General features: G+C 55.7%; 94 protein-coding genes (2 of these 94 cut by a window edge). 53 read left to right on the forward strand and 41 right to left on the reverse strand.

What is annotated here, in order from left to right; translation table 11 throughout:
- Nucleotides 1-2,443 carry the 3' portion of a PAS domain-containing sensor histidine kinase gene (locus EU557_RS20315; protein ID WP_135532311.1) on the forward strand. Its footprint begins 272 nt before the window's first position, so the window shows 2,443 of its 2,715 coding nt (coding positions 273-2,715); the start codon falls outside the window, past its left edge; its stop codon occupies nucleotides 2,441-2,443.
- A 59-nt stretch (nucleotides 2,444-2,502) separates the two neighbouring features.
- Here the strand turns inward: EU557_RS20315 and EU557_RS20320 are convergent, their stop codons facing one another.
- A complete protein-coding gene (locus EU557_RS20320; protein ID WP_135532312.1) occupies nucleotides 2,503-4,074 on the reverse strand; it encodes a DHA2 family efflux MFS transporter permease subunit in 1,572 nt (523 codons plus the stop codon).
- Nucleotides 4,075-4,153: 79 nt separating this feature from the next.
- On the opposite strand from EU557_RS20320, the gene EU557_RS20325 reads away from it, so the two are divergent.
- Nucleotides 4,154-4,534 carry a four helix bundle protein gene (locus tag EU557_RS20325; protein WP_135532313.1) on the forward strand — a complete coding sequence of 127 codons (381 nt, stop codon included), beginning with the start codon at nucleotides 4,154-4,156 and terminating at the stop codon, nucleotides 4,532-4,534.
- A 60-nt stretch (nucleotides 4,535-4,594) separates the two neighbouring features.
- Here EU557_RS20325 and EU557_RS20330 read toward each other — a convergent pair whose 3' ends face one another.
- The 3 genes from EU557_RS20330 to EU557_RS20340 all read right to left on the reverse strand — a co-directional run bounded on the left by EU557_RS20330 (nucleotide 4,595) and on the right by EU557_RS20340 (nucleotide 7,619).
- On the reverse strand, nucleotides 4,595-5,701 hold the full coding sequence (locus tag EU557_RS20330; RefSeq protein ID WP_135532314.1) for an HlyD family secretion protein: 1,107 nt from the start codon (nucleotides 5,699-5,701) through the stop codon (nucleotides 4,595-4,597).
- Between the two features lie 73 nt (nucleotides 5,702-5,774).
- Nucleotides 5,775-6,200, reverse strand: coding sequence for a universal stress protein (locus EU557_RS20335; RefSeq protein WP_135532315.1), 426 nt, complete (start codon nucleotides 6,198-6,200; stop codon nucleotides 5,775-5,777).
- 93 nt (nucleotides 6,201-6,293) lie between these two features.
- Nucleotides 6,294-7,619, reverse strand: coding sequence for a TolC family protein (locus EU557_RS20340; RefSeq protein ID WP_135532316.1), 1,326 nt, complete (start codon nucleotides 7,617-7,619; stop codon nucleotides 6,294-6,296).
- Nucleotides 7,620-7,979: 360 nt separating this feature from the next.
- On the opposite strand from EU557_RS20340, the gene EU557_RS20345 reads away from it, so the two are divergent.
- Entirely contained in the window at nucleotides 7,980-10,082 is a 2,103-nt protein-coding gene (locus tag EU557_RS20345) for a sigma 54-interacting transcriptional regulator (protein ID WP_135532317.1), read from the forward strand.
- A 19-nt stretch (nucleotides 10,083-10,101) separates the two neighbouring features.
- Here EU557_RS20345 and EU557_RS20350 read toward each other — a convergent pair whose 3' ends face one another.
- Nucleotides 10,102-11,505: a hypothetical protein gene (locus EU557_RS20350; protein WP_135532318.1), complete on the reverse strand. Its 1,404-nt coding sequence runs from the start codon at nucleotides 11,503-11,505 to the stop codon at nucleotides 10,102-10,104.
- A gap of 183 nt (nucleotides 11,506-11,688) precedes the next feature.
- Between EU557_RS20350 and EU557_RS25970 the strand changes: the two genes are divergently transcribed.
- From EU557_RS25970 to EU557_RS20380, 7 genes are all read left to right on the forward strand, one after another.
- Complete coding sequence (locus EU557_RS25970) at nucleotides 11,689-11,811, forward strand: hypothetical protein (RefSeq protein WP_262490722.1); 123 nt, start codon at nucleotides 11,689-11,691, stop codon at nucleotides 11,809-11,811.
- Between the two features lie 119 nt (nucleotides 11,812-11,930).
- Complete coding sequence (locus EU557_RS20355; RefSeq protein ID WP_135532319.1) at nucleotides 11,931-13,241, forward strand: AAA family ATPase; 1,311 nt, start codon at nucleotides 11,931-11,933, stop codon at nucleotides 13,239-13,241.
- Between the two features lie 108 nt (nucleotides 13,242-13,349).
- Nucleotides 13,350-14,381: a 5-methylcytosine restriction system specificity protein McrC gene (locus tag EU557_RS20360; protein WP_135532320.1), complete on the forward strand. Its 1,032-nt coding sequence runs from the start codon at nucleotides 13,350-13,352 to the stop codon at nucleotides 14,379-14,381.
- A gap of 168 nt (nucleotides 14,382-14,549) precedes the next feature.
- Nucleotides 14,550-16,202, forward strand: coding sequence for a TldD/PmbA family protein (locus tag EU557_RS20365; protein ID WP_135532321.1), 1,653 nt, complete (start codon nucleotides 14,550-14,552; stop codon nucleotides 16,200-16,202).
- 21 nt (nucleotides 16,203-16,223) lie between these two features.
- Entirely contained in the window at nucleotides 16,224-17,558 is a 1,335-nt protein-coding gene (locus tag EU557_RS20370) for a TldD/PmbA family protein (protein ID WP_135532322.1), read from the forward strand.
- A gap of 89 nt (nucleotides 17,559-17,647) precedes the next feature.
- Nucleotides 17,648-19,300 (forward strand): TldD/PmbA family protein, encoded by a 1,653-nt coding sequence (locus EU557_RS20375; protein ID WP_135532323.1) that lies wholly within the window; start codon nucleotides 17,648-17,650, stop codon nucleotides 19,298-19,300.
- 135 nt (nucleotides 19,301-19,435) lie between these two features.
- The gene (locus EU557_RS20380; protein ID WP_135532324.1) at nucleotides 19,436-20,761 is read left to right on the forward strand and encodes a TldD/PmbA family protein; all 1,326 of its coding nucleotides are present in this window, start codon (nucleotides 19,436-19,438) and stop codon (nucleotides 20,759-20,761) included.
- A gap of 73 nt (nucleotides 20,762-20,834) precedes the next feature.
- Here EU557_RS20380 and EU557_RS20385 read toward each other — a convergent pair whose 3' ends face one another.
- Complete coding sequence (locus EU557_RS20385) at nucleotides 20,835-21,497, reverse strand: porin family protein (protein ID WP_135532325.1); 663 nt, start codon at nucleotides 21,495-21,497, stop codon at nucleotides 20,835-20,837.
- 244 nt (nucleotides 21,498-21,741) lie between these two features.
- Here EU557_RS20385 and EU557_RS20390 point away from each other — a divergent pair, with 244 nt between their 5' ends.
- Complete coding sequence (locus EU557_RS20390) at nucleotides 21,742-22,419, forward strand: hypothetical protein (protein ID WP_135532326.1); 678 nt, start codon at nucleotides 21,742-21,744, stop codon at nucleotides 22,417-22,419.
- A gap of 20 nt (nucleotides 22,420-22,439) precedes the next feature.
- On the opposite strand, the gene EU557_RS20395 is transcribed toward EU557_RS20390, so the two are convergent.
- A complete protein-coding gene (locus tag EU557_RS20395; protein WP_135532327.1) occupies nucleotides 22,440-23,036 on the reverse strand; it encodes a porin family protein in 597 nt (198 codons plus the stop codon).
- A 196-nt stretch (nucleotides 23,037-23,232) separates the two neighbouring features.
- Here EU557_RS20395 and EU557_RS20400 point away from each other — a divergent pair, with 196 nt between their 5' ends.
- The 7 genes from EU557_RS20400 to EU557_RS20430 all read left to right on the forward strand — a co-directional run bounded on the left by EU557_RS20400 (nucleotide 23,233) and on the right by EU557_RS20430 (nucleotide 32,536).
- Nucleotides 23,233-23,856: a DUF4159 domain-containing protein gene (locus tag EU557_RS20400; RefSeq protein ID WP_135435741.1), complete on the forward strand. Its 624-nt coding sequence runs from the start codon at nucleotides 23,233-23,235 to the stop codon at nucleotides 23,854-23,856.
- Between the two features lie 65 nt (nucleotides 23,857-23,921).
- Nucleotides 23,922-24,902 (forward strand): AAA family ATPase, encoded by a 981-nt coding sequence (locus EU557_RS20405; RefSeq protein WP_135532328.1) that lies wholly within the window; start codon nucleotides 23,922-23,924, stop codon nucleotides 24,900-24,902.
- A gap of 110 nt (nucleotides 24,903-25,012) precedes the next feature.
- Entirely contained in the window at nucleotides 25,013-25,888 is an 876-nt protein-coding gene (locus tag EU557_RS20410) for a DUF58 domain-containing protein (RefSeq protein WP_135532329.1), read from the forward strand.
- 50 nt (nucleotides 25,889-25,938) lie between these two features.
- Complete coding sequence (locus EU557_RS20415; RefSeq protein WP_135532330.1) at nucleotides 25,939-26,598, forward strand: DUF4468 domain-containing protein; 660 nt, start codon at nucleotides 25,939-25,941, stop codon at nucleotides 26,596-26,598.
- Nucleotides 26,599-26,801: 203 nt separating this feature from the next.
- The gene (locus EU557_RS20420; protein ID WP_135532331.1) at nucleotides 26,802-28,403 is read left to right on the forward strand and encodes a BatA domain-containing protein; all 1,602 of its coding nucleotides are present in this window, start codon (nucleotides 26,802-26,804) and stop codon (nucleotides 28,401-28,403) included.
- Nucleotides 28,400-30,697, forward strand: coding sequence for a hypothetical protein (locus EU557_RS20425; RefSeq protein WP_135532332.1), 2,298 nt, complete (start codon nucleotides 28,400-28,402; stop codon nucleotides 30,695-30,697). The genes EU557_RS20420 and EU557_RS20425 overlap by 4 nt, the downstream gene beginning before the upstream one ends.
- Nucleotides 30,698-30,712: 15 nt before the next feature.
- On the forward strand, nucleotides 30,713-32,536 hold the full coding sequence (locus EU557_RS20430) for a hypothetical protein (RefSeq protein ID WP_135532333.1): 1,824 nt from the start codon (nucleotides 30,713-30,715) through the stop codon (nucleotides 32,534-32,536).
- 205 nt (nucleotides 32,537-32,741) lie between these two features.
- Here EU557_RS20430 and EU557_RS25570 read toward each other — a convergent pair whose 3' ends face one another.
- Nucleotides 32,742-33,002: a hypothetical protein gene (locus EU557_RS25570; RefSeq protein WP_167855295.1), complete on the reverse strand. Its 261-nt coding sequence runs from the start codon at nucleotides 33,000-33,002 to the stop codon at nucleotides 32,742-32,744.
- A gap of 135 nt (nucleotides 33,003-33,137) precedes the next feature.
- On the opposite strand from EU557_RS25570, the gene EU557_RS20440 reads away from it, so the two are divergent.
- The 3 genes from EU557_RS20440 to EU557_RS20450 all read left to right on the forward strand — a co-directional run bounded on the left by EU557_RS20440 (nucleotide 33,138) and on the right by EU557_RS20450 (nucleotide 35,527).
- Nucleotides 33,138-33,722 (forward strand): RNA polymerase sigma factor, encoded by a 585-nt coding sequence (locus EU557_RS20440; RefSeq protein WP_210116097.1) that lies wholly within the window; start codon nucleotides 33,138-33,140, stop codon nucleotides 33,720-33,722.
- Between the two features lie 122 nt (nucleotides 33,723-33,844).
- Nucleotides 33,845-35,023 (forward strand): S1 family peptidase, encoded by a 1,179-nt coding sequence (locus EU557_RS20445; RefSeq protein ID WP_135532335.1) that lies wholly within the window; start codon nucleotides 33,845-33,847, stop codon nucleotides 35,021-35,023.
- A 234-nt stretch (nucleotides 35,024-35,257) separates the two neighbouring features.
- Nucleotides 35,258-35,527, forward strand: coding sequence for a hypothetical protein (locus EU557_RS20450; RefSeq protein WP_135532336.1), 270 nt, complete (start codon nucleotides 35,258-35,260; stop codon nucleotides 35,525-35,527).
- 99 nt (nucleotides 35,528-35,626) lie between these two features.
- Here EU557_RS20450 and EU557_RS20455 read toward each other — a convergent pair whose 3' ends face one another.
- From EU557_RS20455 to EU557_RS20475, 5 genes are all read right to left on the reverse strand, one after another.
- Nucleotides 35,627-36,292 (reverse strand): SOS response-associated peptidase, encoded by a 666-nt coding sequence (locus EU557_RS20455; protein ID WP_135532337.1) that lies wholly within the window; start codon nucleotides 36,290-36,292, stop codon nucleotides 35,627-35,629.
- Nucleotides 36,293-36,443: 151 nt separating this feature from the next.
- Nucleotides 36,444-38,528 (reverse strand): T9SS type A sorting domain-containing protein, encoded by a 2,085-nt coding sequence (locus EU557_RS20460; RefSeq protein ID WP_167855296.1) that lies wholly within the window; start codon nucleotides 38,526-38,528, stop codon nucleotides 36,444-36,446.
- A gap of 543 nt (nucleotides 38,529-39,071) precedes the next feature.
- The gene (treF, locus tag EU557_RS20465) at nucleotides 39,072-40,646 is read right to left on the reverse strand and encodes an alpha,alpha-trehalase TreF (RefSeq protein ID WP_135532339.1); all 1,575 of its coding nucleotides are present in this window, start codon (nucleotides 40,644-40,646) and stop codon (nucleotides 39,072-39,074) included.
- Between the two features lie 162 nt (nucleotides 40,647-40,808).
- A complete protein-coding gene (locus EU557_RS20470; RefSeq protein WP_135532340.1) occupies nucleotides 40,809-41,906 on the reverse strand; it encodes a sensor histidine kinase in 1,098 nt (365 codons plus the stop codon).
- A gap of 88 nt (nucleotides 41,907-41,994) precedes the next feature.
- Nucleotides 41,995-42,972, reverse strand: a complete 978-nt coding sequence (locus EU557_RS20475) for a cation diffusion facilitator family transporter (RefSeq protein ID WP_135532341.1) — start codon at nucleotides 42,970-42,972, stop codon at nucleotides 41,995-41,997.
- A gap of 413 nt (nucleotides 42,973-43,385) precedes the next feature.
- Between EU557_RS20475 and EU557_RS20480 the strand changes: the two genes are divergently transcribed.
- The 4 genes from EU557_RS20480 (at nucleotide 43,386) to EU557_RS20495 (ending at nucleotide 47,463) form a co-directional block, all read left to right on the forward strand.
- Entirely contained in the window at nucleotides 43,386-44,324 is a 939-nt protein-coding gene (locus EU557_RS20480; RefSeq protein ID WP_135532342.1) for an SMP-30/gluconolactonase/LRE family protein, read from the forward strand.
- Between the two features lie 423 nt (nucleotides 44,325-44,747).
- Nucleotides 44,748-45,980: an isocitrate dehydrogenase (NADP(+)) gene (locus tag EU557_RS20485; RefSeq protein ID WP_135532343.1), complete on the forward strand. Its 1,233-nt coding sequence runs from the start codon at nucleotides 44,748-44,750 to the stop codon at nucleotides 45,978-45,980.
- Between the two features lie 237 nt (nucleotides 45,981-46,217).
- On the forward strand, nucleotides 46,218-46,853 hold the full coding sequence (locus tag EU557_RS20490) for a response regulator transcription factor (protein ID WP_135532344.1): 636 nt from the start codon (nucleotides 46,218-46,220) through the stop codon (nucleotides 46,851-46,853).
- A gap of 226 nt (nucleotides 46,854-47,079) precedes the next feature.
- A complete protein-coding gene (locus EU557_RS20495) occupies nucleotides 47,080-47,463 on the forward strand; it encodes a hypothetical protein (RefSeq protein ID WP_135532345.1) in 384 nt (127 codons plus the stop codon).
- 380 nt (nucleotides 47,464-47,843) lie between these two features.
- Here EU557_RS20495 and EU557_RS20500 read toward each other — a convergent pair whose 3' ends face one another.
- On the reverse strand, nucleotides 47,844-48,494 hold the full coding sequence (locus EU557_RS20500; RefSeq protein WP_135532346.1) for an HNH endonuclease: 651 nt from the start codon (nucleotides 48,492-48,494) through the stop codon (nucleotides 47,844-47,846).
- An 88-nt stretch (nucleotides 48,495-48,582) separates the two neighbouring features.
- Complete coding sequence (locus EU557_RS20505; protein ID WP_135532347.1) at nucleotides 48,583-49,566, reverse strand: GlxA family transcriptional regulator; 984 nt, start codon at nucleotides 49,564-49,566, stop codon at nucleotides 48,583-48,585.
- A gap of 188 nt (nucleotides 49,567-49,754) precedes the next feature.
- Here EU557_RS20505 and EU557_RS20510 point away from each other — a divergent pair, with 188 nt between their 5' ends.
- From EU557_RS20510 to EU557_RS20525, 4 genes are all read left to right on the forward strand, one after another.
- Complete coding sequence (locus tag EU557_RS20510; protein ID WP_135532348.1) at nucleotides 49,755-50,186, forward strand: VOC family protein; 432 nt, start codon at nucleotides 49,755-49,757, stop codon at nucleotides 50,184-50,186.
- A gap of 56 nt (nucleotides 50,187-50,242) precedes the next feature.
- A complete protein-coding gene (locus EU557_RS20515) occupies nucleotides 50,243-50,644 on the forward strand; it encodes a DoxX family protein (RefSeq protein WP_135532349.1) in 402 nt (133 codons plus the stop codon).
- 43 nt (nucleotides 50,645-50,687) lie between these two features.
- Nucleotides 50,688-50,993, forward strand: a complete 306-nt coding sequence (locus EU557_RS20520) for a hypothetical protein (protein WP_245326339.1) — start codon at nucleotides 50,688-50,690, stop codon at nucleotides 50,991-50,993.
- A gap of 306 nt (nucleotides 50,994-51,299) precedes the next feature.
- Nucleotides 51,300-52,877 carry a Na+/H+ antiporter gene (locus EU557_RS20525; protein WP_135532350.1) on the forward strand — a complete coding sequence of 526 codons (1,578 nt, stop codon included), beginning with the start codon at nucleotides 51,300-51,302 and terminating at the stop codon, nucleotides 52,875-52,877.
- 57 nt (nucleotides 52,878-52,934) lie between these two features.
- Here EU557_RS20525 and EU557_RS20530 read toward each other — a convergent pair whose 3' ends face one another.
- A complete protein-coding gene (locus tag EU557_RS20530) occupies nucleotides 52,935-53,840 on the reverse strand; it encodes an IS3 family transposase (RefSeq protein WP_245326344.1) in 906 nt (301 codons plus the stop codon).
- A gap of 8 nt (nucleotides 53,841-53,848) precedes the next feature.
- Complete coding sequence (locus EU557_RS20535) at nucleotides 53,849-54,235, reverse strand: hypothetical protein (protein WP_245326340.1); 387 nt, start codon at nucleotides 54,233-54,235, stop codon at nucleotides 53,849-53,851.
- A 258-nt stretch (nucleotides 54,236-54,493) separates the two neighbouring features.
- Here EU557_RS20535 and EU557_RS20540 point away from each other — a divergent pair, with 258 nt between their 5' ends.
- On the forward strand, nucleotides 54,494-55,021 hold the full coding sequence (locus tag EU557_RS20540) for an inorganic diphosphatase (protein WP_135532352.1): 528 nt from the start codon (nucleotides 54,494-54,496) through the stop codon (nucleotides 55,019-55,021).
- A gap of 81 nt (nucleotides 55,022-55,102) precedes the next feature.
- On the opposite strand, the gene ettA is transcribed toward EU557_RS20540, so the two are convergent.
- Nucleotides 55,103-56,770 (reverse strand): energy-dependent translational throttle protein EttA, encoded by a 1,668-nt coding sequence (gene ettA, locus EU557_RS20545; RefSeq protein ID WP_135532353.1) that lies wholly within the window; start codon nucleotides 56,768-56,770, stop codon nucleotides 55,103-55,105.
- 421 nt (nucleotides 56,771-57,191) lie between these two features.
- Here ettA and EU557_RS20550 point away from each other — a divergent pair, with 421 nt between their 5' ends.
- The 3 genes from EU557_RS20550 to EU557_RS20560 all read left to right on the forward strand — a co-directional run bounded on the left by EU557_RS20550 (nucleotide 57,192) and on the right by EU557_RS20560 (nucleotide 59,681).
- Nucleotides 57,192-58,496, forward strand: a complete 1,305-nt coding sequence (locus tag EU557_RS20550; protein WP_135532354.1) for a DUF349 domain-containing protein — start codon at nucleotides 57,192-57,194, stop codon at nucleotides 58,494-58,496.
- Nucleotides 58,497-58,636: 140 nt separating this feature from the next.
- Nucleotides 58,637-58,858: a DUF2795 domain-containing protein gene (locus tag EU557_RS20555; RefSeq protein ID WP_019948259.1), complete on the forward strand. Its 222-nt coding sequence runs from the start codon at nucleotides 58,637-58,639 to the stop codon at nucleotides 58,856-58,858.
- 34 nt (nucleotides 58,859-58,892) lie between these two features.
- A complete protein-coding gene (locus tag EU557_RS20560) occupies nucleotides 58,893-59,681 on the forward strand; it encodes an ABC transporter ATP-binding protein (protein WP_135532355.1) in 789 nt (262 codons plus the stop codon).
- A gap of 183 nt (nucleotides 59,682-59,864) precedes the next feature.
- On the opposite strand, the gene EU557_RS20565 is transcribed toward EU557_RS20560, so the two are convergent.
- The 4 genes from EU557_RS20565 to EU557_RS20580 all read right to left on the reverse strand — a co-directional run bounded on the left by EU557_RS20565 (nucleotide 59,865) and on the right by EU557_RS20580 (nucleotide 64,296).
- Nucleotides 59,865-61,040, reverse strand: a complete 1,176-nt coding sequence (locus tag EU557_RS20565) for a lycopene cyclase family protein (protein WP_135532356.1) — start codon at nucleotides 61,038-61,040, stop codon at nucleotides 59,865-59,867.
- A 59-nt stretch (nucleotides 61,041-61,099) separates the two neighbouring features.
- Complete coding sequence (locus EU557_RS20570) at nucleotides 61,100-61,744, reverse strand: alpha/beta fold hydrolase (protein ID WP_167855297.1); 645 nt, start codon at nucleotides 61,742-61,744, stop codon at nucleotides 61,100-61,102.
- Nucleotides 61,745-61,899: 155 nt separating this feature from the next.
- Nucleotides 61,900-62,763: an LOG family protein gene (locus tag EU557_RS20575; protein WP_210116098.1), complete on the reverse strand. Its 864-nt coding sequence runs from the start codon at nucleotides 62,761-62,763 to the stop codon at nucleotides 61,900-61,902.
- A 273-nt stretch (nucleotides 62,764-63,036) separates the two neighbouring features.
- A complete protein-coding gene (locus EU557_RS20580) occupies nucleotides 63,037-64,296 on the reverse strand; it encodes an ABC transporter permease (protein WP_135532358.1) in 1,260 nt (419 codons plus the stop codon).
- 187 nt (nucleotides 64,297-64,483) lie between these two features.
- Between EU557_RS20580 and queA the strand changes: the two genes are divergently transcribed.
- From queA to EU557_RS20610, 6 genes are all read left to right on the forward strand, one after another.
- On the forward strand, nucleotides 64,484-65,533 hold the full coding sequence (gene queA / locus EU557_RS20585; protein ID WP_135532359.1) for a tRNA preQ1(34) S-adenosylmethionine ribosyltransferase-isomerase QueA: 1,050 nt from the start codon (nucleotides 64,484-64,486) through the stop codon (nucleotides 65,531-65,533).
- Between the two features lie 116 nt (nucleotides 65,534-65,649).
- Nucleotides 65,650-66,366: a 2-C-methyl-D-erythritol 4-phosphate cytidylyltransferase gene (locus EU557_RS20590; protein ID WP_135532360.1), complete on the forward strand. Its 717-nt coding sequence runs from the start codon at nucleotides 65,650-65,652 to the stop codon at nucleotides 66,364-66,366.
- A gap of 316 nt (nucleotides 66,367-66,682) precedes the next feature.
- A complete protein-coding gene (locus EU557_RS20595) occupies nucleotides 66,683-67,258 on the forward strand; it encodes a DUF4142 domain-containing protein (RefSeq protein ID WP_135532361.1) in 576 nt (191 codons plus the stop codon).
- A 31-nt stretch (nucleotides 67,259-67,289) separates the two neighbouring features.
- Nucleotides 67,290-67,514 (forward strand): hypothetical protein, encoded by a 225-nt coding sequence (locus EU557_RS20600; RefSeq protein ID WP_135532362.1) that lies wholly within the window; start codon nucleotides 67,290-67,292, stop codon nucleotides 67,512-67,514.
- 299 nt (nucleotides 67,515-67,813) lie between these two features.
- On the forward strand, nucleotides 67,814-68,491 hold the full coding sequence (locus EU557_RS20605) for a DUF4142 domain-containing protein (RefSeq protein WP_135532363.1): 678 nt from the start codon (nucleotides 67,814-67,816) through the stop codon (nucleotides 68,489-68,491).
- A gap of 108 nt (nucleotides 68,492-68,599) precedes the next feature.
- Nucleotides 68,600-69,286, forward strand: a complete 687-nt coding sequence (locus EU557_RS20610; RefSeq protein WP_135532364.1) for a TMEM175 family protein — start codon at nucleotides 68,600-68,602, stop codon at nucleotides 69,284-69,286.
- Between the two features lie 8 nt (nucleotides 69,287-69,294).
- Here the strand turns inward: EU557_RS20610 and EU557_RS20615 are convergent, their stop codons facing one another.
- Nucleotides 69,295-69,699 (reverse strand): hypothetical protein, encoded by a 405-nt coding sequence (locus tag EU557_RS20615; protein ID WP_135532365.1) that lies wholly within the window; start codon nucleotides 69,697-69,699, stop codon nucleotides 69,295-69,297.
- 122 nt (nucleotides 69,700-69,821) lie between these two features.
- Nucleotides 69,822-72,686, reverse strand: a complete 2,865-nt coding sequence (uvrA, locus tag EU557_RS20620) for an excinuclease ABC subunit UvrA (protein WP_135532471.1) — start codon at nucleotides 72,684-72,686, stop codon at nucleotides 69,822-69,824.
- A gap of 575 nt (nucleotides 72,687-73,261) precedes the next feature.
- Here uvrA and EU557_RS20625 point away from each other — a divergent pair.
- From EU557_RS20625 to EU557_RS20640, 4 genes are all read left to right on the forward strand, one after another.
- Entirely contained in the window at nucleotides 73,262-74,002 is a 741-nt protein-coding gene (locus tag EU557_RS20625) for a hypothetical protein (protein ID WP_135532366.1), read from the forward strand.
- A 170-nt stretch (nucleotides 74,003-74,172) separates the two neighbouring features.
- Nucleotides 74,173-75,345: an alginate O-acetyltransferase AlgX-related protein gene (locus EU557_RS20630; RefSeq protein ID WP_135532367.1), complete on the forward strand. Its 1,173-nt coding sequence runs from the start codon at nucleotides 74,173-74,175 to the stop codon at nucleotides 75,343-75,345.
- Nucleotides 75,346-75,451: 106 nt separating this feature from the next.
- Complete coding sequence (locus EU557_RS20635) at nucleotides 75,452-75,937, forward strand: hypothetical protein (RefSeq protein WP_135532368.1); 486 nt, start codon at nucleotides 75,452-75,454, stop codon at nucleotides 75,935-75,937.
- Between the two features lie 124 nt (nucleotides 75,938-76,061).
- Nucleotides 76,062-77,483, forward strand: a complete 1,422-nt coding sequence (locus tag EU557_RS20640) for an MBOAT family O-acyltransferase (protein ID WP_135532369.1) — start codon at nucleotides 76,062-76,064, stop codon at nucleotides 77,481-77,483.
- Here EU557_RS20640 and EU557_RS20645 read toward each other — a convergent pair.
- Nucleotides 77,480-79,114 carry an FAD-dependent oxidoreductase gene (locus tag EU557_RS20645; RefSeq protein WP_135532370.1) on the reverse strand — a complete coding sequence of 545 codons (1,635 nt, stop codon included), beginning with the start codon at nucleotides 79,112-79,114 and terminating at the stop codon, nucleotides 77,480-77,482. The two genes, EU557_RS20640 and EU557_RS20645, sit on opposite strands and share 4 nt — an antisense overlap.
- Before the next feature lie 130 nt (nucleotides 79,115-79,244).
- On the opposite strand from EU557_RS20645, the gene EU557_RS20650 reads away from it, so the two are divergent.
- Nucleotides 79,245-79,487, forward strand: coding sequence for a hypothetical protein (locus tag EU557_RS20650; protein ID WP_135532371.1), 243 nt, complete (start codon nucleotides 79,245-79,247; stop codon nucleotides 79,485-79,487).
- A 56-nt stretch (nucleotides 79,488-79,543) separates the two neighbouring features.
- Complete coding sequence (locus EU557_RS20655) at nucleotides 79,544-79,795, forward strand: hypothetical protein (RefSeq protein ID WP_135435790.1); 252 nt, start codon at nucleotides 79,544-79,546, stop codon at nucleotides 79,793-79,795.
- A 220-nt stretch (nucleotides 79,796-80,015) separates the two neighbouring features.
- On the opposite strand, the gene asnS is transcribed toward EU557_RS20655, so the two are convergent.
- On the reverse strand, nucleotides 80,016-81,422 hold the full coding sequence (gene asnS, locus EU557_RS20660; protein ID WP_135532372.1) for an asparagine--tRNA ligase: 1,407 nt from the start codon (nucleotides 81,420-81,422) through the stop codon (nucleotides 80,016-80,018).
- Nucleotides 81,423-81,725: 303 nt separating this feature from the next.
- Here asnS and rpoN point away from each other — a divergent pair, with 303 nt between their 5' ends.
- From rpoN to EU557_RS20675, 3 genes are all read left to right on the forward strand, one after another.
- Nucleotides 81,726-83,306 carry an RNA polymerase factor sigma-54 gene (rpoN, locus tag EU557_RS20665; protein ID WP_135532373.1) on the forward strand — a complete coding sequence of 527 codons (1,581 nt, stop codon included), beginning with the start codon at nucleotides 81,726-81,728 and terminating at the stop codon, nucleotides 83,304-83,306.
- Between the two features lie 187 nt (nucleotides 83,307-83,493).
- Nucleotides 83,494-84,123 (forward strand): hypothetical protein, encoded by a 630-nt coding sequence (locus EU557_RS20670; RefSeq protein ID WP_135532374.1) that lies wholly within the window; start codon nucleotides 83,494-83,496, stop codon nucleotides 84,121-84,123.
- Nucleotides 84,124-84,260: 137 nt separating this feature from the next.
- Entirely contained in the window at nucleotides 84,261-87,872 is a 3,612-nt protein-coding gene (locus EU557_RS20675) for a PAS domain-containing hybrid sensor histidine kinase/response regulator (protein WP_135532375.1), read from the forward strand.
- Between the two features lie 74 nt (nucleotides 87,873-87,946).
- Here the strand turns inward: EU557_RS20675 and EU557_RS20680 are convergent, their stop codons facing one another.
- The gene (locus tag EU557_RS20680; RefSeq protein WP_135532376.1) at nucleotides 87,947-88,693 is read right to left on the reverse strand and encodes a LytR/AlgR family response regulator transcription factor; all 747 of its coding nucleotides are present in this window, start codon (nucleotides 88,691-88,693) and stop codon (nucleotides 87,947-87,949) included.
- Nucleotides 88,694-89,180: 487 nt separating this feature from the next.
- Complete coding sequence (locus EU557_RS20685) at nucleotides 89,181-90,560, reverse strand: FAD-dependent oxidoreductase (RefSeq protein WP_135532377.1); 1,380 nt, start codon at nucleotides 90,558-90,560, stop codon at nucleotides 89,181-89,183.
- Between the two features lie 667 nt (nucleotides 90,561-91,227).
- Here EU557_RS20685 and EU557_RS20690 point away from each other — a divergent pair.
- Nucleotides 91,228-93,963, forward strand: coding sequence for a TonB-dependent receptor (locus EU557_RS20690; RefSeq protein ID WP_135532378.1), 2,736 nt, complete (start codon nucleotides 91,228-91,230; stop codon nucleotides 93,961-93,963).
- 379 nt (nucleotides 93,964-94,342) lie between these two features.
- The gene (locus EU557_RS20695; protein ID WP_135532379.1) at nucleotides 94,343-97,108 is read left to right on the forward strand and encodes a TonB-dependent receptor; all 2,766 of its coding nucleotides are present in this window, start codon (nucleotides 94,343-94,345) and stop codon (nucleotides 97,106-97,108) included.
- 129 nt (nucleotides 97,109-97,237) lie between these two features.
- On the opposite strand, the gene EU557_RS20700 is transcribed toward EU557_RS20695, so the two are convergent.
- From EU557_RS20700 to EU557_RS20725, 6 genes are all read right to left on the reverse strand, one after another.
- Nucleotides 97,238-97,849: an alpha-ketoglutarate-dependent dioxygenase AlkB family protein gene (locus EU557_RS20700; protein WP_135532380.1), complete on the reverse strand. Its 612-nt coding sequence runs from the start codon at nucleotides 97,847-97,849 to the stop codon at nucleotides 97,238-97,240.
- 79 nt (nucleotides 97,850-97,928) lie between these two features.
- The gene (locus EU557_RS20705) at nucleotides 97,929-98,588 is read right to left on the reverse strand and encodes a hypothetical protein (RefSeq protein ID WP_135532381.1); all 660 of its coding nucleotides are present in this window, start codon (nucleotides 98,586-98,588) and stop codon (nucleotides 97,929-97,931) included.
- 212 nt (nucleotides 98,589-98,800) lie between these two features.
- A complete protein-coding gene (gene kynU / locus EU557_RS20710; RefSeq protein WP_135532382.1) occupies nucleotides 98,801-100,096 on the reverse strand; it encodes a kynureninase in 1,296 nt (431 codons plus the stop codon).
- 35 nt (nucleotides 100,097-100,131) lie between these two features.
- A complete protein-coding gene (locus EU557_RS20715) occupies nucleotides 100,132-101,163 on the reverse strand; it encodes an amidohydrolase family protein (RefSeq protein WP_245326341.1) in 1,032 nt (343 codons plus the stop codon).
- A 46-nt stretch (nucleotides 101,164-101,209) separates the two neighbouring features.
- Nucleotides 101,210-102,472, reverse strand: coding sequence for a hypothetical protein (locus EU557_RS20720; protein WP_210116099.1), 1,263 nt, complete (start codon nucleotides 102,470-102,472; stop codon nucleotides 101,210-101,212).
- Nucleotides 102,473-102,694: 222 nt separating this feature from the next.
- Entirely contained in the window at nucleotides 102,695-103,228 is a 534-nt protein-coding gene (locus EU557_RS20725) for a 3-hydroxyanthranilate 3,4-dioxygenase (RefSeq protein ID WP_135532385.1), read from the reverse strand.
- Nucleotides 103,229-103,393: 165 nt separating this feature from the next.
- Between EU557_RS20725 and EU557_RS20730 the strand changes: the two genes are divergently transcribed.
- Nucleotides 103,394-104,179: an SDR family oxidoreductase gene (locus tag EU557_RS20730; protein ID WP_135532386.1), complete on the forward strand. Its 786-nt coding sequence runs from the start codon at nucleotides 103,394-103,396 to the stop codon at nucleotides 104,177-104,179.
- Between the two features lie 35 nt (nucleotides 104,180-104,214).
- Here EU557_RS20730 and EU557_RS20735 read toward each other — a convergent pair whose 3' ends face one another.
- The 5 genes from EU557_RS20735 to EU557_RS20755 form a co-directional block, all read right to left on the reverse strand.
- Nucleotides 104,215-104,748 (reverse strand): hypothetical protein, encoded by a 534-nt coding sequence (locus EU557_RS20735; RefSeq protein ID WP_135532387.1) that lies wholly within the window; start codon nucleotides 104,746-104,748, stop codon nucleotides 104,215-104,217.
- 72 nt (nucleotides 104,749-104,820) lie between these two features.
- Nucleotides 104,821-105,846: a hypothetical protein gene (locus tag EU557_RS20740; protein WP_135532388.1), complete on the reverse strand. Its 1,026-nt coding sequence runs from the start codon at nucleotides 105,844-105,846 to the stop codon at nucleotides 104,821-104,823.
- A gap of 378 nt (nucleotides 105,847-106,224) precedes the next feature.
- Nucleotides 106,225-107,859, reverse strand: a complete 1,635-nt coding sequence (locus tag EU557_RS20745; RefSeq protein WP_135532389.1) for a hypothetical protein — start codon at nucleotides 107,857-107,859, stop codon at nucleotides 106,225-106,227.
- An 87-nt stretch (nucleotides 107,860-107,946) separates the two neighbouring features.
- A complete protein-coding gene (locus EU557_RS20750) occupies nucleotides 107,947-109,581 on the reverse strand; it encodes a hypothetical protein (protein WP_135532390.1) in 1,635 nt (544 codons plus the stop codon).
- Entirely contained in the window at nucleotides 109,574-110,506 is a 933-nt protein-coding gene (locus tag EU557_RS20755; RefSeq protein ID WP_135532391.1) for a glycosyltransferase family 2 protein, read from the reverse strand. Before EU557_RS20755 ends, EU557_RS20750 begins: the two co-directional genes overlap by 8 nt.
- A 344-nt stretch (nucleotides 110,507-110,850) precedes the next feature.
- Here EU557_RS20755 and EU557_RS20760 point away from each other — a divergent pair, with 344 nt between their 5' ends.
- Both EU557_RS20760 and EU557_RS20765 read left to right on the forward strand, forming a co-directional pair.
- The gene (locus EU557_RS20760) at nucleotides 110,851-111,810 is read left to right on the forward strand and encodes a glycosyltransferase family 2 protein (protein ID WP_135532392.1); all 960 of its coding nucleotides are present in this window, start codon (nucleotides 110,851-110,853) and stop codon (nucleotides 111,808-111,810) included.
- Between the two features lie 47 nt (nucleotides 111,811-111,857).
- Nucleotides 111,858-113,300, forward strand: a complete 1,443-nt coding sequence (locus tag EU557_RS20765) for an aldehyde dehydrogenase (protein ID WP_135532393.1) — start codon at nucleotides 111,858-111,860, stop codon at nucleotides 113,298-113,300.
- Nucleotides 113,301-113,394: 94 nt separating this feature from the next.
- On the opposite strand, the gene EU557_RS20770 is transcribed toward EU557_RS20765, so the two are convergent.
- Nucleotides 113,395-115,281, reverse strand: coding sequence for a DUF6311 domain-containing protein (locus EU557_RS20770; protein WP_135532394.1), 1,887 nt, complete (start codon nucleotides 115,279-115,281; stop codon nucleotides 113,395-113,397).
- An 11-nt stretch (nucleotides 115,282-115,292) separates the two neighbouring features.
- Nucleotides 115,293-115,343, reverse strand: the final stretch of a protein-coding gene (locus EU557_RS20775) for a PIG-L family deacetylase (protein ID WP_135532395.1). The gene runs 1,176 nt beyond the window's last position; the window shows 51 of its 1,227 coding nt (coding positions 1,177-1,227); its start codon lies off the right edge, out of view; its stop codon occupies nucleotides 115,293-115,295.

Here is a 115,343-nt window from a genome sequence, read left to right on the forward strand (position 1 = left end):
CGACCTGCCTCGCTCCCCGGCGCAGGGCGGTGGCCTAGAGGAGCGGTACTGGCAAGCTACTCACTACCCTATTATGGATGATGAGGGCCAATTGTGCTTTATTATGCAGCAAACCGAAGACGTAACGGCCCAGCACGTAGCTGAGCAACGGGAACTGCAAGCGCGAACGGAGTTAGTGGAAAGCCAAGAGCGGGCCCGTTTCCTGCTGGAAGAGTTGCCCGTGATGATGTGGTCGACAAGCCCTGATGGCTCGGCCGACTACCAAAACCCCCGTTGGCTGAAGTTTACGGGTCGGCAACTGTCGGATCTGATGGGCAAGACTTGGCTCGAGGACATTCACCCCGATGACCGCACCCGGGCTCAAGAGGCCTGGAACCAGGCTCAGGCTACTGGCCACAGCTATGAAGTGGAGTACCGCCTGCGCCGCCATGATGGGCAGTACCGCTGGATACTCAGCCAAGGGGTAGCGCGCCGCAACGATGCCGGCGAGCTACTGGCCTGGGTGGGCACTGGCCTCGATATTCACGAGCAAAAGCAGGTGCACCAACAGCTAGCGGCCAAAGACGAGCAGCTTATGCAGATTATGAGTCAGGTGCCGGCCTACATTGCCACCGTTACCGGCCCCGACCATCGGTTTACCTTCGCCACTCCCAACTACAACACCCTCATGGGTGGGCGGGTGCAGCTAGGCCAGCGCGCCACCGACCTGCTACCCGAAGTGGCAGCTCAAGGCTTCATGGACCTGTTGGACACCGTGTACCGCACGAAAGAGACCTACATAGGCCACGAAACCCGCATTGAAATCCTGGACCCGGCTACCGGTGACACCCGCGAGCATTATCTCAACTTTGTTTACCAGCCGCTGTACGGGACCGAGGGTCAGGCTCAGGGCATCCTCGCTTTCGGGGTAGACGTTACGCAGCAGGTGCTGGTCCGGCAGCGCGCTGAGGCACTGGCTACGGAAGTGCGGCGTAGCGACGAGCGCCTGCGCCGCATGACGGAGGCCCTGCCCAACATTACGTATATCAACGAAGCGTCGGGGGTAGGCCACTACGTAAGTCCGCAGTGGTACTCCTATACTGGCCTACCCGAAGGCTCTAGCATTGCGGAGCACTGGCGGGAAACGGTGCACCCCGATGATCTTGCTCGCGTGGAAAACGAGTACACCAAGGCTCGGCAGGAATCCCGGGGCTGGAGCTTTGAGCTGCGCTTCCGCCGCCACGACGGGCAATACCAGTGGTTTTTGAACCAGGCGCAGCCAGAACTAGATGCCAACGGCCACATCCTGCGCTGGTACGGCTCCGACACCGATATTCATGCCCAGAAGGAGCTTACCGAAGCCCTGCGGCAGAGCGAGGAGTATTTTCGTTTCCTCTCAGAAAGCGTACCCCAAATTATTTGGACGGCCGAAGCAGAAGGGCAGGTTGACTACTTCAATCAGCGGTTATTTGAGGTGACTGGCCTACACCCCGCCGATTGCTTGGGCAGCTCCGCCTGGGCCAGCATTCTCCACCCCGATGATCAGCAGCGGGCCCTAACCGCTTGGCAGGCAGCACACCAAACGGGTGACCCTTATGAAATAGAGTACCGCTTTGTATCGCGCACCGGAGGCTACCGTTGGTTTCTGGGCCGGGCGGAGCCATTGCGTAACGAGGTGGGAGAAATTGTGCGGTGGTTTGGCTCCTGCACGGATATTGATGAGGTAAAACAGACTCAGCAGCTCTTGCACCGGCAAAATGCTCAGCTCACCCAAATCAATCAGGCCCTCGATAATTTCGTGTATACCGCCTCCCACGACCTCAAGCAGCCCATCACGAATATGGCCGGCATCTTTGAGGAGCTCAAGCGGACGGCTACTTTTCACGATGAAGCTGCGGCACAGCTCATTGGCATGTTTGAAGGGGCGCTGCACCAGATCAACACCACTATCCAGGACCTTTCGGCGGTGGTGCAAGTGCAGCGGCAGCATGAGCAACTACCCATTGAGCAGATTGAGCTCCTGCCCTTCACGCAAGAAATACTACATAGCCTCCAAGACCAGATAGACACCCTTCACGCTCAGGTAGAATTAGATTTTGCCGCTACCCCTGTTCTACCCTTTGTCCGGCCCAACCTGCAGAGCATCCTTTTCAACCTCATCAGCAATGCCCTTAAGTACGCTGCCCCCGCTCGCCCACCCCTGGTTCAGGTAAGCACTCAGTGGGTTGAGGACAAGTTACTGCAGCTAACCGTGCAGGATAATGGCCTAGGCATTGACTTAGAGCGTCATGAGCGGCAACTGTTCCAGATGTTCCGGCGCTTCCACCATCACGTTGATGGCTCGGGCATGGGGCTCTATCTCGTTAATCGTATTGTGCAGCAGATGGGCGGCAGCCTGGAGGTGGAAAGCGAGGTTGATACCGGCACCCTGTTCCGGCTGCTGCTACCCATTCAACAGCCCTAAACGCAAAAAAGCCGCCGGCCTAATGGGCCGGCGGCTTTTACTATTGTTGCCTACCACAATTAGTGGGCAGCATTCAGATCAACTTTCTCGCCGGGTTTGGCGCGCTTAATCAGGAAGATCAGCGGAACGCACAACAGGAAGAAGGTACCAATCATCAGGAAGGTTTGCGAGTAGGTGATGAGAGCCGTCTGCTTCATGAGCATACCCTCGAGGGCAGCGTAGGCCTGACGCTGAGCCTGCACCATGTCGGCGCCCTTCGCCATAAAGTTGGCCATCAGGCCCTGCATGCGCTGCTGGGTTTCGGGGTCGTAGAGCGAGATATTAGGCAACAGGCCTACGCGGTTCTGCATGGTAGTGCGCTCCAGGTAAGTACCCACCAAGGCTACCCCAAACGAGCCACCCAGCTGGCGGATCATACCGGTCAGACCTGCAGCTTGGCCCGCATCTTTACCGCTCAGGCCAGCCAACGACATAGTGGTAATGGGCAGGAAGAGCAGCGCCAGCCCGAAGCCGCGCAGCATCAATGGCCAGAAGAAGTCGCTCTCACCGGCCGTGGGCGAAATCTGGGTACTCATCCAGTACGAGAAGATGAAGAAGACCAGGAAGCCCACTGGCAGCATAAACTTCTGCGATACCCCCGCCTGAATTGATTTACCTACTATCGGCATCATGAAGCCCGAGAGCAAGGCACCCGGCAGCAACAGGTAACCGGTTTGCTCAGCCGTGAAGCCCAGAATCCGCTGACAGAAGATGGGGAACACGAATACCGAGGCAAACAGCCCGAAGCCGAGGATAAAGGATAGGAACGAGCCTACAGCTAGGTTACGGCTCCGGCCCAGTACCCGCAGGTCAACTACTGGCTGCTTGGCGGTTAGTTCCCGCCAAATAAAGCCCACCATACCGGTAATAGTCAGGACGGTAAAGAGCACGATGCTTTGGTCCTCAAACCAGTCGTTGCTTTCACCCTGCTCCAGCACGTACTGCAACGAGCCTACCCCTAGTACCAGCAGGAAAATACCCAGCCAGTCAATTTGCCCAATAGGCCTTCGAATAGCGTTCTTGATGCGCTCGGGGTCACGGATGAACAGCGTGGTAAAGATGGAGGCCATGACGCCCACCGGCACGTTCACGTAGAAAATCCAGGGCCAGTCGTAGTTATCCACAATCCAGCCACCCAGCGTAGGGCCAATGGTTGGACCGATAATAACGCCCATGCCGAACAGCGCCTGGCCTAGCGCCAGCTGCTGGGGTGGGAAGGTGTCAATGAGAATAGCCTGAGAGGTAGCCATAAGAGCGCCACCGCCCACGCCTTGAATAAAGCGGAAGGCTACCAGCTCCCAGATGTTGGTGCTCTGCCCGCAGGCCATGGAGGCCAGCGTGAAGAGTATCACAGAGAACAGGTAGTAATTCTTGCGGCCGAATTGCTCGGCCAGGAAGCCCGTCATCGGAATTACGATAACGTTGGCAATGGCGTATGAGGCCACTACCCAGCTCACCTCTTGCTGCGTGGCCGAGAGGTTACCCATCATCTGGGTAAGGGCCACGTTCACGATGCTGGTATCAATGAGCTCCAGCAAGCAGCACATCACCACCGTAATGACGATGATCCACTTGGTAAATCCGGTTTCCATGCGGCGAATGAGTGAAGGGAGTGAATGAGTGAAGTATCTTATGACCTTCAACTCAACACCTATCCTATCTGTGTAAGTAATGGACAACACGGACAAAGCCGCGTTCAACCAGCAGTTTCGCGACCGAACAAAGGCCGCCTCTCTGCGAATCATTAAGTTATTCCAGCAGCTTCCTCGGACTGGCGAGGCAGAGGTTATTGGCAGGCAAATGCTGCGTTCTGCTACGTCAGTAGCGGCTAATTATCGAGCTGCCTGTCGGGGCCGTTCATCCGCCGAGTGGTATGCTAAAGTGAGTATCTGCGTGGAGGAGGCCGACGAAACCCAACTTTGGCTTGAGCTGCTAGGTGATGCTGGTATCGTTTCCAAAGCCCGCTTGCATGAGCTAGAGAAGGAATACCTTGAGATTGTCTCTGTATTAGCTACAGCTCGCAAAGCTCACGACAAACGCAACGGTAAATGAGTGAGTGAATGAGTAGTGCTCGTTAAGCTACTTCACTCATTCACTCCCTTCACTCAGTCGCTACTTAGTAGCTACTGTAGCGGTTACGCTCATGCCAGCACGCAGAGGGTGCTCGGGGTCAACTTTGTCGAGGACGATTTTTACGGGTACGCGCTGGGTTACTTTCACGAAGTTACCGGAAGCGTTATCGGGGGGCAGCAGGGCGAAACGAGCACCCGTAGCAGCCGACAGCGACTCGATTTTGCCCGTGAATTCTTCGTGGGGGTAAGCATCTACTTCCACGCTCACGGGCTGGCCTACGCGCATGTTTTCCAGCTGGGTTTCCTTGAAGTTAGCAATAACCCAGGTGCGGCTGCTGGCCACAATGCCAAACAGTTGCTGACCGGGGCCTACTACCTGGCCAGGCTGCACGCCTTTCTTGCTTACCGTACCATCGGCGGGAGCCTTGATGGTGGTGTAGCTGAGCTGAAGCTGGGCATTATCGAGGTCGGCTTGGCGCTGCTTTACCACGGCTTCAGCCACGGCTACTTGCTGCTGGGCAGCAGTTACCTGCTGGCGAGCTACCGATACCTGCTCCTGAGCCGTAGCCCGCTGAGCCGTAGTTGAGCGCAAGTTAGCCTGCACGGCATCGTAGTCGCTTTGCGGGATGATGTCCTCTTTGCGCAGGAACTCGCTCCGCTTCAGGTCTTTCTGCAGACGAGCACGGTTAGCATCGCTCACGCCGATAGTGGCCTGGGCGGTACGCACGTTAGCCGAAGCCGTACCTACAGCGGCGCGGGCGGCAATAACGTTAGCCTGGGCGGCAGCCAAAGCAGCCTGGGCAGCATTTACGCGCTGCTGGTAATCGGAGGGGTCTAGTACAACTAGGACGTCGCCCTTTTTCACCGGCATGTTATCGTCTACTTTCACTTCCAGTACGGGACCACCTACGCGAGGCAGCACGGGGTACACGTCGCCTTCTACTTGGGCGTCGTCGGTTTCCTCGTGAGTTTGTCCGAACTGGTAGCGCTGGTAGCCGAAGTAGCCGCCAATCAGCAGCACCAGGGCCAAGACAATTAGTATAATGGGGCGCTTGGAACGGCCTGCGGGTTGCTCGTCCACTACTGGCTCATAAGCCGCGGATTGAGTAGGCGCTACGGCCGAATCGTGTTGAACGGGGGTTGCCATATGGGTACTTGGTTGTTCGTTGTCGGTTGTTGAGGAGAGGCTGGCCGAGTGGCCTAGGCCAGCCAACAAATACTTACGCCGATTGGCGGTATGCTTTGGGACAGCCGGGCTTTACCAGCAGCGTCACGCACGAAGCGGTACGTACTACGGTTTCGGCGGTGCTGCCCATTAAAAAGCGCGTGAGGCCCGTTTGGCCGTGCGCTCCAATAACAATGATATCGGCCGGATGGCGGCGTGCTTCTTCTACGATTTCCTGCGCCGCATCGCCGTACACAATTGCCGTAGTGACCTGAGCACCTGTAGCTAAAGCTGCTTCACGGTGCTGGGCCAGCCTCTGGGCAATTTCCATGTCATTCAGGGGTGCCGTAGGAGCCGCTGGTCCGGGCTCCAGTACGTGCAGCAGCCGCAACTCAGCCCCCGTACCCGCCGCTAAGGCCGCTGAGTAGGTTACCAGCGCCTCCGTTGCGGCAGAAAAATCAATCGGACACAGGATGGTCATATTGTGAGTGAATGAATGGGTGAATGAGTGACTTGCCGGAATGGGTGAGCCCAGATGGGTACTTCACTCATTCACTCCATCACTCACTCACAGCTACCAAATCTGCTCGCCGGTAGCGCGCTTGAGTTGGTACTGGCCTAGAGTGTAATTGTAAATGGCCTGCAAACGGGCTAAGCGAGCCTGAGCCAACGAAGTCTCCGCGTCTAGCACGTCGAGGTTGCTGCCTACGCCGTAGCGGTAGCGAGCCTGCGCCCGGGTGAGAGCGTCGGTGGCTTGGTTAATTTGCTGCAGCGAGTTATCGTAGCGAGCTGTGCTCGACTGGATGTTGTTGGCAGCCTGGCGTACATCGGAACGAACCTGCTCCTGGGTGTCCAGGATGCGGGCTTGCGCGCCCCGAATATTCGCTGCCGCTTCTACCCGCTGGTTCTTGTTGCGGTTACCATCATAGATCGGTACCGAAAGCTGCACCACGCCCACCGAGTTCGGACGAATCCGGTCGAGGTTAGGCAGGTAGCCGTTCTTGGCACCTAGCTGGCCCCCAATCCCTAGCAGTGGCATATTGCTGCGCTCAATCAGCTTCAGGTTTAGGTTGGCCGTTTGCTCTGCATCACGAGCCAGCTTTATTTCTGGGCGGTTGGCCTCTGCACTGGTCAGGGCAGCATTTACATCAATAGCCTGGGGCTGGTAAGTGAAAGCGCCACGTACGGGCACGTTCACATACTCAGGGCGGTGCAGCAGGCGAGCTAGCTGAGCTTGCTGGTTGTTGAGCTGGTTCTGCAGATCAATTTTGGCATTCTGCGCCTGAGTGATGCGTACCTGCGTGGTGGTTACGTCGAAGCGGGTGCTAACGCCCCCTTCCACGCGCTTTTCCATCTCGCGCTGGTGCTGCTGCAGGGAAGCAATCTGGGCATCCTGCACCTTTATGCTCTCGCGCACAAACAGAATATTGTAGTACACCTGCACGGCCGAGTAGGCCAGGTCGCGGCGCGTTACATTGATCTGGTCAGCGGCAGTTAGGCGGCGGCTTTCGGCCAGGTTGTAGGTAGCATCCTTCTTACCGAAGTCTACTAGGCCATACTGCAGCGTGATGTGGGCGTCATAGTTATTGTTGGGTGCCAACTGGAAAGCAGGAGCATCGGGGCTGAGCTGCACCTTCACCACAGGATCTACGCGGGTGTAGGTAGCAGTACCGGTGATTTGCGGCAAGAAGCCACCACGTGCCTGCGTAACGCGGCTGGTAGCTGCGTTTACTTCTTCCTCCAGCGAGGTAATAGCTGGGTTGGCATCCAAAACTGAACGAACAGTGCCGTCCAGCGTTAGGGAATCTGAAATGATAGGCCCTTGCTGTGCATGGGCCGCGCCGGCAGTCAGGAGCCCTAAGGCTACCAGGGGGACGGCTAATGTTGGTCGGGAAAGCATACGGATGTACGACTTGGTAGTACTGCCTTATTACCCAATCATGTGCCAACCCATTAAAATCATTTTAATGTCTAATCAAATCGGCCTTTACAGCCTCTATTGGCGTAAAAACATTGTATAATACAATATTTATACTATATCCGGCCTAGCTATTATTTCCTGATATTTAAGGAATACCTCAAAATTATTCCTGATATTTAAGGAATACTTAGCTGTGTCCGCTCGTAACTCAGCTGTTCTTTTTCGGAGATAAAAGCTTTCATTTTAGGCTCCGAAGACTTATGCCTAGCGTATACCTCTTTCGCCAAGTGCGTAGCGGACAGCAGTTAATGAGTTCACGCCCAACCCTTTGTTCTTGTCATGCCTGATCAAGACGATTCTCTGCTCTTATACCTCAACGACGCTATTGCTACCACTCGTAATAAGGAGGACTTATTCAGGAGTGTAACCGAGAAGCTGCGGCTGATTTTCCCGTTTGACGCCATCACCATCCTGTCGCTGGATACAGAACACCAGTACCGGCGGGTATTTCTGCGCGATTACCTGGGGGATGTTATCATCCCCGACATGTCGAACCAGAAGTACCATCGGGCTCCTATTGAAAACACACCCATCGAAGGCTTCGTCCAGCAGCCCCATCTACAGCATTACAACCTGGAGCAACTGCTGCAGGAGTACGGCACTTTTCAGCCATTTCAGGCTCTGTTGACCCAAGGTATGCGCTATCTTACGGTAGTGCCACTTCGCACAGGCGGCCACCTCATTGGACTTTTATCTCTAGTGGCTCGTCGCCGGCCAGACCTATCCGAGCAGGATGCTAATTTGCTGGAGAAAATAGGCAGCCTAGTGGCCGTGGCCGTTACCAATGCACTGGCCTTCGAGGATATTGCCCGCCGTGAGCAGGAAAAGACGATGCAGCTAGCCCTCAACAATGCCCTGCTCAGCATTAAAGAGCGTGGAGAGTTGTTTCGAACTATTGCCACGGAAATCAACCACGTAGTATCATACGATTATTTCGGGGTGCGCATCCGCCAGCCCGACTCGCCGGTGCGGGCACTGGCAGAATTCAATAAGCAGCCGGATGGCTCTTTTCAGGCCCTTGATGAGAACCGCTATGATGACCTTCCACAGTCAGAAACCAGCAAACAGGCCATGGTGGAGCTATTCTCAGCGCCGGTAGTATACGTTGGGGCCGACTTTGAAGCCCTGGCCCGCCGCTACGACCTGCTGCGCTACATTCGGGAGGAACGTGGTACGCGGTCCATCCTCTGCGCCCCCCTAGACTCCGGCGACGAATCTTCGGCAGTGGTTATTCTGGCCAGCTACCAACCTTTCGCCTTCTCAGAAGAAACCCTGGAGTTGATTCTGACGCTCGTGCCGCAAATTCGGCTGGCCATTCAGAACGTGTTGGCCTTCGAGCAGATTGATCTGTTACGCACCCAACTGGAGCGGGAGCGCACTTACCTCATCGACGAGATCAACACCAGCGCCGCCGCCCGCCTCGATGACTTTGTGGGCGGCAGCGCTGTAATGCAGCAGGTATATACTCGCCTAGCCCAGGTAGCACCCACCGATACTACCGTGCTAATTGAGGGCGAAACTGGCACTGGCAAGGAGTTGGTAGCCAGAGCCCTGCATAACCTGTCGCCGAGGGCCGAGCGGGCCTTGATTAAACTAAACTGCGCCGCGCTACCAGCTCAGCTCATTGAGAGCGAGCTATTTGGCCACGAGAAGGGCGCTTTCACGGGGGCCCACGACCGGCGCATCGGCAAGTTTGAGTTGGCCGATGGGGGTACGATTTTTCTAGATGAGGTAGGCGAACTGCCCCTTGATTTGCAGGCCAAGCTGTTGCGGGTGCTGCAGGAGAAGGAGTTTGAGCGCATTGGCGGGCGGCGAGTTATTTCCGCTAACGTGCGGGTAATTGCGGCCACCAACCGCGTGCTGGAAGAGGAGGTGGCGGCAGGCCGCTTCCGCGCTGACCTCTACTACCGCCTCAATGTATTCCCGATTCGGTTGCCAGCCTTGCGCGAGCGGCCCGAGGATATTGAGCCGCTAATGCGCCACTTTTTAGAGCGCTTCACCAAGCAGATGGGTAAGCCCGTACGTGGCCTACGCGAGCGTGACCTGCGCGCCATGCAGCAGTACAGCTGGCCAGGCAACGTGCGCGAGCTAGAGCACGTGCTAGAGCAAGCCGTCATTGTTAGCCAAGGGCCTTTCCTGGAATTCGCGGGTTTTTCGGCGGTGGCCCAGGCCGCTCAGGCCCCCTCGGCCACCCCAGAAACGGGTGGACCTATCAAAACCTTGAAAGACCAAGAACGCGACCATATTCTGGCAGCGCTGCGCCGCACTGGCGGCCGGGTAAGCGGCCCTACCGGCGCCGCCGTGCTGCTTGATATCAACCCCAAAACCCTAGAAGCACGCATGAAGAAGCTGGGCATTCAGCGCACCATCACGGCGGGGTAGATAGCTTACGCCACTACGCCTAGAGTGTGCGGGCCTTCATTTTGCGTAGTGTTTCCTGAAACTCTCCCGCCGGCCGACCTTCTTTTTTCGCCTGTGCTACGGCTTTTTCTTGCGTCACTTCCGCCTCGGCGTTCAGGCGCAGGACATAGAGCAGGTGAGCCAACGTGTCGTAGTAACCAGATTGCGGGTCAAGGTCGATGGAGCGCTGGCTCCAGCGCATGGCTTGCGTGAGGTAAGTGGTCCGCCGAGTTCCAGATTTGTACAAGGCCCAAGCTCCGTTGTTCAAGTCCAGCGCGTAGGTATCAACGGGCGTAGTCTTCGATTCAACCCATGTTACTTTAATAGTCGAATCGGGCCGTGCCAGGTTGGGGTAAGGCGAAGGATTTTGGAAGCTACTGCGCAAGGCTCGTTGCGCAGCCTGTTGACGCCGGATGGTGTCGGCGGGTGTTGCCATGTAGTGCTGCTCATAGAAGTTGACCAGCATGGGCAGGTAGCGTGTCGTGTCCTTCACGGCTCCGTAGTAATGTAACATGTTCTGCTCATAGGTGCGCATGCCCCGGCGGTAGTCTTTCGTAGACCAGGTACCGCGTGCGAAGTTGGCTCCCTGCATGGCCAGATTTTGGTCACGTCTCGTAATTGCCGCCTGCATGGTATTGCTGATGATCAGATTGTTAAAAGCAGTTCGCTGGGCTAAGGGCAGTGTGGCATACATGCTATCAATCAAGCGCTTATTTAGCCGCGCCAGCTTGTAGGCCCGGCTATCCACTACCGGACCACAATCGTGAATAAACACTACTTCCGAAAACCGATCAAAAGCCTTTACCGGTAGTTCCTGCACGTACGTATCCAGCAAAGCCGCACCAATAGGCGCGCCTACACTCCGGCGCGTTTTGATGTACTGTCGCAGAAACTCTGCGCTTCGTTCGCCCTGGGTGTAGCGCTGCTCTAAACGGCTTAGATTATCGGTGCTGGCGAGCTTCTGCCGAAACGTTTCAATGTCGCGGAGGTAGCGCTGAGCATCATGCGTGTTGCCATAGCTACGATGGAGCACGGTACCATCGGGGTGCAGGTAGAGGTAGGTTGGGTAGGTATTCACGTAGTAACGCCTAGCTAAGCGCTGCGCCTCAGGAGTACCAAAAGGCACATCTACCAACAAAAACTCTCGTTCTAGCTCTTTGGCTACAGCGGCATCGTCGAGGCCGGTGCCGTAGCGTTGTTCCATCTGCGCTTTAGTGAGACCGGCGGCACCTGGCCGCTCACCCATTCTCATCAGCAAAAACACCGGCTTTTGTTGTTGCCGGGCTCGTTGCAGCACCTGGCCTAGAGAGTCCTTCTCGAAGCGTAGCTGCTGAGCATCAGCAGCGGCAGTAAATGTTAACCAACATAGCAAAGCGAGTAGCGGCCTGATGACAGGTCTGTTCATAAAATCAAAGGATAAGAAACTCTAGAATAGTAGCAGGGCGAATGTACGCACTAGAAAATTTAAGCTTTGTTATGTTTTTGAGCATTGTTACCTGATCTGGCCAGTCTATAACATTAGGGCTTTTGCCGCCCTTTAAGAAGCTCAGCCGTAGGCCATACTAGTATTCACTTAGCATTGACTGTTATGGCCCAGCCTACCACCACTCCCCAGCATACTGATCCTGCCACCAAGAACCAGGAAAAAAAGAACGAGGAAACCATCAAGGACAAGCCCGACGGTAAAAAGAAGACTACCCAAAAAGGGTAAACAGTTACTAGTTGACGAAAGCCCGGCTGCTACAAGCAGTCGGGCTTTTTTATGGCCTAGCGCCGCATGAGGGAGCTAAACGTAGCGCTAACGGTGTTTTGCCCGTACTTTAGAACCGAATGCCTGCTCTCGACTTCGACCCTACTCAGCTTACCCGCGACCATGTGCTGCGTGCCCTGCGCCAACTAGACCGTGAGGGCCAGCGCATGCCCCTTAGTACCGTTTATGACCTGGTGTATAAGGGCCGCCGCTATGCCCCGCGCACGGTAGCCCGCCTGGCCTGGCAGCTGGCCTGCAATGCCCCGGAGGCCAAGTGGCCCCTCGCGGCCGGCTCACCGACTAATCGCGTGCTGGAGCAGCTTGACTTCACCATTGCCACCAAGCGCCCCACCTTAGAAAACTCGGCGCTGGATGGTGATGTGGCGGCGCAAGAGGCTATGCAGGAGCTTTACCCCCCGAAAGCCACGAAGGCCGCTCCGGCGGAAAAGTTGCCCACTTCTACCGCTGACACCACGGCTCAAGAGCCCACACTGGCCTACGAGCTTCCAAGCCCCATACCGTATAGCCGCGAGCAGGCGCTGCAGGAACTCTTTATTACTGAAGACAAGCTCGATGCTACTCTGGCTGCACTAAGCCGGCGGCGTAATTTGGTGCTGCAAGGCCCGCCGGGTACGGGCAAAACGTTCCTGGCTCGCCGCTTGGCCTGGCTGCAGCTGAGAGCTACTGATGCGCGCCGGGTGGAGCTCGTGCAATTCCATCCTAGCTATAGCTACGAGGATTTTGTGCAGGGCTTCCGGCCCGATGCGCAGGGAACCTTTAGGTTGCAGGAGGGCGTGCTGCTAGATTTCTGCCGCCGGGCCAGCCAAGAGCCCGACCAACCCTACTTTCTGTTGATTGACGAGCTGAACCGGGGCAACCTGAGCCGCATCTTCGGTGAGTTGCTACTGCTGCTGGAAGCCGATAAACGCGGCCCCGAACACGCTGTGCGGCTGCCCTACTCGCCCGCCGAGGCCCCCCGCTTCTACGTGCCAGCCAACGTGTTCTTCATTGGCACTATGAACCTCGCCGACCGCAGCCTGGCGCCACTTGATTACGCCCTGCGCCGCCGCTTTGCTTTCGTGGAGATGGAGCCAGAGTTTGGGCCGCCGCTGCAGCAGCATTTAGCGCAACTAGGCGTACCCACTGCGGTAGTGCAGCGCTTAGTAGCCCGCCTTACGGAGCTTAACCGCACCATCACCGACGACCCGGAACTAGGGCCGGACTTCCGCATTGGGCATAGCTACTTCTGCCTACCCCCCACTGAGCCGGCAGCGGCCGAGCAGTGGCTCACGCTGATTCTGGAACAGGAAATTGCGCCGTTGCTGGACGACTACTGGTTTGATCAGCCCGCAAAGGCGGCAGCCCATAAGAAGAAGCTGTTAGCAAAATAAGAACTGTCCTTCCGAGCCGGAGCGAGGAATCTGGGGTGCCTCCTAGGCCAGTAACCAAAATTCCTCGCTCCGGCTCGGAAGGACAACTATTCGCTAGGCCACTCCCGCATGATTCCCATCCAAAACCTGTACTACCTGCTCTGCTACGCTTGGAACCGCTTGCCGGAGCGGGAGGAGCTGCTGGCGACGGATGCCGCGGAATTTCATCGGCCCTTGGAGCTACTGGCCCATGTGCTGCTGAAGGGTACGCGGCGCCTGTTGCGCCAGGGCTTGGCAGTGGCCTACAGCACTCGGGAGGAGGAGCTAACGGAGATTCGGGGCCGGGTGCAGCTGGCGCCTACGGTAGCGCGCAACCTACTGCAGCGCGGCCGGGCCGTCTGTGAGTTCGACGAGCTGGGGCCCAGTACACCGTTTAATTGCTTACTGCTGGGCACGCTAGGCCACCTTAGCCGCTCGCGTAGCTTACCCGCACCATTGCGCCATGAGCTGCGCCTAACCCAACGACGTTTCCCCGCCAGTGTGGCTCCCGCTGCTCTAACGGCTGAGAATCTGAGGGCCGTGCGCCGCCTGCGCCCGGCGGGGGCTAGTGGCTTTTTGCTGAACGTGTGCGAGCTGATTTACCAAAGCGCCTTGCCAACTCCGGATGCCGATGGCCCCGCCCGCTTCCGCGACTTCCGGCGGGATGAGGTGCTGATGGCGCGCTTGTTCGAGCAGTTTGTGCGCAACTTCTACCGCCTGGAGCAGCGCCGCTATCGGGTGCTCTCCGAAACCATTGCCTGGCAGGCGGAAGCAACCGATGAAGCGGCGCTAGGCCTGTTGCCGGCTATGATTACGGACACCACGCTGGAGGCTGCCGACCGCAAAATCATCCTCGATACCAAGTATTACGCGGCCGCCCTGCGCATGCGCTATGATCAGCAGAAGCTGATTTCACCCCACCTCTACCAGCTCTACGCATACCTCCAGAACCAGCCGACCTTACCAGATCAGCAATTGGAAGGCATTCTGCTCTATCCCGCTGCGGCGCAGACTGTAAATGTACGCTACACCCTCGGCGGCCACCCAGTGCGCATTGTGACTATTAATCTGGAGCAACCTTGGGAACAGATTGCAGCTGATTTGCTGAGGTTGGTGGAATAACGGAAGGGCTTGGTTAGCCAGAAGCGCTGATAAATATTTCAGTATTTCAGCTACTTCTTTGAAAAAATGCAGCCCTTCAACGGCATTTGCGTCGTTTGGTTGCAATTGGCCGGGCTTCTGGCTAAACTTCACCACGCATTTCCTCTCCATCACCAAAATCTTTACCCCTTGAAAAGACGCGACTTCGTAGGCCTCACCGGGCTGGCGACTGGGGCTTTGTGGCTCCCTTCGCTGCCGGGCTTTGGCGAATCCATCCTCGTGGACCCGGCCCGCCTACTCGAAACCGTAGACCCCGCTCTGAAGAAGCGGATGGCTGATGCGGCGCTTAATGCGGCTAAATCAGCTGGCGCTACGTACGCCGATGTGCGCATCGGACGCTACCTCAACCAGAGCATTTTCACCCGCGAAAAGCAGGTGCAGAACATTGCCAGCGGCGAAAGCTACGGCGCGGGCGTTAGGGTTATTGCCAACGGCACGTGGGGCTTTGCCGCTACCAACATCGTAACAGAAGCGAGCCTGGCGAAAGCTGCCCAGCTGGCCGTGGAAATTGCCAAGGCCAACTCCAAAGTCCAGAAGGAAAAGGTGCAGCTAGCCCCCCAGAAGGGCTACGGCGATGTTTCCTGGAAAACCCCAATCCAGCGCAACGCCTTTGAAGTGCCGGTGAAAGAGAAGGTGGAGCTGCTACTGGCGGCCAACGCCAAAGCCCTTGACAACGGCGCCAACTTCGTAAATTCCAGCCTATTCCAGATCAACGAGCAGAAGTACTTCGCTAGCACCGACGGCTCGTATATCGATCAGGATGTGCACCGCATCTGGCCAACGTTCAGCGTAACGGCCATTGACCGTACCTCGGGCAAGTTCCGCTCGCGCGATGCGCTGAGCTCCCCCATGGGCTTGGGCTACGAGTACCTCACGCCCAAAGCCGCCGATAAAATTGCCGGTCCGCAGGGCACGGGGCTTATCGGCTACAAGCAGAGCTACGACATTTTGGAAGATGCCGCCCTGGCAGCTCAGCAGGCCAAAGCCAAGCTCACGGCTAAGAGCGTGACGGCTGGTAAATATGACCTTGTGCTGGACCCCAACCACTTGGGCCTGACCATTCACGAGTCGGTAGGCCACCCCTTGGAGCTTGACCGCGTGCTGGGCTACGAGGCTAACTACGCCGGCACGTCCTTCGCCACCATGGAGTGGAAGGCTAAGAACATTCCGTATGGCTCCAAATTCGTGAACATTGTGGCCGACAAGCTGCAGCCTGGATCACTGGGTGCGGTGGGCTATGATGATGAGGGCGTTAAAACCAAGGAGTGGGACCTGATTAAGGACGGCAAGCTGGTAGATTACCAGAAGACCCGTGACCAGGCCCACATCGTCGGCCAGAACGAATCCGACGGCTGCTCTTACGCCGATTCCTGGAGCACGGTGCAGTTCCAGCGCATGCCGAACGTGAGCTTGCGCCCCGGCAAAGAGAAAATGAGCGTTGATGATATGATTAAGGGCATCGACAAGGGCATTTACATTGCCGGCCGTGGCTCCTTCTCCATTGACCAGCAGCGCTACAACTTCCAGTTCGGGGGTACCGTGTTCTACGCCATCGAGAAAGGGAAAATTGCGGGCCAGCTCGAAGACGTGGCCTACCAAGCCAATACCCAGGAATTCTGGAACAGCTGCGCCGGCAGCTGCGACCAGTCGGACTACCGCTTGTTCGGTTCCTTCTTCGACGGCAAGGGCCAGCCTTCGCAGGTTTCGGCCGTGAGCCACGGCTCGGCCACTACGCGCTTCAACGCCGTGAACGTGATTAACACTGCCCGCAAAATCAGCTAATTACTCGCATCAACTTCAGCAATGGCAATACTTTCCAAAGACGAATCGCAGGCCATCCTTAAGAAGGTCCTGAGCTTTAGCACCGCCGATGAGTGCGAGGCAACTTTAACCGGCTCCACGGGCGGCAACGTCCGCTCGGCCCGTAACTCCATTAGCACCAGCGGCGGCGTAGACAACGTAGCCCTGGCCGTAGAATCGCGCTTCGGCAAGCGCAGCGGCGTGGCTACCTGCAATGAGTTCGACGACGCCACTCTGCGCCGCTGCGTGCAGCGGGCCGAGGAAATTGCTCGCCTTGCCCCCGAGAGCCCCGAGTACATGCCCCTGCTCGGCCCCCAGAAGTATCTGGAGTCGCCGCAGGCATTTGCAAAAAGCACAGCCGACATCACGCCGGCCTACCGCGCTCAACAAGTAGGTGCCAGCATGAAAATCTGCGATGAGAAGAAGCTGACTTCGGCGGCTTTCCTCAACGACTCGGCGGGGTTTGTAGCCAAGCGCAACAACAAAGGTCTGGAGGCCTACCAGCAGCAAAGTGGCCTAGAGTTCAGCATCACGGTGCGCACGCCCGACGGTACCGGCTCGGGCTACGCCACCGCCGACTACAACGATGCCAGCAAGTTCGACGCGGCTCGCCTGACGCAGATTGCAGCTGACAAAGCCGCTGGCTCGCGCAACGCCAAAGCCTTGGAGCCTGGTAAGTACACCGTTATTCTGGAGCCCGCCGCCTTGGTGGCCAACACAGATGCTTCGCTGATGCAGGCGCTAATGGGCGCCCTCGACGCCCGTAACGCTGATGAAGGCCGCTCGTTCCTGAGCAAAAAGGGAGGAGGAAACCGCAAAGGCGAAAAGCTCTTTGATGAGCGCGTGACTATCTACTCCGACCCGACCAACCCGGAAGTGGCCGACCTGACGTTCTCCGGCGACGGCCGGCCCCAGCAAAAGATCACCTGGATTGAGAAGGGTGTGGTGAAGAACCTCTACTCCTCGCGTTACTGGGCCCAGAAGAACAGCATTCCGGACCTGCCCCGTCCCGGTGGCTGGATAATGGAAGGCGGTACCCAAAGCACCGCCGACCTCATCAAGGGTACCCAGCGCGGCATTCTGGTAACGCGCCTGTGGTACATCCGCCCCGTTGACCCACAAACGCTGCTGTACACGGGCCTCACCCGCGACGGAACGTTCTATATCGAGAACGGCAAGATCAAGCACCCGGTGAAGAACTTCCGCTTCAACGAGTCGCCGATTATTATGCTCAACAACCTGGAGGCCATTGGTAAGCCCGTGCGCGTAGGCGGCAACCTCGTGCCCCCGCTCAAAATCCGGGACTTCACCTTCACCAGCTTGTCTGACGCCGTGTAGGCCACTCCCCACCCCCAGCCTTTTTATAGGAGAAGGCTGAGGGTGGGCTCACGGTCATTATAAGTATCCACATCCAAACCTGTACTCCTTTGAAAAGACGTGATTTTGTGGGCCTGACTGGCCTAGCGACCGGGGCGCTGTGGCTGCCTTCCATTCCGGGCTTCAGCGGAACGCTGGTTGATCCGGCTCAATTGTTAGAGCAAGGCGTGGATGTTGCGGTAAAGAAGCGCTTGGCTGATGCGGCCTTGAACGCTGCCAAAGCCGCCGGCGCCACCTACACCGATGTGCGTATTGGGCGCTACCTCAACCAGGGCGTGTTCACCCGCGAGAAGCAAGTGCAGAACATTGCCAGCACGGAGAGCTACGGCGCGGGCATTCGGGTTATTGCCAACGGTACTTGGGGCTTTGCGGCCACTAACATTGTAACGGAGGCAGGCCTAGCCAAAGCTGCCCAGCTAGCCGTAGAAATTGCCAAGGCCAACTCCAAAGTGCAGAAGGAAAAGGTGCAGCTAGCCCCTCAGAAAGGCTACGGGGAGGTTTCCTGGAAGGCCCCGATCAAGCAGAATGCCTTCGAGGTACCCATTAAAGACAAAGTTGATCTGCTGCTGGCCGCCAACGCTAAGGCCCTGGAAAATGGCGCGAGCTTCGTAAACTCGGTGCTGTTTCAGGTGAATGAGCAGAAGTACTTTGCCAGCACCGACGGCTCCTACATCGATCAGGATATTCACCGCATCTACCCCACGTTTGGCGTGACGGTGGTTGACCGCGCTTCGGGCAAGTTCCGCAGTCGGCAGTCGTTGAGCTCTCCTATGGGCTTGGGCTACGAGTACCTTACGCCCAAAGCTGAGGACAAAGTAGCGGGCCCCGCCGGCTCCGATGTAATTGGCTACAAGTACAGCTACGACATGCTGGAAGACGCTGCCCGCGCTGCCAAGCAAGCCAAGGAAAAGCTGACCGCCAAATCAGTAACGCCCGGTAAGTACGACCTGGTGCTCGACCCACATCATTTGGGCCTGACCATCCATGAGTCGGTAGGCCACCCTTTGGAGCTCGACCGGGTGCTAGGCTACGAGGCTAACTACGCCGGCACCTCCTTCGCTACGCTAGAATGGAAAGCCAAAGGCCAGCCCTACGGCTCTAAGCAAGTAAACATTGTGGCCGATAAGCTGCAGCCCGGCTCGCTGGGCGCGGTGGGTTACGATGATGAAGGCGTAAAAACCAAAGAGTGGAACCTGATTGAGCAGGGCAAGCTCGTGAACTACGAGAAGATCCGCGACCAGGCCCACATCGTCGGCCAGACGGAATCGGATGGGTGCTGCTATGCCCAGTCGTGGAGTGATGTGCAGTTTCAGCGCATGCCCAACGTGAGCCTGAAGCCCAGCGCTACCAAAATGAGTGTAGATGATCTGGTAAAAGGCGTGGACAAGGGCATTTACATTGCCGGCAACGGCTCCTTCTCCATTGACCAGCAGCGCTACAACTCGCAGTTTGGCGGGCAGGTATTCTACGCCATTGAGAAGGGCAAAATCACGGGCATGCTGGAAGATGTGGCCTACCAGACCAACACCCTGGAGTTCTGGAACAGCTGCGCTGGTAGCTGCGACCAGTCGGACTACCGGTTTGCGGGCTTCTTCAACGATGGCAAGGGCCAGCCTTCCCAAAGCTCCGCGGTAAGCCACGGTTCGGCCACCACGCGCTTCAACGCCGTGAACGTGATTAACACTGCCCGCAAGATTAGCTAGGCCTGTCTTGGTCTGTCATTCCGAGCGGCAGCGAGCAGTCTGAGGTTATCCTTCAACGGCTTGATCCAGATTTCTCACTCCATTCGGAATGACAGTTCTAGGCCACTCTCTACATCAGACATCCGCCTTTCCTTTATGGCTATACTTTCCAAAGACGAAGCCCAGGCTATTTTGAAGAAGGTGCTGAGCTTCAGCACCGCCGATGAGTGTCAGGCCAACCTAAACGGGCGCACCGTGGGCAACATCCGCTACGCCCGCAACAACGTGAGCACGGCCGGCTTGTCCGATAATATTTCCATGGTGGTAGAATCGCGGTTTGGAAAGCGCAGTGGCGTGGCCACCTGCAACCAGTTCGACGATGCCACCCTGCGCCGGTGCGTGCAGCGGGCCGAGGAAATTGCTCGCCTTGCCCCCGAAGACCCCGAATACATGCCCTTGCTGGGGCCGCAGCAGTACCTCACACCGGTTAGCTACGCGGCCAGTACCGCCGCCATCAAGCCTGATTTCCGGGCCCAGGTAGCCGCCGATAGCATTGGCCTAGCCGTAAGCAAGCAGCTTACGGCCGCTGGCTACCTCGAAGACGGGGCCTACTTTCAGGCCATGCGTAACAGCAAAGGCCTCGAAGCCTACCAGCAAAGCACTGGCCTAGACTTCTCGGTAACCGTGCGCACGCCCGACGGCACCGGCTCGGGTTATGCCGTGGCCGATTTCACCGACGTATCGAAGTTTAATGCCAAGGCTCTGACGCAGATTGCGGTGGATAAAGCCGCCGGTTCGCGCAACGCCAAAGCCCTGGAGCCCGGTAAGTACACCGTTATTCTGGAGCCCGCGGCGCTGGTTTCGGATGAAGGGCTGCTGAACAACCTGATCTATTCCTTCGGGGCTCGTGAGGCCGATGAGGGCCGCTCGTTCCTGAGCAAAAAGGGCGGCGGCAACCGCAAAGGCGAGAAGCTCTTCGACTCGCGCATCAGCATTTACTCCGATCCGCTTAACGCCCAGGCGCCCAGCTCGGTGTTTGATGGCGAAGGCTTGCCGGTAAAGCGCATGAATTGGGTAGAAAAGGGCGTGGTAAAGAATCTTTACTACTCCCGCTATTGGGCCCAGAAAAGCGGGGCTGAGCCGACGGCCTTCTCGGGCAACTTCATCATGGAAGGCGGTACGCAAAGCGTGCAAGACCTAATCAAGAGCACCGATAGAGGCATCCTGGTCACGCGCCTGTGGTATATCCGCGACGTAGACCCGCAGACACTGCTATTCACCGGCCTCACTCGCGACGGAACGTTCTACATCGAAAACGGCAAGATCAAGCACCCCGTGAAGAACTTCCGTTTCAATGAGAGCCCCGTCATTATGCTCAACAACATTGAGGCCATTGGGCGCCCGCAGCGCTTAGGTGGCAACTTGGTGCCTCCGTTAAAGATCCGGGACTTCACCTTTACCAGCCTCTCCGACGCCGTGTAGGCCTAGGCTAGGTTACTATAGTAAGAGCCCCTGCCAGCAGACCGGCAGGGGCTCTTATTATTAAAATCGGTGATTACTTCGAGCCGAACGCGTAGCCAACAGAAGCTTCAATCACACGGTTGTGTAGGCCACCAATGCCAAAATAGTCCCGCATCTTCTTGGTGTTCTCATCCTTGGTGATGTCCGTTAGGCCATAGTTGAGTCGAGCCGCGAAGAGCAGACCATTCTTTAGATCTACGCCTAGGCCACCACATAGGCCTATATCGCCCTTGTAGAAGTCCTTCTGGTCGACGTTTTCTACCCGATATGAGTTACCGTTGCTGCTGCTAGTATAGCCGGTTTGCCCGTCCAAGTGGGCGCTCATCAGCAGACCAAACTGGGGGCCTACCTGCAGGTTTACCACGTCGCCGAGGTACACCTTCAGCAGCACCGGAATGTTCAGGTAATTAAGCTTGGTTTTGTTTTCCAACGTCACTACCGACAGCGGAATCTTGTTAGAAGACCCTTGCTGCGAAAAGACCAACTCTGGCTGCAAGGCTACCCGGGCAGAGGGGCGCCACCGCAAGAAGCCCCCAAAGTGGGCACCTGTTTTAAAGTTCGCATCCTGGTTTAGCGCACCATCGAGCACGGCCTCACTTAGGCCTGCCTTCAAGCCAAATTGAACACCTGTGGTCTGGGCCTGCGTAGCACCCGCTGCTCCTAACACAAGAGCAGCCAATAGAGTAAATTTTCTCATCGAGAGATAAATAGAGTAGTGAAATAAAAAGCGCCGCAAGAACGGTACTTTTCACCTACATTTTACCTCTACTGCTGTGCTTATGTTGAGCAGGCCTTATACCAGAAAACCAGTAATTTTCACTTGTTTCAGGGCTTTTAAAGAAGCTTTTCTCTTTTATTCTGCAGCTTTCAGAACTTCGTACTTTTTAGGGCTAACAGCCAACTTAGTGGCCTAGCCGTTCGCTTTCCATTTGCTCATACCTATGCCCTCTCTAGCCGCCTTCGCTTTTGCTTCGTTGCTGCACGTTTCGGCACTGGCTTCAGCACAAACACCCTCTCTACCAACCGATAGCACCCGTGTGGTGAAGGGCTTTGGCGGACAGCAGTATGCTTGGGGTAAGCTCACCCGGCGGAAGGGAGAAGTGTTAGAGGCCTACTTGCCGATGGGCAACCGAGGCTTCGACAACCTGGTTTGCTACTATCCCAGCATTCCGGAAAATGCCCCCCTACCCAAGCCCAAACTGCTGCCCATAACCGACGTGCAGTGGATGCGGGTGCGCGGGCAATACTCCGAGCTGCTGAAACCAGTGAAAAACGACATTGGCCGGCTGGCAACCCGGCGGGTAGCCGGTACCGTGGAGCTCTTTGTGGTAGAAAGTGCGCCGCCCATAGTTATGGCATTGGGGCCGGTGCCCGTACTAGGTACCCCGGCCAACCCCTCTGCCACTCCCGCCGGGCCAGGTACCACCAGTTGGTTTTTGCGCAGGCCTAGCGGTGGCCTAGTGGTAGTAGAGCCCGACAAGTTTGCCCAGCAGCTAGCCACCTACTTAGCCGATGATCAGGAATTAGCCCGCAAGGTGGCTGCCGGCCAGGCCGGATACCGCCTAGAGCAGATTGAAAGCATTATTCAGCAGTACAACCAACGGGCTCAGAGCCGTTAGGCCACGCTTCATGATCTGGCCTAGCGCCCAAATTGCAGCGCCGCGTAGGCCTGTATCACGCGGTTTTTGAGGCGTGGGTCGTTGGTGCCGCTCAGGTTCTTTACATCGTTGATGTCGTTGACGCCCGCATTGAAGCGGCCGCCCAGCAGCAGATTGCCCAGCTTAATGCCGCCCCCGGCACAGAGGCTCAGGTCGCCCCGCTTGTAGTCGCTATAAGGCCCGTTGCCCGAGGCGGAGGTGGTAATCTTGCCATCAGCCTGCTGGCTCAGCAACACCCCAAACTGCGGCCCCGCCTCCACAAATATTGGCCCTACCGTGACTTTCGCCAAGATGGGCACATTCAGGTAATGCAGCTTGGTATCGTAGTTACTGAAGTTATCCTTGAAGGAGGCTCCCTGCAACGAGTATAGTAACTCCGGCTGAACGGAGATAGGCCCTAGAAGCTTATACTCATAAAAAATACCGGCGTGGTAGTAGGTCTTGTATTTGGTGGAAGTAGAGCCCAGATCTTGACCATCCAGTACGGCAGCATTAATGCCGGCTTTCACGCCAAGTTGGGCGTGTGCCGTAGTGGCGGCCAGCAGCAGTGCTAGCACGAAGAGCAGGGTTTGTTTCATAGCGCAGGTAGGTTGGAAAGGTAGTAAAGAAAGATTTTTTTGGATCTAACGAAAAAGCGGTGGCCTGGTATATGTTTGTTAGCCAGCTAAAAGGACTTTTTTATTACGCTTGAGCCGAATATTTCCGAGTTCCTTGCCTACTTAAGCCACCTTACAGCTTAGTTCCGCGTCCTTTCTCGGTCTCTACTTTACTTCTGTGCCCGCTTCGTTCACTTTCGTGCGTCTGCAATACCACTCCGGCGACTGGGATGCCGTGGATGAGCGGATGCCCGCCAACTTGCTCCACTCTTTGGTGCAATACACCAAGGTGCCCGTCAACCCCAAGGAAAAGGTAGTGGCGCTAGATTCGCCGGAGCTGTTCCGTTACCCATTCTGCTACCTCTCGGGGCACCGGCTGGTGCAGTTCTCAGCTGCCGAGCGCAAGAACTTCGAGCAGTACGTGCGCGGCGGCGGTTTCGTGTTCGTGGATGACTGCAACCACGACATCGATGGCTTGTTTGCCCGCAGCTTTGAGGAGCAGATGCGCGTGTGCTTCGGCGCCTCGGCCCTCAAAAAGCTGCCCAAGACCCACCCTATCTACTCGCAGTTCTTCAAGTTTCCGGAGGGCCCACCCAACACGGGCTTCGAGCTTAATGGCTGGGGCGACGACCTGGTGCACGACTACCTGAAGGGCATCGAAATCAATGGCCGCCTGGGGGTACTCTACTCCAACAAAGACTACGGCTGCGAGTGGGACTATGACTTCCGCAACAAGCGCTTCTTAGCCGAAGACAACACCAAATTCGGCGTGAACATCTTGCTGTATGCCTTAACAGCGTAACCTGGTAACCACAACTTCTCTCTACCTCCGCGCTGTTCCTCCGCATGCGGCGCCCTCCTAGCTCTATGACCGAACAAGACGTAACTCGCCTCCTTCAGAAAATACCGCAGCTCAAACAGGAAATTGGAAAAGTCATTGTAGGCCAGCAGCAGGTGCTAGATGAGGTGCTGGTGGCGCTGCTGGCGGGTGGCCACGCCCTGTTGGAAGGCGTACCTGGCCTAGCCAAAACGCTGCTGGTGCGCACCCTGGCCCAAGCCACCGATCTGCCCTTCCGCCGCATCCAGTTCACGCCCGACCTGATGCCCACCGATATTCTGGGCACCGAGGTGCTGGAGGAAGACCATGGCACTGGCCACCGCTCCTTTAAATTCAATGAAGGGCCCATTTTTGCCAGCTTGGTTTTGGCCGACGAAATCAACCGGACGCCACCCAAAACTCAGGCGGCGCTGCTAGAGGCCATGCAGGAAGGCCACGTGACCTACGCCGGTCAGGAACACGCGCTACCCAAGCCCTTTTTCCTGCTGGCTACGCAGAACCCCATTGAGCAGTCGGGCACGTATCCGCTGCCGGAAGCGCAGCTCGACCGCTTCCTGCTGTACGTGCGCATCGGTTACCCTACTGAGCAGGAGGAGCTGGCCGTACTAAGTGGTACTACCGGGGCAGTGCGGGCCGAAGTACGGCCCACTTTAGGCGGCGAAGACGTACGCCAGCTGCAAGTACTCACCCGGCAGGTTAGTATTAGCCCAGAGCTGCTGGCCTTCGTTAACCGACTGGTACGGGCCACCCGTCCGGCTACCTCGGAGGTGCCTTTTATCAAAGAATACGGGCGCTGGGGGGCGGGGCCCCGCGCCGGCCAAGCCCTGATTCTGTGCGCTAAAGCGCGGGCTCTGTTGCAAGGCCGGTTTGCCGCTACTTTGGAAGACATCCGGGCGTTGGCACCAGCGGTACTGCGCCACCGCGTGCTACTGAACTTTAATGCCGAAGCTGAAAATCTAACGCCCGATGATGCGGTGGCTGCTCTGCTGAAGGCTATACCCGTGCAATGAGTGGTTAGTTATCAGTTGCCGGCTGCCAATCTACTGGCCTGATCAACTGGCAACTGACCAACAAGAACACAACCCGCACTTAATAACCGGCAACTGGCAAGTACCATCCTATGCTGACTCCCGAACACTTACATGCGCTTCAGAACCTTTCGCTGGCGGCACGCCAAGCGGCAGAGGGGTTACTGCATGGCCACCACGTGAGCCGGCGGCGCGGGGCAGGTATGGAGTTCAGCCAGTACCGCCCCTACCAGCCCGGCGACGACCTACGCCGCCTCGACTGGCGCTTAGCCGCTCGCTCCGACCGCTACTACTTGCGGGAATCAGAGGTGGAAACCAGCCTGACGGTGCACCTAGTATTGGATGCTACCGCCAGCATGAACCACCGCGACGATAACGGCCTAAGTAAGCTGGAATATGCCCGCTTGCTTTGCGCTGCCCTGGCCTACGTTGCTACGCAGCAGGGCGACGCCGTAGCGCTGACCATTCTGCACCCGAGTGGCCTACAGCACCTGCCGCCCCGCGCCGATGCCCGCCAACAGTCGCGCCTCTACCATGCCCTGGAGAATGTGCAGGCGGCGGGCAAGTTTCCGGATGCAACCACACTGGCTCCACTCACGGCTCGTCGCCAGCCAGCGCTTATTCTTTGCGTGAGCGACTTCTATCAGGAAGAGGAGGAAATCGAGCGGCTGCTCACGCGCTTACGGGCAGCTGGCGGCGAGGTGCTGCTGCTTCATGTGCTGGCCCGCAACGAAGTAGAATTCACCTACCGCGGCGCCGTAACCTTCGAAGACCTGGAAACTGGTCAAACTCTGCAGCTAGATGCCGACCAGCAGCGCCAGGCGTGGCAGCAGCATTTGCAGGAGTGGCTCCGGAACACCGCCTCCCAAGCCCGCCGCCAAGGCTTCGACTACTATCAACTGAATACTGCTGCCCCCCTCGACCAAGCCATGCGGGAGTTTCTGCGCCTCCGCGCCAAGATGGTGTAGGCCTATTAAGCAACTACTTATTTCTTACCAGGACTCCTTATAAGCTGATAATGAAACATATCCTATGGATTTTATTGCTGAGCTTGGCCATACAAGCCCACGGCCAAACGACACCCCGCTTTAGGATTATGGGGCTTCCGCTGGACAGCGTTACTCACCGAATTTCGTACCGCGGCACATTGTCGGTACCAGGTGTACCTGCTGCTGAGCTATATGGACGCACGCAGGAATGGGTTGCTCGCCAGTTTGAAGACTCACGAGAAGTACTGCACCTCACTGACCCCACCCGTGGCGTGCTAATTGGGCGAGCCGTAACAATGGCCCACGGCCCCCAAACCGAGACCTTACAGCCCCGCGATTTTCTAGTGAGCTTCTTGTTCAGCCTACGCTTTACTGATGGCCGCTGCACCTACGAGTTTACGGACCTAAGCTATCCTCGCAACCTAATTACGAGCGCAACTTCTAGCAGCTCAGGTGGGCAGGTAGCCGATGCCTTGGCTGAATGGGCTAACCAGAATATGACTTCCCGCATCAGTACGGCAGAGGCTCAAACAACGCGCACCCCTGTTGAACCCGATCTGTCCGCTGATACAAATTACAACAGTAAAGGGATGCCCCGCCTGCGCATTCTGCGCGACGCCCGCGGCATTGATACGGCCATGCGTGCAGTCGTAACGTCGCTCAGCCAAAACGTTGGTGTTAAGCCCTAGATATAGCTATGTTCCGAAATCAACTGCCTGAACTCCCTCCCTACTCTACTCCTGTGGCTCTCGGCAACGCTAGCAGTTCATCCAGTGTCTGTGGCTGTAGATACCCGGCCTACGGCTCAACTCTGCACCTACCCCCTAACCCATAACACCCCTTCCTTACCTGCTCTCCGCTAGTTAGTCTTTCACTTCTTACGCCTTTCCGCTTGCCCGCTTTCTACCTCCAACACCCTACTGCCGGATGGCTAGCTCTGCTGAGCTTGCTCGTTCCGGTGGCTATTTACCTCTGGAACCGGCGACCGGGGCGGGTAGTGCAGGTGGGCAGCCTTCGCTGGCTGGAAGCTGCTGCCAACCGCAGGCTGCGCAGCCTTAAGCCCGAAGGCTTGCTACTGCTGCTGCTGCGCGCCACCATTCTAGGCCTATTGGCCCTGGCACTGGCCGGGCCAAGCTGGCTAGGCCAGGCGCGCCCCAAGCGCGGCCAGATTCTGCTGAGCCCCGCCGTCTCCGCCGAGGCGCTAAGTAGTCTGCGTCCTTCGCTTGATTCCCTTCTGCGCCAAGGTTACGAGCTGCGGGAGTTGCGGCCAGGTCTTCCGGTAATTGCCCCAGATTCTCAAAACGCCCGGCTAACAAGTCGAACTGTCGCTACTGGCCTAGGCGCCGATGCAGAGGCCATTGTAGGTCAGTTGGCGCCAGATAATACGTGGGTCCAGGTGCAACAGGCAGTAGACTCTTTCCCAAACCGGCCGCTGGTGGTGGTGGCGCCACTGTCGCTGCGTAGTTTCCGCGGCACCCGGCCCGCCTTGCCTGCTAATGTCAGCTGGCGGCCCACTCCGGCCGCTCCTGACTCTACGGTGCAGGTAGTTGCTGCCTGGCAACCTCGCCCCGATAGCTTGTTGTTGCTAGTTGCCCACAGCGCTGAAACGGGTACCTCTTTCCGGCGTGTGCGCCTCGGCCGCCCAACTGCTGGCACAACCCTGCGCGTGCTGCCAGCTCCCGCCGAGGTGCGCTACGAGGTGGAGGCCGGGAAAGCAACATTGCAAATCAAGCGCCCCGAAGGCACCCGTGCAATTCCGGTTCAGAATGGCCCAACCCACTTTTGGATCAGCTACGATGCCTCTCACGCCGCCGATGCGCGGGTGCTACGGGCGGCGCTGCAAGCCGCTGGGTCTGTAGCGCCGGTAGCGCCCCGCATAACCTTTACTTCTGCCTTGCCTGCTACCTCCGACTCATTGGCGTGGCTGTTTTGGCTCCGGTCGGAGCCCGTGCCGGCTGGGTGGCAGCAACGGGTCCGGCAGGGTTTGCACCTGTGGCAAGAGGCTGCCGCGCCGGGTGCTATTACCGCTACCACGGTCGGTTGGGCTGAGGGCGTGCCCGTACAGATTCAGCGCCGTGATACACTTCCCGTGGCTCGGTCGGGCTGGGGAATTTGGCAAGATGCCCAGGGCGGCAACCTGCTTTCGGCCCAGCCACTAGGTCAAGGCCGACTTTACCACCTCCACACTCGCCTGACGCAGCCCTGGAGCGAGCTGGCTGATTCGCCGGAGCTACCCGCTCAACTACTTCCTCTCCTGTGGCCTAGCGTAGTAGCTGAGTCGGCGCTGGCCGACTTACGGGTGCTTGACCCCGCGCAAGTGGTAGCGCAACCGGTTAACCGTTCTGCCTCGGCTTCAGCTGCTACAATCCCAGCAGACCGTGGCCCCGTGCACGACTACACGCCATGGCTGGTGTTAGCCGCAGGGGTGTTGTTCGGGCTGGAGCGGTGGCTGGCAGCCCGGCGTAGTGCTCACTCTGTTCCCGCATCAGTATGAATACCGTAGCTACTCTTCCGGTTTCCGAAGCCTCCGCTTTGCTGCGCGACCTGCGCCGGAATTGGCTGACGCGTCGGGCTTTCGTCGTCCTCCTACCCACGGTAGCTGCTCTGCTTAGTCTTGGGGTGCTGGCGGCTTACTGGCCTAGCGTGCGCTGGCTAGCCCTAACTGGTATCTTACTGCTTATAGGCTGGCTGATTTGGCGGCTTGTCCGCTTGTTCAAGACTGATTTACCAGCTGTTACCCGTTACCTCGACCGCCGGTTTCCGCAACTGGAAGATAGCACCGGCCTACTCCTGCTCCCACCGGAAAACCTCAGCTTGCTAGCGGGCTTCCAGCAGCAGCGCGTTGCGGAGCGCCTGCACTCGTTGCGCTCCAGTTCAGATGCCCCTTTGTTGCCGGTAGCCTTTCAGCGGCCCGCCTTATTAATGGCGGCTCTCCTGCTGGCAGCCGGTGGCCTGTGGTGGTTCCGGCCTGCTACGGAGGCTGCTACGGCAGCCGCGCCGGCCCTGCAGCTACACTTTGAAGAGCCGCCGACTGTGCCGGGCAAACTAGCTCCGGCTCGGGTACTGGAAACTCGCATTCGGGTTACGCCACCTGCCTATACTCGCAAGGTGGCCTACGCGGCGGCGCAACCTTCTTTTCAGTGCCCACAGGGGAGCCAGGTGCGTTGGGAAGTGCGCGTGAGCCGGAACACGGAAGAGCCGCCCGTGCTGGAACTCGGGACGCGGCGGGTACCCATGCAGGCTACTGCGGCTCGGCCCACGGAGTTTTTTGCGGAGCTGCCGGTGCAAACGTCCGTCTTGTATCGAATTAGGTTTGCGGGTCGTCCTTCGGATGATTACGCCATTGAAGTGCAGCCCGACCAAGCCCCGGCGCTGCGCATGGTGACCCCCAAAGCTTACACGCTAGTGGAGTTCGGTCGTCCGCCGCAAGTAGCAGTAGAAGTAGCCGCCCGGGACGATTACGGCCTGACCCGGGCCCGGCTGGTGGCTACGGTGGCCCAGGGCCAGGGCGAGGCCGTGAAGTTCAAGGAAGTAGTCACGGACCTCAGCGCTTCCTTACGTGGGCAGCCAACCCAAGCAACGTTGCGCCACCAGCTCCGGCTGCCTAGCCTCGGCCTGACCTACGGCGACGAAGTATACTTCTATGTGCAGGCCTGGGACAACCAACAGCACATGACCCGCTCCGACACCTACTTGGTGCAGTGGGAAGATACCACCGTGCAGGAAAGTACACTCGATGTTTCATTGGGCGTGAAAAGTGCACCGGCCTACTTCCGCAGTCAGCGCCAAATTATCATCGACACCGAAAAGCTTCTGGCTGAGCAGCCGCGCTTGTCGGCCGCTACCCTACTAGAGCGCAGCAATGCAATTGGCTTCGATCAGAAAATACTACGGATGCGCTACGGCAAGTTTTTGGGCGAAGAGGCGGAAGGCAACATAGGCGAAACGGCCCACGCTCCCACCGCAGAACCCGAGGAAGAGGATGCAGGCATGGGCTCAGTAGTGGCTGAAGACCACGTGACCCAGGAAAAGCCAGCCGCTGCCACGGAAGAGCACCACGACCAGGACGGCCACGACCACGGCCATGCGCCCACTAACCCCAACGTCACGGCCAGCGAGGCCCGTACGGCTGAGCTGATGGAGCCCTACATGCACCGCCACGATGACTCCGAAACGGCGGACTTCCTGGAGCCGGCCGTGAAGGCCAAGCTGCAAGCCGTACTCAGCCAGATGTGGGATGCCGAGCTGCGCCTGCGCACCGGCCGCCCGCAAGAGGCCTTGCCTTACGAATACCGCGCCCTGCGTCTGCTGAAGCAAGTGCAGCAGCAAACCCGTGCCTATGTTAAAAAGGCGGGCTTTACTCCCCCGCCCATGCCCGAAGCCACCACCCGCCTCACGGGTGACCTCGCCGGCGCTGGGGCTCCGCGTTATCAGCAGCCGCAGGCAGCTACCCCTATAACCCAACCCACAGTGCGCGCCGCACTACGGGTGCTAGGCCAGTTGCGCCTAGGCCAGCAAGCGGGCCCAGGTGCGGCAGCTGCCTTAGACCAAGCTGGTGGCGAGTTGGCTCGGGCGGCCCTGCAGCAGCCCGGTCGCTACCTCGTGGCCTTACGCGCCCTCCGCGAAACCAGCGCAGCCTTACGGGCTCAACGGCCACTGCCATCCGCATCTCTCCCAGTAGCTGAGCGGGCCCTAACGGACCTGCTACCCCCAGCCGCACCTGCCCCTCAGCGCACCACGGGCGCCAACCGGCTCGCTCGTCACTATTTTCAGGAACTCAGCCGATAAGCCTACTTCTTCCCCATGACTTATTCGCTTCCTACTCCGCTGTTGCCTTTTTGGCTGGTACTCGCGCTTTGCGCGCTGCTGGCAGTAGGCCTCAGTGTGTCGGCCCTGCGCCGCGCTAACCGTTCCCGCCGCGGGTGGCGCTTCGGGGCCGGGCTGCTGGCCGTAGTTGGGCTTTGGCTACTGGCCTTCCCCCCAAGCCAGCCCCTGCGCTCCACTGCTACCGATGCGCTGCTACTCACGGATGGATACTCCGCTGATACTCTACGCCAGTTACTCCGGCAACTAGGCCCCGGCACCCGTTTCTGGCGCTACGCCGCTCCCTCCGCCTCCCCCGATACGTCCACGCTCAGCAACGTAGCAGCTCTGCGCCAGCGCATTCCGGGCCTACAACGCGTGCACGTGCTGGGCCAGGGACTCCCTGCGGCCAACCTGCCGGAGCTCGGCAGTGTGCGCCTAACAATGCACTCCTCTGGCCCACAAGCTGGTTTCCGAAACGCCACCTGGGCCCGCACTACCCAGGTGGGTAAGACGTGGGCAATAGATGGGTTCTTTGATAATGCCGGTGCTACGGGGGCCGTATGGGTTCGGCTACGAGCCGCCGGTGGACTCCGCGACTCCGTGCAACTGCCAGCTGGCCGCGGAGCCTTTCGCTTACAATTCACGCCCAAAACGGAGGGCCGGGCCGTGTATGAGCTCGATGCCCGAACAGCTGCGGCCAATGGCCTACGCGTGACGCCGGAGCCTCTACCGCTGGATGTGCTGCCGGCACGCCCGTTACGGGTGCTACTATTAGCGGCAACTCCATCCTTTGAATTCCGCTTTTTGAAGGACTACCTGGCCCGGCAAGGCCATTCCGTTGCGCTGCGCGTAGGACTAAGCCGCGGCCTCACGCAAACGGAATTCCTTAATCAATCGGCTGCTGAAGTGGGCCGGCTTACCCCCGCGCTGCTAGGCCACACCGATGTTGTACTGGCCGATGCCGCTAGCTTAGCGGCAGTTTCGGGTGCGGAGGCAGGAGCCTTGCAAGCGGCGCTGCGCAACGGGCAGAGTGGCCTAGTACTCTTAGCCGACCCCGCCGCGGCTCTTCCTCGCACGTTACCCGCCCGCACCGACTTTGCGCTGGAACTGCAGCCAGCAAAAGCAGCCCAAGAACCACAGGAACTCCGTTGGGCCGTTGCCAGCCCGGCCAAAGCTCTTGTACCCGCTACGCTGCGCGCCACGCCTGCCCTCCGCACCCTTGTTACTACCCTCCGCCGCCAGCCCGTGGCTGCCTCCCGCCGCATAGGCCTAGGCCAGGTAGTGGTGGCCACCGTTGCAGAAACTTTTCCCTGGGTGCTACAAGGACGCACGAGTGCTTATGCAGCTTACTGGAGCCATCTGCTGTCGGCGGCAGCGCCACCTATTGCGCCAGCAGCAAACATCCTCCCGAACGATCCATGGCCCCGCCCCAACGCGCCGCTTACCCTTCGGGCTTCGGGCTTGCCCATGGCGCCTATCACCGTTCGGGCAGCAACGGGGCAGCCAGTACGCGTGGCTTTACAGCAGGATGAGCGGGTGCCGGAGTGGGCTGAGGGTACGTACTGGCCTAGCACTGGTGGTTGGCATCGGGCAGCTAGTGGGGGCACTACCTCCTGGTTTTATGTCTTTAGGCAACGTCAATGGCAGGGCCCAGAAACGCAGCTTCGCCAGCAGGCCGCAGCCCAATGGATAGCTCAGACCCAGAGCCAAACCCAGCCCGCGTTGGCGGCAACTACCAACTCGCGGCCGTGGTCGCGGTGGTGGGGATTTGGGCTATTTCTGCTGGGCGCTGGCTTGCTATGGCTTGAGGAAAAGCTCTAGGCCACTTTCAGGCTCGGCGGCAGGTGGCGTGCTGGTTGTCAACAGCTTTTTTCAAGCGGCCAGCTAGTGCTTCCACGGCTTCACTCTCGCCATCTGAACAATTTGCTTGTTCTACTTGTCCATACACGAAAAAGCCCGAATCGCTGCGGACAGCAATTCGGGCTTTCTATTGAGTAGGTAGCTAACTGGCCTAAGCCAGGTGCAATTACTTCTGCTCGGTGGTAGTAGTGGTGGTGCTAGCCTCGGTGGTAGCAGCAGGAGCAGCTTCCGTGGTAGCAGGAGCAGCCGTAGTAGCAGCAGCCGTGGTGTCAGTAGTAGCGGCAGCAGCCGTGGTGTCCGTAGCCGTAGTTTCTACAGTGCTGGTTTCAGTAGCAGTAGTGGTTTCAGCAGTCTTGTTCTCACCGCAAGAAGCGAGGGTAGCAGCGAATACAACGGCCAGAGCGGATACCTTCAGAAGGTTCTTCATTTTTGGTAGTAGGTTTGGAAAATTTAGTCCGAAAAACGCCCTTTATACCGTCCATGATGAATGGTAACCCAACAGTAGAAAATATTTTTTCAACGGGTTACCAACGGGGGCCTCATGTATTAATCAACGATGCGAATGGGTAAGGGACAACCTTCCTACACCGATGAGGAGTTCGTGGCGGCCATCCGCCGCGGCGACGACCGGGCGCTGGCACAGCTCTACCGGCTGCATTTTCCTATGATCTCGCACTACGTGCTGCAAAACAGCGGCACCGACGACGAGGCCAAGGATGTGTACCAAGAGGGCGTGATGGTATTTTACGAGAAGGTGCGTGACGGCTCTCTGGAGCTAAGCTGCCAGATCAAAACCTACCTCTACGCTGTGTGCCGCCGCCTGTGGCTCAAGCGGCTCACCGAGAAAACCCGCTTTGGCGGCCGCCTCGATGACCACGAACCCTACCTCGAAACCGGCGCCGAAGCTGACTTGGAGTTGGCGGAGGAGCGCGACCGGCGCTTTGCCACCATGGCAGAGGCGCTCGAGCGCATTGGGGAGCCTTGCCGCTCCCTGTTAGAGGGCTTTTACCTGCTCGACAAATCGATGCAGCAGCTTACGGCAGAATTCGGCTATACCAATGCCGACAATGCTAAGAATCAAAAATACAAATGCCTGGTACGGCTCAAAAAGCTGTTTTTCAATCAGTATCAGGAATTTGAGACCTAAGAACTGGGTTAGTAGAAAGAGACGTAGCCGCGGTGCCAACTAGCGCAGCCTACCCTCTGCTTATTCTACCGCTTGTTCTTATAGCATAGGATTACGCGGGACCACCCACCCGCCATACCAAGATGAAAACCGAAGCTGATTATTACGCTTTATTCGACGCCTACCGCTCTGGAGAGTTGGCCGCGCCTCAGCGCACCGACCTGGAGCGGCGCCTGGCGGCCGACCCTGACCTGGCCCGACGCCTCAGCGACTATGAAACGCTGACTGGTACCCTCACGGCCTATGGTCAGCGCTTGGCCTTGCGCCGCAAGCTGAATGCCATTCAGGCCGATATGGATGCGGAGCAGGCCGTACGTCTCTCCACCGAAGAAAGACCAGTACCTAACCCCTTCTTCTCTGCTGGAGAAGCGCCACGCCCAGCCTTACGCATTTCTCGCACTGAAGAGAAGCTGCGGCAGTTTTGGGGCTCTCACCGCGCTACCATGATGGTAGCTGCCTCCGTAGCCGTTATGGCGGTATTTGCTACCCTGTTAGGCATGGAATGGTGGAAAGCCCGCCAGCAGCCCTCTGTGTATGGCTATGCTACCTTACGCCGCGAGGTAGACCGCATTAAGCGCACCCAGCGCGTGATGAACAAGGCCATCAACCAAATTGGCACCCCAGCTACTCCGGCTGTTAACCAGGGCAAGTTCAGCGGCACAGGCTTTGCCTTAACTGCCGATGGCTACTTGGTGACCAGCTACCACGTAATTCAAGGCGCTGACTCTCTGCTGATTGAGAGCCGCGACCGGCAGCGCTTCCGCGCTGAGCCCGTGTTTACGGATGTTGCCCATGATCTAGCTATCCTCCACATCAAAGACAAGTCATTCAAAGGCTTTGGCCGCTTGCCCTACTCATTTAAACGTGGGCAGTCGGAGCTAGGCGAGCGAGTATACACCTTGGGGTACCCGCGTGAGGACCTAGTATTCAATGATGGCTCCCTAAGCGCACGCTCGGGTTTCGAAGGTGATACGGGCTTCTACCAGATCAGCATTCCGGTAAACCCCGGCAACTCGGGTGGTCCGCTACTTGATGATCGGGGCAACCTGATAGGTATTATCAGCGGCCGGCAGATGGATGTGCAGAGTGCCGCTTTCGCTACTAAGTCGTCGTACTTGATGCGCTTGGTTGACTCGCTGAGTGCTGCTCGTACCGGACAGGCCTACAACTTGCCACGAGCCAACCAACTGGCAGGCACCTCGCGTCCTCAACAGATCCGGAAGCTGCGTGATTATGTTTTTGTGGTCAAGGTGTACGAGTAAGCTCGTTTACTGCACAGGATTAGAAAGGCTCATTAGCTCAGCTAGTGAGCCTTTTCTGTTTAACATCCAGTTAACAAAGTATTCTGTGTTCTTGAGAATTACCCTGGATTAGGCTTGTGAGGAATAACTATTGAAGTCGACTATATCAAAAATGGCGGGTTTGCGTACACGCTTTCCGGTGGTCACTCCACCGCCACATCCTGACTTCATTCATTCGACCTTTCATTCTCTGCTATGAGCACTCCAAACACTCAACTGGAAAAAAACATCGATAAAATCGTTCCAGAAGATATCATTAACACGCTCCAGAGCGGATACAAAGTATTCACCGGCGATTCTGCTCACCTAGAGGATTTCCTGAAGCACGGAGGGCAACTGCTGCGCAAGGCATCACAGCGTTTCACTACTACCCAGCTCATTATTGGGGTAGCAGTGGTAGCTAGCATCGCTATTATTGCCGTAGCTAAAACTTCTGATCTGGACGCAGACGAGGCCCACAGCTAAGTCTTACTAGATGCTCCTTATAACAGAAGAGCCTCTTTCCGAATGGAAAGAGGCTCTTCTGTTATTATATCAAAGAAATGTCCATACTAACGGACTGGTTTACACCGGAGCCATAACTTCGGGAGAGTTATGAGCTGGCGAATTTACGAGGGTGCTGATGGCGTAGGCCTGCATGGCATCGGCGGGGTACGGTTGCAGCAAGTGCTGGTGGTCGGCTAGGCCTATAGTATCGTCTAGCCATGCTAACTCGGCCTCTCTACCGGGCAAAATCACTGGCATACGATTATGAATGGACGCCATCAGCTCGTTCGGTTCCGTGGTGACGATAGTGAAGGAGGGTACTACTTCTCCGGTCTGCTTGTCTAGCCATTCATCCCAGAGCCCGGCAAAGGCAAAGGGCTGCTCGTCTTTAAGCAGGATACGGTACGGCGTTTTACCGTGGGTACTGGCCTGCCACTCGTAAAAGCTATCGGCTAGTACCAAGGCCCGCTTGCGCTGCAATAGAGTTCGGAAAGAGGGCTTTTCAGTGAGTGTTTCAGCCCGGGCGTTGATGGGCTTAGGAGCCGCCTTCAGGTCTTTTACCCAGCCGGGTACTAGCCCCCAACGTGCCATCTGAATTCGGCCCGGATCGGTGTTGAGAATAATGGGCAGCGTTTGGGAAGGTGCCGCGTTGTACGTAGGATCGGTAAGACCCGCAGCAAAAACGGCGTCAAACCGGTCTTCGAGAATGCTGGGAGGAGGCGTGAGGGTATAGCGGCCGCACATAGCAGGAAGAGCGTGGTTAAGTTTTTCCTACTTACGTAAATTCTAGTACCCCGACCACCGTTCTGCTGGTTTATGGCCCAATAAAAAGCCCCAGCCGGTACCGGCTGGGGCTCTCAGACAGGTTGACTATCTGATTTTAAAGAATGACTTCCTACTCGCGCACAAACTGCAGGTTGTGAGTAAGCCCGGCCGTTTGCAGACGCAGCAGGTAAAGCCCCCGTGGCAGGCTTTCAATAGCGAGAGGCGTATGTTGACCTCCTGTGGCCTGGGTGTTCAGCACAACCCGGCCCAGTGCATCGCAAATCTGAATGGCGTACGTGGCTGCAGGCAACGCCGACAGGTCGAGAGTAGCAGTAGTGGCAGCTGGGTTCGGATAAATTACTACTGCGCCAGGCTCTTGCGTAAAGCGCACTACCTGCACAGAACTGAACTGCTCCTTGCCATCTAGGTCTACTTGCCGCAACCGGTAGTAGAGGGGCTGAGTCGTGAGGTGGCGAACGTTGGCATCGGTATAGACATAATCGGTGCGCTGATTCTTGTTGCCCTGGGCAGGGAGCTTAGAAAGGCGCTCAAACGTACGACCGTCCAAGGAACGCTCTATCTCAAAATGTTTGCTGTTTCGCTCCGAAGCAGTGGTCCAGCTTAGCTTGGCGTCGGCAGCCACGGCAGTGGCTACAAAGCGAGTTAGCTCCACTGGCAACGGCGCCGATACGCCAGTTTTTATGGCAGCGGCATTGTTCGTTAGGTCTGGATCTGGCACTGCTGATTCCGCCATGGCCACGTTGTTCATAGTAAGTGGGCCCGAGTTAGGCAGCGTTACGGCCACTTGCCGTGATACAGCCGGAGCACCACTACCTAGTGAGTTTACCTTTGTGAAAGTTACTAGGCCAGTTGCTGGGTCATAGGTGCCATCGGATGTAGGAACTACGCTGCTAGGCGCCAAGTTCTTGGGTAGCTGCAGCGATAACACCACATCTTGGGCAGTCAACTTACCTGTATTGCTGCCGGTGATAGTGTAGGTAACTTTCTCTCCGGGCTTAGCAGTGATCGGCCCACTGATAGTAGCCGCTACATCGGCCCCCTGCACCGTCAGGGTAATATTGGCTGGGCTGGAAGAATACGCCGAACCCAGGATAGACTGCATAGTGTAGGGCACTACCACAGTTCCGGCAAAAGTAAGAGAAGGGGTAAAGGACACTACGCCCTGCTTGTTGACTGAAAAAGTGCCTTTACCTTTTAACTCTAAGGTTGTTTGCTGCCCCGGCGTGGCCGGATCTAAGTCTACAGAGTTTGCATCAATGCTACTACCCGGTGCCACATCGTTATCAAGTACACGAACTGTAACCGGGCGATCATAGTCGGTAGTAGCAATATCATCTCCAGCAAAGGGCACTTGCACAATGTTGAGGTTGCGGATTTCGTGCACGTTGGTATTGCCGCCAGTTGAGCCCGAGAAGCCCAGGCGCAGGTTAGCTGGTGGCGTATCCACAGTAAAGTTTTCTACCGTAGTGCGTACCTGCGAACCATGCTGAATGCGAACAGTAATGCGATAGGCCGTTTTACCTGTAACCTTAACGGGTACCACATCAATGTAGGCACGTCGGTAATCTTCTGAGGTACTCTGTGCCCGTTCGGTAGCTACGTCTAGTGAGAAGTCTAAGTCTCCGGGTTTGGTACCTACCAGATACGGGTAATCCGTAGCTGCGGAACCGTTGCCAGCCCCCCGGATAGCTACTCCATCTGGCACACGGCCATCGGCGTTTAAGGTATTGCTACCTCCTGAGCGGCCTTCGTATCCATTAGAATAGTTGCCGAACTCGTCGATACCAATACCGATGTAGCCTGCTGAAACGCCTGGCGCTACCGGATCAACTGTTTTTTGGGCATAACCCAACGACCCACCCGTTGCTCCAATACGAAACCCCGTGCTGGGCTGCTTGTCGGCATCAACTAGGAATACGCTGAAGCCGTCGGCGCCGGTACCGCCGTAGGAAAAGAACTCGAAGGAAATGGAAAAGCCCTCAGAGGAAGGAAAGCTAACGTTGTCGATAACGTAGCCAGCGTCGTGATTCTTAGAATCGGTTAGGCGCAAGTAACCTTCCCCAACGGCATCATTGCCAGTGCCCCCCACCCCGGTTAGCCGGGCGGCGCCGCCAAAAGAAAAATTAGAGGCCGCCTTTCCTTTAAATGATTCATTCCTTGGGAAAGCAGGAACCTGAGCGAGAGCAGGTGCCACTATTCCATAGCAGCCAGCTATCAAACATGCTTTTTGCCACCAGGAAATACCCTCATTTGTATGTTTATAGAGGAAAAGTGTTTTCATAAAAAGAACTAAGTGTTTGGACAGAAGAGAGTAGATCGAAATGACAAATACGCTTTCCTACTACCACTGCACAACCACCAGTCCAACACTTAACCCATTTTAATGCTATTACTAAGTGAAATTCCATACAGATTTAAAGCACAAAACAGAATTGTACTATTAATTTATTGATTCGATGTATATACACAATAATATTATCAAACAACTATAATCGTAACGCACTGTATTTCAAAATACAAGTCACTCTCTGTCTATATAATCGAGAGCAGTCTGAATTATTAACATTATACATAATTAGACCTATATCCGCATGCATTCCACTAGCAGATGTCACCACCTTACATGAGGTAGCCTGATAATATTCTAATTCTGCAGGCACATGGCTCTACCGAATGCTTACATCATCTGTCTAGGCCACAGCTAAGGAACCAAGGGTTGCAGACCTTAACACAACGGCTAGTTTGCTATGTCGGGGTATTCTTGCATCAAGTTCAGTAGCACACCGTTGGTCCACCCGAAGCCATCCTGCAAGGGGTATTCACCACCGCCACCGAGTATATTGGGCTGTAGCACGTTGTACTTCTCCATCAGCTTGCCCGTTTGTTGGAACACACTGCGGTTCAAGCTTACCCAGCGCTGGGCAATAGTGCTGGCCAGCTCGTTTTGTTTGTACCGTCGAAGCCCCTGAATAGCCATCCACTGCAGCGGGGCCCAGGCGTTGGGTGCATCCCATTGCTGACCAGTGGTGGCTAAGGTAGTTACGAGGCCACCGGGCTTTAGAAAGTCGCGGCGCAGGCCTTCGGCAACCTGTTTAGCTTGCGCGGTGGTAGCTAGGCCACTCTCCAGAGGAAACACGCCGGCCAGCGTGCGTACCGGAGAGAGCTTGCGCTGCTCCCAGTCGTAATCCATAAACCAGTTAGCCTGCTTATCCCAGCAGTACTGCTGTATGGCTTTGGCTCGGGCAGCAGCCTTCGCTCGGAAGCTTTTCGCGGCGGCAGCATTGGCCTGCACTTGGCTGCTGCGGGCTAGCGTAGTTTCCAGCTGATAAAGCAAGCAATTCAGGTCCACGGGCACTAGGCTGGTGGTACGGATGGACTCTAAACCTGCGCCCGGCACAAACCAACGGCTACTGAAGTCCCAGCCTGAGGCAGCCGCGGCGCGCACATCGCGGTAGAACTGGCCCGCAGGCCGGGTGCCTTGTTGGGCAGCCAGCACATCTTTCTGGTACGACTCTTCGCGGGGCTCCGCACTCTGGTCCCAGTAGCGGTTTAAGATTTCTCCGCCCGGCAGGCGCACTACTGAACGTCGCGCCTGGCCTACGCTCAAAGAATCAGCACCAGCCATCCAGAACTGATACTCACGCAGCAACGCACCATGATAGCGCCTCAGCACGGTATCGCCCTGCTCCTGGGCCAGCAGCTCTACCATGTGGCTGAAGAACGGCGGCTGTGAGCGGGTGAGGTAATAGGTGCGGTTGCCGTTAGGAATGAAACCGTACCGATTAATCAGGAAAGCAAAATTATCGACCATACCCCGGATGAGGTCGGGGCGGTGGCTCACCCGCAGGCCAAGCATGGTGAAGTACGAATCCCAGTAATATACCTCCCGGAAGCGGCCTCCGGGCACTACATACGGCCGTGGCAAGGGCAGCAGGGAAGAGTACTGCGCTACCGAGTAGGTAGGCGGGCGCTGCAGCACCGTCCAGAGGGTATCGAGGTGGGTGCGGAGGCCCCGGCTGATATTGGTATGATAGGCCGTTTCGGCCGACGCAGGCAGCCGGAAGTAGGCTAGTACAAAGCGGTTTAGGTCGAAGCCCGGCAGTTGGCGCTGCTCGTTATAGGCTTTTAGTATTACTGCCGGGGCTTCGCGCGGCGTGGCGTCCACGAAAGTTTTGTTGTCGGGGAATACCCTCTGCATCTGCACAGCCTCAAACAACCCCGGAAATAACTGCCGAGGTGTACGTAGGGTGGTGTTTTGCGCAGAAACGGTGAGGGTCAGGAGGCAGAGACAGGCGAGCAGGATTTTCTTCATACGGCGCGAGGTTATACTGCAGGACTTTCCTGCCTTCTTCTACCTACGAAAAACTCCGGACTTATGGCGGAGCTAGGCCACTTGCCAGCGCACGCAACAAGCAGTGTAAAAGAGAAATACTCTTCTTCCAGCCCCAGCACTAAGGGTAAGTGGCCTACAGTTTTATTCTGGTTGCTCGCGCGGAAGCACGATGTAAAAGGTAGAACCCTGGCCCTCCTTACTTTCCACCCAGATCCGACCACCATGCAGCTCCACAATGGCCTTGATGATGGACATACCGAGGCCAGTAGTCTTTTCGCCGCGCAGGCCGGGCCGGCGGGCCGGGGTGAAGCGCTCAAATAACACCGGCTGCAGGGCGGTTGGAATGCCTACTCCCGTATCTACTACTCTTATTTGCACCTCCTGCTCGCCTTCCTGCAGCTGTATAGTAATTTGCCCGCCATCGGGGGTGAACTTGATGGAGTTGCTGAGCAGGTTGTTGAGCACCTGCATAAACTTGTTTTTATCCAGGGAGTAATACAGCTGCTCGGGGCCCTCGTATACGAAGTGCTTGCTCAGGTTTTCCTCCGAAGATTGAAACTGCCCGATTAGCTGCTGAAGCTCTTCTGCCAGATTAGTGCGCTCCGGCTTCATCTGCACATTCACCGACTCGAGAAACTCGGTATCCACGAAGTCCCGGATCATGTTGATGCTGTCCTGACACGTGGTTTGCATTACCGATAGCAACTCATTGAGCGTGTTGTCATTCAGCTCCCCTACTTTCTCGCTCACAAAGCCAGCCACCTGCTTAATCATGATGAACGGCCCCGCCAGGTCGTGCGACAGAATTTCGAGGGTCGTGTTCTTCTTTGTGTTGAACCGATCGGCGTTTTCCAGATACTCCCGGTTGCGGGTGACGTCCTGCACCGTGCCGCTGATGTACGTGGTATTAGGCTCCTGCTCTACTCGGGCTGCCGTTACGCATAGCCACTGCACGGCTCCCTCAGCATCATCGGGCTTTACCAGCCTTACCTCCACGTCTTCCACAAACCGCCCTTGCCGCAAGTGGCCTAGCCGGGTCTGGGCGTAGCTTACGTCATCGGGGTGCAGCCGGGCCAAGATGTGGGGCAGCTCAGAATTCAATTCCTCGGGCTCCACACCCAACACAGTTTGGCAGGAAGCACTTGCATACACTACCCGCCCGCTCTCTAAGTGGTACACAAAGTACAAGAGCTGACCACGCTCAGCTAACGGACGAAATAGAGTGGCAAAATCAAGCATCGAATTAAGACTATATTGTGCTATGCATACGGCTAAAGCTCCACAGCGTTGTGGCCTAGCGAAGCAGCTTAATCTGGCTGAAAAAACATTATTGCTTCTCTGCCAGAGCCGTTTCTGCTTCAATACCTATCTGGGCAATTGGCTCGATAAACAGGTGCCGGATGTCGGGGTACTGCTGTCGGATGGCTTGCTGTAGGCGCTGCACGCCCTCAGTCAGGTCGGCGGTATGAAGGTCAGGTTGGAACTCCACACGCAGCACCATCAGAATCTCGTGCGGACTCAGGTAAGACGTCATGGGCGTATCGGCATCTACCACGGCAGAGTCGGTACGAGCCAGTGCTCTTACGGCTTGCAACAGTGCTAGCTCAGCCGGTTCGCCCAGCAACAGGCTCTTGTTTTCACGCAGTAACAGCCCCGCTACCACCAGCAAAATACCACCAATCAGCAGAGATGCCACCCCATCGAGATAGGGATTCTGGAGTTGATGACTAAGGAACACCCCTAAAAAAGCTACCGACAGGCCTAGCAAATCAGCGGCATCTTCAAACAGTACTACAAAGATAGAAGGGTCTTTGCTTCCGCGAAACGCCTTCCAGAACGACATCTGACCCCGTTGGGCGTTAAATGTGCGCCGGGCTACTAAAAAGGAGGCCCCATCAAAGAGAAAGGCCAACCCAAGCACTACGTAGTTCCAAGTGGGGTCTTTCAGGGGGCCGGGGTCGCGCAGATGCTGAATGCCTTCGTAGATGGAGATGCCGCCGCCGATGGCGAAAATGCAGATGGCCACGATAAAAGACCAGAAATACAACTCCTTGCCGTACCCAAAGGGGCGTTTGTCAGAGGCTGGCCGCTGGCTACTGCGTAGCCCCAGCAACAGCAGCCACTCATTGGCGGTGTCTACCACTGAGTGAATGCCCTCGGCCATCATGGCCGAGCTGCCCGTGAAAGCTGCCGCCACAAATTTGATGATGGCAATTGCCAAATTAGCTCCCAGAGCAGCTAAGATGGCTACTTTAGAAGATGGCGGATCAGCCGCAGTAGAAGCAGAATTGGGCTCGGTGTTCACGCAGAAATACGAATACAAAGTTGATAACAGGCAATAGTGGCCTAGCGCCTTATTACCGCTTCAGTAATACGGTGGCCCAAAGCCCAAGGCTGCTACACATGGGCTTTTTCTTATCAGCCTCCACCAGAGCGCAACCCTACTATGCCTCTCACAATCAGCCTTATTTAGAACGCTAGGCCACTCCTGCCTACCTATTTATCCCTGGCTTTACCAGATAGAGCTGCCTGTAATACCTCCCTCACCGATAGGCTTGTGCCTTACCATACATAGCCGACTTTTGAGTGAAAAGTTGACACGATGGCCACCACTCTCGTATGCTCAGGCACCACATTACTAGTGCTACAGTGGGCCGTCTGTAAGTAAAAAGGGCCTATGTTGCGTGCCTACTGGTTACTTGCTTCACTACGTACTCTATGGAAACATCTCACACCTTGTATCTAGGCCTGTTGGCAACTGCTTTGTTGGCTAGTGCTTTTACGGCGGCGGCTGGCAACGGCCCAGCTACTCCCCAGCCTCCCCGCTCCGTGGTAGCGGAAGGGGCGCAGCTTAAGCTAGTAGCCAAGCAGTTCAAGTTCACGGAAGGCCCAGCAACCGATAAAGCCGGCAACGTCTTCTTCACCGATCAGCCCAACGACAAAATCTGGAAGTACGGTACCGACGGCAAGCTTTCGGTCTTTCTGGAAAAATCCGGCAGAGCTAATGGCCTGTACTTCAACAAGCAGGGCAACCTGCTGGCGTGCGCCGATGAGCAGAACCAGCTGTGGTCCATTGACAAGCAGGGCCGACCCACGGTGCTGCTCACGCAGGTAAACGGTCATCAGCTCAACGGGCCCAACGACCTCTGGATTCACCCCAAAACGGAGGGCATCTACTTTACTGACCCGTATTACCAGCGCGACTACTGGACCCGGCAGGCCCCCGACCCGGGGCTGGGCGGCCAGAACCTGTACTACTTGGCGGCGGGGCAGCAGGCCGCGGTAGTAGTTGACGATAAACTACAGAAGCCTAACGGCATCATTGGCACGCCCGATGGGCACCTACTGTACGTGGCCGACATTGGGGCCAACAAAACCTACAAGTACCAAATTAGTCCTGAGGGCCGCCTTACCAACCGTCAGCTTTTCGTAGAGCAGGGCTCCGACGGCATGACCCTCGACCAGGAAGGCAACGTGTACCTGACCGGCAAAGGCGTGACTGTGTATAATGCTGCGGGCCAGCAGATTGAGCACATTGACGTACCAGCCGAATGGACTGGCAACGTGTGCTTTGCGGGCAAAGACCGTAAAACGCTGTTCATCACGGCATCTGAGGCCGTGTATGTGCTGCCCATGCGCGTGAAAGGCGCACAGTAAAACACGGTAGCCGCAGGAGTGGCCTAGTGTATTGCTAGACCACTCCTGCGCTGGTTTGTGTAACTGAGCCGAGCAGATTTGCAGGTATATCGGGGCGAGACTGACGCACGTAGAGCAATAAAAAATTTTGGCTAATGCCTTCTCGCTAATATGCTATCCTGCTAGCCATCAGCTGATTTCATAGGCAGCGAGACTAAGTAGCTCAGGAGAGCCGTTGATACAAAATCGGCTGGTAATGTGTGTGAATGCAGTCAGCGCGTAACTTGGGCCTCTTCTTTGAGCCGCCGCTTGTGCTGGTAGGCGCCAACGCTGGTTGCGCCTATCTACCGCTTGCAAACGGATGTATCCCGCCCGAGAAGAAACCTCGCACGTATCACAGGGCCGCGCCTGCGAGGAGAAACCTAACCGATACGCCCACCGCATATGACCAAAATCAAAGTAGCCAACCCCGTAGTAGAGCTTGATGGCGACGAGATGACGCGCATCATCTGGAAATTCATCAAGGACAAGCTGATTACTCCCTATCTTGAACTGGACATTAAGTACTACGATCTGGGGATTGAGTACCGGGATGAAACCAACGACCAGGTAACCATTGATGCCGCCAATGCTATCCGGCAGTACGGTGTGGGCATCAAGTGCGCTACCATCACGCCCGATGAAGAGCGGGTTAAGGAATTCAACCTGAAGCAGATGTGGAAGTCGCCTAACGGCACTATCCGTAACATCCTGGACGGTACGGTTTTCCGCGAGCCCATCGTTACGAACAACGTGCCCCGCCTGGTGCCTAACTGGACGGCTCCTATCTGCATTGGCCGTCACGCTTTCGGCGACCAGTACCGCGCTACCGACTTCGTAACCAAAGGTAAAGGCAAGCTGACCATCACCTTCACGCCCGAAGAAGGCGGCGAAGAGCAGTCGTTTGAAGTGTACAACTTCAAAGGCGACGGCGTGGCCCTGGCCATGTACAACACCGACGAGTCTATCCGCGGCTTCGCGCACGCCTGCTTCAACCAGGCCCTGATGAAGGGCTGGCCGCTGTACCTCTCCACCAAGAACACCATCCTGAAAAAGTACGATGGCCGCTTCAAGGACATCTTCCAGGAGATTTACGAGCAGGATTACCTGACTAAATTCCAGGAAGCCGGCATTACCTACGAGCACCGTCTGATTGACGACATGGTAGCCTCCGCGCTGAAGTGGAACGGCAACTTTGTGTGGGCTTGCAAAAACTACGACGGCGACGTGCAGAGCGACACCGTTGCGCAAGGCTTTGGCTCGCTGGGCCTCATGACCTCTACCTTGGTTACGCCCGACGGCAAAACTATGGAAGCGGAAGCTGCTCACGGCACCGTAACGCGCCACTATCGCGACCATCAGAAGGGTAAGCCTACTTCTACCAACCCCATTGCCTCCATCTTCGCCTGGACGCGTGGCCTGGAGTTCCGCGGTATTCTAGATGGCAACCAAGAGCTCATCGACTTCTGCAAAGCGCTGGAAGCTGTGTGCATTGAAACCGTGGAAAGCGGCAAAATGACCAAAGACTTGGCAGTGTGCATCCACGGCAACAAAGTAGAGCACGGCCGTGACTACCTCTACACCGAAGAGTTCCTGGAAGCTCTCGACGAGAACCTCAAGCGTAAACTGGGCAAATAGGCCTAGAAAAGCGCAATTAATGAAGCCCAGCCGAATTTCGGCTGGGCTTCGTTGTTTTAATGTGGCGCTATTGTTTCACGAGCATCGTGGCAAATATTTTTAATTATTACCATAAAAAATGTTGTTTTATTTATTAACCCTACCGTACTTAACCTACTCGAAGATCATCGTGCTGCCCCTAACTCCACCTATTGCTACTGCCGTGTTATTCATCGTAACTGCCTTACGGTCTAGAATATGTGTGCCTTTGCTAAAGAGGTGCTTATCGTGGCCTCTCCCACTCTTCATCGCCAAGGGCTTCTAGCCATACTGCGTGAGACGTGGCCCAACCTAACGATAACATTACAGATGGAAGCGGCTATTGTGCCTCAGCTGCTGTATCAGCAGGCCTATGCTGTGGTAGTGCTAGACTGCAGCTTGCTTGCTGAGCCTGCCTTAGGCTTCCTGAAGCGCTTGCGCGCTATTAGAAGCACTCAGCCCGTGCTTCTGCTTACCAGTGCCCGGCTACCCACTGACTTGCGCCAGTACCTTGCCGATGCTACGGCTACCTGTTCTTGGCTACCACAGCATGCTGCTCCTTCTGCGGTTGCAGCTTTGTTTCACACGTTCCTTCCCGATGATAACCGGGAAGGAACTGACCCCTTGGCTTGTACGGCACGCTTACGCCTGCCTCCTACCCCTTTCAGCCGGCGAGAGCTGGAGGTGCTGCGGCTTGTAGTGCAGGACTACTGCAATCAGGAAATAGCAGATCAGTTGTTTCTGAGCGTGCGCACTGTTGAAAGTCACCGCCGGGCTCTACTGCAAAAAGCGGGAGCTAAAACTCTCGTAGGCCTCGCCGTGCGGGCCGTGCAGCAAGGCTGGGTAACTGCATGATACTGTTGGCAGAGGCCTGATCTATTCCTTGCCGTAAGCAAAGTGACTCGCCGGGCTACAGTTCACCTAAGCAGTTTTTGCAGGTAGTTGAAGCCGCCTCTCAGGCTGAACGGTAAAGCAAAAGGGCGGAGCTCACTTGAAACAAAAGAGCTCCTGTTCAGCTAACCACCTGTTTAGCAGTGCGTATGGAATAACAACCTCCATCCACCGCTTTCTTTTTTCAGCTATGAGCCAAAACGAGCATAACCGCACCCAAGCCCAAATTGCCAACGATGGCACCGATACGCCTCGCGTTGAAAATGCCCATGGTGTAACCGGGCAGCAACAAGGCGCCGCTGGCCTCACCCCCAACAAACCCAACGACACCAGTGGCAGCCACGGCGGTAATCACGGTAATGATGGTGGCGAGCTAGTCCGCGATGCCCGCGGCAGTAGCCACCGCGGCGACGAACCCAACGCCGAGTCGGAAAACACTGGCGGCGGCGACGACAACACCGGCAAACACCACACCCAGCACAACACGAAAGACCGCACGGCCTACAACAACGGAAACGCTACCCCAAGCACTGCCAATGACGGTGGCAAAATAGACGACGCTGCTAATCAGTAGCTGACGCACTTATGCGTGCTTCCTGCCTTTAGCAGAGGGGCTTTCTAGGCCAGTGCTTAATCAGAAATAGCTTGGCATAAAGCAAATAAAAAGGCCACTGCCTGTGGCAGTGGCCTTTTCCCTCGCATTAGCTGGCAAATATCATTCATCCACCCTACTCCGTTTGCCCAACACTAACACTTCGCGGTAGAAGCCTTCCTTTCCATTAACCCTACAACGCGCTGTTATTTATTGAGTCAAAGGTAGCAGGCCGAGTAGGTGCCGTGCTGGCTTACTAGATCAACACGCCTACTTTCCCTGCCGTTGGCAGGTTTTGCCCGGTAAATGGTTTTGCAGCAGTTGCTTTCCGAGTGAAGTCATGGTTGAATGGGCTAGGCCACTCAGCGCTGTTTCTTGAAATTTTCCTGTCCTGGGTGCCACTCTGGCAACGCCGGAAGTCGCAGTTGCACGCCCTCAAACTGCTGGATGCCGTAGGCCTGCCCGCCCAATTCCGCGAAGCTAGTGGCCATACGCACCTGGTAGGCCTCATCTACCCAGAACAGATTGCGGTCGAAAGCGCGGTGCAGATTTGGGCACAGGGCCAGTCCGTTGCTGATAGTATCATCGTGGCTGACGGCCCAGGGTACAATATGGCAGGCATTAAGTAAGGGGGCCACGGCACTGGTGCCGGTGCTTACCAGCTTTAACCCTGAGATGGCACAGGTGTGGTCATAAACGCGCAACACTTCTCGCTTGAAAACCGCACTTCGCACAGCAGTTTCTACCTCATCGGTGAGGTTAAGGCGGGTGTGATACACGGCCGCGGGTTCCTCTAGCATCTGGCGGTCCAGGTCGCGCAACGCGTCGGGGCCAGCCGTAGGTCGGTAGCGGAAGCGCGTTTGCGGGAAGTAACGGTCCAAGAGGGCTTCGCGGAAGAGTTGGCGGGTGGCCCTATCCTGGAGCAGCAACCACAGCGCCGCATCAAGGGCGGCGTAGGCCACTGTTTGGCGCAGGTGGCCTAGGCTGCGCGGAGAGCCAGAGCTAATGAGCACTAGCGCTAGGCCGGGGGGCGCGTGCAGATACCAGCACCCTTGCGGCGCCTTACCAACTACACCGTGGCGCCGTAGTCACCTATCTGGCTTAGTCCCGACTTACCTTTTCGCGGCTGTATTTGCTGCGGTATTGCTTCGGGGAGAGGCCCGTTACGCGCTTAAACGTCAGGCGAAAAGCCTTGGGATCGGTGTAGCCCACATGGTACATCACCTCGTTCACGTTTTCCCTGGTTGACTCTAGGCTGTTCTTGGCCACCTCTATTTTCACCCGCTGAATGTATTCTACCACCGAGTTGGAGGTAGCTTTTTTAAAGCGCCGCTCTAGATTGCGGCGGCCCAGCGCCAGCATGGAGGCCAGTTGGTCCACGGTTATCTTCTCCTGGTAATTGGCTTCAATGTATGTCTGAGCTTTTTTAATGGGCTCATCTTCGTGCTCCTTCTGCCCATTAAACACCACGAAGGCCGACTGACTGACGCGCTCAATATCAATCTGGAAGACTTTTGCGCACAATACGGCCATTTCGCGGTTCGCGTACTTTTCAATCAGGTAGAGCACTAAGTTGAGATAGGAGAAGGCCCCGCCGCTAGAGTAAATGCCGTGCTCATCAGTAATAAGCTGGTCCTCGCGCAGCTCCACCTCCGGAAACATGCGGCGGAAGTCGTTGGCGGCGGCCCAATGAGTGGTGCACTGCCGGCCGGCAATGAGGCCGGTGGCAGCCAGCAAGAAAGCGCCCATGCAGAGGCTGGCTACCTCGGCCCCACCCTGGTACTGTTGCACTATCCAGGGCAGAAAGGCCCGGTTGTTTTCCAGTGCCTGATCCAGGTCGCCGTCAACGGCCGGGATGATGATCAAATCGGTCTTAGCTACCTCGGTTAGTAACACGTCAGTGGCAATGGTGTAGCGGCCGCCACACACCGATGTAGCCCCTTCCAACCCTACCAGCTGAATCTGGAATAAGGCAGGCTTGCCCATGCGCCGTAGTAGCGCATTCACTTCGGCAAATACTAGCCTTGGGCCTTCTATACTGCCTAAAATGGCCCCTTTCGGAACAAGGATTGAAATCTGTTTCATAGTGGTAGAGGTGGAAGCAGGTGTCGCATTTTTCCCCAAATTCGTCGCAATTGGCCCTACATCGGCACAAGCTCAATTGCTAATTTTGCTAGCATCAACTCGGGCAAGATAGTGAATATTACTATATGTATTAGTCAAAATAGATTGCCCAGTATTGAGTCCCTTGCTTCATCCTTTACCCTACTTATATGAGCACTCCTCAACTCACTCCTTACCTCGCCTTCAATGGCACCTGCCGCGCTGCCATGACTTTTTACCAGCAATGCTTGGGCGGGGAACTCATGATTCAACCCTTCGAGGGCACCCCAGCAGCAGAGCAGCTACCCGCCGATGCAGATGCCCAGCAACAGGTGCTGCACGCCATTCTGCAAAACGACGGCTTCACGCTGATGGCCTCCGATGCTGGCATGCAGGAAGTCACGAAGGGCAACATGGTTTCACTTTCCCTTAACTGCACCAGCCCCGAGCAGATTCAGCACTTGTTCGGTCAGCTATCAGCGGGCGGTACCATCACAATGCCCCTGCAGGACACCTTCTGGGGAGCCACCTTCGGCATGTTCATCGACCAGTTCGGTATCGACTGGATGCTCAACTACGACAAGGAACCTCAGCAGCACTAAGCGTTTCTATTGCCTTATTCAGCCACATAACCAGAGGCTAGGCCTCCTTGCGCATCATGAAAAAGACCAAGCTCCTCTACTGGCTTGCCACGGGCCTGCTAGTAGCCCTCATGACGATGTCGGGCATTCTGAATAGCATGAGCACGTCCGAGTCAGTAGCCGCGTTTGAGCACTTAGGCTACCCGGCCTACCTGCTGCCTTTTCTGGGCGTAGCCAAGCTGCTGGGCTCAGTAGCGCTGGTAGTGCCCGGTTTCCCGCGGCTCCGCGAATGGGCCTATGCAGGTTTTACGTTTGATTTAGCCGGGGCTATGTACTCCAGCATTGCCGTCGGCGACCCCGCTAGTACTTGGCTGCCCATTGGTATTGGCTTTATCCTAATTGCCATTTCTTACCAGCTCAATCAGCGGCAAGCCGAAGTAAAGACCTTCGTGGCTGCGGCTCCTGGCCTAGCCGCTTAGTATGGTGTAGCCCTAGGCCTAGTGGCTCGGGCGCTGCTTCTGCTTGAGAAATACGGTGGGGCTGGCCAACGGTATGCCCCGCAACAGCATCCTCCCCTACGTGCAAAGCCAACCCCAACCCGCTTGTGTTATGGTAGAAGTATTTAGAACCAACGTTAAGGCCCGCCGCCACGCCCGGTTACTTCTTGCCCGGATTCACGAAAACTTCCGGAATTACCGGGCCAATTTCGACCTGGAAGACTGTGACCAAATTCTGCGGGTGGAAAGTCAGTGTGAGCATATTCACCCTAACGGCCTGATTCAGTTGCTGCAGGAAGCTGGTTTTCAAGCCGAGGTACTCCCCGATTAATGCTAGGCCTATTCCGCTGGCCCCTCCTAAGCTCCGCACTTTACAAACGCCACTGGCCACCAAGCTGGTGGCGTTTGTGCGCCAAACAAGCGGCTAGCAGCTATGTACCCTAGGCAGCAAATCGAAATAAACGGCCTGTCGAGCGTAGCTGAAGCATCTCGCTCGAATCGTTGGTTTCCTAGCGCCGCGCTGGATGAACATGCTCCAGCACACGCTCACGGAAGCAGGGCGCCGCGGGCATAGTAGCGTTTTCGGGCGGCAGCTTCTACCTTCCGGCCAGCACTTTCCTCTTAGTTGGTTCAGTCGATGTCCGAAACCACCCTGCACGAAAACATTTTACTGGTTCTAGGCCTGTTGTTTGTCACGCTGTTGCTCGTGATGCTGAGCCAGAAGCTAAAAATATCTTACCCCATTTTTTTGGTGTTAGCGGGCCTGTCCTTGAGCTTCATACCAGGTCTGCCGCGCATCGTCATCGACCCCGACCTGATATTTCTGATTTTCCTGCCCCCGCTGCTTTACCAGGCAGCCTGGGAAACCTCCTGGCAGGATTTCTGGCGCTGGAAGCGGCCTATTCTGCTGCTGGCTTTTGGCCTGGTCTTTTTCACTTCTACCATTGTGGCCTACATTTCGCGGGCCATGATTCCGGGGTTTACGCTGCCGCTGGGGTTTCTGCTGGGCGGCATCATCTCCCCACCCGATGCGGTGGCGGCCACTTCCGTGCTGAAAGGTATTAAAGTGCCGCGCCGGGTTACCAGCATTCTGGAAGGGGAAAGCCTGATAAACGACGCCAGCAGCTTGATTGTGTTCCGCTTTGCCCTGGCAGCGGTGGTATCAGGAGTGTTTTCATTGCATGAGGCAGCTACCAGTTTTATGCTGGTAAGCACCATGGGCTTAGTAGTAGGCCTAGTAGTGGCCTATGGGTTTTATCTGATCCATCGGTACTTCCCTACCACGCCCAGCATCAATACGGTTCTCACGTTTATTGCGCCCTACGTGATGTACCTGCTGGCCGAGGAATTTCATTTCTCGGGCGTGCTGGCTGTGGTGAGTGGTGGTCTCCTGCTCTCTCACCTCTCCCACCGCGTATTTGATGCTGATACTCGCTTGCAGGCCAACAGCGTGTGGGCTAGCGTAGGCTTTGTGCTCAATGGGCTCGTGTTCATCCTGATAGGCCTAGAGCTGCCAGTGGCAGTTGAAGGATTAGGCACATACTCCCTCAAGCAAGCCATTATGTATGGCCTCACCATTAGCGTGGTTATCATCCTAATTCGGCTGCTCTGGATGTACCCGGCAGCCTTCGTTCCGCGCTGGTTGTTTCCCAGCGTTCGTGCCGCCGAACCCAGCCCCGGGTGGCAAGGCACCCTGATTTTGGGCTGGGCTGGTATGCGGGGTGTGGTATCCTTGGCTTCTGCCCTCTCGGTGCCCTTGTTGCTGAGCAACGGGCAGGCGTTTCCGCAGCGCAATCTGATCCTGTTCATCACCTTCATGGTGATTCTCGTGACGCTAGTTTTTCAGGGCCTTACGCTACCCGCCCTGATTCGCTTTACTGGCGTGGCCGACAACGAAGAACGCATGCCTACTGATGCGCAAGAGGCGGGCATTCGGCTTCGGTTGCGCCACGTGGCCCTCGCGCACATGGACCAGCATTATGTGCGCGATATGCAAGAGAACGAACTCATTAAGGCCTTGCAACAACGCATGCAGGCCGAAGCTCAGCGCACCGGCAACCTGCTAGAAGCCCTCAACTACGATGAAACGAAGCGCCGGGCCCTGCAACGCTACCATCACGTGCTGTTAGATGTGCTGCGGGTGCAGCGCGAGGAGCTGTTTGTGCTGCGCCACGAGGGCGTGTTTGAGGAAGTGACTCGTCCTGAAAAAAGTTGACCGTTTGGTGGTAGTCCGCCTCTGAGTTGACCATTTTGGCGGTAGTCCTAAGTTAGCTCATTCGGCGCTCACTGGCGTAGACGGTTTGTAGTAGTTTTTCCATCTTCTCTCCAACGGCCCCCAACTGGCATGGGCTTGATTGGGGCTCTGCATGTCGCAGCTCAGGTGGGGCCGTTTGTAGTTGTAGAGAAACACGGCTTGTTCCAAGTACTGCTCCGCCTCCTGCAGCGAGTAGACCGGTTGCTGGCTCAGATACTCCTGCTTAAGAATGCCGTTCACGCGCTCGGCAATGGCGTTTTCCAGCGGATCGGAGTTCTCCGTCATGCTGACCTGGATATGAAAGGGGGCCAGCGTGTCCAGGTATTCCTGGCTGCAGTACTGAATGCCCCGGTCACTGTGGTGAATCAACTGGCTCCCCGCCCGTTTGCTGATCTGCCGTAGGGCCATCTCCAGGGCACGGCGCGCGTGCACGGTGGCCAGCGTGTCGGCGACGGCAAAGCCCATGATGCGCCGCGAGTAGGCATCGGTCAGCAGCGAGATATACAGGCAGCCCGCCTGAGTGAACCAGTAGGTGATATCAGCCACCCACACTTGGTTGGGCCGCAGCGGCGTCAGGTCCCGGATCAGGTTGGGGTATTTGCGGAAACGGTGGCGGGAGAAAGTCGTCAGGGCCTTACGACGGCGCTTTCTGATCAGCAGATTATGGGCTGCCAGCAGCGAAAACAGCGCATCCCGTCCCAGCTTGATGCCTTGCTGACGCAAGTCCTGCTCCAGCAGGTGGTAGAGTTTGCGGCCGCCCATCCGGCCGTGCTCCTTCCGCAGCTGCGCAACCTTCTCCAACACGTAGTGCTCGCGCTCTTCGCTGCTCCACTGCCGCGTTTGGTGCTGATAAAAGGCCTGGCGGCTGAAGCCAAGTACTCCGCTGATCCGCCGCAGGCAAAAGTGCGGACAGCTTACTCGCAGGAGCTGGACTACTTGGTAGCGGACTTTTTTTCGATGCTCAAGCCCAGCTCCTGCTCGGCCACGCGAATCACGTTTTTGTAGTAGAGCACCTGCAACTCGGCTTGTTCAAGCTGTTTCTGCAATTGTTTGACCTGCCCAGTGAGCGCATCGGCATGCTGCACCACGTGCTCGACGAGCGTGGTGGGCGGCTTTTTCAGATTGTCTTCCATGGCTTGGGTACGGGCCTGCTCTTCCTGGCGGACACGTGCCAGCCACTTGGTCACGGTCGAGCGGGTGAGCACCTGGTACTTGCTCATGGCTGACTCAATCGTATGCCGGCCGCAGGTAATTTCCTCGACCATCTGGCGCATTTTCAACTCGTGCGCCTGCTTGCGAAACAGAAATAAGTGTTCCATCTGACTGATGTTGATGGTCAACCTATTTTAGGACAAGACACTTCCGCCAGTCCTTACAAGTATAGCTAAGTGAATCTTGCTCGGTTTATTAAACTACTACCACTGCGGCAGCATGCGAATTATCGCCGCAAGCTCGACGGGATGTACCTGATTTCCGGGACAAGTGCTAGGCCACTATAGCCGCTCAAACAGCCGAACCCAACTATAACAATACCTACACTGCACGCCGTAGAGCCCGCAAACGCTTACGCTTCGCTCATGGCTCCTCCCCTCGATAAATTACCGGCCTACGCCGCTCATTCACGCACCCTTGTGCATGTAGTAGTTGAAACGCCCAAGGGCGAACGAAACAAAGTGGCCTACGAGCCCGACTTAGGAGTATTTATGTTGAAGGGTGTGCTACCCGAAGGCCACAGCTTCCCCTATGATTTCGGATTTGTGCCCTCCACCATAGCCGAAGACGGCGACCCGCTCGATGTGCTCCTCCTCCTCGATGCGCCCACCTTCGCCGGCTGCGTGGTAGAGGCTCGCGTCATCGGAGCTCTAGAAATTGAGCAGCGCGAGGATGATGGCTCTATCGTCCGCAACGACCGGCTGCTGGCCGTAGCCAACAACTCGCGCCAGCACAAGCACATTGCGGAAATCAAAGACATAGCCGATGAAACACTCCACGAAATCGAGCACTTCTTCAGCTCCTACAATGCCGTGAAGGGCGGCGAGATCAAAGTGCTACAACGCATAGGATCGAAAAAGGCCCTCAATTTACTGACGAAGGCCTTGGTCTAGGAGCCCATACCTAACACGCTGAAACCAAAAAGAAGGTCCTGCGACAAAGCAGGGCCTTCTTTATCTGGCTAAACTGAAGCCTTAGTTTAGGCTGCGGTAGCGCACGCGCTTGGGCTCCACGTCGCCGAGGCGCTTCTTCTTGGCCTCCTCGTAGTCGGAGAAGTTACCCTCGAACCATACCACCTGCGAGTCGCCCTCGAAGGCGAGAATGTGCGTGGCGAGGCGGTCCAGGAACCAACGGTCGTGGCTGATAATAACGGCGCACCCGGCGAAGTTCTCCAGCGCATCTTCCAAGGCCCGGATGGCATTCACGTCCAGGTCGTTGGTGGGTTCGTCGAGCAGGAGCAGGTTGGCGCCTTGCTTGAGGGTAGTAGCCAGGTGCACGCGGTTACGCTCACCGCCCGAGAGGCTACCAACTTTCTTCTCCTGGTCGCCGCCGCGGAAGTTGAAGTTGCTCACGAAGGCGCGGGAGTTCACCTGGCGGCCGGCCAGCAGCATGGTTTCGGTACCGCCAGAAATCGTCTCGAATACCGACTTGTTGGGGTCCAGCGTGTCGTGCTGCTGGTCGACGTAGGCCGTCTGCACCGTGGGGCCTACTACGAACGTACCAGCGTCGGGCTGAAGCTGGTCGGTGATGAGGCGGAAGAGGGTGGTTTTACCGGCGCCGTTCGGGCCGATGATACCCACAATACCACCCTGGGGCAAGTTGAACGACAGGTTTTCGAACAGGAGCTTGTCGCCGAAGGCTTTCGTCAGCCCTTCGGCCTCAATTACTTGAGCTCCCAGACGCGGACCGTCCGGGATGAACAGCTCCAGCTTCTGCTCCTTCTCCTTGGCGTCTTCGTTCACCATTTTGTCGTAGCCAGCGAGGCGGGCCTTGCTCTTAGCCTGGCGCGCTTTCGGGGCCATACGCACCCACTCCAGCTCGCGCTGCAGGGTTTTCTGGCGCTTGCTTTCGGTTTTCTCTTCCTGGGCCAGGCGGTTCGACTTCTGCTCCAGCCACGAGGAGTAGTTGCCTTTCCACGGAATACCTTCGCCGCGGTCGAGTTCCAGAATCCAACCGGCCACATTGTCGAGGAAGTATCGGTCGTGGGTTACGGCAATTACGGTGCCTTTGTATTGCTGCAGGTGCTGCTCCAACCACAGCACGCTTTCGGCGTCGAGGTGGTTGGTGGGTTCGTCGAGCAGCAGCACATCGGGCTCTTGCAGCAACAGGCGGCACAGGGCTACGCGGCGCTTCTCTCCACCCGAGAGGTTACCGATGATGGCATCGGGGGCGGGTGTGCGCAGGGCGTCCATGGCGCGCTCCAGCTTGCTGTCGAGGTTCCAGGCGTCGAGTTGGTCGAGGCGCTCCTGCACAGTACCCTGGCGCTCCAGCAGCTTATCGAAGTCGGCATCTTCGGCTCCGAAGGCTTCGTTGATTTCGTCGAATTCCTTTAGCAGAGCTACAGTTTCGGCGGTGCCTTCCTGCACCACTTCCAGTACGGTTTTGGTGGCATCCAACTGGGGCTCCTGCTCCAGGTAGCCCACCGAGTAGCCCGGCGACCATACCACGTCGCCCTGAATCTGCTTGTCTACGCCGGCAATGATCTTGAGCAGGCTGGACTTACCCGAGCCGTTTAGGCCTAGCACGCCAATTTTAGCGCCGTAGAAAAACGAGAGATAGATGTTTTTGAGAACCTGCTTTTGCGGGGGAAAAATCTTGCTTACCCTCTCCATAGAGAAGATAATGGTGGGTTGGTCGCTCATGGTTTACTAAGAAAGAAAAGGCAAATAATGGCTGAAAAGGTGGCCTAGCCCCGAGGAGCTGGGCCCAGAGACAGCAACTAAAAGTTGCGCGTACAAATTAGGTTTCTATTTTGCGGGCTGATTCCCACCCCGGTTGGCGGGGCGGTGAGTCTACTTGATTTAACCCGGTATTGTATGTGTGCTGTGTTCTGAAAATAACCGCATTGACCGTCCGTGCGTAGCTTCTTGCACACGGAAACAACCAACTATCTGACAAGCGACGAGTTCCTGATTTTGTCAGGCAGGTCAAAGGTAGGCAGCCCGGATAAAGATTCCGCGGTTTGCTTTCATCAAGGATTTGGCCGACAACCCGTAAACTTGTACAGCTTTTTGGCCTAAATACCGACCTTTCCACCTATTCCGCTCCCCCTCTATTCTACTTATGGAACAACAAGACCACCTACTGGCCGAAGCCCGCCGTTATGGCTACATCGAGGGCGACCAGGTGTGGCTTAGCCCGCTGCTGGACCTGCCTGCCCGGCAGGTGGGTCAGGTCAAAGAGTCCGGCGACGCATCCCTGATCTACTTTGCTCAGCGCTTCGAGCTCTTCCGCAACAAGGTGGAAGACTTGCTGCAGAAGATTGAGGAGTCTGAGAACAAAGGCTCCTTCCTGATGAAAGCCCTCCACCTCAAGGAGCAGGTGGGCAGCTACGATGCCCTGGGGGATTTTGAAAGCCTGCACCGTCGCCTCACGGAAGCGGAGGAGTCAATTAAGGTTACCATTGTTCGCAACCGCGAGAAAAACCTGGCTACCAAAATTGGCTTGATTCAGGAAACAGAGGAGCTGGCTAACACCATTGATTGGCAGGCCGGCACCGAGAAAATCAAGGACTTGCGCCAGGGCTGGATCAAGACCGGCCCCGTGGAGAAGCACCTCACCGACGAGTTGGAAACCCGTTTCCAAGCGGCCGTTGATAAGTTTTTCGCCAATAAGAAGGAGTTCCTGGCTGAGAAAAAGGCCATGGTCAACCGCGTGTATGACCGCTATAAGGAGCTCATTCACAAGTCGGAGGCCCTGCAGAACTCCAACGACTTTGAGGAGACTACCCGCAAGCTCAAGCAGCTGCAGCAGGAGTGGAAAGAAGTAGGCGGCTCCTTGCCCCGCAAGCAGGCCAACGACCTCTGGACGCGGTTCCGGGCGGCGCACAACCACTTCTTTGAGCGCCTGAAGGTGCACATCGAGAGCAAGCGCACGGAGGGCCAGACCACCTCCACCGACGACAACCTGACCCGCAAGCGGGCCCTGGTAGCCGAAGCGCAGGCCCTGCTCAGCCAGCCTATGTCGCAGGCTGTAGCCCGTGCCAAGGAGCTGCAGGCCGCCTGGAAAAAGGTGGGCCCTGTGCGCGGTGAAGAATCTGACCGGGTGTGGGAGCAGTTCATCCTGGCCTGCGATAAGGTGTTCGAGATGAGCGCCCTGGAGCACTTCATCCGGAAGCGCCAGCCAGCTGGCCCAGAGGCCGGCTCGCCGGAGGAGCAGGTAAACATTCGGGTGCAAGCCCTGCGCGACTTCATCAAATACGACAAGCAGGAGCAGGAAGTGCTGGAAGAAAACCTAGGCAAGCTCAACGACTCGCCGGGTAACGAGGCATTCCGCACGATGCTACAAGGCAAAATCAGAGCGTTTGAGCGGAAAATCCGCACCAAAAATGACCTGATTGAAATGTTACGTCAGCGAGTTACCAAGTAACTCAACCTTCGTTTGTATTTTACGTTGTCGTCAGCAAAAGCAACCCTAGGCCGGTAATGGTGTCATGCCCTTTGCCTCGGCTAGATTTTTGCTAACGACGCTCTACAATTTGCCAACCTTTTTTAGTAGCACACACGACTATGTACTGGACTCTGGAACTTGCTTCGTATCTGGAAGATGCACCCTGGCCCGCCACCAAGGATGAGCTCATCGATTACTCTATCCGCTCGGGTGCCCCGATGGAAGTAGTGGAAAACCTGCAGGCCCTGGAGGACGACGGTCAGCCTTACGAGAACATTGAAGAAGTTTGGCCGGATTATCCGACCAAGGAGGACTTCATGTTCAACGAAGACGAGTATTAATTGAGTTACCAGTTGTGAATTGCCAGTTGCCAGTATGACGAGTCCAATAACCCGTTCTTCTGACAACCAGCACGTAACACCTATCAACCCAGTTTTACAGATAGAAGAGTTGGTTGCGGGGTATGGACAGCGTGTCCTGCTCCGCAATCTTTTTTTGTCCGTACCGGAGCCTGCGTTTGTAGCTATTGTAGGCCACAATGGCTGCGGCAAAACCACTCTTTTCCGGGCACTCACGGGCCGTATCCCATATGAGGGTGCCATCCGGGTGCTAGGCCAGGACTTGCGCACCGTGCGCCAGCCAGCTACCAGCGGCTTACTGGCCTACCTGCCGCAGCGGGGCAGCGTGGAATTTTCTATATCGGTGCGGGAGCTGGTAGTAATGGGCCGGTTCCGCCACCACCGCTTTCTGAGTGCCTACTCCACCACTGATTACGCCCTGGCCGATGCGGCGCTGACCCGGGTAGGAGCCGCCCACCTCGCTACCCGCGACTTCACCCAGCTCTCTGGGGGCGAGCAGCAACTGGTGTGGCTGGCCCAGCTCAGCCTACAAGACGCAGCGCTGTATCTACTTGATGAGCCCACGCAGCAGCTCGATGTGTACTACCGCCGCCGCGTGTTTGATCTGCTGCAATCCTGGGTGCAGGAGCAGCAAAAAACCATCCTCTGCATCACCCACGACCTCGACAATCTTCTAGCTCTCCCCGGCGGCTACCTGCTCAACCTATCCGCTCCCACTCCGCAGCTAGAGCCTCTAACCCCCGAAACCGTCCGCGCCGCCCGGGAGTACCTGGAAAGCGAGGAAAGCCTGACGGTGATGCGGTAATGGTGAATGAGTGAAGCGGCTTGTAATAAGAATTTTATGCTGAGGAGGCCGAACAGAAGGTCGCCCAAACTTCCCTCTGGTTATTCAACTGGCCTAGGCCTCTGCACTGAAACGGTAGAGGTGACTTGACTTCGCTTAGGCTAACGTTTTGTTGGGGTATGGCAAACGGCTCATTACACTCATTCACCGTCTCCCTGGCCTACCTCTGACAACATGCCAGATGGATTGCAGAAACGGCCATGGCGTCACGGAGTTCATCACTTGAAAGTTCTCTCGCCAGGAAGTGCGCTCATCTAGAAAGTCAAAAATGCGCTCAGGAGGGTTGCGCTGGAAGAGTTGAGCGAAGATGTTGCGGGTGTGCTCCCCGCGGCGCTGCATGATGTCGAGCAGTAGCGTATCGAAGAGGTGGAACTGCCACTGGTCGCCGGTAAGGTGCTGAGGGGGCTGGCCCGTGCTAGCCAGCGCGGCCACCAAGCGGGCCGAATGCGCCTGAATACGCTTAAAGGCGTAGCCCGTACTTGGTTTTGCCCGCCCGGCCCTAGTACCTAGGTTAATGATGCTCGCTCCGGCACTCGCCGGAAAGGGGTGGTCTGTCATGGGGATAGCGCCCACCTCTTCCGCCTCAATACGAAAGTTGGTTACGCCCAGCGTATCACGTAGGTAAGCGCGCATAGCTTCTTCGTAGGACTGTTTGGGCAGCAGCTCCGCGGAGAATAGGGTATACTCTACCAGCGCCTTGCGTTTGCTGAACGGCATCACATACATAAACCGCGCTTCCTGATGCTGGTCGCCCCGGAAGTCCATAAACTCGGCCGTGGCCGGATCAAAGGCATCTTCGCCGGTTTCTACCTCCCATCCTACAAAGTGCTGCAGCAAATATCGGTGCTTCTCAGGGCGCCGCTCTAGCTGGGGTGGGCGACTGTCAAAGCCATAACGAGCCGTAAACTCTCCGGTGGGCGTGGTGGCCTGCACCCCCGCGCCCGGTAGGTCATATAGGTGGCCTACGGTAGTTTGCAGGAACGTAAACTGCGGGTTGTTGGCCAGGGCGCTTCGTACAAATCGGTAGAAATCGAGCCCCCGGATCATCTTGTAGCGGTGGCGCTTCAGATCAAATACCCGCTCAAAGTCTGGGCTCCGGAAAGCTATCCGGCCCCACTCGTAGGCCACTATCCCATCGAACAGGCTTGGCTCATCGGCCCAAAACGACCACGTGCGGTCGTTAATATCCTTGGCCTCGGGCTCCAGCAGCAACACCCGCTTATGGCGCAAACGCGGCTCCTGGCTTATGTGGTAGGCTAGGCTCAGGCCGGCGGCCCCACCTCCCACAATCAGATAGTCGAAATCAAAGATTGCTGCCATACGAAACGGCGGCCGAAAGGGCCGCCGTCGCAAGTTAAGACAGTCCGCTTTACTTAAGCTTACCCAATCGATGACGGTGAGAGGGCCCCAACCAAATCACGCACGGCATCGCGCACGTCGAAATCAAGCTGAGAGCTGAAATGCTGCCGGCCCGCCAGAATGCTTACCTGCGAGCGTAGCCGCTCTACCCACAGGCGCTCGTTGTCCTGGTAACCAGAAGTGTACGGGTCATCGTCGGACAGGAGCACCGTCAGCTTTTCCTCCGGGATAAGACGGCGGGCAGCCTCAAAGTTGATGGGAGCATGCATCCAGTTCAGGATATCCTGCCAAGGGCTATCTACCGAAAACCAGCCTGCTACGCATAGCACACCACCTAGTTGAGTTGCTGTTGGGTTCTGCTCCGCCACGCGCGCTAGGTAGTGTAGAATAGCTAGGCAGCCCACACTGTGGCCTATCAAATACACGTTCGGTCCCAGGCGCTCAGGGGGTAACACTTCCATCAGGTAGTCTACGGCCCGCTCAATAACGGGCAAATCCCAGGCCGGCATGTTCAGGGCGTGCACTTGATAGTTGAAGCCATCTTCGGTGGCAACGGCCTGAAGCTGCTCCCCTAACCAGGGATACCAGTCGCTGTGCGAAGCTCCCGCCCAACGGGGCACAATAAATATTTCGCAGTTTTTTAAAGAAGTAGATGTGCTGTGCATAAGGTGTGCTTGTACAGAAGAAAGGGAACAAGATACCATCACTATTCTCTATTGCACCACTGTTCACCTCTCATTACTGAATGTTGAACGAAAAAGCCGCCGCTTCTCCCGAGAGAAAAGCGGCGGCTTCGAATGGTTCAGCTCGTCGGAACGGCTTAGAAGTTTGGCGAGAGCAGGTAACGGCTGTAGAACTCGTCGATGATTTTTACGGCTGTTTCCGCATCATCCACAATCTGGACCAGTTCCATGTCTTCGGGCGAGATGTTGTGCTCTTCGTGCAGCATCACGTCTTCAATCCACTTGAACAAGCCATTCCAGTAGGCTGAGCCCACCAGCACAATGGGGAAGCGGCCAATTTTCTTGGTCTGAATTAGGGTGATAGCCTCAAACAGCTCATCGAGCGTACCAAAGCCCCCGGGCATGCCAATAAAGCCCTGAGCATACTTCACGAACATCACTTTCCGCACGAAGAAGTAATCGAAGTTGATCACTTTGTCGGGGTCGATGTAGATGTTGTGGAACTGCTCGAAGGGCAGCTCAATGTTGAGGCCTACTGAACGGCCACCCTCTGAGCGGGCGCCCTTGTTACCAGCCTCCATAATGCCAGGGCCACCGCCTGTAATTACGCCATAGCCGTGGCGCACCAGCTTAGCCGCAATTTCCTCGGCCATCTGGTAGTAGGGGTTTTCGGGCTTGGTGCGGGCCGAACCGAAAATTGAAACGCAGGGCCCGATTTTGGTCATCTTCTCGAAGCCCTCCACGAACTCGGCCATCACTTTAAAGATCTGCCACGAGTCAGCAATCTTAATCTCGTTCCAGTCTTTATCCACGAACGCCTTCCGGATGCGCTGCTCGTCATCGAGCTGCACGGTACGCTGCCCGTGGGTTTGCTCCCGAATATCGCTGATGGTAGTAACTTTGTTATTATTGATATCGGGCTGGACGATGGTCTGGCCGCTACCGGCGTTCATGACCTGATCGGCCACTTTAGTTCGGCTGGTTTTCTTGAGCTTCGACATAAGAGCTACACGGGGTAAGAAGGGCACAGGCAGCTGGCGGCACGAAGTTGCCGATGGCGGTGGGGATAGGCCTGCGCCGGGTAAAAAATTAGGAAAAAGGCAAAAAGAAGGCCGCCTCACGGAAGGAAGGCGACCAAAAGTAGCGACCGGCAAGTTAACAATTTGTTAACATTACGCTAGTCTAGATCATGAAATTGTTAGCTGGTTGCTAGGCCTGTTTAGCTTTCGCCACACACATCAGGTTTCTTGTTTCAGAGCACTAGCAGCACTATTCTACTGCGCCCGGATGGCAATAACGGGGTCGAGGTTGGAAGCTAGCACGGCCGGAATAATGCCAGCCAACACCCCAATTACAACCGACACCGTAAGGCCTAGCGAAATATTACCGGGCGTTAGAAAGAGCGGCAGGCCTTCTTGTGGGATCAAGGTAATCAGCCACACCAGCAGAATACCGGCAGCCCCGCCCAGCAGGCAGAGGAATACGGCTTCGAACAGGAATTGAAACAGGATGAAGTAGTTCTTTGCCCCTAATGACTTCTGAATTCCGATAATGTTGGTGCGCTCCTTTACGGACACAAACATGATGTTGGCAATGCCAAACCCACCCACCAGCATAGCAAAGGACCCTATTACGGCCCCCGCAATACCTATCACGGAGAAGAGTTTGGTAATGGCATTGGCTAGCATCTCGGGACGGTTTAGGGCAAAGTTGTCCTCTTCCTGTGGCTTTAAGCCCCGAATGCTGCGCATTACGCCCTTGAGTTCATACTCTAGGTCCAGCAGGCCCGGGTCATCGTCGGTGCCTTTGATACCGATGCTGGGCGACACGCCGCCCTGCCCGTTGGTATTCAGGGCAAACATCTTGGTGAACATGCCGAAGGGAATCAGGCAATTGGTGTCGTTGCTGGGGGTGTCCAGCAGTTTTTTGCCCTCCTTCTGCATCACGCCAATTACTATAAACTTCTGGCCGCGAGTTTTAAACTCTCTTCCCAGGGCAGAGCCATTCGGAAATAAGTTCTCGGCTATTTCAGCGCCAATAATAGCCACATTACGAGACGACTCTACCTCCTGGGGAGTGAAATAGCGCCCTTCGGCAATAGGCACTTCTGATACCTTGTTAAACTCTAAGCTAACCCCCTGCAGGTTACAGCCTTCCATGCTGTTGCTACCCACTTTAAACAAGTTGCCGCTGGTGTTAGCAAAAATGGCTACACCATTATTGTTTGGCCCCAAGCGACGCTGTAGCTCCCGGAACTCACGCACCGTAGGCACCGGGCGGTTAAAGTATTTCCACCAAGCAAAGTTGGACTCAAATACCCAGGGCCACTTATTCACATAAATCACCTTGTCGCCCACAAAGCTCATGCTCTGCCGGATATTCGTTTCCAGTGAGTCGACGACGGTAAACACGGCAATAATGGCAAAAATGCCTACCGTTACCCCCAGCAAGGACAGGATAGTGCGTAGTAAGTTGGATTTGAGAGCTTGCCACGCGAAGCGGAAACTCTCCAGGGTCAGGCGCAATGCTTTCATGAGAGCCAGGATGAGGCGGGGGTGTAAGCCAGAACCGTAAACGTATCAGTATAACCAGTTAACCAGTAGCTCAGTGGAGCAAGGCCTCACCTTTTCGGGCGAAAAGTAACGATTAATCCGGCGCGAATGCCTACTTTTGCGGCTCAATTTTTTCATTAGGTTCCCCACCTATTGCCCTGTCTGGCCCATGAAACTGTCCGAGTTCAAATTTGACCTGCCTGAAAACTTATTGGCGCAGCACCCGGCCAAAAACCGAGACGAATCTCGCCTGATGGTGTTGCACCGCGACAGCGGCAAGATTGAACACCGCGTATTCAAAGATATCATCGAATACTTCGGCGAGGGTGATGTTTTCGTTGTGAACGACACGAAAGTATTCCCAGCCCGCCTGTATGGTAACAAGGAAAAAACTGGCGCGAAAATCGAAGTTTTCCTGCTGCGCGAGCTGAACAAAGAAATTCACCTCTGGGATGTGCTGGTTGACCCCGCTCGGAAAATTCGGGTAGGCAACAAGCTGTATTTCGGCGAAAGCGACATGGTAGCCGAAGTTATCGATAATACCACTTCGCGTGGCCGTACTATCAAGTTCTTGTTTGATGGCTCCGATGAGGAGTTCTACAAAGCTCTGCACGACCTAGGCGAAACCCCTATTCCCAAGGAGTTCATTCCTCGCGAAACGGAAGCCGCCGATAAAGAGCGCTACCAGACCATTTATGCCAAGCACACTGGTGCTGTAGCAGCACCTTCAGCCGGTCTGCACTTCACCCGCGAGGTAATGAAGCGGCTTGAGATTAAAGGTGTAGACGTGGTTCCGGTAACGCTGCACGTAGGCCTAGGCACATTCCGCCCCGTTGATGTGGAAGACCTGACCAAGCACAAGATGGACTCGGAGAACTTCATCGTGCCGGCAGATTCGGCGGCGGTAGTAAACCGGGCCCTAGACGCTAAAAAGCGCGTTTGTGCCATTGGTACCACTTCTATGCGCGCCATGGAGTCTTCGGTGTCGGCGCACTCCCGCCTGAAGCCCACGGAAGGCTGGACAGATAAGTTTATCTTCCCTCCGTACGATTTTAAAATCTCGAATGCGCTGCTCACCAACTTCCACACCCCGGAAAGCACGCTAATGATGATGGCATCGGCTTTTGCTGGCCATGAGTTGCTGATAGAGGCATATCAGCTGGCTATTAAAGAGAAATACAAGTTCTTCAGCTACGGCGACGCCATGCTGATTCTGTAACCTCAGCCTGTAGTGGCCTAGCGCACTGCTCGATCAACCGAACGCCGAATACCCAGCGAGGTATTCGGCGTTTTGTATTTGGCTCTGTGCGTACTTTACGGCTCAATCTATATACCATGAACTCACCCGCTGCCTCCCCTGCCCCTTCCAACTCCCCTCGCTTTGCTATTCTGGTGGCCGGTGGCAGCGGCACGCGCATGGGAGCTGGGCGGCCCAAGCAATTCCTGGAGTTGTTGGGAGAGCCGGTGTTGCTGCATACCCTCCGGCGTTTCACGGAAGCTGCGCTGCGCGTGCAGGAATGCATCGTAGTGTTGCCCCAAGATCAATTTGCTATCTGGCAGGAGCTCTGCGACCAGCACCGCGTGACTATTCCGCATACGGTGGTGGCGGGTGGGCATAGCCGATGGGCCTCAGTTCGTAACGGGCTGATCCATTTACAAGGGCTAACGACGGGCACGGTTGCCGTGCACGATGGCGTACGTCCCCTAGTGCCAGCTTCAGTAATAGAGGCCACTTTTGCAGCAGCAGAAGAACACGGCGCGGCCATTGCTGCCGTAGCCCCCAAAGACTCCGTACGTAGCGTGAGCCAGCAAGGCTCCTTCGCCCTCGACCGTTCCCGGCTGCGGCTCGTGCAAACGCCACAGTGCTTTGAGCTGACCTTGTTACAGCGCGCTTACCAGTTGCCAGAGCTCTCAACCTTCACCGATGACGCCAGCGTGGTAGAGGATTTGCACCCCATTCAGCTGGTGCCCGGTGATTACCGCAACCTCAAGATAACTACCCCCGAAGATTTAGTAGTAGCGGAGGCTCTGTTACGAAGTCCTGCTCTTTGATGACTTTGTTTATAGTGGCCTAGTAAGCTGGTCGGTTAGCGGCCAACCCCCTATAGGCAGCGCTCTTGGAGCCGCGCTAATCCACTTGATTCAACAAGTAGAATGGCGCGGCTCTTTTTGATTATCCACAGCATATAACTATCGTAATTGATTAATATTCAACCCATTACCAGCCACTAGCCGAGGCGCTTTTTCTTCATTTGGGTTGGCAGCAGATTGAGCAAAGCAGGGCTAAACAAATGCCTAGCCGAACTCCAAGCACGAGGGTGCGTATAGTCGACTACACTTGCCTGATTGCTTGTAACCAGTTGTCTATATGTCAGTTTCCCGCCTGCTGCTTCTACTCGCCCTACCGCTGAGCTTCTCCTGCTCCTCTGGAGAAAGTAACAAAGACCCTGTTGCGGAGGCGAAGTTCCAAAACGAGAAGCGCATCAGTGATGAAGCCATTACTGAGAAGCAGTCGCGAGATGCTGAGTACGTAGTGAATTCGGCAAACCGCAACCTGTTTGTGCGAGATGTCAGCCAATTGGCCCAGACTAAGTCTGCATCACCTGAGGTGAAGGCACTAGCACAAAACCTAGTTGCGGCCCACGCTGGCAGTCAGCAAAGCCTGCAAACACTAGCGGGGCAGAAAAGCATTGTGCTACCCACTGGCCTAGGCGGTGACTTAGCCAAATCGCTAGGCCAGTTGGCCGCATTAAATGGCACTTCCTTCGACCAGAAATACACTGATCTGCTTATTGACGCGCACAAAAAGGCCGTTGATGAGACGGATGATATGCGCGATGATGCTTACGATGGTGACATCCGGCAGTATGCGAATCAGCAACTGCCCGTGTTAAAGCAACATTTGGAAGCCGCTGAACAGCTCCAAGACAAACTCAAGAAATAAGTCTCCCATTCCTTCTACCTAAACAACCAGTATGAAACTGCGCATTCTTTCTGTACTAAGTCTCTTCGCGGCCCTCTCTTTGAGCAGCTGCGGCAACGCTGAAAAACGCACTGACGGCACGGCCGGCACGGCTGTAACCGACATGGACTCGGCGGCTGCGGAAGGCGGCGTAAAAGCTGATGCCGTTGTAATTGATAACAACGCTGGCCCAACCGTAACAGCCGATGCCGACTCTGCTGAAGCGGCTGCCAAGTAGGCCTAGGCCACTACCGCGCATTTACTCTCCTCTGCCCCCGTTGAAGCGTGCCTTCTTTCTAGTCACGCAAAAGAAGGCAGCTGTGAATAATACAGCAGGTGGATGATTGAGGACTCGTAGAAAGCCGTGCATAACCAACACGGAAACCTCAACCCTTGAGAATACACCTTTGCTGTCAAGAATACACCTGTACTGCAGCAGCACTTACAAACGGTGCAGAATATAAGCGCCGCCGTAAAGGCCCATAAGTGAGCTGCAGCCCTTTCCATTCCCACATTCCAAACTAACATCCTACAACTATGAAACGCACTTTGTTAAGCATGGCCGTAGCCGCCCTCATGGCTACTACTGCTTGTTCATCTAACGACTCTACGACGGCGGCCAGCGATACTACGGCACCTACCGACGCTACGTCGGCGCCCGCTAATGATGCCATGGGCACCACTAACACTGATTCTGCCGGTGCCAACACCAATACGGCAATGGCTGGTGACACGAGCACGGCAGGTGGATCGGCCATGGCTGACCCTAATGGCCCTACAGCTCCCCATTCTACCGATGCTGAATTTATGAAGTCGGCAGCGGCTAGCGACCAGAACGAGATTCAGCTAAGCAAGCTGGCGCTGGAGAAAGGCGTAACCGGCATGGTGAAAGATCACGCCAACATGATGATCAAAGACCACACGAAGTCAACCTCTGATCTGAAGCCAATTGCGCAGAAAAAGAACGTGACGCTGCCCGCCGATATGGATGCCGAGCACAAAGCTATTGCAGCCACTATGCGTAAGCTGTCGGGCAAAGAGTTTGAGAACCAGTACATGGAGCAAATGCGTGTCGACCACCAGAAAACGCTCAACACGCTGGTGGCTCATCAAAAAATGACCAAGGACACGGAGGTACAAGGCTTTATTGCTAAGGTGCAGCCAGTGGTTCAGTCTCACCTCAACATGTTTACTCAGCACAAGAGTGCTATGTAAGCTAGGTCTTTCCTGATTACTTGAAAAGCCGTTCCTGCTTCAGGAACGGTTTTTTTGTTGCTCTTTTGGTCAAGCCTATATTTAGTCAGCCGGAACTTACCTCTACCCTTGGCTCCCATATGTATGGATGGCAACGAAACCCCACTGCATAACCGCGACGAGTTTCAGCTTGAACGCCTGATTTTATTCACTGACGCAGTATTTGCCATTGCTATTACACTGCTCATCATCGAAATCAAGGTTCCGGAGCTGCATCATGGAGCTTCTGAAAGCGCGATACTCGCACATCTTGCGGTCCTCACGCCAAAGTTTGTGGGCTTCTTCGTCGCGTTCTTCATTATTGCCATTTACTGGCTGGCTCACCACCGGGTGTTCCGGTTCGTGACCGGCTATAACAGCCGGCTCATCTGGCTTAACATCCTGTTCCTGCTCAGTATTGTGCTCATGCCCTTCACGGCAGCTTTCCAGGGCGAATATCCTCTGCTGCGCGCGCCGTGGGTGTTGTACTCCCTGAGCGTTCTGTTCACGGGCTTTATGCAGCTATGCCTACAGGCCTACATCCGCAACCCCGCCAATGGCGTTGCACCAGCTGTCTTCGCCACGCACCCCGACCTCGACTTGGTGCGGCCGTTGGTACCGATGAGCCTGTTTGTGATTAGCATACTGCTATGCTTTACCAGCTCCCCTTGGGTTTCTAAGCTTTTCCTGATCATGATGGCGCCAGCCATGATGCTCTATGGCCGGCGCTACCGCCGGCTCTTACACCAGTATGAGCATTCGGCCGTGGCGGCCTAGGCCAGTAGCTACCGTGTAGGAGCGGCCATCCACTGCATCGAGTAAGTTTCACAGGGTGAGGCCGAGAGATTCATACGAAAAGGCTTTTTGCTAACGGCCTTGCCGGTAAAGTCGCCCCGCAGTTCAAATTGCAAAGCGTCGCCTCCGGGTGTGTCTAGCACCACGCCGCTCACCTTGCCATCGTGAATCTCGAATATTTCCCGGGGGCCCACCATGCGCTGCTCCTGTTGCCCTGAGCAATTCCAGAATCCATCAAATGTCAGGTCGGAGAGGTGCTTTCCATCAGCCGATACCACGAAGTTTATCTTGTTTTCTTGTTTGCCGGTCGTTGCCGAGCCGGTCCAGTGGGTGCCTTTGGGAGGCGCAGTGAGTATCGCAACGGTCAGTAGAGCTGGAAAGAGCAGGACTTTCATCGAGGGAGAGTTATACAAGAAGGCCTTAACATACAAAAGTCCTGTATATAGCGCAACCCCTATAGAGTTGTTCGCTTTACACAGGACTTCCGTAGGCTAAACGCTGCCTTAATCAGAGTGGCCTAGGCGGCTTGCTCCGTTTTGCTGCTGGTTTCTGTAGCGTATTTGCTGGTGCGCAGCTCTTCTGCCAGGAAACGGCTGGTATGCCCCTTGCCTGACTTAGCTACCTGCTCGGGCGTACCCTGGGCCACAATGGTACCACCACCCGCGCCACCTTCTGGCCCGATGTCGATGATATGGTCGGCCACCTTAATCAGGTCCAGGTTGTGCTCGATGATAAGCACGGTGTTACCCTTATCGGCGAGTTTCTGGAGTACATCAGCGAGGTGGTTGATGTCTTCGAAGTGTAGGCCAGTGGTCGGCTCGTCGAGGATATAGAACGTCTTGCCGGTGTCCTTCTTGCTGAGCTCCGTGGCTAGCTTCACACGCTGGGCTTCACCGCCCGAGAGCGTGGTGGCCTGCTGGCCTAGCGTGAGATAACCTAGGCCTACTTCGTTCAGGGTCTGGATCTTGCGCAGGATGCGGGGCTGAAACTCGAAGAACTCCACAGCCTTCTCCACCGTCATGTCGAGCACATCGGTGATGGACTTGCCTTTGAAGCGCACTTCCAGCGTTTCGCGGTTATAGCGGCGGCCTTTGCAGGTTTCGCAGGGCACGTGCACGTCGGGCAGGAAGTTCATCTCGATGGTGCGCATACCGGCACCCTCGCAGGTTTCGCAGCGCCCACCCTTCACGTTGAAAGAGAAGCGGCCGGGCCCGTAGCCCCGGATCTTCGCCTCGGGCAGCGAAGAGAATAGCTGACGGATTTCAGTGAACACGCCAGTATAGGTAGCCGGATTAGAGCGCGGCGTGCGCCCAATCGGCGACTGGTCTACCTCAATCACTTTATCAATAAACTCCAGTCCTTCGATTTTCTCGTAGGCCAGGGGCTCACGCTTGGCGTTGAAGAAGTGCTGGTTCAGGATAGGGTACAGCGTGTCGTGAATGAGCGACGATTTGCCCGAGCCCGATACCCCCGTTACGGCAATGAGCTTGCCCAGCGGGAATTTGGCGGTTACGTTCTTGAGGTTGTGGCCTTTGGCACCCTTCAGTACCAGTTCATTGCCTTCGCCAGTGCGCTTCTTCTTGCGCAGCTCAATATGCTTCTGCCCGCTTAGGTACTGCGAGGTGAGGCTGCCCGAGGTGAAGATTTCCGTGGGAGAGCCTTCCGCCACAATGTGTCCGCCGTGAATACCGGCGCCGGGGCCAATGTCCAGCACGTGGTCGGCGTGCATGATCATGTCTTTGTCGTGCTCCACCACAATCACGGAGTTGCCCAGGTCGCGCAGGTGCTGCAGGGCTTTGATCAGGCGCTCGTTGTCGCGCTGGTGCAAGCCAATGCTGGGCTCGTCCATGATATAGAGCACGCCCACCAGTTGGGTACCGATTTGGGTGGCCAGGCGAATGCGCTGGCTTTCGCCGCCCGAGAGCGTCCGCACGGAGCGGTGCAGGTTCAGGTAATCGAGGCCTACTTCCAGCAGGAAGCCAATGCGCTTGCGAATCTCCTTGAGCAGCTCGCGCGCAATCAGGTTCTGGCGGTCGGTGAGGCGGTCTTCCAGACCTTCAAACCAGCCAGCCAAGTCGCTCAGGTCCATCACCGACAGCTCCCCAATGTGCTTATCAGCAATCTTGAAGTGCAAGGATTCCTTCTTCAGGCGGTAGCCGTGGCACTCGGGGCACTCCTGGGCCTGGGTGTACTGCTGAATCCACTCCCGGATGTTCTCTGAATCGGACTCCATTTGGCGCTGCAGGAAGGGAATGATGCCTTCGAACGGCTCCGTGTAGTTTGGCTTCTTGGGGTCGGCGTCCTCGTCCTCGGGTACGCCGTAGAGCAGTCGCTGCACCAAGTCTTCGGGCAGCTTCTCGATAGGCGTGCTGAGGCTCGCCTTGTTCTTTTTCAGGATAAGGCCTAGCTGCTGGAAAATCCAGATGTCGCGGTACTCGCCCAGGGGCGCAATGCCGCCGCGGCTCACACTCAGCTTCTTATCCGGCATCACCGAGTCTTCGGTGATTTCCTGCACCTCGCCCAGGCCATTGCAGGTTGGGCAAGCGCCGTAGGGTGAGTTGAAGGAGAAAGTGTTAGGCGCCGGGTCATCGTAGGCGATGCCGGTGGTGGGGTCCATGAGAAAGCGCGAGAAGAATTGCGTCTTCTTGGCTTCATTCTTCTCATCGGGGGCCAGCACCAGCATGGTGCCTTTGCCGTGGGTGAGGGCATTCTGGGCCGAGCCCGACAGCCGGAACCTGTCCTCTTCCTTCACCACCAGCCGGTCAATCACAATCTCAATGTCGTGGATCTTGTAACGGTCCACCTGCATCTTGGGCGTGATGTCGAGCAGCTCGCCATCTACGCGCACCTTCGTGAAGCCCAGCTTGGCAATCTGCTGGAACAGTTCACGGTAGTGACCCTTGCGGCCCTTTACTACAGGCGCCAACACCACCAGCTTCTTCTCGTTGTAGTGCTTCAGGATGTAGTTGATAATCTGGTCGTCGCTCTGCCGGATCATTTTCTTGCCCGTGGCGTAGCTAAACGCCTCGGCAGTACGGGCATAGAACAGGCGCAGGAAGTCGTAAATCTCGGTGATGGTGCCGACAGTGGAGCGAGGGTTGCGCGAGGTGGTTTTCTGCTCGATGCTGATAACCGGCGACAGGCCCTCAATCTTATCCACGTCGGGGCGCTCTAGGCCACCCATGAAGCTGCGGGCGTAGGCCGAGAAGGTTTCCATGTAACGGCGCTGGCCCTCCGCATAGATAGTATCGAAAGCCAACGACGACTTGCCAGAGCCCGAAATGCCGGTAAACACCACCAATCGGCCGCGCGGAATCTTGATAGAAACATTCTTAAGGTTGTGCTCCCGGGCACCGTACACCTCAATAAAGGGAGCCTCCATGTCGGCGGTGTGGCCTAGCTGGCCCTGCACCAAGGAAGGCAGCACACCCGGCAGCATGGTTGCCGCCGAGGCCACGATGGTTTCTGAAATTTGCTCGGAGCGCGGCGTGGAAGCTATGGCTGACTCCTGAGCGCCTTTTGCCGTCGTCAGGTCGGGCTGGGGAGCCGCCGGAGCCGCTTTCTTGGCTGCCTTAGCGGCCGGCGCTTTAGCCGGCTTATCGGCCTTGGGAGCCGCTTTGGTTTTGGAAGCAGCCGAAGTAGAAGAACTAGAAGCGGCAGTTGTTTTTTTGGCCATGCAACAGCGAAGCGGATAAGTCTGCAAAGGTACGCAAAACGCGCCCCGATGGCTATCCTCGTGTAGGTATTTGCCAAGCCCATTAGCGGCTTAGCATTTCTGTTTCAGCAGCAGGCACAGCAGAGGATAGACGGCCTATAACAACGTAAGTAGTGGAAATGTCCCGCGCTGTCAGAAGATCTTCTGGGGAGCTGCTAAATTCTTAGGCTTAACTGCTTACCTATTGAATTATGGTGCTGTTTTTGCGTTAGATAGGTATCTCCCTTCTGTTCTCTTCAATCATGAAACTATTGCTCAAATCTGCTTTCCTGCTGGCGCTAGGCCTGCTGGTTTACACGGAGCCAGCCCAGGCCCAGGTGCAAATTCAGGTTGGCATCAACCAGCCGTACTGGGGGCCCCCGGTGCCCCAGGGCGTGCAGTACTACTACATTCCCGAAATCGACGGCTACTATGACCTGTATAGCCAGTCGTACCTGTTCTTTGACCCGGTATATGGGGCTTGGGTAAGCTCGCCCGTATTGCCGCGCGCTTACGCTTCTTACGACCCACGGTTTTTCCACCCGGTGGTTATCCAATATGTAGGCCGGCAGCCTTGGGGCTACCTGCGCGACCACCGCGCTTATTGCAACAACTGGGGCGTAGTGCCAGGCCGCTACTACGGCGCCAACTGGCCCGGCCGTGGCTACTACTCTGCACCTCCTCGTGGCGGTTACTATAATAACGGTGGGGGCTACTACGGCAACCGCCCGTACAACCAAGGTGGCTATGCCAGCGGCAACTACCGCGACGACCGGGGCGGTTACTACGGTAACGGCCGTTACGATAATCGGGGCGGCTATGACAACCGTGGCAACCAGAACCAGGGCGGCTACGACCGCAACGACAACCGCGGTGGGTATGATACCCGCGGCAACGACAACCGGAGCGGTGGTTTTGACCGCAATGATAACCGCGGCGGCAACGACAACCGTGGGGGCCAAGGTGCACCTAGCGGCGGCCGGGGTCGAGGCCGGGTGAACTAGCCGGTTATTTACGTGAATCAGCAAAAGGCTCTTCCTCCCGGAAGGGCCTTTTTGTTTTGGGCTAATTGGTCTGCTAGGCCTATGCACATTCAACCTCCAGAATAAGTACCTACTTTTCGGATGGGTTTACTGACCGGCGCTTTCTATGATTTCTGTGTTCTACTTGCGGCGTGGCTAAGTTTTCTTTCCTGACGGGTAAGCGGCGCGTATTCGGCGTATTACTGCTGTTGCTGCTCCTGCCCGCTATTCAGGCCTGGCTTAATATCAAGATCTTCCGGACGAGCCCGCTGGCTGGCTACTCTGAGCCCGCCCCGCGCCCTACCCTCACCTGGCAGAGCCTACGCAACAACACCTATCAGCCGGCGCTAGAGCGCTACCTTACGGAGCACATCGGCTTTCACGATATCTTGATTCGCCCGCGCAACCAAGTGGCCTACAGTCTTTTCGGGCAGACGCGGGCGCACGGCGTAGTGATGGGGAAAGACAAGACCCTTTTCGAGGAAGATCCCATTCTGGGCTACCTTGGCCGCGACACGGTACCCACGGCGGAAGTTGTAGCCAATGTGCAGCGATTTAAGGTGGTGCAGGATACCCTGGCCCGGCGGGGCAAGCTGCTGGCATTTGTAATTGCGCCCAGCAAGGCGGCCATTTATCCCGAGCTGCTGCCGGCGACTTACCGTCAGCAACGGCCAGCTACTTCCAACTACAACCGTTACGCCCTGAGCATGCGGGCCGCGGGAGTGAATGTACTGGACTTTGGGGCCCTGTTCCGGCAGTGGAAGTATACCAGCTCCTACCCGCTGTTTGCGCGGGGCGGCATTCACTGGAGCGGCTACGGCCTCACGCTGGCCGCCGATACGCTATTTCCTTACCTAGAGCACCGCGCCCACCTCAACCTGCCCAACTTCCGACGCACTGGCCTAGAGGTCACGACTACGCCGCGCCACCCCGATGGCGACATGACGAAGGCACTCAACCTGCTCTGGGACCCAGCCTCATTTCCGCTGGCCTACCCTACCGTGCAGTTTCAGCCGCTCCGGCCTGGGCAGCGCCGCCCCCGCCTGCTGGTGGTGGGAGATAGTTTCGTGTGGAATTTTATTGAGCAGTACCCTTACCTCGATTCCTTATTCTCGCCTGACTCTCGCTTTTGGTACTACAACCAACTAGTAGTCTGGCGCAAGCACCACGACCAGCTAACCGGCGAAACCAACGTAGCCCAGCTCGACCGCAAAGCCGAGCTATTGCGGTTTGACATTGTGCTGGTTTTATTCAACGAGCACAACCTGAAGGTGTTTGATCAGGGCTTCAGTCAGGATGCGTTGCGAGCTTTTGGTGGGCAGTAAGAAGGCAGGGCACCTTTTCGGTAAGCTCGTGCGTAAGTCGTCTGGCCAGTTTGGCCCTGTTCTTGTTTTCTGCCTATTGTTCTCCCAACCTTTTGCCCCTACTCGTATGAACCTTCTCACTAAACTTAGCCTAACTGGCTTACTGGGTGTAGCGCTTTCTATGGCTTCTGCTCCGGCTCAGGCCCAGGTAAACATCAACATCAACCCTCCTTCCTGGGGGCCTTCTACTCCGGCTGGCACCCAGTATTATTATATTCCGGAAACCCAGAGCTACTACGACCTGCGGGCCCAGCGGTACATTGTGCAGCAAAACGGGCAATGGACGCGCGTAGCCAATGTATCCGGCTACGATACGCGCAGCTTCCACCCGGTAGTGCTAGACTACCGCGGCTCACAGCCCTGGGACCACTACAACCGTCACCGCGAGATATACCTACCGCCCGGCCAGGTGAAGCGCCTGCAAAGCGGTAAAGGCCTGCCGCCTGGCCAAGCTAAGAAGGTGTACGGCGGTAACCAAGGCTATCAAGGCAACCCAGGCCACCCCGGAAATGGCAACGGCAATGGTAAAGGCCACGGCAAAGGCAAGCACTAGGCCTAGCTAGATACAACAGGCCGCCCCTCTTAGCACTGCTGAGAGGGGCGGCTTTTTTATGCGGGTATGGTCGGGGCTGACGGGTAGGCCTGTATTTTCGCCGGGCCTTCCGTATTCGCGCCTCATGGTATTCAGTAGCTCGCTGTTTCTCTTCTACTTCCTGCCTAGCTTTTTGCTGGTTTACCTGCTGGCACCTGCTCGCCTGAAGAACGCGGTGGCGCTGGTGGCCAGTCTGTTGTTCTACGCCTGGGGCGGGCTCAACTTCTTGGCGTTGTTTCTGGCCTCGGTGGTGCTCAACTTCTATATCATCCGGCTGATGGATGCGGCGGCCGGTTGGCAGAAGCGTATTTACCTGACCGTTAGCATCCTGCTCAATGTGGGCATGCTCTTCTACTTCAAGTACGCCAACTTCTTTCTGGAGAACCTGAGCGGAGTAAAAACGGCACTGGGCGGTGAGACCCTGCACTGGCAGCAGGTAGTATTGCCCATTGGCATCTCGTTTTTCACCTTCGAGAAGCTTACCTACTCCATTGATGTGTACCGGGGCGTGAACCGGCCCTTGCGCAGCTTTTGGGACTTCCTGCTCTACATTATGCTGTTCCCGAAGATGATTGCCGGACCCATTGTGCGCTTTCACGAAATAGCCGAGCAGCTCCAGGACCGCTCCGCCTTTGACACCGTGGATCAGAAGCTGGCGGGGCTCTTTCGCTTTGGCCTGGGCTTAGCGAAGAAAGTACTCATTGCCAACGCTCTAGGCCAGGAAGCCGACCGAATTTTCGGGCTAGCTCCGGCGGAAGTATCAGCACCGCTGGCGTGGCTAGGCGCCGTGGCCTACACCTTCCAGATCTACTTCGACTTCTCCGGCTATTCCGATATGGCTATTGGCCTGGGCCGGCTCATGGGTTTTCAATTTCCCGAGAACTTTAACAACCCCTACATCTCGAGGAGCATCACCGAGTTCTGGCAGCGCTGGCACATCACCCTTGGCCGCTGGATGCGCGACTACCTCTATATCCCGCTCGGGGGCAACCGCGTGAAGCCCGCCCGGCTCTACCTCAACCTCTGGACGGTATTTTTACTCTCCGGCTTCTGGCACGGCGCGGCTTGGAACTTCATTGCCTGGGGCGCCTACCACGGCCTTTTTCTGATCCTCGACCGGCTGTTTCTGCTGCGCCTTTCACGCCGGCTGGGCGTGCTTAGCCTTGTGCCCACCTTCCTGATTACGGTAGTGGGCTGGGTGCTCTTCCGAGCCGAAAGCCTAAGCGCAGCCCTAGCCTACATCGGTCGCATGTTTTCCAGTGAGTGGCCTAGGCCTCTGCCCGATCTATCGACTGAGTTCTGGGCTACGCTTGGTGTGGCTAGCGTCTGTGCTTTCCTAGCTGCCTTGCCTCGCATAGAGCGTTGGGAGCTGAGCTGGTTAGCCGCCGAGCCCCTGCCCCTACGCCGCGCCGTGGGGCTTGGTCTGCTTACAGCTGTTTTGCTGCTGCTAAGTGCGAGCTACGTGGTCAGCAGTACGTTTAACCCCTTTATTTACTTCCGTTTCTAGGCCAGTGGGGAGGCTTGTTCCAGCAACTTGCTCCAGTTGATTTTCTTTCGGGCTGCCGTGGGGGTGGGCATGCGGTCTTGCTGAAACAAGGCCTCAATGCAGATCATGTCGTCGTCGCGGTTCATGGCTGCGGCGGCCACTATGCGGTTGTTGAGGGCGTAGAGGGCCAGAAAATCGAGGCGGCGCACGTCGCCGTGGAAAATGATTTCGTCCCAACTGCTGGCGTGGCCAGCGTAGCGCAGGCTCTTGCCGTATTGCTGAGTCCAGAAAAAGGGTACGGCGGTAAAGGCTTCCTGCCGGCCCAGCATATTGCGGGCGGCGCAGGCACCTTGCTGCTGGGCTATTCGCCAGTGCTCGATGCGGTGCTGGCCTAGTCCACCAGTTAGTGGAAACATGGCTACATCGCCGGCCGCGTACACGTGCTCCGCGGCGCACAAGTGGGCATCTACGCGTAGGCCACCGTCCTTTTCCAGATCCAGTACCTCGGCCAGGAAATCCGTAGCGGGCCGCACACCCACGCCCAGCACCACCACATCGGCGGGCAGGCGCTGCCCCGACTCCAGCCGGACGGCCACCACTCGGCCATTTTCGCCTTCCAGCGCCGCTACGGCCGCTTCTGACTTAAAACGTACACCCTGGCGGCGGTGCAGATTACGGAACGCCCGTCCAATTTTCGGCCCCAGTATTCGCTCAAACGGTTCGGCCTCCTGCGCTACTACAGTAACATGCCGCTGACCATCCATCAGGCTGGCGGCGGCTTCCATCCCAATAAAGCTCGCCCCAATGATAACGACACGTTGTGCGCTGCTGGCTGCTTGGCGCAGGGCCGTGGCATCTTCCGTGGTTCGGAGGGGTAGCACGCCTTCCAGCTCGTGCCCTGGTAATTTGGGCAAGAGGTTTGGTTGGGTGCCTGGGGCCAGCAGCAGGTCATCGTACCGCAACGTTTCCTGGTTGCTAAGCCGTAGCTCGCGCTTATGCCGGTTCAGGCCCGTCACGCGGGCTGGTACTACCTCAATCTGATGTTCAGCATAGAACTCCGGCTTGCGCAACGGCAACCCTTTCTCATCCACTTTGCCAGCCAAGAAGCCCTTGCTCAGCTTGGTGCGGTCGTAGGGCAACTCGTTCTGGCCCGTAACCAATACTATGTGGCCTCCGAAACCTTCGGTGCGTAGGGTTTGTGCCGCAAACTGCCCGGCCGCTCCGCCACCCACCAACACGAAAGTTCGGGCGTCGGGAGCCGCAGCGTGCGGATTAGGCGCTAGGCCACCTACCAGTGCGGTCGGAGTCTTTTCCGGGCTATCCGCTGAGGCGGCTGGCTTGCTCGGCACCTGCACCCATACCCGGCCTTCTGCTACTCGCACGGGGTAGCTAGGCAAATTATCGAGGGCCGGCGGCTGGCACAAGTGCCCATCCGTTACCCGGAAACAGGTGTGGTGCCAGGGACAAATCAACTGGTCATTCACAATGCGTCCTTTCTCCAGCGGCGCCCCGTAGTGCGGACAATGAGCCGCCAGTGCCAAGTATTGCCCTTCGCGGCGAATCAGGAGTACTTCGGTGTCCTGGGCCGTGAAGGTGCGCATCTCACCCTCCTGTAGGGCATCGGCGGGGGCCAGGTTTAGTTCGGGAAGCATTGTTGCAACAGTTGAGGTTAGCGGTGCTTTGCCAACGTAGGGAAGCAAAACCAGGTTGTACCCTCTTTGCGTAGTTCTATTTCCTGACTTCTATCCAGTTAATCCCAGCTTAGTATTTCGTCAGCCTGTTATGCCACGCTCCCACATACTTCCGTATTCTGGCTTATCGGCGGAGCTACAGCAACTACTGCCCCCTGACCACTGCTGCGTGCTGGTGTATCGCATGCCTGGCACCTCCGCTGAGTTTAGCGTGCGCAGCAATGTGCTAGGCCTGTTGCGCCGCGACAAAGTTGATTTTCTGTGCTTGGATGAAGGCCAGGAGTTGCGCCTCGATTGGCTGGTGGCCGTAGATGGGCACCGCTTAGCAGCCTAGGCCACCTCAGCCGCTGATTTTGCGTAACTAGGTTTATCCACCTACTTTAACCTGCTATGTCTACGCCCGCCTACACGCCCATCAGCTGCTCCTTCTACGACGAGCTCGAAGCACGCGCCACCACCGGCCAGCCCTGCACCCTCACCTACCGCACCGAGCCTGACACCCCACCCAGCACCTACCACGGCACCATCCAGGACCTGTTCATCAAGGACAAAGTGGAATACCTCCGCCTCGCCGACGGTTTCGAGCTGCGCCTGGATGCGCTAGTAGCTGTAGACGATAAGGAAATGAGGAATTACTGCTAGGCCAGCTTCCTTACCACAACAAAGCACGTCATCCTGACGAAGGAAGGATCTTCTCTCACCAAGATGAGGCACTAGGCCTATCGTTCCATCGTGATAAGATCCCTCCTTCGTCAGGATGACGTGCGGGTGAAGACGCTTGATAGCATATACAACAACGGCAGCCCCATCTGGAGCTGCCGTTGTTGCTGAATATAGCCGTGTAATCCGGAAAATCCGCGCTTTAAAACTCCGCGCTCTTGGGGAAGCGTGGGAAGGGGATTACGTCACGGATGTTAGCCATGCCGGTGACGAACAGGATGAGGCGCTCGAAGCCCAAGCCGAAGCCTGCGTGAGGGGCGGTGCCATACTTGCGCAGTTCTAGGTACCACCACAGGTCATGCTCGGGCACGTCCATTTCGGCCATGCGCTGGGTGAGCTTCTCCAGGCTTTCCTCGCGCTCCGAGCCACCAATAATTTCGCCGATGCCAGGGAAGAGCACGTCCATGGCCCGTACGGTTTTGCCGTCGTCGTTAAGCTTCATGTAGAAGGCCTTGATATCCTTGGGGTAGTTGGTCAGGATAACCGGCTTCTTGAAGTGCTTCTCCACGAGGTAGCGCTCATGCTCGCTCTGCAGGTCGGTGCCCCAATCCACGGGGAACTCAAACTTCTGCTTGGCCGACTTCAGAATTTCAACTGCCTCGGTGTAGTTCAGGCGCTGGAACTCGTTATCTACCACGAACTGCAGGCGCGTGAGCAACTCCTTATCGTACTGCTCGTTCAGGAACTTGAGGTCGTCCTGGCAGTTCTCGAGGGCGTAGCGCACTAGGTAGCGGAGGAAGTCCTCAGCCAGGTCCATGTTGTCCTGCAGGTCGTTGAAGGCCACTTCGGGCTCAATCATCCAGAACTCGGCCAAATGGCGGGCCGTGTTGGAGTTTTCGGCCCGGAACGTAGGGCCGAAGGTGTACACTTTGCCCAGCGCCATGGCGGCAATTTCGCCTTCCAGCTGGCCCGATACGGTCAGGTTGGTTTGCTTGCCGAAGAAGTCCTGCTTGTAATCTACACCGGTCTTGTCTTCCGTCAGCGGCGGGTTCTGGTCGGGCAGCGTAGTTACGCGGAACATCTGGCCGGCACCTTCGGCATCGGAGCCCGTGATGATGGGCGTGTGCACGTAGTAGAAGCCCCGATCGTTGAAGAACTGGTGCACGGCAAACGCCATGGCGTGCCGAATGCGCAGCACCGCCCCGAAGGTGTTGGTGCGGGGGCGCAGGTGAGCAATTTCGCGCAGGAATTCCAGCGAGTGCCCTTTCTTCTGCAGTGGGTAGGTTTCAGTGTCGGCTTTACCATACACCGAAATTTCCGTCGCCTGAATCTCCACCGACTGCCCTTTGCCCTGTGAAGCAACCAACTGACCGCGCACTTGCACGGCGGCGCCGTTTTCCACGCCGTCGGCCTTCAGCTTTTCCTCCGGAAACTGCTCGGCATTGGCTACCACCTGAATGGAATTGAAGCCGGAGCCGTCGTTCACGGCGATAAACTGCACGTATTTGTTGCCGCGGCGGGTGCGTACCCAGCCGCGTACCAGCACTTCGCGGTCCAGCTCGGTGCTACGGAGCAATTCCTGCACGCTGGATCTTCTAAGGTCGGACATCGGGACTCTGTGTTCTCAGGGTTAAAACTTTATTAAGGCAAAGGTAAACGATTTGCAGGCCTAAAATTGCCCTTTCTTGCGTAGCTTCTGCTTCGCCGGCCTGGGCAGAGTGGCCTAGCGGGCCTAGCTGGCCGGCTCTTGCGGCGGCGCTAGGCCTCTCCGACGAACCTGAACGGTATGCTGAGCGTAGTCAAAACGGGAAGCCTTGTCCCAACATTTTCGGCCTAACTCAAGTACAGAAAAGGCTATATTTGGCCACACCACCCCGTTTCCAAACCGGCGGGGCGTACGCGTTTTTAGAGTATGCAACGACTGGACATGAAGCAGCTTCTCTCGCAGAAGCTGTCACCCCAACAGATACAATTTATTAAGCTGCTGCAGATTCCGACGGCAGAGCTGGAAGCCCGTATCAAAGAAGAGCTGGAAGTAAACCCGGCCCTGGAGGAAGGCGACGACAACGAGGAGTACGAGGAAGAGGAGCGCTCTGACGACAGCGACGACGAGGAGTACGACGACCCCGACTCGGAATTTGATAACGACGATAACACCCTCGACGAGGACTTCCGCGACGAGCAAGGCGAAGAGCAGCACGAAATAGAGATTCCGGTAAAGGATGAGGAACCCACTGACACGAAAGAATCGTCGGACGAAGACCTCGACCTGAGCGACTACCTCAACGACGACGAAATAGCCGGCTATAAAATGCAGGGCGACGGCCCCGGAGAGGACGAGGACGACCGGGAAATGCCCCTGGCCGATACCAGCGGCTCGCTGATTGATAACCTGCTCGACCAGCTGGGCTTTGCCAACCTCGATGAAAAGCAGGAAGCCATTGGCCGCCAGCTCATCGGCTCCATCGACGGCGACGGTTATATCCGCCGCGACCTGTCGGCTATTGCCAACGACTTGGCATTCTCCCAGAACATTGAGGCTAGCGTACCGGAAATAGAAGCCGTGCTGCACGTGGTGCAGTCATTTGACCCGGCAGGTATTGGCGCCCGCGACCTGCAGGAGTGCCTGCTGCTGCAGCTGGAGCGCCGCCCTCAGGATGATATTACCGAGCACGCCGAGCGCATCCTGAACGAAACCTTCGACGAATTTACCAAGAAGCACTACCAGCGCATTCAGCAGCGGCTGGATTTGGAGGACGAGGAAATAAAGGAAGCTATTGCTCTGATTTTGAAGCTCAACCCCAAGCCCGGCGGCACTGGCCCGGTGGGTATGGGCAAGGTACAATACATCATCCCTGACTTCATTCTGACTCACGACAACGGCCAGTTCAACCTGACTCTGAACTCCCGCAACGCCCCCGATCTGCGCGTGTCGCCGGCTTATACGGAGATGTTCCAGGCCTACGACAAGGCTTCGAAGAAGGACAAGAAGATGAAGGAGGCCGTGACCTTCGTGAAGCAGAAGCTCGACTCGGCCCGCTGGTTCATTGACGCCATCCGACAGCGCCAGAACACGCTCCTGCGCACCATGGACTCCATTGTGCGCTACCAGCGCGACTTCTTCCAGGACGGCGACGAGAGCAAGCTCCGCCCCATGATTCTGAAAGACATTGCCACTGAAATCGGGATGGACATTTCCACGGTGAGCCGGGTAGCCAACTCGAAATCTGTGCAGACAGAGTTCGGTATCTATCCGCTGAAGTACTTCTTCTCCGAAGGCATTGCCACCGACTCGGGCGAGGATGCCAGCAGCCGCGAGGTAAAACACATTCTGAAGGAAATCATTGAGGGCGAAAAGAAAGACCGCCCACTCTCCGACGACAAGCTGGAGAAGATGCTCAATGCCCGCGGCTACAACATTGCCCGCCGTACGGTGGCCAAGTACCGCGAGCAGCTGAACATTCCGGTGGCTCGCCTCCGCAAAGAACTGTAGGCCAGTTTTTTCAGATTACGCCTATTGATAGACAGTTAGAACCTCCTGCCGCGACTACTCGCGGCAGGAGGTTCTGCTTTTGAGTAACCCCCGCATCATCTGGTAGCCTAGGCCACTAGCTGCGGCTCCGGAGGAGCTACCGTCGCTTTTACTATATCTTCGCCTTCCGCATTTTTTCAGTTTTAAGGTGTCGCGTGGGCTAGCCACGGCGCTATCGGTGGTATTTCATCCGCTGTTGGTGCCGTCTTACTTGTACTATATCGTGTGTTACCAGCTGCCCGGCTTGGTATTGCGGCCCTTATTGCCCGAACGGTGGTTTGTGCTGGGCACCGTGCTGCTGTTCACCTTTGTATTACCCACACTAAGCTCGGTGGTGCTCCTGCGCTTTGGGCTGCTTGACTCTCTGGAGATGGCTGCACGACGCCAGCGCGCCTGGCCATTCCTGCTGGCCACCAGTAGCTTTATCATTGCGGCGGTGCTGCTGTACCGCCCTCAGTTCTTTGATGCCCTGCTCGGACAAATGATGGTAGGTATGGCGCTGGCTGTAGGCCTCACGTTCCTCATTACCCTACGCTGGAAAATATCGGCGCATGGCGTGGGAGTGGGTGGGGCGCTAGGCCTATTTGCCGTGCTCTACCTGGGCGGTAAGGCCGGAGATACCATCTTATGGTGGCTGGTGGGCTCGGTGTTGGTAGCCGGAGCTGTGCTAAGCGCCCGCCTGGCCCTCAATGCGCATACCGTAGCGCAGGTATGGGCTGGCCTAGGCCTGGGCCTGGGGCTAGTGTTGGGGTTAGGCGCCGGGTTGGCCGCTGGTTAAGCCCTCACGAATACGTATCTTTCTGCTTGCAAGGATGCTATTCTTCGGTCTCAACGCACCAAGTTGTTTTCTACTATTGATAAGGCGTTTACTACCGGAATTGAATTGGCAGACTCGGCGGTAGAATTCTTACTTCTATGCAAAACCCACACAGCAGTTCAGATTTTATTTCTCTTACGGAGCAGCTAGAGCAAGAACGGCAGGCCCGGCGAGCAGCCGAGCAGCAAGCGCACGATCTAAAGCGTCAGCTTACCGTTTCGCAGAGAGTAGTGCACCGCATGACCAGTGGCATTGCTCGTTTCACCCAAAACTTGCGCATTGCAGTGCTGGCGGTGCGCCGTAATGGCTCTGTAGCCTTGGTCAACCAAGAGCTGTGCGATGTGTTTGAGATTGAGCAAGACGCCACTGAGTTTCAGGATCTGCCGGTGCACTCACTGTTAGCTCAGATGGAGACCCGTTGTGCCGAGCCTGCCGAAGCGGCCGCCCGCCTAGCCGCCCTGCGCACCGATGGGCAGCGGGCACTTGGTGAAACTCTATGGCTTGCAGACGGCAGCGTGTTAGAGTTCGATTATATTCCGCTGAGTGGCCAAGAGGAACTGCTGCCGAATGGCTACCTCCTCTCCTTCCGCGACGTTACCCAAGCCCGGCGGACGGAGCAGTACATGAACTCCCTTTCCCGGATTCCGGGCCAGAACCCCAACCCCGTGCTGCGCATTCACGCGGATGGGCACCTGCTGTACGCCAACCCCGCCGCCGATGAGATGCGGCGCGAATACATTACGCCTTGGAAAGACCTAGACTTTGCGCCCACTTTACGCAAAGCCATTGCCAGAGCCCTCACCGACAGCACCTACACCCAGGAGGAGGTACATTTTGCCGGCAAGTGCCAGCAGGTGGCCATTGCGCCTTTTGTAGAGGACCAGTACGTAAACTTGTACTTCGCCGACATTTCAGGGCTGAAAGAAGCCGAGCAGAAATTGGCGGAGCAACGCGAGTTTTACGAAACCATCCTGAACAAACTGCCCGCCGATGTTGCCGTCTTTGATGCGGAGCACCGGTACCGCTTCGTAAACCCTGCGGCCATCCAAAACCCCGAGCTGCGCCAGTGGATTATTGGGCACGATGACTTTGAGTACGCTGCCTACACCCAGCGGCCCATCACGCTGGCGCAGAAGCGCCGGACGCTTTTCCAGCGAGCTGTGCGGCAGCAGGGCGTACTGGCCTGGGAAGAAACCGTACAGAGCGACAATGGCCCCCGCTTGGCTCTCCGGCACATGCAGCCCGTGTTTGGGCCCGACAATGAGCTGCGGCTAGTAATTGGCTACGGCATTGATATCACGGAGCGCCACCAAGCCGAAGAAGAACTGCGCCGCAGCGAGGCCCGCCTGCAGGAACAGCAGGAGTTTGTGCAGCAGGTAGTAGACACTACTCCCAGCAGTATTTGGGTAGCCAGCGCCGACGGCACTATTCAGTTCGACAATCAGGCCTTCCGGGAGCTGCGGGCGGCGGGTAGCCACCGCCTGGTAGACCGCAACGACCCCAACAACCCGGTAGCCGCCGAAGCCCGCCGGCATTATGGTATCATTGAGCAAGTAGTTCGTACGCGTGAAGAGATGGCCTACGAAAGCTCCTTCACGCAGAATGATGGCGTTGTCAGGTGGTTCCAGACGGTGGTGCGGCCCCTGCACCGCGCCGATGGCAGCCTAAACGTGCTGGGAGTAAGCACCGACATTACGGAGATGAAGGCCGCGCGCAACACCTTGGAGCGCAGCACCAAGCAGTACCGCGACCTGATGCACTACTCCCAGGCGCTCATCTGCACCCATGATCTGAACGGAGAGCTGCTCTACGTGAACCCGGCCGCGGCCCAACTTGTGGGGGTTACCCCCGAGCGGCTCGTTGGCCGCACCTTGCATCATGTGCTAGCCCCAGAACTGCACCGGCAGCTCCAAGAGTACTTGCAACTGGTTGCTCAGCAGCAGGAAGCTACCGGCCTACTGACGCTACGTGGCCCCGACGGACGCCCTCACCACCTCATTTACGACAACTACCGGGTGGATGAGGAAGGAGAAACGCCCTATGTAATTGCCTACGGCCAGGAAATAACGGAGCGCCTGCTGGCTGAGCAGGAGTTGCGCCGGGCCAAGGAAGCCGCCGAAAACACGGCCAAAGCCAAGGAGAACTTTTTGGCCAACATGAGCCACGAAATCCGCACGCCCATCAATGGTATCCTGGGGATGGCTGGCCTGCTGGCCAAAACCCAGCTTGATGCAGTACAGCAGGAGCACTTGCGCATCTTGCGCAGCTCAGGCCGCCACCTGCTTACGGTTATTAACGACGTGCTCGATGTAGCCAAGATTGAATCTGGCAAGCTGGAACTGGAGCAAGTACCCTTCGATATTCAGAAATCAATCTGGGAAGCAACACAAACGCTAGCCTTCCGGGCCGAGGAGAAGGGCATCGACTTTGTATTCGCCCTGCCGCAGCTGCCCGACCCTGTGGTAATTGGCGACCCCAGCCGCATCAACCAAATTGTGCTCAACCTGCTGTCTAACGCCATCAAGTTCACCACTCATGGGCAGGTAGAGCTGGCGGCCGATGTGCTGGAAGATACCGCCACGGCACTCACGTTAGAATTTCGGGTGAAGGATAGTGGAATTGGCATTGCCCCTGAGAAGCTGGAAACCATTTTTGAGAGCTTCTCCCAGGCCTACGCCGACATTTCACGGCGCTTTGGCGGAACGGGCCTGGGCCTTACTATCAGCCGGCGGCTGATTGAGCAACTGGGTGGGCGCCTGTGGGTAACCAGCCAGCTAGGCCAGGGCAGCACATTCTTCTTCTCTATTACCTTACCCAAGGCTGGCCAAGCCTTGCCGGCACCTGTGCCTCTGGCCCCGCTCAACTACGATAATCTCCGTGGCACGCGCATTCTGTTGGTTGAAGATCACCCCGTGAACCAGCAGCTCGTGCAGCTCATCTTAGAAAGCTGGAACGTAGAAACCCACATTGCTTCCGATGGCTTAGAAGCCCTGGAGCAGCTTGAAGCCCGGCTGTACGATGTGGTGCTCATGGATATTCAGATGCCCGGTATGAGTGGCCTAGACGTGACGCACCGCCTGCGGCAGCATCCAGATCCGCTCCGGGCCAACTCCCCGGTCATTGCCCTGACGGCTAACGTGATGCGCAGCGACGATGAAATCTACCGGAAGGCAGGCCTTGATTATTTGTCTAAGCCATTTGAGGAGGATGACTTATTTCGGAAGATTGAGGCCAACCTGCGTCCGGAGCGCGTGGCAGTTCTTGAAGCGCAACCTCTCGCGGCTGCCACTGCAGCACCCACGGCTGCTCAGCCCCTAACGGCGACTTTGGAGCCGGTGACCCCAGCACCAGAGTCTTCGCTGTTTGACCTGCACCGCCTGCGCGAAACCGCTCACGGCAGCACCATCTTCATGGATAAGATTCTGGCCTCCTTCCGGACGCATACGCCCCCGGCGCTAGTGCGGATGCAGGAAGCCGCCGCCGCTGCCGACTGGCCTACGGTTGGTGAGATTGTACACAAGCTGCGACCCTCTATTCAGCTGCTCAACATTCACAACGCCCAAGCCGACGTGGCGCTGTTAGAGCCCCTCTCCCGCCCCGCCCCTGAGGGCGCCCCACCGCATAATGCCAGCCAGCTGCAAGCAGCTACGGCTCGCCTCTTAACGCTGCTGGAAGAAGTAGTGCAAGTGCTACCCGTAACGGTAGCTTAGGTAAGTCAGGCACCAACAATACGGCCCCGCATCACCTGATGCGGGGCCGTATTGTTGGTACTTGGTCTAGAGGCCTAGATGCGGTTAAGCTTTCGGAAGAAGGCTTCCTGGTAAGATTTGCCAATGGGCACATGATGACCACCCGGCACTACGGCAGCGCCATCCTCAATGGCCTCAATTCGACGCATGTTGAGTATGTAAGAGCGGTGCACTCGCACAAAATGGTCGAAGGGCAGGCGGGCATCCAGTGCCTTCATGGTGGTATACACAATGTACTTCTGCTTCTCCGTCACGATTACCACATAGTCCGAAAGCGCTTCGATGTATATCACATCGTCGAAGTTGATGCGCACCATCTTGTTGTTCACCTTCACGAACAGGTCGTTATCGGGTGGGGCAGTTAGGGCGGCGGGGGCAGCGGCTACGGCTACCGGGGCAGTATGCTGCTGCAAGGCTCGTTGCACAGCCCGGCTAAAGCGCGCATAATCGAAAGGCTTCACCAAGTAATCCGTTACCCGCAGGTCGAATGCATCCACGGCAAAATCTTCGTGGGCCGTAGTCAAAACCACAATGGGCGGATCTGGCAGCACGCGCAGCATGTCTAGGCCACTAAGCTGGGGCATTTGCACATCCAGAAACAGGACATCTACCCGGTTGCCCGCCCGGAAATAATTAAGCCCCTGCAGGGCGTCGTCCAGTGAAACAACCAACTGCAGAGAGTCGGTCAGGGAAATATAATGTTCCAGCGTAAGCCGATTTATTTCCTCATCATCAATGATGGCGCAAGTCAGGACGGGAGCAGCCATAGAAATTCGATCCAAAAGCAAGAAAACTAGTAAGCACTGCCCTGTTTAGGCCAGCGGAATAGGACATTCACACGGCAAAAAACGATGTTCGGCCGGGAAATTTAACAAGTACATCACTACTAAACTAGCGCAGAAAATTGAACTAGCCAAGCTCAACTCAATCAACGAAGTAGAATGTCAATATGCTACTACAACACACTGCTTCACCCTACCTCAAAAACCAACTTAGCAAGCTAAAAACGAACAATTTGATGTATTAACACGATTCAGGCGATTTGAGACTTTTTCAATTTGATAGACTAATTTCCTGTCCATACGCTTTTAACAAGCCTTTCAGATTTGCAGAAACTGAGAATAGACGATCAAATAGATACCAATCAGAAAATTGAACAAAAGAAAGCTACTGATTGCGAGCAGTCTACCAATTTAGTGAGAGCCATCAGGTACTACTTGAGTACAAAAAGAAATCAGTAGCTTCTGAACAGTACACTGGCCTAGATTACTACCGCTGGGCTAATTCTTGCGCAATAAGCGTTTGTACTTCAGGCCGTTCAAAGTCAGCTTCTGTCTCGATGTGCGGCATGACCCGTTGCATGATTCGCTCTTGCTCCTGCCCATTAGCCCAGGCCTCGGCGTAGGGCAAGTGCGAAAACGTTACCTGCGAGTACAGTGGCAGCCATTGCTGCGGGTATTGTGCCGATATTTTACTTTCAATTTTCTTCTGCAGCAAGAAGCGCGGGTCGGCCACCCGGTCGCGCATTTCCTCGAAGTTGTACACGGCCAGGTCAGCCATGGCATCGGCATTGGGCTTCCGCTGCCGCTGGAATTCCCGAAAAATGGTCAGCCAGTCGTGGCCGTATTGGGCCATAAGCCCCTGCAAAATGGTGCAATCTTCGAAGCCGGCGTTCATGCCCTGCCCATAGAAGGGTACAATAGCATGAGAAGCGTCACCGAGCAGCAATACTTCGTCGGCCACTGACCAAGGGTAGCAGCGCACGGTGACTAATGAGCTAGTGGGATTCTCAAAAAACTCCTGCTCCAGCTCAGGCATTAGAGGTACAGCATCCGGGAATACCTCCTCAAAGAAGCTACGCACCTGCTCCGGCGTCTGGAGTGTCTCGAATGAAACAGCGCCTTCGTAAGGGAAGAACAATGTGCAGTTAAACGAACCATCAAGATTAGGCAGCGCAATCATCATATACTGCCCTCTAGGCCAGATATGCAGCGCGTTCTTTTCAATTACCCAGCTGTTTTCGGGGCCAGCTACAATAGTCAGCTCTTTGTAGCCATAGTTAAGGTACTGCTGGGAATAGTTGAAGCGGTCGGTTTTCTGCATAGCGGCCCGTACCGAAGAGTAGGCCCCATCCGTTCCGAACAGGTGCTGGTAAGGCCACACGTGGTTACTGCCCGCGGCGGCATCAAACATTTCGAGGGTCCGATTGCGCAGATCTACGCGCCTACACTGCTGGTTGAAGCGTACCTGCACGCGCGGCTCCTGATCAACCAAGTCTAGCAAGCGCTGGTTGAGGCCGGCCCGCGAAACGGAATAAATGGCCTGCCCTTCCTTTCCATATGGCTGCATAGTCAATTGGCCGCGCTGGTCATGCATCACGCGCCGATACAGCGGAATAGCTACTTCCCGTACCGCCTCCTCTACGCCAATCCCCTGCAGGGCTCGCCACCCCCGGTCCGACAACGCCAAGTTGATAGAGCGGCCTTCTAAGTTTTCACCCTTTCGCGGATCGGCCCGGCGCTCAAACACTTCCACCGTGTGCCCCTGCCGGGCCAGATACAGCGCCAGCAACGACCCAACTAAGCCGCCACCAACTACAGTCAGGGGTTCATTTTCAGGAATGGAAGAAGTTACAGCGGGTGAAGACATGAGCGAAGCGGAATAAAGAAGACAAAGTAAGCCCTAACGAAAGTAGAAGATTCTAGTGGCTTCGATTAAACGAGAAAAGCCAGAGGTCTGTCTGGCCTAGCTAGAGTTTAGTCGTAAAATCTGATTTCACCTATACAGCATCCTTTACTTTGGATTATTCAGTGCATTAATACAATAAACTGTATTCTATATGTTAGCAAGTAGTCACCAAATGAAGGCAATTTATCGAGGTCCGATACGGCGTAGCCTGCGTAGCAGCCTTGGTGCGCTGAGCCAAAAGAGCACCTCGGATATATTCAATCCCAAAAAGATTATGACTAACACCACAATGGCTGGAAACATCAGCTTACCCACGCCTACCTCTCATGTATCAGGACCAAAAACGCGCTTCTGGCTGGGCGAATACTGTATTGGAGAAGGTGATTGCCCCACTTTATATGGCAATCCTGCCATCAGATACTAACTTTTACTTTTAAGCATCGAAAATAGAAAACGACGGGCGCTGTCAGTATGCGCCACATTATTTAGAAGTATAGTACAATAAATTACTGGGTCAAAAACCTCTGAGGCATGCCGTAATGGGCACAATATTCGCTAAGCACAGCTTATATTTGTTCCCTTTTCTGCTACACACACCTCATTGTCTCGTTTTTGCAATTTTCCCAGCATGAGAAAACTCTACCGTTTTCACCTCCTCTTTTTATTGTTTTTGCTGCTGAGTAGCTTGTCTACTTGGGCGCAGGATGCTGCGTCCATTAGTGGCACCATTCAGAATGCTGCGGGCGAGCCAATGCCCGGTGCCACTATCTTTATTCGGGGTACCTTCATTGGTACCAGCACCGACCGGGATGGTAAGTTTACCTTGAAGGCCGACTTTGGCGAAGCTCCTGTAGTGCTTTCTGTTTCTTTTGTGGGCTACGAAAGCCGCGAGGTTACCCTAGCAAAGCCCGACAATGCGGTGCTCGTGCAACTCAAGGTTAACTCTACGCTTACCAACGAGGTAATTGCCTCTGCCTCCCGCGTTGAAGAAGGCATTTTGCAGGCTCCCGTTACAGTAGAGAAAGTAACCTCCCAGCAGGTGTTGCGCATGCCTCCGCCCGATGTTCAAATTGGGCTGAACCACTTCAAAGGCATTGATGTGAACAGCACTAGTATGCTGATGAACTCATTGAGCACCCGCGGTTTCAACTCTGCTAAATCGGAGCGCCTAATTCAGCTGACGGACTATTTTGATACTCAGTCGCCTTCCCTTAACATCAATGCTGGCAACATTACTGGCCTACCCGAGCTAGACATCGAGAGCATCGAAATCATCCACGGGCCTGCTTCTGCGCTGTATGGGGCCAACGCCTTTAATGGAGTGCTGCTTCTCAACTCAAAAGATCCTTTCGTGAGCGAAGGCCTGAGCGCCCGAGTGCGCGGGGGCGAGCGAAGCTTTGGCGAAGGACAGCTACGCTACGCCAAGAAACTGACCGATAAGCTTGCCTTTAAAATTACGGGTGCTTATCTGACAGCCAACGATTGGCTTGCCACGAACTACTCAGCTACCAGCACGGCAGTTGAGCGCGATAACAACCCCGAAGGCTCTCCACTCGGCTTTGACGCTGTAAATCGTTACGGCGATGTTAAAAACACGTACAGCGCTGCTCAAAACCGGGCTGCTACGGCTACCACGCCGGCTTACACCGTAAATCCAGAGCTGTATGGCAAAAGCGTATTTATGCCCGGCTTTGCTGAAACCACGCTGGTAGGCAACGACGATAAGGCCAAGGCCTGGAAAGTGCAGCCTTCCTTGTCTTACCTTGTTACCAGCAGCGTAAAGATGACCGTGGGCGCCAACATTAACCGAGGGACGGCCAGCTACCAGAGTTCTAGCCGCTACCGTCTGAAAAACCTGGGCACTAACCAGTACCATGGTGAGATCAAGGGCGAACGGTGGTTCCTGCGGGGCCAATCCATTCAGGACTTCGGCAGCCAAAGCTATGACTTAGGTTTCCTGGGTGCTTATATCCAGACCTCGCCAGTAGCCGATGGCTCTTCCCTGCGCTACGCTGATCAGTACTTTGGCACGTATAACAACGCCTATACCTTGGCCCGCAACGCTGGTGCCACTGCTGAGCAGGCTCAGGCCACTGCCAAGACCAACGCCGACAAAGTGCAGCTAGATCCTACGGGCGCACGGTTTCAGCAACTGCGCAGCCAGATTATCCAGGATGCTACCCCAGGTCGTGGTGCCCGCCTCAACCCCAGCTCACTGCTAAACGAAGGCACCGCCCAATACAACTTTAAGCTAGGCGGAACCGCCGACCTGATTGTGGGTGCTGCTTACCGTAAGTTCCGCTTGGGTTCCAATGGCAACATCTACTCCGATGACAGCAAGCGAATTCAAAACCACGAAACGGGTGGCTATGCCCAGTTCACCAAGAAGTTTATGGATGAGCGCCTGAAGCTGGCGTTGGCTGGCCGGGTAGATGCTTTCAAAAACTTTGATGCCGCCTTCTCCCCGCGCGCCTCAGTGGTATATTCTGCTGGCGAAACCAAACAGCATAACTTCCGCGCCAGCTTTGGCCGGGCCTTCCGCTCGCCTACGCAGCTCGACCAGTATATCCGCCTTGATGTGGGCCGGGCCCTGCTGCTGGGCAACGTAGACAATGGTTTTCAGGGATACCGCCTGATTAATGCTCAGGGCCAGCGCTTTGGCACTGCCGCCCCCGCTACCTTCGAAACGAGCATTAACCCCCTAATACTAGAGCGCCTCAGCACCTTCGAAGTGGGGTATAAGGCAGCCCTCAGCGATAAGCTTGCCTTGGACGTAAACTACTACCAGAGCTACTACAACGACTTCATTGGCGCCACTACCTTCATTGGAAACACGGATGGCTCGCGTCCTACTTTAGCGCAAATTCAGGCTGGCTTGCCCACCCAGTTCCAGTCGGGCGACACTCGGGTGATTCAGGTATGGACTAACGCCGCTCAGGAAGTGCGTACGAAAGGTGGGGCTGTAGGTGTAACATACTCCGTGCATCCGGCCCTGAACCTGGCAGCCAATTACTCCCTCAATATCCTCGACCGGAGTGAGGTACAGGATCAGGCCTTCCAGACCTATTTCAACACGCCTAAGCACAAGTACAACGTGAGTGCTAGTGGTAACGCCCTTACGCACCTGAGCTATTCGGTAAACTACCGCTGGGCTCAGGGTCATGAGTACGGTATGCCCTTTGCCGTAGGCCAGTTGGCCAGCTACAGCGCTGTCGATGCCTTCGTGGGGTATAACTTCCCGTCGTTGTCAAGCACGCTACAAGCCGGTGCTTCTAATCTGCTAGATGCCAATAACATCCAAGTGTATGGTGGCCCTAACATTGGTCGCTTAGTATACCTAGGCCTTCAGATTGAGTTAAAATAGATTGCCTACTGCTGTTCCATTGGCAATTGAGCAGTGCCTTATAAGTGTCGTTCGTGTTGAGGTGACTGCCTCAACATGAACGACACTTTTTTATTTAAATATTTATACTTAAGACTATCAAACCTAGCTAGGCTTGTTCCCATTTTGACACTTTTGACTTCATTATTAAAGTCATGTAATGCGCCATTTTCATGACTATATAAGCGATAGTATGTCTATAAAACTTAAATAATTCCCTCATGTGGAATTCATGTTACAACATTGAGTTGCTGAAGACCTATGTTAACCCGTGGTTTTATACCATTCAGCGAGTATCTGAGCAAGCTCCACCGTAGGCCTCTAGGTTTGTGGAGCTTTTGTATTCACATCGAGTGCTCGTATGAAAAATCTTTACCCGCCAATGTTGGCGGCCTTGCTCCTACCCCAGCTACCTGCTATGGCAGGCCACCTACGCAATGCCCACTCTTCATTCATCACTACTCGCACACCCGATCCAACAGAGTTTGTATCGGGAGTAATTAAAACTGCCTCAGGCGAAGCTTTGCCTGGTGCTACGGTATTTATCAAGGGTAGCTTTATCGGCACCAGTACTAACCACCTAGGCCAGTTCCGCCTGGGGGTACCCTTTGAAAATGGTCCCGTAACGCTGGTAGTGTCCTACGTCGGCTACGACTCCCAAGAGGTAGAGCTGAAGGCGGCCGATAATACGCTAAGTATAGCGCTGACCCCAAGTGCTACCCTACTCAACGAAACCGTTGTATCTGCCTCACGCATCGAGGAAAATATTTTGCGGGCGCCTGTTACTATCGATAAGCTCTCTACCCAACAAATTGAGAAGGTATCGAACCCAGAGATTTTGGGTGGCCTAGGCCAGTTGAAAGGCATCGATGTAAGCTCAGCCTCCATGCTGTTCACCAGCGTAAGCACGCGCGGATTCAATACGGCCAAGTCGGAGCGCGTGGTGCAGCTGGTAGACTATATGGATACCCAACTGCCCTCTCTTAACCTGAGCCCCGGCAACCTAGTAGGCATTCCGGAGCTGGATATGGAGAGCATTGAGATTATTCACGGCCCAGCTTCAGCCCTGTATGGCTCCAATGCCCTAAGCGGGGTAATTCTGTTCAACTCCAAGGATCCCTTCGTGTATGAGGGTTTAAGTGTGCGGCTGCGCGGCGGACAGCGCAGCCTTCTGGATGGGCAGTTACGCTACGCCAAGAAGCTGACTGACAAGCTCGCCATCAAGATCAATGCTAGCTCCTTCCAGGCGAACGACTGGATTGCGAACAACTTTGAGGCAACTCAAAGCTCAGCCAACCCGGCTGGCTCATTGCTGGGCTACAATGCCGTAAACCGCTACGGAGAGTATGGCTACACGTTTATGCCCTCGCAGCAGCTTCCCGGTGGTACCAATGCCGAGCTGTATGGTAAAACGGCCTACATGCCAGGCTTTACCGAACAGGACCTGATTGCCAACGACAACCGCACCTCCTCGTATCGCTTACAAGGAGCCGTAGCGTACTTGCTGCGCGAGGACCTGAAGCTAACGGTGGAAGCAAAGTACGCTGAAGGCACCGCCACCTACCAGAATATCAGCCGTTTCCGGGTGAAGGGCTTGGGAACTACCCAATACCGGGCCGAGCTAAAAAGCAGCAAGGGCTTCTTGCGCCTATACTCCACGGAGGACTTTACCGGTAAGTCATACGAGCTAAACCAACTGGGCTCTTTGCTGCAAGATTCTCCTACCGCCGACGGGGGTACGGTGAGTTACGCTCAGCAGTTTTACGCTACTTACAACGCAGCATATAGCCAGGCTCGGCGCGCTGGGGCACCCGTAGAAACGGCACTAGCTGCGGCTCAGCAGGTTGCCGGCGCTACGCAGCTCAAGACCAGTGACTCGCGCTTTACTACGCTGCGGGAGCAAATTATTGGCAACAAGACCCCGGGCGTTGGGGCTCAGCAGTACTTCAACTCCTTCCTGAATGATATCAGCGGGCAGCGCAACTTCCAGCTAACCAACACGGGTACTAGCTTGGTTGTGGGCGCGGCTTACCGGGAATATCGCCTGGGCTCTAATGGTATGCTGTTTAAGGATACGGAAGATAAGCGCATCCGTAACTACGAGTACGGCGCGTATGGCCAGCTAACGCAAACCCTGCTGGAAGAGCGCCTGAAGCTAGCCTTTGCAGGCCGGGTAGATGATTTTAAGAACTTCAAGCCAGCTTTCTCACCACGTGCCTCAGCAGTGCTTTCGCTGGGCGAGAACAAGCAGCATAACTTCCGCGCCAGCTTTGGCCGAGCCTTTCGCTCGCCTTCCCAAACCGAGCAGTACTTCTACAACGACATCCGGACGGGAGTACTTATTGGTAACATTGGTACCGGTTTTCAAGGCTATAATCTGGCACTGTTCAACTCCCCGCAACTGTTAGCCGCCGCTCAGAGCAACCCAGCAGTGTTGCAGCCATATGAGTACAACATCAAGCCTTTGAAGCTGGAGCGCGTAGGCACCGTGGAAGTAGGCTATAAAGGCGCTATTCTGCCCAAGGTATACCTAGACGCCAGCTACTTCCGCAGCTGCTACAACGACTTCATTGGGGCTCGTACCTTCGTGGGCAATACCGATGGCTCACGGCCGACGCCTCAGCAGCTAGCCGCTGGCTATAGCACGGCTTACACCAACCAGAGCCAGCCTACCCGCGTGCTGTATGCCTACTACAACAACGACCAGGAGGTACGCACCCAAGGCGTAACAGCTGGCCTGACCTATTACTTCAAGCGGGCTCTCAACCTCACCGGCAACTACTCACTGAACGTGCTGGATAAAAGCAATCTGCCCGAAGGCTTCCAGACGTTCTACAACACGCCTAAGCACAAGTATAACGTAGGAGCCACTGGCACTATCGGTAACTTTAGCTACAACGTAAATTACCGCTGGGTGCAGGGCCACCTGCAAGAAATGCCCTTCGCCACCGGCAGCATCAAAGATTACAGCACCACGGATGCCTACTTAGGGTATTCGCTTCCGAAGCTGAGCAGCACTGTGCAGGCTGGCATTTCTAATGCGTTCAACACCAACAACGTGCAGGTGTTCGGCGGCCCCCAGATTGGCCGACTGGCCTACTTGGGCCTGCGGGTTGACCTCAAATAAGCAACCGCACCAAGGCAGAATAGATATTGCCAATTAGTAAACAGGCCTAGAGAGCCGGGCCGCTGCCCGGTTTCTCTAGGCCTGTTTGTTTGCGCTGTAGAGGCTTGTTGCAGTTCCTTGTATAGCTCGTTAATCAGTTGCCCGCTGGCCTACCACCAGCCGAAACGTTAAGTTGAGGCGGGGCTCTTGCACGCGAGTAGTTTTAGGCAGCGCGTGCAGCCACGCTTGCTGCGTAGTGCCGCGCATCACCAGCAAGCTGCCGGAGGTAAGTTGCAGACTTATGGGCGGGTGAGGCGTCAGGTGCGGATCCCGGGGGCGCAGACGAAAGCTGCGCGTAGCACCTAGGCTTACGGAAGCAATTACTGGCCTAGGTCCCAACTCAGGCTCGTTATCAGCGTGCCAGCCCATGCTATCCTGCCCAGTGCGGTATAGGTTTAGCAGTACGCTATTAAACTGTGCTCCGGTAACAGTCTCTACCTGTTGCCGAAGCTGCTGCAGAGCGGTGGTCCAAGGTTGTGGAGTGAGCTGTAGGCCAGAGTACCGATAAGCAGCGCCGGCATCGCCGTGCCAAGCTGTAAGGCGTGGCTGGAGCACTTCCTTCCCAAACAGCCGAATAGCTTCGTGCTTCCACGGGATAGTCGCGGTTAGCTCCGTTAATAGCTCCGTAGCCGCTGCCGGCTTCAGAAACTCCGGATCAAGCAGCAACTCGGCATCAGGCAAGGGAATAAGCGAGAGCGACATAGCACCTGAATAAAAGACAAGGCCTGAAGCCCGTTGGTATAACAGACTTCAGGCCCTTATGCGTTACGTAGGCTCATGATTATTTTACAGGAATTCCCATTTCTGCAAACCGCTGCACCAGCAGTGGGGCCAGCAGCATACTTAGCAGGATGCTCAACGCCATACAGATAATAAATGGTGCCCCCCATCCTCGCCGTTGATACTGCTGTACCCCCACGTAACGAGGCCAAAACCACAGGTTATAGGCTATGATAGGCGGCAGATTAGCCAGTTGCAGCATAGCTACGGCAGCTTGAGGCAACGAGCGCACAAGAATGGCAAAGAGTATTAGGTAGCCAATCAAAAACAGTACTAACCGTGAGGTTGCACCCTTTCGACCTAGCGTGCGAAAGTTGAGAATCAGTAAAGCGCCACCAGCAAACAATGAAAACAGCGCTGAAAAAAGCGTAATAGTTACTGGCGAGTACAAAGCAGGCCCAGGCTCATCAGTAGTCTCCTCCTCTTCCTGCCGAATAGAGGCCAAGCGCTGCGCTTCAACCGCCTGCTGTTGGGCAGCAATAGGCTCTAGCTCTGCCCGCAGTGCACCGGGGTTAAACTCTTCTAGGGGTAATTGGCGTTGCTGCGCTTCGTTGAGAGCCGCCAACACAGCTTCCTCCCGGTACTCCGCGCGGTTACGCAGGTACAGCAACAACTCGGCGTCGGTTTTGCGGCTCATTTTTGCCGCGTACTCTTCGGCCATGGTCAATGCGAATAAAATCAACAACTAAGGAAAGACGTAGCTCTCCCTTCCTTCCTACGCACACCAGCTAATAAGGCTGATATTCTTAGTGCTTTTCTAGCAGTAGGCCATAATTCTACATCAAGCCAGCTGCCAGTCTTACCATGCGTGAGTTCACCCTAAGTAATGGTCTACAAATCTCTGAAGTCCTTACTGCTGGTGCATGGGCTGCGCTAGGCCTGTACGACCTGTTGCCGACTAGCCCACTCCGCTAGCACTTCGCCCACTCGATACACATCTTCAAAGGTGTTATACAGCGGCACTGGAGCTAATCGAATAACGTTAGGCTCACGCCAGTCACCAATGACACCGACGGCCAGTAGGTGCTCAAACAGGTCGCGTCCATTTTGGTGCACCAACAGAGAAAGCTGACAACCTCGCTGGGTGGGGTCAGCAGGAGTAATAATTTCTAGCTGTGATGCGGAGAGGCCTAGGCGAGTTATCAGGAACTCTAGGTAGCCAGTGAGCAACTCACTCTTGCGGCGCAGAACCTCCATGCCACCCGCAGCCTCGTGCACCTCTAGCGCCGCCTGATGCACCGCCATTGTCAGAATAGCACTATTTGACAGCTGCCAGCCGGCCGCGCCCCGCATCGGCCGGAAGCCTTTACGCATTTTGAAGCGCTCTTCCTCGTCGTGGCCCCACCAGCCTGCCAGGCGCAACAGCTCTGGTTGCTCGGCGTAGCGCTCATGTACAAACGCTCCTGCTACCCCGCCAGGACCCGAGTTGAGGTACTTATAAGTACACCAGCAGGCAAAGTCTACGTTCCACTCGTGCAGATGCAAAGGAATATTGCCGGCCGCGTGAGCTAGGTCGAAACCCACTTTAGCTCCTACGGCGTGGCCGGCCCGCGTGATGGCCGCCATATCATACACCTGCCCCGTGTAGTAGTTAATGCCGCCCATGATGACAGTAGCCAGAGAGTCACCTAGCTCCTCAATCTTGGCCACTATATCCTCAGTGCGTAGCGTATGCTCGCCGGAGCGGGGTGTGAGCTCCACAATAGCATCATCGGGCTGGCGGCCGTGCAGCTTCACCTGACTTTCGAGGGCGTACTGATCAGAAGGAAAAGCGCCGCCTTCCATCAGCACCTTATAGCGAGTTGCAGTGGGCTGATAGAAGGAAACAAGCAGCAGGTGCAGGTTGGTGGTAAGGTTATTCATTACCACCACTTCCACGGGCTTAGCACCCACAATGCGGGCAGCAGGAGCAGCCAGCGCTTCATGGAAGTTCATCCACGGCGAGTCACCCCGAAAGTGCCCTTCCACCGCCAAGTTCTGCCAGTTAGTAAACTGTTGCTCAGCAGCGGCACGAGCAGTGCGAGGCTGCAGGCCTAGTGAGTTACCGCAGAAGTACAGGCTTTCCTGCCCAGCGGGGCCGGGCGGAATATGAAACTGCTGGCGAAATTTGTGCAGGGGGTCCTGCGCATCCAACTGGCGGGCAAAGGCAAGGGTAGGTTCGAAGGTCATGGGTAGCAAAGATAGCCAAGCCCCGCACCTGGGCACTACTTTACGAGCGCCATGATTTTGGCTAAGTGCGCCTGGCCTAGGCCTAGCCAGTCAAGCGCGTTCTGTCCGAGCATGCGCGCTTTCACGTCCTCAGAATAGGGCATTGACCGAATCAGCTGGCCCGGCTCCAGCTCACCCAGCGGAAACGGGTAATCGGTACCCAGCGTGATTTTATCAGCCCCAAGAGTTTGTACTAAGTATTCTAACATGCGCGGATCGTGCACCAAAGAATCAACCCAGAACTTTCCTAAATACTCTCGGGGGTTCACAGAGTTATCTACTGCGCATAAATCAGGACGCACCTGGAAGCCATGCTCAATCCGCCCGATAGTGCTTGCAAACGTCCCTCCCCCATGAGCCACAGCTACCCGCAGCTTAGGTAACCGCTCCAACACCCCACCAAAGATAAGAGAGCATAAGGCCAACGTACTCTCAGCAGGCATGCCCACCAGCCACGGCAGCCAATATTTGGGCATTTTCTGCTGAGCCATCATGTCCCAAGGATGAATAAAGATGCACGCCCCTAATTCCTCAGCAGCCTGAAATACCTCAAAAAGCTCGGGAGCATCCAAGTTCCAGTCGTTGACATGGGACCCAATCTGCACGCCCGCTAGGCCTAGCTGCCTTACGCAGCGTTCTAACTCCCACACGGCCAAGTCTGGAGCCTGCATAGGCAAGGTGCCCATCCCTACGAACCGGCTGGGGTAGCGAGCTACTACGTCGGCTAAGTGGTCATTGAGCAGGCGGCTTAGATCCAGCGTGTCAAGCGGCCTAGCCCAGTAGCTAAACATAACGGGCACTGTGCTTAGCACCTGCACCTGCGCTCCAAATTTATCATACTCTCGCAATCGTACATCAGGGTCCCAGCAGTTGTCCTGAATCTCGCGAAAGAACTTGTCGTCCTGCATCATGCGCGCACAGCAGGGCTTATGATGCTCTAGCCGTACGAAGCCACCATAGCCATACCGCTGCCGCAAATCTGGCCAGCTCTTTGGCAGAATATGAGTGTGGATATCGATGGTGAGCACGGCAGACAGAGAAAAAATACCGATTCAGACAAGCATATAATGTGGCTTAGCCGTTCTCCCGTGGCCAATCGAGTTGGAGAAAGAATTGTTTATATGTTTCCCAAGTCATGGTACAGCAATTAATCAAACCAATTGAATATTGATAATTCTGCAACAAGCCTAGCAGGATGAGGGGGGTTAAAGCAGTCAATAATCCATAGTTACGTGAGTGCAGCCACCGCTGTAGGAATGATGCCATCCCAAAGGCCAATATTGGATACAGGCTTATGAGCGCCCGCCCCCCATAGCTGCCCCCGTAGCCCCAGTCCCACCAACAGAATGTGCAATAAATATAAATTGGAATTAGCACTATCATAATCGGCAGCATAGGCGCTGCCCACTGTCGCACCCACGCAACACCCAGCAACCCGAGGGCTAGCAGGGGGGAATATAACAGCCACCCTTTCTTTACGCTAAATAACCCTTCCCAAACGTGAGGTTGATCAAAATGAAAGGTTTCTCCTGGGTAAAAAGGTACGAACCATTGACCACCCACTACGCGCCAAAAAATCAGCTGTAAGCTTCCTATTAAACCCACCACTATCACGCCCAGCACAATGTGCCGCCAATGCTGAGCCCAGAATCGAAGCCGAGTTATCGTAGCTGCCCGACAAGTCAGCCCCCACAGTACTGGCACAAGCAGCAGCAGCAATTCGGAGGGGCGAATCAGCAGCAGTATCCCTATCACTAGGCCTAGAGATAGGGCACCCCAATGAGTGGCCTGCTCATACCATTGCCGGGTAGTACGTAGCAGGAGTACTGTTAGCAGAAACAACGTACCGTGTGCCATTAGGGGCTCATAGACAGCATACGTGAACAGGTTAGTGCAGAGAGCAATAATCAGTAGCGTGACTGCGGCAACAGAGTCAGAAAAAAAGCGGCGGATTTCGAGGCCCAGCAGCGCCAAGCCAGCAAGAACATAGCCCATGCAACCTAATGAAATCATGTATTGATACATGTGCTCGTAGCCGGTAGTAACGGGGCGCCCTTTTATCTTATAGATAAAGTTGGTCAGCCAGAAGAAAGGTGAGTAGGCCACGGCCATACCTATCGGATACTTAAATACCATTCTGCTGTTCGGCAGCCGAATGAACCCATACTCCGGGTCCATGTCTGGGCGATAATTATGCCGTGCCATGCGGAGGAAAGATCCATCGCCAAGGTCATTTGTAAGGAAGGTAGCGGGCAGGTATGAGTAATAACCGCCGACATCCCAAACAAATACGTTGTTATGATTCCAATGAGCGGCCCGCCCGGCTGCGCCCAGCATAACTAGCGCAATCACACACCACACATACCCACAATGGGTTGAGGGGAGTAAGTTGCGCAATACTTTCTTCAACATCATTAGTACTAGTACATAGCTGATCGGCGTTAGTCAGTGGGCTAGAAAAGCCCTGCCATTTCCGATAAGCAAAGATGAGCTTTCCAAAGCTGGTAAAAAATCGGCAGCATCTTTCCTGTCTATCCTACCAGCCTCTCAGCTTCGCCATTAGGCTTGCTCTGCTGGCGCGGGCGGCGCCATTATAGTACCGCAAACCTGACAGGTACGCTTATGCTCATCCTGCCAGAAACTATTCATGATAGGAGGCAGCTGGGCCACGATATCGGTGATTTCCGCAAACTCCTCGTAAAGCTTATTGCCGCAGTTTTCGCAATACCATTGGAAGCCATCCAATTCTCCAGCGGTACGATAGCGCTCCAGCACCAAGCCAACGGAGCCAGCTGGGCGGCGTGGTGAGTGGGGTACCCCCGCCGGTAACAGAAACATGCTCCCCTCCTTGATTTCAACGTCTACTGGCTGACCGTCTTCTATGATTTTCACTACAATGTCGCCCTCTAGTTGCAGAAATAGTTCTTCTCCTTCATCCACATGGTAGTCTTTGCGGGCATTGGGACCACCCACCACCATCACAATGAAATCATGGTTATCCTTAAACACCTGCTGATTACCAACGGGCGGCTTAAGTAAGTGCCGGTGTTCTTCAATCCAATGCTGAAAATTAAATGGGCGGGCAACGGGCATAAGTGGAAGAGTAGAAGAGTGAAAAAGCGAGAAATAACTGGTGCCTCAGAAGCAAATAACGGTATTCCTTATTGACTGCCTTGCTATCGTATACGCTGCTAGGCCAGTCTCATTTGATTGAAGATTTTTTTCGCAACTTCCTTTTCACAATTTCATCATTTCGACATGGATTTTCTCTCCCAACACGCCCTGGTGGGTGGCAGCACCCAGGGCATCGGGCGGGCGGTAGCCGAAGAGCTAGCCCAGCGCGGGGCCACTGTCACGTTACTGGCTCGCAATGCTGAGGCGTTGCAAGCGGTAGCTGACGCCCTTCCTAGGCCTAGGAATCAACTTCATGACTTTATTGTAGCTGACTTCAGCCAGCCAGAGCAATTACGCGAGCAACTCCATTCTTATCTAGGCCACCATCCGAAAGGGTTTGATATTCTCGTGAATAACACGGGTGGTCCAGCTAGTGGCCCTCTTCTGGATGCGTCAATTGATGCCCTGCGGGCGGCCTTCGAGCAACACGTAATCTGTAACCAGTTACTGGCGCAGGCGGTAGTGCCAGGCATGCAAGTGAGAAAGCACGGACGCATAATCAACATTATTAGCACTTCCGTGAAGCACCCACTACCGGGCTTGGGCGTTTCGAACACTATTCGGGCAGCCGTTGGAAACTGGGCTAAAACTCTAGCCAACGAGCTAGGCCAAGATGGTATTACTGTAAACAATGTACTGCCTGGTGCCACCGTCACGCAACGACATACTTCACTGATTGAAAAGAAAGTAGCTCAAACGGGACAGAGCGTGGCAGAAGTAGAAGCTGCAATGATCCAACAAATTCCAGCACGCCGCTTCGGGCAAGCGGCGGAAGTAGCGGCTGCCGTGGCCTTTCTGGCTTCAGCAGCGGCAGCTTATATCACAGGTATTAATATCCCTGTTGATGGCGGCCGAACGGGCAGTTTGTGATCTGCTCCAGTTAAGCAAGCTGCTAACGGCCTCGCTTATTCTATCACCTGAATACTCAAGTCATCAGCATACACTGGGTCGATGGCGCCGGCGCGCCACAGGTACATTTTCAGGTGGTGCGTGGGAGCCAACTCAGCAGGCATTTCCATGTCTTTGCTAACCTCAACCCACTTGTTGTAATCTTTTACTGCTTCGTCCATTTTTATCCCATCGCCCCATATAGCCTTATTATCCTGAGACGGATCAGTTACTTGCAAGCCTAAAATGGCATTAGTATTAGTGCTTGGTAGAAATACCCAGCCATGTACATTTATTTTTTTGATTTTACGGGGGCTTACCTGGCCTACCACGACGTCATAGGTTAGACTAAAATCGTGAGCATTGTCTACTTTCAGGGCATATACGCCGGTATGCGCCCGCTCACGTGAGAGGGTTCCCATATCTACTCCCCACCCCGCAATTTCTTCGAAGCTAGTGCTAGTAAGCGTATTAGCATCAACCTTTTTTTCATCGCTCGATGAGCACGCAGCAAGGCCAATCAAGGCTGCTACCCATAAGAAATTTTTCATGTTTAAACTCAATTGAACAGATTAGGAGAAGGCCACTGTACCTAAAACAATAACCCTTCAGCAGATATGTATTTAGTTGGTATTCAATTGCTGCTGTCCCTGGCGTACTAGCACGGCCCCATACTGCACCAGCAGGAGTACCGCCGCAAATAAGAGCACCCAGGATACACGCGACTGTAGCCGGTCCAGCACGTTGGCTAGGCCTCCTGTGACCAGAGCATTACTTAGCACCCCCAACCCCAACACAGTCACGGCTAGTACGGCCTCTGGTGCCACCATCCGGCGTAGCCTCGTAAGCAGAAGGACGGCTAGTATGACCAACGATGCCAAGTGAGCTCCATAGGTTCTTTCATTCAGCGTCGTAAAATTCAGCTGATTTCGGTTCTGCATCGACGACATGTACTCCTTTAATTCATAATGCATGAACTCCCCAATCTTCCAGTACGGATTGGTATTCTCTCGAAATGGGCTGAGGCCATCACCGTGGCCTACGTGAGTGAGTTGCCGCAACGTCGCCTGCGCCGTTTCGGAAACTAAGTAAGGATAATAACGAGGAGAAGTGAGAACCCGGCGAATAATCTGCTGGTACTCCTGCTGATTACTCTGCCAGCCGCCAGTTTGCGCCAGCGGACTATTGCTGTCCCACATAAACGCAATGGCATCATTAGGCAGCTTGTCGCGGAATGCGCAGAGGCGATACTGGTCGGCAGGGTCGCAGTTACGGCTTAGGAATTCATCCATTATACCTGTTTCAACTAGGCGAGCCATCAGGAACGCAGATGAAGCTCTGGAAACGGCAAACCCACCACCCATAGCCGCGTGCAAGGTTGGCAACACCACCCACCCCACTAGCACGACCGCTGTGGTAACCAACCACTGTGCAGGGCGCACCTGCTGCCGGCGAAATGCACCTACAACTGTTGCTACCGCCCCATAAGTTAATACCACTAAGCTAAAGGTAAGCAGGTTAGATGAGTGCATCAGACAGGAAAGATGCACTATAACTAGCAGCCAAATTTTAGTAGGCCAGCCTACGCGCTGTTCAATCAGTAATAGGCCTAGGGCCAAGATTCCGATGGCCGTAAAAATATCAGGCATGAGCTGACTACAAAACCATGAAACCCCCGTAAGCCAGCTCGTCAGGGCAATGAGGATCACTTTGGCAGGGCGGTTGTGGCCTAGGTGGGGCGCCAGCACTTGCACATAGCGCAGCATTAGCCATCCGAGCAAAAGTGCCTGACTAAAAATCACAAACCAAAGGGTAAAATGCAGAGAAGTTAGCCGAACGAACAACCCGTATGTAATAGGCCGGTCATCGGGCACTACAAGCCGGATGGCACTATCTAGGTAAGTTCCGGTATCAGACGTAACTAACGGAAACCCATTGTAAAGCCCCGCGCTGATTAAGACCAAAGCCGTAAGCAGCAACGTGACCCAGTTCCTTAATTGGTACATAGTGAATACTCTCATACTGGTTTACCAGCGCATCCTGAACACTGACAGCACACGGCGGCCATTGGCTCGTAACTGGTATACTTCCTTGTTCTGAAACTCATACTCCTGGGGCTGCTGACGATAGGTAGTAAGAAAGTAATCAGCTTGATTCTGATCTTCCACGAAGGATAAGCGACTCTGATCCTCCGGCGACAACAGGTAGATGTTAAGAGGAGCTGAGCTATAGGCCGGAGCACTCCAGACAATATGGGGCCGGGGGTCGTTGGTCAAAATCCATTCTAAGCCTTGCCGATAGCTTAAACCCCAGTAATCTACCTCGAAATGTTGTGGCGCATTGGGGCCCGCCAGCGGACTGAAATATACATTTTGTAGCGGATGAGCCTCCATCATTTGCCCCGCCACACTTAGCATGCACACTCCCGTTGTCAGACCAACTACCCTGGACCAGTACATTGCTAAAAAGGATACGGCCGGTCGCCAGTGCCACAGTGCCCATAGGCCGCGCACCGCTATCAGCAGTAGGGGTGGATACACAAAGTACAGCTGCCGCCATCCATCATACAGCACTGACTTCAGTACGATAACAGTCAGTATTGGTAGCACACCCAAGCCTAAGAAAAGTACATCCTGCATTTCTTGCTCGGTGCGCCAAAGACGTAAGCCACCAGCTCGCAGGCGCCGAACCATCTGCCAAATCACTATGTTACCTCCTAGTAGGAAGCTGACCACGTAGAGCAAGGGCGTAGAGATGCCAATCCATACCGGCGCATAATGCCAGGGCAAGGTGGTAGCTGGCTGTACGCTGGCTTGATATAATACGTATCCACCCCACCGGAAATGGCTCATGTTGTGCCAAGCGAGCAGGAAGTTGTCGAGTGGGGCGGGCCACAGGTAGGGCCAGAAGGCCACCACCAGCCCCGCCGTCAGGGCCGCATACAGCCCGCCCAGTCCCAGCGCCCGCCCCGGGCGCACCTCCCCGTACACCACGCGCACCAGCAGCAAGGCCAGCGTGGCCGCCGGCAGCAGCACCCCCATGATGCGCACGTCAATGGTCAGGGCGCAGGCCAGCGCGTGCCACAAGACCCGGCTTAGCGTGGGGCGCAGCACCAAGCGCACGCCCGTATTTAGGCCGACGGCGAACAGGGCCATGAATACGGCGTCCTTGTCGTTGTAGAAGAAGTCGGCAAACAGGCGCGGGCTCAGCACCAGCCACAGCGCCCCGAGCAGGCCCCACTGCCAGGAGCCAAAGCGCCGCCGTGCCAGTTGATAGAACGCCACGCACCCGCCCCAGCACACCACAAACGTCGCTAAATGCCGGAATAAGAACCGCTCGCGTGTGGTTTCCAATCGCAAGAGTCGCTCTAGGTAACAAGTAGGGGTTTCAAATGCTACTCCGTAATCGCGGTCAAAGTACTCTTCTAGCGGCACTGAGTAGGAAGCGAATGCTGGATCCTGAGCAACAAAGTCGGGATCAAAGCGCTGTAGAAGATACTTTAGGGTGACCATGCCGTTGTTGCGGCTGATTTCCTCATCAACTGACATTCCATAATCATGGTAGACTAGTAAGCCCAGCAGCAGAAAAAACACAAAGAAGCTAATGACTATTCCCCTGGGATATTGTTGTGTTACAGCCTTAATTGTAGCAAGTGCATTCATAAAGTAAAGCAGAAGGGTATAAAAACGCTAGGTCTCTAGCGTCGTATTGAAGCCGCTTAGCGCGTGTATACATTGCTCGTTCATTTTTTACCAGTGCATGCGAAATACCGACATGACCAACTCGCCCCCAACGCGCGTCTGATACACTTCCTTGTTGGCAAACTCATAAGGCAACGTATGCCCGCGGTAGGTCGAGAGGAAGTAATCGGCCTTGCTCATATCATCCACGAATGAAAAGCGGTGTTGCTCCGCTTCCGGCAATAGATAAATGCTGAAAGCCGCCGAACTGGGCTGTGGAGTGCTGATGGTAATGTGAGGCCGGTTGTCAGTGGCCAAAACGTATTCAAGTCCCTGGCGGTAACTCAGCCCCCAGTAATCCATCTCGAAGCGCTGCAGCAGATTGGAACCTGCCAAAGGATTGAAGTATACGTTTTGTAGCGGGTGAGCTTCGATCATTTTGCCTGCCACCACTACCGCACTCATGGTTACGATAGCGCCCACTACTCTAGGCCACTGCGCCCATAGGCGTTGCGCTGCAGCCCAATGCACGGTGCTCCATAGGCCCCGCAATGCAATGAGCAGCAGCGCCGGATAAACAAAATACAGCTGGCGCCATCCGTCATAGAGCACGGCGTGCATTACCACCACGGCTATGAGTGGGGCCATGCCCATACCAAGAAAAAACACGTCCTGCAATTCCTGTTCCGTGCGCCACAACCGCAAGCCTACCTGCCGCAGATTCTGCAACACGCGGCACGCAACCAAAACTGCCCCTATCAGAAATGTGACCACGTATAACAGCGGAGTCGTCACCCCAATCCAGACGAAGGGGTAGTGCCAGGGCAAAGCCACCGAGCGCTCTATGCGACCCAGATATAATACCTCTCCATCCCACCGAAACGAACTCATGTTGTGCCAAGCGAGCAGGAAGTTGTCGAGTGGGGCGGGCCACAGGTAGGGCCAGAAGGCCACCACCAGCCCCGCCGTCAGGGCCGCATACAGCCCGCCCAGTCCCAGCGCCCGCCCCGGGCGCACCTCCCCGTACACCACGCGCACCAGCAGCAAGGCCAGCGTGGCCGCCGGCAGCAGCACCCCCATGATGCGCACGTCAATGGTCAGGGCGCAGGCCAGCGCGTGCCACAAGACCCGGCTTAGCGTGGGGCGCAGCACCAAGCGCACGCCCGTATTTAGGCCGACGGCGAACAGGGCCATGAATACGGCGTCCTTGTCGTTGTAGAAGAAGTCGGCAAACAGGCGCGGGCTCAGCACCAGCCACAGCGCCCCGAGCAGGCCCCACTGCCAGGAGCCAAAGCGCCGCCGTGCCAGTTGATAGAACGCCACGCACCCGCCCCAGCACACCACAAACGTCGCTAAATGCCGGAATAAGAACTTCGCCCGCATAGTTTCCAGGTCCAGTACAAACTCCAAGTAGCTCAGCGGTGTTTCGAGCGCCACTCCGTAATCTCGATCCTGATATTCAGGCAAAGGCACCCAGTATGGGCCAAAGGCCGGATGCTGGGCTTTCTCGGGAGCAAACCGCTGAAACAAGTAGCGGAGCGTTACCATGCCATTGTCGCGGCTGATGCGCTCGTCAATGGACATACCGTAATCGGAGTAAATCCAGAGGCCTAGCAACAGCAGCAAGCCAAAAAACAAGCCTACGGGCAGCCAGGGCCGTTGGTCTAGCACGGCGGGTAAGCGCAAAGAGGCCACCTTACGCATCGAAATACGTCTGCACGAAATAGAGGGGCCGGTTCTGGTTTTCGCGGTAAATCCGGAAGACATACTCCCCCAGAATACCCAGGAACAACAACTGAATACAGCCCACAAAATAAATACTCAGCTCCAGCGACGACCAGCCGAATGGCGTCAGACCCAAAGCTTTACTAACTAGCACCCATACACCGCCGGCTAGGCAGATAACCATGCCAAAAAGTCCCGTGTATAGGCACACCTTAATAGGCAGATCGGAGAAGGAAAACACCGCATCGAAGGCCAGAGCAATTAGGCGTTTGTATGACATCTTAGGTACTGTACCATCGTGACGGGCCTGCCGAGCATAAGATATAGGCACTTGTCGGTAGCCGATAAAGGACCGTAACCCAGGCAGGTAGCGGTTCTTCTCATTCAGGGAAAGAAACGCCTGAAGTGCCCGCTGGTTCATCATGGAAAAGTTGCCCACATTGTCGGTTTCCTTCAAGCGGGAGAAGTTCCGAAACACACTGTGGAACATCTTTATCAGCGTCTGGCGAGCCCATCCCTCTGCACGGTCGGTGCGGTGACCGTAGGCAATGTCGTACTGATCATTTTTTAAAAGCTCGTACATGCGGCTCAGCAGCTCTGGTGGATCCTGTAGGTCACCATCCATCATAGCCACATATTGTCCCTTAGCCGCGAATAGTCCCGCCGTGTAAGCCGCTTGGTGACCAAAGTTGCGGGATAATACCAACACTTTTAACCTCGGGTCAGAGACCCGTGCCGCTAGCAACAGGGGGAGCGTCTGGTCGCGAGAGCCGTCGTCAACGCAGATAATCTCATAGTTATCCGTGATGCTGCGAACAGCTTCAGTAGTGCGCTGAACCAACGTAGGTATCAAGCCTTCCTCGTTGAAAACCGGAATAACAACGGAAAGCAACGGATTAGCCATAGATGATAGACACAAGGGAAATACCAGTTTTTACAAATGTAACAGGATGTTGACAGTGCGAAAGCTGGTTCCGGCCCTTAGCAAGTAGTCTATGCACTATCAAGGCTAGGTCAACTACACCCCTTATGAAATCTCAAGTATTTGAACGTGTGTAGCGCGGTGGGCTGCACCTTACTAAGGTTTGAAGTACTTAACCCATACTGCTCCTATAAAAAACACGCGTACTAGACGGGGTAATATCATCTTGCAGCATGGTAAACCTTGGGTTGCCTTAGAAGGGCTGGGCTGCTACTTTCGTCTGCCCATGCTACTATTGTAGCTTATCGTTGCCTGACCCTCCGACTGTGGATTTATCTGTCGTTATTCCCATTTACAACGAAGAGGCCAATATTGCGGCGCTATACGAGCGCCTGCGAGGAGTGGTGGAAAATATGGCACTGCCAGGTGGCTATGAGTTCATCTTTGTTAATGATGGCTCCCGAGACCAATCCCTGGTCTTACTTCGCCTGTTGGCAGCTCGTGATGAGCGGGTGCGATACCTTGATTTTAGTCGCAATTTTGGCCATCAAATAGCCGTGACAGCTGGCTTAGATCGCACCCAAGGTGAGGCCGTGGTAATTATCGATGCTGATTTACAAGACCCGCCCGAACTGCTGCCTCACCTCTATCAAAAGCTTAGGGAAGGGTTTGAGGTAGTGTATGCCAAGCGCCGTACCCGCCAGGGTGAAAGTGCCGCCAAGAGACTCACGGCGAAACTGTTCTATCGGGTTCTGGCCTTGATAACCCACATTTCTATTCCTGTAGATACTGGCGACTTTCGCATTATTTCACGGAAAGTAGTCACGGCGTTGCGGCAGATGCCCGAGCAAAACAAGTTTATCCGAGGTCAGATTTCCTGGATTGGCTACCGCCAAAGCTGCATCGAGTATGACCGCACCGAGCGAACCGGCGGAGCTACTGGCTATACCTATAGCAAAATGCTGCGCTTTGCGTTGGATGGCATCACGGCCTTCTCTGATGTACCGCTACGGGTTGCTACCATCAGTGGATTTGCAGTATCAGGGGTAGCGTTTTTAGTAATGCTCTACACCCTATACTCACGCTTCGTAACCCGGGACTTTCAGCCTGGGTGGGCTTCGCTGATGATCAGCATTTTGTTTTTAGGTGGTGTACAACTGATTGCGGTAGGCATCATTGGCGAATATATTGCTCGGCTTTCGGCCAACGTACGGCAACGGCCCTTGTACATTATCTCCGAGACGAATACCACGCCGCCTGATACAACGACTCCACGTAGCACGTAGCACTTACGCGAGCAGAACACTATATTTCTATAGTTTCTCCGCTCCCTATGCTACACTTCCAGAATTACATTAACGGCCACCTCGTACCACCCCACTCAGGTAAGTACTTGCCGGACATAGAACCCGCTACTGGGCAGGTGTTTGCCCAAATTCCCGCTTCTGATGCTGCAGATGTAGCACTGGCGGTGCAGGCAGCAGAAGCGGCTTTACCAGCTTGGCGGATGCTACCGACTGAGGAACGAGGTCGTTTGCTGGTGCGCATTTCTGAGTTGATTGAGCGTGACTTAGAGCGGTTAGCAGAGGCAGAAAGTCAGGATAATGGCAAACCCGTTGGCTTGGCCCGCACCGTAGACATTCCCAGAGCGGCTAGCAATTTCGCTTTTTTTGGCACTGCAGCTCAGCACTTTGCTTCTGAAACTCACTTTCAGCAAGGAGTAGCGCTAAATTACACCGTGCGTCATCCGGTGGGCATAGTGGGCTGCATCTCCCCCTGGAACTTACCGCTCTATTTGTTTACATGGAAAATTGCGCCGGCGTTAGCAGCAGGGTGCTGCGTAGTAGCAAAACCGTCGGAAATAACGCCTTACACGGCGTTTCTGCTGAGTGAACTGTGCATTGAAGCTGGGTTGCCACCGGGGGTGCTCAACATTGTGCATGGTACTGGCCTAGCAGCAGGGCAAGCCATTGTAGAGCACCCGGGTATTAAAGCCATCAGCTTTACGGGGGGCACCAAAACCGGGCAGCATATTGCTGGCACTGCGGCGCCTATGTTCAAGAAGCTCTCTTTGGAACTAGGTGGCAAAAATCCCAATCTTGTTTTCGCCGACTGCGACCTGACCGAGGCTGTAGCCACTAGCTTGCGCAGCAGCTTCTCCAACCAAGGACAGATCTGCCTCTGCGGTTCGCGCATCTTCATAGAGCGGTCTATATACGAGCCTTTTAAGCAAGCTTTTCTGGCTGGCGTAACAACGCTTACGGTTGGCGACCCGCAAGAAGCTGCAACCAAGCAAGGGGCTTTAGTAAGCGAGGCGCATTTGGAGAAGGTACTCAGCTACATTGAACTGGCGCACCAAGAAGGCGGCAAACTATTGGCCGGCGGACAGCGGATTTACCTTTCTGGGCGTTGCGCGGGCGGCTACTTCTTGCAGCCTACCGTGTTTGAGGGCCTAGCGCCTGATTGCCGCGTTAACCAAGAAGAAATTTTTGGGCCAGTAGTCACGCTCACGGCTTTCGATACGGAGGAGCAGGTATTGAGCTGGGCTAACAGCACCGAGTATGGACTAGCTGCTACCATCTGGACGCGCGATTTAAACCGGGCTCACCGCGTGGCGCACGCCCTTCACAGCGGTATTGTGTGGGTTAACACCTGGCTGCACCGCGACTTACGCACACCCTTCGGGGGCGTGAAAAACTCCGGTGTTGGGCGAGAGGGTGGCCTAGAAGCTCTGCGTTTTTTTACGGAGCCGCAAAATGTGTGCATAAAGCTCTAGCTCCGAGCAATTAACTCGAGTCAACTGCCATCGACTTGATGCAGTTCGCTTTGGAAGCATAGGCAGAAGGATGCTCTATTCTCTACTACCTGGCCTAGCGCACATCCCACCGGTACAGCCGTAGCTTGCCCGACTCAGCTAGTAAGGTCAGGTGCTGGTTGGTGGGGAAAGCAGCTCCGGCTTCTACTAATTGCTTGGCATAAGGGTTGGTTTGCCGACCGGCCAAGTCATTAGAACCATCGTAGTAGCTCTGATCAAAAAAGACCAGTACGGGTTTTCCGTTCATGGCTAGTTGCTTGCGCAGGCTGGGGTCAGGGCCGGCGGGGTCAAAAATAGTGCGCAACAGGCGAGCATGCTCTGGAGGGGTCCGCGACATTTTGGTAGCCATGAGCGGCAGGTTAGTGCGCAGGGCTAGCTGGTAACTGTGCCGAGAATGCGGGTCGTCGTCGTCGAGGGTAAGATCCATATTCTCACTGCCCACATGATAATACGGCACTGGCAAAATTGCCTGGTATTCTTCAGGCCGTACCGACAACACCAGCGGATTAATTTCAGTCTGATTGACAGTATTGATTAGAGTATTTGGCAGCAAACTGCGACTATAGAACTTCAGCGTATCACGGGTATCGACGTAGGCCAGTAGAATAAGGCCGGCCGCCACCCACCAGCGCACTGCGTGACGACTTGTGCGCAGCCAATTATCCAGCCCGACCAGCACAAACAGGTTTATAAACCAAAAAAATGGCCAGCTAAAACGTGCTACCGTTCGGAAGTGCGAAGCCTTGTCCGTGAGTTTGTGCAGGTAAAAGAAGGGGCTTAGGTAATTAGTAATATGGTATTGCCCATCGAAAAGATCATATACGGTCCCTACTGAACCTAGCAGGCCTACCAGCGCTGCTATACCTAGCAGTGCCAAGAATTTCCGCTCAGACGTCTGCCCCCAGCTTTTCCACCAGTGCTTGGTGGCTGGCCGAGAAAAGAGCCATGCGACACCTAACCCTACCAAACCAAACAACGCAAAAGCACCTAAATACGCCTGAGATTCCTGTGTTACGTACGCAGTAGGCTGAATTATGAAATGAGTCGTCTCGTAGGAGTACTGCTGCAGCAGGGCCGATACTTGCAGCTTCCAGGCGGGATAATTAAAGCCGGTTGGGTCATTGAGACGCAGAGAGTAATACCGGTCAATTAATCGAATAATCAATACGCTTAGCACTAGTGGTAATCCGGAAAGCGCGGCCCCAGCCAGCGTTAGCCGAGGCTGCTTGCGCCAATATCCTTTGGGCAGCAGCCAGGCTGCGAAGAAAGAACCTGTTAACAGGCCTAGCAGTGGTAGGTAATAGAGGTGCAGAAACGAGATAAGAGTAAATGCACACACCAAACCTGCTATCGTTTTGCCGATTGGCTGCCTAGCTTGGTGTCGGTCGTAAATTCGCAAGAGCCCCCAAATAGCCAGCAGCACTACCCAACTATACGAGAGGTTAAAGTGACCCATCAACAGGCGCCCAACTTGAGGGCTGAGCCATGGCAGTGCAATGGAGAATACCAGTACCAGCCCCCAATAGTGTAATAACCGCCGCAGGATTAGTACCAACAGTGCCGTGCTAGCCAGAAACCCTAGTAACAATAACCCATGATAGATATCGATACCATAGGGCGTGATATCGTGCACGTACCGCGACCATAGCCGTACCGCAGCGGCAAGTAAGGGCGTATTATCAGTGTAAAAAATGTAATCACCGAAGGGATGGTTCATCATCCCAAACCATGCAAACCCAGCTGCTGCCGGCTGCTGTAAATAAGCTTGGAAGGTGAAGTAATTTTTTAGGCCATCGTACCCCGGCGAGAGCAGATGCTGACCTGGCTCTGTCAGTAGGGCGCCTAAGGCTCGGAAAACCAGTGCAGCTTGAAGCAACAGAGCTGCCAGAAGCAGCCCTGCAGGAGAAGGACGGCGTAACCACGCCGGAAGCGAAAACGTCATTCTGAATAATCTCAGCGGATAATCTGCAGGCGGCATGTGCGACGCTCATCGCCTACGCGCAG

Source organism: Hymenobacter wooponensis (assembly GCF_004745865.1).
In the GTDB taxonomy this organism is placed as follows: Bacteria; Bacteroidota; Bacteroidia; order Cytophagales; family Hymenobacteraceae; genus Hymenobacter; species Hymenobacter wooponensis.

What these genes read in the sequence shown, in the direction of transcription:
- EU557_RS20510 (WP_135532348.1), top strand. Translation starts at nt 49,755, where the DNA reads ATGAGCACTCCTCAACTCACTCCTTACCTCGCCTTCAATGGCACCTGC.
- EU557_RS20405 (WP_135532328.1), top strand. Translation starts at nt 23,922, where the DNA reads ATGACCGAACAAGACGTAACTCGCCTCCTTCAGAAAATACCGCAGCTC.
- EU557_RS20685 (WP_135532377.1), bottom strand. Translation starts at nt 90,560, where the DNA reads ATGTCTTCACCCGCTGTAACTTCTTCCATTCCTGAAAATGAACCCCTG.
- EU557_RS20335 (WP_135532315.1), bottom strand. Translation starts at nt 6,200, where the DNA reads ATGACCATCCTGTGTCCGATTGATTTTTCTGCCGCAACGGAGGCGCTG.
- EU557_RS20555 (WP_019948259.1), top strand. Translation starts at nt 58,637, where the DNA reads ATGTACTGGACTCTGGAACTTGCTTCGTATCTGGAAGATGCACCCTGG.
- EU557_RS20600 (WP_135532362.1), top strand. Translation starts at nt 67,290, where the DNA reads ATGAAACTGCGCATTCTTTCTGTACTAAGTCTCTTCGCGGCCCTCTCT.
- EU557_RS20485 (WP_135532343.1), top strand. Translation starts at nt 44,748, where the DNA reads ATGACCAAAATCAAAGTAGCCAACCCCGTAGTAGAGCTTGATGGCGAC.
- EU557_RS20745 (WP_135532389.1), bottom strand. Translation starts at nt 107,859, where the DNA reads ATGAATGCACTTGCTACAATTAAGGCTGTAACACAACAATATCCCAGG.
- EU557_RS20640 (WP_135532369.1), top strand. Translation starts at nt 76,062, where the DNA reads ATGGTATTCAGTAGCTCGCTGTTTCTCTTCTACTTCCTGCCTAGCTTT.
- EU557_RS20455 (WP_135532337.1), bottom strand. Translation starts at nt 36,292, where the DNA reads ATGTGCGGCCGCTATACCCTCACGCCTCCTCCCAGCATTCTCGAAGAC.
- EU557_RS20540 (WP_135532352.1), top strand. Translation starts at nt 54,494, where the DNA reads ATGGCTCCTCCCCTCGATAAATTACCGGCCTACGCCGCTCATTCACGC.
- EU557_RS20615 (WP_135532365.1), bottom strand. Translation starts at nt 69,699, where the DNA reads ATGAAAGTCCTGCTCTTTCCAGCTCTACTGACCGTTGCGATACTCACT.
- EU557_RS20350 (WP_135532318.1), bottom strand. Translation starts at nt 11,505, where the DNA reads ATGAACAGACCTGTCATCAGGCCGCTACTCGCTTTGCTATGTTGGTTA.
- treF (WP_135532339.1), bottom strand. Translation starts at nt 40,646, where the DNA reads ATGAAGAAAATCCTGCTCGCCTGTCTCTGCCTCCTGACCCTCACCGTT.
- EU557_RS20515 (WP_135532349.1), top strand. Translation starts at nt 50,243, where the DNA reads ATGAAAAAGACCAAGCTCCTCTACTGGCTTGCCACGGGCCTGCTAGTA.
- EU557_RS20595 (WP_135532361.1), top strand. Translation starts at nt 66,683, where the DNA reads ATGTCAGTTTCCCGCCTGCTGCTTCTACTCGCCCTACCGCTGAGCTTC.
- EU557_RS20525 (WP_135532350.1), top strand. Translation starts at nt 51,300, where the DNA reads ATGTCCGAAACCACCCTGCACGAAAACATTTTACTGGTTCTAGGCCTG.
- EU557_RS20695 (WP_135532379.1), top strand. Translation starts at nt 94,343, where the DNA reads ATGAAAAATCTTTACCCGCCAATGTTGGCGGCCTTGCTCCTACCCCAG.
- EU557_RS20690 (WP_135532378.1), top strand. Translation starts at nt 91,228, where the DNA reads ATGAGAAAACTCTACCGTTTTCACCTCCTCTTTTTATTGTTTTTGCTG.
- EU557_RS20565 (WP_135532356.1), bottom strand. Translation starts at nt 61,040, where the DNA reads ATGGCAGCAATCTTTGATTTCGACTATCTGATTGTGGGAGGTGGGGCC.
- EU557_RS20395 (WP_135532327.1), bottom strand. Translation starts at nt 23,036, where the DNA reads ATGAAACAAACCCTGCTCTTCGTGCTAGCACTGCTGCTGGCCGCCACT.
- EU557_RS20735 (WP_135532387.1), bottom strand. Translation starts at nt 104,748, where the DNA reads ATGAAAAATTTCTTATGGGTAGCAGCCTTGATTGGCCTTGCTGCGTGC.
- EU557_RS20765 (WP_135532393.1), top strand. Translation starts at nt 111,858, where the DNA reads ATGCTACACTTCCAGAATTACATTAACGGCCACCTCGTACCACCCCAC.
- EU557_RS20355 (WP_135532319.1), top strand. Translation starts at nt 11,931, where the DNA reads ATGCCTGCTCTCGACTTCGACCCTACTCAGCTTACCCGCGACCATGTG.
- EU557_RS25570 (WP_167855295.1), bottom strand. Translation starts at nt 33,002, where the DNA reads ATGAAGAACCTTCTGAAGGTATCCGCTCTGGCCGTTGTATTCGCTGCT.
- EU557_RS20590 (WP_135532360.1), top strand. Translation starts at nt 65,650, where the DNA reads ATGAACTCACCCGCTGCCTCCCCTGCCCCTTCCAACTCCCCTCGCTTT.
- EU557_RS20730 (WP_135532386.1), top strand. Translation starts at nt 103,394, where the DNA reads ATGGATTTTCTCTCCCAACACGCCCTGGTGGGTGGCAGCACCCAGGGC.
- EU557_RS20560 (WP_135532355.1), top strand. Translation starts at nt 58,893, where the DNA reads ATGACGAGTCCAATAACCCGTTCTTCTGACAACCAGCACGTAACACCT.
- EU557_RS20370 (WP_135532322.1), top strand. Translation starts at nt 16,224, where the DNA reads ATGGCAATACTTTCCAAAGACGAATCGCAGGCCATCCTTAAGAAGGTC.
- EU557_RS20580 (WP_135532358.1), bottom strand. Translation starts at nt 64,296, where the DNA reads ATGAAAGCATTGCGCCTGACCCTGGAGAGTTTCCGCTTCGCGTGGCAA.
- EU557_RS20330 (WP_135532314.1), bottom strand. Translation starts at nt 5,701, where the DNA reads ATGGCAACCCCCGTTCAACACGATTCGGCCGTAGCGCCTACTCAATCC.
- uvrA (WP_135532471.1), bottom strand. Translation starts at nt 72,686, where the DNA reads ATGGAGGCTCCCTTTATTGAGGTGTACGGTGCCCGGGAGCACAACCTT.
- EU557_RS20655 (WP_135435790.1), top strand. Translation starts at nt 79,544, where the DNA reads ATGTCTACGCCCGCCTACACGCCCATCAGCTGCTCCTTCTACGACGAG.
- ettA (WP_135532353.1), bottom strand. Translation starts at nt 56,770, where the DNA reads ATGAGCGACCAACCCACCATTATCTTCTCTATGGAGAGGGTAAGCAAG.
- EU557_RS20480 (WP_135532342.1), top strand. Translation starts at nt 43,386, where the DNA reads ATGGAAACATCTCACACCTTGTATCTAGGCCTGTTGGCAACTGCTTTG.
- EU557_RS20425 (WP_135532332.1), top strand. Translation starts at nt 28,400, where the DNA reads ATGAATACCGTAGCTACTCTTCCGGTTTCCGAAGCCTCCGCTTTGCTG.
- EU557_RS20325 (WP_135532313.1), top strand. Translation starts at nt 4,154, where the DNA reads ATGGACAACACGGACAAAGCCGCGTTCAACCAGCAGTTTCGCGACCGA.
- EU557_RS20430 (WP_135532333.1), top strand. Translation starts at nt 30,713, where the DNA reads ATGACTTATTCGCTTCCTACTCCGCTGTTGCCTTTTTGGCTGGTACTC.
- EU557_RS20635 (WP_135532368.1), top strand. Translation starts at nt 75,452, where the DNA reads ATGAACCTTCTCACTAAACTTAGCCTAACTGGCTTACTGGGTGTAGCG.
- EU557_RS20675 (WP_135532375.1), top strand. Translation starts at nt 84,261, where the DNA reads ATGCAAAACCCACACAGCAGTTCAGATTTTATTTCTCTTACGGAGCAG.
- EU557_RS20625 (WP_135532366.1), top strand. Translation starts at nt 73,262, where the DNA reads ATGAAACTATTGCTCAAATCTGCTTTCCTGCTGGCGCTAGGCCTGCTG.
- EU557_RS20320 (WP_135532312.1), bottom strand. Translation starts at nt 4,074, where the DNA reads ATGGAAACCGGATTTACCAAGTGGATCATCGTCATTACGGTGGTGATG.
- EU557_RS20440 (WP_210116097.1), top strand. Translation starts at nt 33,138, where the DNA reads ATGGGTAAGGGACAACCTTCCTACACCGATGAGGAGTTCGTGGCGGCC.
- EU557_RS20345 (WP_135532317.1), top strand. Translation starts at nt 7,980, where the DNA reads ATGCCTGATCAAGACGATTCTCTGCTCTTATACCTCAACGACGCTATT.
- kynU (WP_135532382.1), bottom strand. Translation starts at nt 100,096, where the DNA reads ATGACCTTCGAACCTACCCTTGCCTTTGCCCGCCAGTTGGATGCGCAG.
- EU557_RS20495 (WP_135532345.1), top strand. Translation starts at nt 47,080, where the DNA reads ATGAGCCAAAACGAGCATAACCGCACCCAAGCCCAAATTGCCAACGAT.
- EU557_RS20390 (WP_135532326.1), top strand. Translation starts at nt 21,742, where the DNA reads ATGCCCTCTCTAGCCGCCTTCGCTTTTGCTTCGTTGCTGCACGTTTCG.
- EU557_RS20360 (WP_135532320.1), top strand. Translation starts at nt 13,350, where the DNA reads ATGATTCCCATCCAAAACCTGTACTACCTGCTCTGCTACGCTTGGAAC.
- EU557_RS20750 (WP_135532390.1), bottom strand. Translation starts at nt 109,581, where the DNA reads ATGCGTAAGGTGGCCTCTTTGCGCTTACCCGCCGTGCTAGACCAACGG.
- EU557_RS20450 (WP_135532336.1), top strand. Translation starts at nt 35,258, where the DNA reads ATGAGCACTCCAAACACTCAACTGGAAAAAAACATCGATAAAATCGTT.
- EU557_RS20770 (WP_135532394.1), bottom strand. Translation starts at nt 115,281, where the DNA reads ATGACGTTTTCGCTTCCGGCGTGGTTACGCCGTCCTTCTCCTGCAGGG.
- EU557_RS20385 (WP_135532325.1), bottom strand. Translation starts at nt 21,497, where the DNA reads ATGAGAAAATTTACTCTATTGGCTGCTCTTGTGTTAGGAGCAGCGGGT.
- EU557_RS20700 (WP_135532380.1), bottom strand. Translation starts at nt 97,849, where the DNA reads ATGTCGCTCTCGCTTATTCCCTTGCCTGATGCCGAGTTGCTGCTTGAT.
- EU557_RS20445 (WP_135532335.1), top strand. Translation starts at nt 33,845, where the DNA reads ATGAAAACCGAAGCTGATTATTACGCTTTATTCGACGCCTACCGCTCT.
- EU557_RS25970 (WP_262490722.1), top strand. Translation starts at nt 11,689, where the DNA reads ATGGCCCAGCCTACCACCACTCCCCAGCATACTGATCCTGCCACCAAG.
- EU557_RS20535 (WP_245326340.1), bottom strand. Translation starts at nt 54,235, where the DNA reads ATGGAACACTTATTTCTGTTTCGCAAGCAGGCGCACGAGTTGAAAATG.
- rpoN (WP_135532373.1), top strand. Translation starts at nt 81,726, where the DNA reads ATGCAACGACTGGACATGAAGCAGCTTCTCTCGCAGAAGCTGTCACCC.
- EU557_RS20550 (WP_135532354.1), top strand. Translation starts at nt 57,192, where the DNA reads ATGGAACAACAAGACCACCTACTGGCCGAAGCCCGCCGTTATGGCTAC.
- EU557_RS20415 (WP_135532330.1), top strand. Translation starts at nt 25,939, where the DNA reads ATGAAACATATCCTATGGATTTTATTGCTGAGCTTGGCCATACAAGCC.
- EU557_RS20505 (WP_135532347.1), bottom strand. Translation starts at nt 49,566, where the DNA reads ATGAAACAGATTTCAATCCTTGTTCCGAAAGGGGCCATTTTAGGCAGT.
- EU557_RS20725 (WP_135532385.1), bottom strand. Translation starts at nt 103,228, where the DNA reads ATGCCCGTTGCCCGCCCATTTAATTTTCAGCATTGGATTGAAGAACAC.
- EU557_RS20490 (WP_135532344.1), top strand. Translation starts at nt 46,218, where the DNA reads ATGTGTGCCTTTGCTAAAGAGGTGCTTATCGTGGCCTCTCCCACTCTT.
- EU557_RS20380 (WP_135532324.1), top strand. Translation starts at nt 19,436, where the DNA reads ATGGCTATACTTTCCAAAGACGAAGCCCAGGCTATTTTGAAGAAGGTG.
- EU557_RS20570 (WP_167855297.1), bottom strand. Translation starts at nt 61,744, where the DNA reads ATGCACAGCACATCTACTTCTTTAAAAAACTGCGAAATATTTATTGTG.
- EU557_RS20410 (WP_135532329.1), top strand. Translation starts at nt 25,013, where the DNA reads ATGCTGACTCCCGAACACTTACATGCGCTTCAGAACCTTTCGCTGGCG.
- EU557_RS20740 (WP_135532388.1), bottom strand. Translation starts at nt 105,846, where the DNA reads ATGCCTGATATTTTTACGGCCATCGGAATCTTGGCCCTAGGCCTATTA.
- asnS (WP_135532372.1), bottom strand. Translation starts at nt 81,422, where the DNA reads ATGTCCGACCTTAGAAGATCCAGCGTGCAGGAATTGCTCCGTAGCACC.
- EU557_RS20650 (WP_135532371.1), top strand. Translation starts at nt 79,245, where the DNA reads ATGCCACGCTCCCACATACTTCCGTATTCTGGCTTATCGGCGGAGCTA.
- queA (WP_135532359.1), top strand. Translation starts at nt 64,484, where the DNA reads ATGAAACTGTCCGAGTTCAAATTTGACCTGCCTGAAAACTTATTGGCG.
- EU557_RS20755 (WP_135532391.1), bottom strand. Translation starts at nt 110,506, where the DNA reads ATGGCTAATCCGTTGCTTTCCGTTGTTATTCCGGTTTTCAACGAGGAA.
- EU557_RS20645 (WP_135532370.1), bottom strand. Translation starts at nt 79,114, where the DNA reads ATGCTTCCCGAACTAAACCTGGCCCCCGCCGATGCCCTACAGGAGGGT.
- EU557_RS20470 (WP_135532340.1), bottom strand. Translation starts at nt 41,906, where the DNA reads ATGCTTGATTTTGCCACTCTATTTCGTCCGTTAGCTGAGCGTGGTCAG.
- EU557_RS20720 (WP_210116099.1), bottom strand. Translation starts at nt 102,472, where the DNA reads ATGCTGGGCGCAGCCGGGCGGGCCGCTCATTGGAATCATAACAACGTA.
- EU557_RS20340 (WP_135532316.1), bottom strand. Translation starts at nt 7,619, where the DNA reads ATGCTTTCCCGACCAACATTAGCCGTCCCCCTGGTAGCCTTAGGGCTC.
- EU557_RS20575 (WP_210116098.1), bottom strand. Translation starts at nt 62,763, where the DNA reads ATGTCGAAGCTCAAGAAAACCAGCCGAACTAAAGTGGCCGATCAGGTC.
- EU557_RS20605 (WP_135532363.1), top strand. Translation starts at nt 67,814, where the DNA reads ATGAAACGCACTTTGTTAAGCATGGCCGTAGCCGCCCTCATGGCTACT.
- EU557_RS20705 (WP_135532381.1), bottom strand. Translation starts at nt 98,588, where the DNA reads ATGGCCGAAGAGTACGCGGCAAAAATGAGCCGCAAAACCGACGCCGAG.